Source organism: Parapedobacter flavus, from assembly GCF_035818675.1.
GTDB classification, from domain to species: Bacteria; Bacteroidota; Bacteroidia; order Sphingobacteriales; family Sphingobacteriaceae; genus Parapedobacter; species Parapedobacter flavus.
On the sequence record NZ_JAYKZZ010000001.1, the window covers coordinates 517,576 to 632,918 of the forward strand.

The window sequence follows — 115,343 nt, forward strand, 5'->3', positions numbered from 1 at the left end:
TGTTGCGGAGAGCCCCGCGCTGTGGGAAGCATGGAATGATGATCCCACTACGGCGCCTGCCGGCGGAACCGGCGATACGGCCGCACAGGTGGTGCAGCGTGTGGATGACTTTTTTGCGGAAATGCAACGCCGCCACGACGGACAAACCATTGTGGTGGTGGCCCACAACGGCGTGAACCGCCTTTACCTCGCTCACAAACTGGGTATGCCGTTGCGTAATTACCGGCGCATTGTGCAGGAAAACTCTGCCATTACTCTGATTCGCTTCGGCGGTGATGAACCGTTCGCTTTACTAAAATTAAATGATTGATGATATGAAACTACGTTATCTAGTATCCGTTGCCACCTTGTTTGTTTTCGCGGCAGGTGCATGTGTGGACGAGTCCGGTAACCTCCATCGCTTGGATTTCAAAACGCCAGCGGAACTCCACCAATTTTTCACTTATAAAGAAGGCCGCACGATCATCAGCGGTCACCGTGGCACCGTAGAGCATGGGCTGTCTGAAAACAGCATTGAGGGGATGGAGGCTGTCTTGGCCCATACCCCCGCTTTTTTCGAAATCGACCCGCGACTTACCAAAGACAGCGTGGTGGTATTAATGCATGATGCGACCCTCGACCGGACCACCAACGGAACCGGCAAGTTGGCGGATTATACATGGGCCGAGTTGCAGGAACTGCGGCTGAAAGACCGCGAAGGCAACGTAACCCCTTATGGCATACCGACCCTAGATGACGTAATAGAATGGGCCCGGGGGAAGACGGTATTGAATCTCGACCAGAAAGACCTGCCGATAGCACTGTCGGCAGAAATTATTAGGAAGCATGATGCATATTCGTTTGTGATGGTTACCGTACATTCGCCCGAGCAAGCTCGGTTCTACCTGGATCAGAACAGTAACCAGATGCTTTCTGCACACATCAAGACGCCGGAAGTTTTCGAAGCCTACCGCGCGGCACATATTCCCTTCAACCGGATGATTGCCTATATCGGTCCGGATGTGAAGCCCGAAAACCAGCAAATGTACCAATTGCTGAATGCCGAGGGGGTGATGTGCATGATTTCTGCGGCACCGACCTACGATAAATTGCCCACTAGCGAGGAACGTGCAGAGGCATACCGGGCTGTTTTCGCCGACGGAGCCTCTATCCTGGAGTCAGATTTGCCGATTGAAGCGGGCAACGCTCTGGAAAATTAAAAATTAATGAAAAACCCCCACGGAACACCGTTTCGGTTCCATGGGGGTTGCCTGGCATAGGAGATGACCTAATTGCTTAGGGCAGTTGCTTGTCTTCCACGTCCCACCAAAGTCGGGTACCGCCATTATCTGTTCCGCCCAGCAAATTCACCGCTTCATTTACACCCGCACTATTGCTGTTGTATTCCCGTTGTGGGTACGGCATCCGCCGGATTCCCGGTACGGTGGGGATAGCCCCATTACTGTAGTTGACAACCACGGGAAACAAGATCGGGTACCCTGTGCGCCGGTAGTCCGCCCATGCTTCGTCGCCATCGGGGAAAAGAGCAATCCATTTTTGTGTGATGATGCGCTCCAGTTTCTCATCATTGGAAGCGCCATCTTCCCATTTGATCGTGATGGTACTTAGGTGAGGGGAACCGACTTTAATGTCATTCTCACCTGCATTCAATGCTTTCGGGTCGATATATTCGGCGGGCACGCTCGAACCGTCGGCGATGTATGCTGCCACGCCAGGTAGGTTGTACATGGCAAACGAAGTGGTTATACCGCGCTCGTAGTTTGTTTTCGCGTCGCCGGCATTAGCCCACCCACGCAACGCAGCCTCCGCACGCAGAAACCAGCTTTCAGCCGCAACCATGAGCTGCATCCGGGTATCCTGCGGTGCCAGTTTCGAGTACCCGTCGTAACGGCTTTTTGCATCGATATTGATCCCTCCACGGATACCCTTGAGTTGTCCGCTAACCGCATTGTCTGTAGCGGGTAGGAAATGGTGCGCCAGGCGGGGGTCATCATACCCCTTCAGAATCGCTTCGAACGGAGCACCTAGCCGCGTGTCGCTCCAGGTCGATGTAATGATATTCAGCGGATGGTCTACCGACAGTGCGATAAAACAGTTGTCTGTATTATCCTCCAGGAGCCCCCCTGCACTTGGATCAAGCGCTTTTTCTCCTTCCGTTTTCGCCAATGCCGGATCGGCGTAGCTGATGCGTAACGCCAACCTCAGGCGCAGGGTATTGGCAAACTTAAGCCACCGACCATAATTGTTGGCCGAATACGCCAGATCTGCTTTCAACATGGCTGACGAAGCGTCGGTGCCCACCAGCCCTTTCAGGATGGTAGAGACCGTGTCCAGATCAGCGAAAAATTGGTTGTAAACGGCATCTAATGCGTCGTACCGAATGCTGCCGTCGCTTTCGGGTAGGTTGTAGCGGCCGTAAATAATAGGCCCTACTTTGTCTGCCGTCCGGTGCATGGCCGCGACTTTTATTAATTTGGAAAACGCAAAGATGTCTTGCAGCGACTCATTGGTGCGGGTAAGTTCGCCCACACGATAAATTGGGTTCATAGCCTTGATGTAGCGGTCGTTCCATATCGCCCGGTACCAGCCTTCAACCAAGCTATAAGTCAGGTTGTTCGCGTTCCCTACGAAAGGTGCCTCGGCACCAAAGTACCCGCCGTATACATCGCTACAAAGGTTATTTGCCAACTGGTATTCCCCAACATCCTGCGGGATGATGTCGCGCTGGGCCTGTGCTAGGAATGAAGCGATTAACGCATAGTCGCCATTTGCCTGCTCATCGGTTACACCAACGGGGTTGGTATTCAACTCCATGAAGTTGCTGGTACATGCCGTCATTCCACCGATAACGACGATTGCCATTGCGGCTTTTAAGAAAGACTTGTGCCTATTTAAAAAGAAATTCATCGGTATATTCAATTAAAATGAAACCTTCAAGTTCAAACCGTAACTGCGTGTGGTGGGTAGACCAAATATATCGTAGCCCTGCCCGCCAACGGCAGTGGTTGTGTTTAATTCTGGGTCATAAGGGGCGTCGTTCCGGAAAAAGAACAGGTTGCGCCCGGTGAGTCCGAGACTGGCAGATTGTATGCCTTGCCATTTGATGGGCAGCCGATAGAATAGCGAGACTTCGCGCAACCGGATATTGGTTGCATCGTACACTTGGCCTTCAATAATCCCGTCGCGGTTGCCGATAGCTCCGTAGTAGCTCGCTGCCGGCAGCAGCCCGCTGAACGGCGTGCCGTCTGCCAACACTGCCGGAACGTCCACCCCTCCGCGGTCGCGTGCGGCGGCACTTTCCTCACTGGCCCCGAACGAATTCAGGTAGCCTTGCGTGATGCTGATGACCTGACCTCCGAAACGGCCATCCACGCTCAAACTCAATGACCAATCGTTATAACTGAAGGTGTTGTTCCATCCGATAAGTGCTTTCGGGTTGTTATTTCCCAGGTAGCCATCTGTGGTGCCGCCTTGGGGCCGCCCATCAGCGTCAACGATCAATGTGCCGTTGGCATCCCTTAAAAATTGTTTCCCCCAGAAATCCCCGAAGGAGCCGCCTAGTCGCATGACATTGAAATTACCACCCACCGCATACGTTTCCCCTAAATTCTCGGCAAGCTCCAGGATCTTATTCCTGTTCATCGTCAGGTTCAGTCCCGTGTTCCAAGTGAAGTTTTCCGACTTTAGGATATCGGCGCCAAGAGCTACTTCCAACCCTTTGTTTTCCACGTTGCCCGCATTTAGGAATACGGTGGTATAGGTGGTGCCTACCGGACCAGCATACGAGAAGTACTGGTCGGTGGTATTGGTTTTATACAAGGCAATATCCAGATTGATGCGATCATTCCAGAATCGCCCTTCGTATCCTACTTCAAAACTACGGCTGATTTCGGGCCTGAGTGGCAAGCCCAAATAAGGCCCCGACACGTTGGCCGTCAGTGTGCCGGTGCTCAGGCTGTTGGTGGGGATGGTAGAGAATGGTGCCACGTCATTTCCCACTTCGGCATAGGTGAGCCGTACCTTGCTGTAGGTCATGAAATCTGGTAAATCAATCATGTCAGACAGGATTCCGGTAATCCCGGCCGACCAATAGAAATATCCCTTCTCCATATTGGGCGTATTCGCTAAGGTAGACGACCAATCGTTCCGAGCGGTGAGATCCACATACACCTTTTCTCGAAAACCGATATTAGCGGAACCGAAAACCGATTGTATTTGGCGGCGCGATGCACGCTCCGTCATGCTGTTCATCGGCGACTCGCGGTAGATATTGCTGAGCAGGAAAATATTGGCAATGGCTAAGCGCCGTTGGTCAAGTGCCCATCCGCTAGAGCGGCTATCGGTAATGGAACTCCCCAGCGTGAACGTAAGCCCGAAGTCTTCACTGAGTTGCCTATCACCATTCAAAAGCACATCGCCATAGAGGTCCGTGCTTTCGCTGGCCTCGCGCATGTAACGACCATTGTCGTCCAATACGCCTGCAATGGTTTCACCAGACAATACCCCTTGGGTGCCGGCAAAGACGTTCCGCTGGAACCGGTCCCAACGCTGGTTAAGCGTACCCCTCGCAGCGAGGCTCAGCCAGTCGGTAAACTTGAAGGAAAGACTTGCCTGGCCGATCACATTGTTCCGGAGTTGATCGGTGGCGTTCCGGTTGAGAATCCAGTAGGGGTTCTGCTGGTGGTGTGTACCGCTTATCCCTGCATCATAGTTGATATTCCACCAGTTTTGGAGGTATAAATTACGGGTATCGGAGAAGTATTCGAAGTTTTCTCTATAATGGTCGAAATCCTGTCCGCGTGGAAACATGTACAAACCGCTGAGCGGGCCGAAGTAGAGGCCTGAGGCCGGCCGGTTGTGTACATCCTGTTTGGAATACATCAGGCTCCCGTCAAACTTGAGCCGGTCTTCAAAGAAGTTGGTGGCATTTCTGAACGTCAGACTGTGTTGCTTGAAGGTGTTGGTAGGCAGCACGCCATTGTTCGTGGTGTTGCCGTAGGAGAAATAATTTTGCATCTTCTCCGTTCCGCCACTCAAGCTGACGGTATTCAGGTAAGTAGTGCCGGTATTGAAAAACCCGTCAACCGGGTCGGAGAATGTCCCCGGTTCACCCCAGCTTTCTTCGCTATCGGCAGTTGTTTGTCCGTAACGATATTGCAATTCCGGAAGGTAGAATGCTTGGTCGAATGTCACTCCGCTATTCAATTCAATGCGCATCCGCCCGGCGGCTCCCTTTTTGGTGGTGATCATGATGGCGCCATTTGCACCTTGGCTACCATACAATGCAGAGGCGGAAGCTCCTTTCAGCACGTTGATGCTCGCGATGTCATCGGGGTTCAACGTGCTTAAAATGTCCCCCCTGTCGGTTCCCCCACCGAAAGGGCCGGTGGGTCCGGAACCACCGGTGTTGGTAATCGGCAAGCCATCCACCACATACAGCGGTTGGTTGTTCCGGTTGGATTTGAAACCCCGTAGGATGATGTTTACCGAGCCGCCCATCCCCGATGAGCTCCGGTTGATCTGTAGCCCTGATACCTTGCCCGTAAGGGCATTAATCGGGTTTACATCCTTTACCTTGGTTAGCTCTTCGCCTTTCACAACCTGCGTGGAATACGTGAGGCTTTTGGCTTTGCGTTCAATCCCCAGGGCGGTCACCACAACCTCATCAAGTTCGTCACTACTGACGTGCAGACGAACGGTGATTTCGCCGCTTTGGCTGGCGGCAACGGGCATGCTTACGGTTTCATAACCAATGGAGGTCACCACCAACGTCACATTCGCCGCCGGTGCTTCCAGCGAAAAATGACCGTCTTCGTTGCTCATGGTGCTGGCCGATGTCCCGTCCACTCGGATGGTTGCTCCACTAACCGGTGTGTTATCGGCTGCCTTCAAAACGCGGCCGGCAAGGGTGCGCTGTTGCGCCATCAATGAGGGTACTACCCAAAGTAATTGGATTAGAATAAACAGAAATTTACGCATACTGCATCATTTTAAGTGTTAAACTGATTTATACTCAATAATTAAAAAAATACAATAATATGTTGCGTCGCGAGATGCGATGCATTTTAAAAATCGTTTAGTATCTTGGAAGAATAGCCCGTCTGGCTTATTTTACAATTGTAATTGTTGTGTGTTTGCTTTGCTTGTCAACGGTAAATATATCAATAAGATTGTTACAGTTTGCTGTTTTTTGATTTTTTTTAATCGAAGCGCAACATCCGGCATGCCCAATGAGCCAAAGAGGGGTGCCGGCATCTGTTGCATGATTCCGAAAAAGAGGTTACTTTTACGCTGCGGCCCGGGCTTTCGGGCCGGAACGATATGAACTGATGAATAAAAGGGTGCTCGTTTTTTTGGTGGTTTTGCACGCCCATGTTGCCGGGGTGCAGGCATCGCTTTGTCGTGCCGATACAACGGTCCGCACAGTTGAGGAATACAATGGTATCCGTTATACCGTACAATTGCAGAAAGACGAGATAGGTAACCCCGCCATGTATCACGCCTATGTGTTTACGCCGGTTTGCGAAGATGATCTCTGCAAACCGGTGTACATCCATTTGTATTGGGATTTGCTGGGGAATTACCTACGGTATGAGGTGCCGTTAGACCAACCGTTGACCAAGATGGACCACGTGGTGTTTACACCGGGCGACTACGATAAACTCCACAGCGTACTGCAGGATTCTGAATCACTCCTTAAAGATTATCAAATCGAGGAGTTGGTGGAGTCGACAACCAATGCCCGGCCCGGCGGAGACGTGGACGGCATAACTGGGGCAACGGCCAAATCGCTGCAAGCGGTCGTCATTCCAGGTGCACTTTACACGTGCTATACCCTCTGGCATATCGTTCACGGCCGTGTACAGGACACCATTGCATCGGTCATGGACTCGTTGGTATCGCCGGCGTTGCTGTCGTTTTTTCTCCGAAGCGGCAACTATCGGTACCAGCATTACGCATTGGATCGATTGATGGACGGCCAGGGGGACGTGGTACAGGGCTTCGAGGCCGACGTCGTGAAATTGATCGCCAGCCCCAACGTGTTCCTCGCACAACGGGTACTGAAAACCATTGCCCCCAACTACCTGCGAAGTGCCGAGCGCCAAGCCTGGCTTGGGCACCTGTTTGTCGGCGCCCACTATCGGCTTCAGCTGCAGATGCTCGATAAACTGCAGGGAATTCCACTGGAGCAAGGCCTGAAAAGCATCCTCGAAGCCCATCGGCAGGATTCTAATGAAGAGATAGCCCATAAAATTGAACAGTTACTAAACAAAAAAACATGAACAACCGGTTGAGAAAATGTATCGTTTCCCTTTTCTTTTTAATGATCCTATCCCCGTTTGGTTTTGCACAGAGCCAAGTGCTGGTAGAGGCAGAGTCGTTCGCCAAAACAGGGGGATGGGTCGTTGACCAACAATCTTTTTCCGTTATCCATTCGTCTTATTTGATGGCCCACGGCATGGGCCGCCCTGTGGCCGACGCGGTAACCCGGGTGCATTTTGCAGAAAAGGGCACGTATCACCTTTGGGTACGTACCAAAGATTGGGCACCGTTTCCGAAGGGCCCCGGAAAGTTTGAAGTGTGGGTAGATGGCACGCCCGTGGGTGGCGTATTCGGTGAAAATGGTGAGGTGGATTGGATGTGGTACAACGGCGGGACCGTAACGATAGACCGCGACAGTGTAGAGGTACGCTTGAAAGACTTAACGGGTTTCAACGGCCGTTGTGACGCGCTGCTGTTCACGAAATCGGGAGCTGAACCTCCGCAGAATGCGGTGGGCATGGCTACCCTTCGGAAAGATTTACTCCAGTTGGACGACACGCGTGCGGATGCGGGGCATTTCGACCTTGTGGTGGTAGGTGGCGGAATTGCAGGTACCTGTGCAGCCATCTCGGCGGCGCGGTTGGGGGTAAAAGTGGCCCTTATTCAGGACCGGCCGGTGTTAGGGGGTAATAACAGCTCCGAAGTGCGGGTGCACCTGATGGGCGATGTGGATAAGAACCACTATCCGAAACTGGGGCGCGTGGTAAGGGAATTAGATAATGGCGACCCAGGTAATGGTAACCCCAATGCGAAGGCCTATGGCGATAAACGGAAAATCGATATCGTCAAGTACGAGAAAAACATCACGCTCTTTCTGAATACCCACGTGTATCAGGTGGAAATGGATGGGGACTGGATTGCCGCAGTTATTGGGCGCGATATACGGACCAACCGCGAAACACGGTTTACAGGAACCTATTTTGCCGACTGCACCGGAGACGGTACGATAGGCTTCCTGGCCGGCGCCGACTATCGCATGGGTAGGGAAAGCCGCAAAGAAACGGGCGAGTCTTTTGCGCCCGAAGAATCCGATGATTTCACGCTCGGCACGTCCAACCTCTGGGCCTCGCTGCCGGTAGATTCGGTGACGACGTTTCCGGAGACGCCTTGGGCATTACCCTTCTCGGACGAATATCATATTGACGAGGTACAGTCGGACTGGCAATGGGAAACCGGCTTCGGCAACATGAACACCATTGCCGATGCAGAGAAAATTCGCGACCACAACCTCCGCGCTGTGTACGGCAACTGGTCGTACTTGAAAAACCATAAACCCGATAAATATGGAAAAAGGCAACTGGCATGGGTGGCCTACATCGGTGGTAAACGCGAATCGCGAAGGTTGATGGGCGACCATATCCTTACCCAAATGGATGTGCAGGAAGGTAAGATGTATCCCGATGCCACGGTAACCGCGACATGGACCATCGACCTGCATTTCCCGAATAAGAAAAACAGTTTGTATTTTCCGGGCGAAGAATTTTTTGCGGGCACCAAACACATCAAGGTGGCCCCCTACACCATCCCGTATCGGTGCCTATATAGCCGCAATGTGCCCAACCTATTCATGGCCGGTCGTAACATCAGCACCACACACGTAGCCTTTGGTAGCACACGGGTAATGCGTACCTGCGGCATGATGGGCGAGGTGGTCGGTATGGCGGCATCCATCGCCAACACACATGGTACCAGTCCGAGAGGGGTGTATGAAAAATACCTCGATGAATTGATCGGAATGATTGAAGAGTAATCCAATTGGTAACCGATTTAGCGATCTGACCAACGATGGAAAATGATATATGGTAAGCGCCTGCTATGATTACCTCGACGATCCGAAAAGCCGAATCCAATATGATGCCGATATTGCCGATGAGGAAGGATTGATTACAGAAGAGATTAGTAACAGTTAATACATATAAACCAACGTATAATCGATGAATAAACGAGAATTTATTAAAGTTTCCAGCGCGATGGTTACGGGGCTTTTTCTTTCTCCCCTCCTCGGGTGCAACGGCAGTAGAAAAGAGGAACGCTACATTTATAACTGGGCCGGGAATTACCAGTATAATACCAGCAACTTACTGGTGCCCGATGGTGCAGCGGATGTAAAAACGATGGTGACGCAAAACCCGAAACTGAAAGCGCTCGGCACACGGCATTGCTTTAATGGTATTGCCGACTCTAGACATGCATTGCTATCGACTGAAAATTTAAATCAAGTAAAGAAGCTCGACGCGGAAAAGATGACCGTTACCGTGGGTGCTGGTATGAAATATGGCGACCTGTCGGCACATCTTCAAAAAGAAGGGTACGCCTTACATAACTTGGCCTCTCTCCCTCATATTTCCATAGCGGGCGCTTGCGCCACGGCGACACATGGCTCGGGTACCGGGAATTTAGCCACCGCTGTGGTCGCCTTCGATATGATTACCGCTGATGGCCAGATGGTAACGATTTCCAAAGAGAAGGATTCGGAAGAATTCAATGGTATGGTGGTCGGCCTCGGTGCATTCGGTATTATCACCACCATGACGCTCCGCATCGAACCCTCTTATATGGTCCGCCAGGATGTATACCTCGACTTACCCTTCACGCAGCTTAAAGACAACTTTGAGGCCATTATGAAAAGCGGCTACAGCGTGAGCCTCTTTACCGATTGGAGTGAGGCAAAAGTAAACGAGGTCTGGATAAAAAGCCGCGTGGACAACGACCGTCCATTTGCGCTAACAGCGGATTTCTACGGTGCCGTCGCTGCCACCGAAAACGTACACCCCATCCTGGGCGTTTCGCCCGAAAATTGTACAGACCAAATGGGGGTGCCGGCACCTTGGAACGAAAGGTTGGCGCATTTCAAAATGGGCTTCACGCCGAGTAAAGGCGAAGAGGTCCAATCGGAATACTTCGTGCCTTTTGAAAGGGCCGCTGAGGCGATTGACGAGATAGCACAGCTAAGTGCCGAGATCACGCCGCTTCTTTTTATGGGAGAGATAAGGACCATTTCGGCAGATGATTATTGGATGAGCACAGCCTATCGGAGAAATAGCGTAACCTTTCATTTTACTTGGAAGCCCGAAACGGAAGCGGTACGCAAAGTACTCCCAAAGATTGAAGCGAGATTGGCGAAATTCGACTACCGGCCGCACTACGCCAAGCTATTTACCACCCCACCCGAAGAACTCAGGGCAAAATATGAAAAATACGACGCTTTCAAGAAACTAGTGCTAAAATATGATCCCCAGGGTAAATTCAAAAATGATTTCCTCGCCACATATATTTTATAACGCGGTGAAATGAGCCGAGTGCCGCCTTTAGCACATTGGCGGATTTACAAACGGCTTTTGTTATCTTTGCGGCATGGAACGGAAAACCTTTGCCGATTTCAAGTTCAATAAGCAGATTCTGAGTGCCATCGCGGAGGCAGGGTATACTGCGTCTACTCCGATTCAGGAAAAGGCCATACCGCCCATCTTGGCGGGACAAGACGTGATGGGCGTTGCCCAAACCGGGACCGGGAAAACGGCGGCTTTCGTGCTGCCGCTATTGATGAAGTTGAAATATGCGCAAGGCGACAACCCCAGAGCACTTATCCTATCGCCTACGCGCGAGCTGGCCATGCAGATTGAAGCGCATATCCAGCTTTTTGCCAAATACACCGATTTACGTACCGTGGTGCTTTACGGCGGACTCGGTCCCAAAACGCAGATTGCCGAGTTGGAAAAAGGCGTCGATATCGTAGTCGCTACCCCGGGGCGGTTTCTCGACCTGTATCTCGCGGGCCACCTCGTCACCAAATCACTCCATGTGCTCGTCATGGACGAGGCCGATAAAATGATGGACATGGGGTTCATCGGAAAGCTACACCGCATACTGGAGGTCGTACCCCGCAAGCGTCAGAATTTACTTTTTTCGGCAACGATGGGCGAGCTGGTACATAAGATAGCAGGCGATTTCCTCGAGTTTCCCACCATCGTGGAGGTCACTGAACAGGCCACGCCCGCGCAGACCGTCAGTCAAACACGCTACGATGTGCCCAACCTGAAGACGAAGATCAATTTGTTACAGCACTTGCTGAAAGACGACGAGGCGGTGCACCGCCTTATCATTTTCTGTAAAACCAAAGCGGTTGCTGATAGTGTGTTCCACTTTGTGGAGCGTAGATACGGTTCAGACAACGTACGCGTCATCCATGCAAATAAAGGGCAGAACACGCGGATAAACTCCATCAATGCGTTTAAGGAGGGCAACGTGCGTATTTTGGTGGCGACGGACGTGGCCGCCCGCGGCCTGGATGTTACCAACGTTAGCCACGTCATCAATTTTGATGTACCCATTGTAATCGAAGATTACGTGCATCGCATTGGCCGAACCGGCCGGGCCTACCAAACGGGAGATGCCATCACCTTCTGTAATCCAGCGGAAGAATACTATATCCATAAAATCGAAAAATTGATTCGCCAACAGATACCGGTGTCATCTATTCCCGACGATGTCTTTATCGAAAAGACAGGTTTCGAAGAACGACAGGCGATTGCCCGCGAGATCGATGCACAGAAGCGGAAAGAAAACCCGGACTTCCAAGGGGCTTTTCACGAGAAAAAAGCCGCCAATCGGCGCGAACGTGCTAAACAGTCCTCTAAACAGCATAAACGCAGGCGATGAAGCGACTGCGAATTACTCCGCTGAACATCGCATCTGCATTGGTATTGGCTGGATTATTATGGCAAGTGATGAACGATGCTGTGGGCATCGGAACAATTGGCTGGTTTTTTTTACTTTTGCTGGTCATGGTCGTTGCGGATCAGTTTTTCAGATTGATGCTGCGCAACCTCAAACGGATATGGATTGCGGAGGGAGCCTTTCTGGTGTTCGTGGCGTTGGGCCTATGGGTATTGAAGTTATGGTAACAAGTAAGTCCGTGAAAATCGGTTTGATGCTTACCATTCATATTCAAATGATAATAAAATGAAGCAAGCAGAAATAAAACTAACAATAGCACTGGACGAAAATAATGTGCCGGATACCATCACGTGGGAATCATCGGATGGCGAGAACAAGGAAGCCCTGCCAGCAAAGGCATTGTTTCTGGCGTTGTGGGATCACCATTATAAAAACTCGATGCGTATCGACCTGTGGACGAAAGATATGCCGATTGACGAAATGAAGCGGTTTTTTTATGAAACGCTGCAAACCTTGGGCGACACCTTTATCCGTGCGGCAGGGGATGATCCCATCGCTAAGGCGGTAATTGGGGACCTGCGGGATTACTGCGATCATTTTGCAGAGAAAATGGAAGTCCCCCAAAAGCAGGGTTAAGGGGCGAGTGGCAAAAAATGACAAACACAAACAGCGGCAAAGCAATGAACTACTTTCTAGTTAAATCGGAGCCATTTAAATACAGTTGGCAGCAATTCCTCGCTGATAAGCAGACGTTTTGGGACGGCGTGCGCAATTACCAGGCACGGAATAATTTACAGGCCATGAAGAAGGGCGATCTCGTGCTGTTTTACCACAGTAACGAGGGGAAAGAAGTGGTAGGGATAGCGAAAGTGGTGACCGAGGCCTATCAGGATCCCACAACCACGGATGAACGGTGGGTAGTAGTGGATTTAGCTCCCGTGGAGACGTTAAAAAAACCGGTGACCCTCGAAATCATCAAAGCGGACCGGCAGCTACAGGATGTTGCATTGGTGCGCCAGGGCCGACTATCGGTTATGCCACTCAAGCGCGAGGAGTTTGATCGCATCGTTGCGCTGGGTACCGGAAATTTTGTAGATTAGTGCCCTTGTAAAATTTAACCCGTTTTATCAATGATGAAGAAATATGCAATATACAGCTCCTTAGTGTGCTTATTGGCGGCAAGTGTCATTTCATGCAACAACGGTACAACCATGCAGAAACAGGAAGAAGAGATACATAATGCGGCCACGCAGGTCATTCCCGAAGAAGCTGAAGGACTGATTGGGCGTTGGGACCTTACGGTAGACAAAGAGGGCAAAGAAGTGCCCTCGTGGCTGGAAGTCAAGTTATCAGGCTTTGATGTGTTGGTGGGTCATTTTGTAGCCGATGCGGGGAGTAGCCGCCCGGTGTCGCACATCACGCTCCAAGACGGGGTGTTTTCTTTTCAAATTCCACCGCAGTGGGAAGGCGGCGGCGGATTGTTCACGGTTGAGGGACACCTGGTCGGCGATGGCATTGAAGGTACGATAACGACCAACAAAGGGAATGTATTCAACTTTACCGGGGTTAAAGCGCCGTATTTGGTTCGCACCGGTGAGGTGGAATGGGGAAACCCCATCGACCTCTTCAACGGCGAAGATTTGACGGGATGGAAAACTTCGGGTGAGAACAGCCAATGGGTGGTAGAAGACGGGATATTGATCAATAAAGGCACCGGCGCCAACCTGATCAGCGAACAGGAATTTGAAGATTTTAAACTGGTAGCCGAGTTCCGTTATAAGGAAGGAGCTAACTCGGGCATTTATCTGCGGGGGCGGTACGAAGTGCAAATTGAAGACTCCCCGAAAGACCGCCATCCGGGTTCATTGTATTTCGGTGGTGTGTATGGCTTCTTGTCGCCCAGTGAAATGGCAACACTGGGGCCTAATGAGTGGAATAGGTATGAGATTACCCTCCGCGGACGTATGGTCACGATTGTAGCCAACGGTAAAACCATTATCAATAACCAAGAGATTCCCGGCATTACGGGTGGCGCACTCGATAGCCATGAAGGTGAGCCTGGTCCGATTTATATACAGGGCGACCACACCGGGGTAGCGTTCCGAAAAATCACATTGACACCCGTGAAATAGCCAACCGAGCGGTTACTTTTTTTCAAACATTTTCCGATTGGCTTTGTTGGATGATTAAATATAAATCGTATGGCAAAGACAATCGGAATCATTTTGGTCATCGTAGGGATTGTGATGCTGGTATGGACCGGCTTTTCATTTACGAAAAAGGAAAAAGTAGTAGACATTGGCTCGCTGGAAATCACGGCCGATAAAAAAGAGCATGTCAATTGGCCACCGTATGTTGGCGGTGTCATTTTGGTAGCAGGGGTGGTGTTGTTAATAATCCCGCGGCGGCGGTAGTCTTGTTGGCATTACCGGTCCCAGCTGATGACGGTTTTGATATCATCAGCCGACCTCAGATCGATGGCATCAGCGAAGTCCATATAGTTGATTCGTTTGGTAATGATTCCGTCAATCAAGTCACCCCATTTGTTTTTCGCTTTTTCCAAGTCCTTTATACCCGTTTCGAAATTTGCCGTGCTGGCATTGACGCTTCCGAGGATCACTTGGTTTTTGAGCACGATTTGTGACATTGCCTCACCACCGGGTATACATACGGGCTTACCTTCACCAGGAATTCCCGTCATCACGTAAATTCCATTAATGCCCAATACATCAATCAATTCGAAACCCAGTTGCGCCACACCCGCAGCTTCAAGAATCATATCGATTTGCCCCAATTTTTCGTCGAGGTCTTCAATTTTAATTTGATGGGCGTTAATATAGGTCCCGCCAAGTTGTTTGAGCAGTTGTGGCCGCTTGGTATGCTCCTCAACGATATCCACTCCGATTACCTCGGCACCCCGGAGGCGTAGGGCGACGACGCCGAGTAAGCCAATGGCTCCTATACCTGCTACCAGCACCTTTTTACCATTCACCCACGAGGAGCCTGTAAGCGAAGGTAAGGGGAGGCGTGCCGATTGGATATTATTTGCCTCGTCGATAGCTTTCTGTACCACAGACATGGGTTCGGCAAGGACGCCAACAGATTTTGTGCTTTCTGGTACCTTAATCAAATATTGCTCATCATCTATTACAAACTCCGTTTCGAAGCCATGGAGTGCCTTAATCCCCCGCTCGGCATAGTTGCCGGTATAGCACATGTCGCTCCGGTGGTGTTTACACGCTTCACATTCCCCGCAGCCCCTTCTTACGGTCAGCACCGCATAATCTCCCACCGAAACGGTGGATACATCTGCGCCCGTTTCGATGGCCTGGCCGAGCATCTCGTGGCCAATAACGAGGTGCTGTGCATGTTCCGGAGCGTCGGCCCGTCCACCCAACACCTCTTCCCTGTCTGTGCCGCAGATGCCGACTTCCAATACCTTCAGTTTGACCTGTGTTTTCCTCGTCAGCTGGGGTTCATCAATTTCTATAATAGCCGAGTCGGGTACGCCCGGCTTAATCGCTATGGCTTTCATATGCATTCGCTTAAATGTACTCGTTTACTTGCTTATTCCGTTGATCATCCAGCTGCTTGTTTAAGTTTATCGCCGCGCTGATCAAACCGAGATGCGTAAATGCCTGTGGGAAATTACCGAGATGATCGCCCTGTATACCCAACATCTCGGCATACAGGCCTACATGGTTGGCATAACCCAGCATCTTTTCAAAATAATGCCTCGCTTTCTGCAGGTTGCCCGCGCGCGAAAGGCATTCCACATACCAAAATGTACACATGGAGAACGTACCTTCCGCACCCGAAAGCCCATCAAAATCTTCATTCGGCCGGTAGCGGTATACCAGAAAATCAGATACCAGCTGTTGTTCGATACGGGTAAGTGTCGCGAGCCACTGCGGATCTTTCGCGCCGATAAAGTGTACTTTGGGCATCAGTAGCGTGGCCGCGTCGACGGTTGAAGCTCCTTTGAACTGGACAAACGTTTTAAGTTCCTTGTTCCAAAATTGCTGGTGGATGTCGTTGAAAATACGGTCGCGTTCGGTGATCCAAGCTTCCGGCAGTGGATAGGAGTGCTTCAGTCCGATTTTTATAGCTCGGTCAAACGCCACCCAACACATCATCCGAGAATATAGGAATTGTTTTTTGCCCCCGCGTACTTCCCATATCCCTTCGTCGCTGATCTGCCAATTTTTGCTGAGCCAGTCTACATGGCGGCTCAGGTCTTTCCAAAACTGGTAGGAAATCGATTCTACGTTTTTATCATACAGATACACCGAGTCCATCAGCTCACCGTAAATATCCAGCTGGATCTGCTCGTGGGCCCCGTTTCCGATTCGGACGGGTTTCGACTTCCGATAGCCTTCGAGATGTCGAAGTTCGATTTCATTTAGGTCTTTTTTCCCGTCAAGCGTATACATCAAGGTTAGGTATTCATTGGTTTTGGATATATCGATGCATTGCTTTTCCACCCACGCGATGAAGTCCCGCGCCTCCTTTTTATAACCCAGGTTGATAAAGGCATAAACCGTAAAAGACGCGTCCCTGATCCAGGTATACCGATAGTCCCAGTTGCGGACGCCACCGATTTCTTCGGGCAGGCCAAAAGTGGGCGCGGCGACAATGGAACCATAGCGGTAGGATGTCATTAGTTTAAGACAAAGGGCAGATCGGTTGACGATTTCCATCCACCGGCCGCGGTACATACACCGTGCTATCCAGTCTTTCCAGTAATTGATGGTATCAAATAAGCTTTTGGTTATGAAATCCTCCAAGTTGTCGCCAGATGCTGCTGACCGGTTTACCTGCTCTAATATGAAATCGGCTTTTTGTCCCTTTTTGAGCTGGAACGCTGCCACGGCGTCTTGCCCTGCTAACCGAAGCTTCACATTACTTTTCAGACTTAATATGGTTTGGTCGGGCCCTTCGCTGACAAAACGTATTTCATGCGCGTTGATTTGTTCAACGCGATGGCTGGCGCGGGCGTAATCGAACCGCGGCGCGCATCGCATGGCCATTTCAAATTCGCCCTGGATACAGGTTACCCGCCGTACCAGCTCCTTGCCTCCATAAAGCTCTTCGACAGGCATGAAGTCGGTCAGTTCCGCAACCCCGTTCCGGGCCAGAAAGCGTGTCAGCAGCACATTCGTATCAGGTAGGTAAAGTTGTTTGTTCTTGATGTCGCCCGTCGCCGGAGTGATAGCAAAATGTCCGCCTTTACCTTTATCAAGCAACGCCGCGAAAATGCTCGGCGAGTCAAAGTCGGGGAAACACATGAAATCAATGGAGCCGTCGAGGCCAACAAGGGCCACGGTGTTCAAGTCTCCAATGAGTGCATAATTCTCAATGGGCTGATAGTCGAATGGCATTTAAATCATTTCGTTTGCCTTTTCAACAACCCTACATCGAAATGGTTTGGATTTATCGCAGGTTGATCCTTATGCTTTCACCACCTCTTTAAACAAGTTCTGGAGTTCTTTGGCATCTTTCGGTTTGAGCTTGCCACCCAGTACGAGACGGAGCTCTCTTCGCTGAAGGGCTTCATTATAAAGCTTTTGTTCTTCGTCGGTTTCTGGAATCAATTTAGGTGCCGCCACTTTTTCGTTGTGCTGATCGATGGCGACAAACGTGTAGAACGCTTCGTTCGACTTGACCCGCGTGCCCGACGGAATGTTCTGGGCCCATACCACCAAGCGTACCTCTACGGACGTGGTAAACGCGCGGGTCACCTGGGCTTCGATACTGATCACGTCGCCCAATTTGACGGGATGCCTGAACGATACATTATCTACCGAAGCGGTAACAACGATGCGGTTGCAATGTTTTTGGGCGGATATTGCCGCGGCAATATCCATCCAGTGGAGCAGGCGGCCGCCCATGAGGTTATTGAGCGTGTTGGTGTCGTTCGGAAGCACCAGCTCGTTCATGATGGTGTGCGACTCGCGGGCAAATTTTTCATTCATATTGCAAAGATGAGATTGTTTTTTTCTGTGTTTAGTCGCGTGCTTTTATGCCCAGCTGTCGGTCCACGATAGCCAACCCTTCGGTAAAACTGTGGGGTTTATACCCCAATACCTGATATGCCTTTTCCAGGGTAAATCCCGTGCGTGCGGGGCGAGGTGCTGCTTGACTTAGTGTGGCGGAGCTCACCTCCCGGATAAGGGATTTGTCGAGCTCCCAGAAATCAGCCACCGCGGCGACCAGCTCATGGATGGCGAATAGATCTTTCCCCGAAATGTGAAAAATTCCTTCAGCTCCTGTGGTGGCTGCAAGGATACACGCCCTGGCCAAGTCTTCCGCAAGGGTGGGCATACGCCATTGGTCGTTGACCACGTTGAGTGGTTGTCCTTTTTCCAACGCGCCTTTTGCCCACAATACGATGTTGCTACGGCTCATATCGGCTACTACACCGTATACCAATATCGTACGCAAGATGGTCCATTGACAGGTAGATTGTTGGATCAATTGTTCGGCGTCCAGCTTGCTTTGGCCATACAGGCTCAACGGGTTGGGCTGGGCGTGTTCGGCATAGGGCCCTTCCTTTCCATCAAAAATGAAATCGGTGGACAGGTGGATGAGGTGGGTGCCAAACTCCTCGCACAAGGCAACCAACGTTGCCACGGCCTCGATATTCAGTTTCCTGCACCCTTCGGGGTCATGCTCGCAGGCATCGACATTGGTCATCGCCGCGGTATTGATGATGACCTCCGGCCGGTGCTCGGCCACCATTGTCCGCAGCTGATCTCCGTTGAGGATATCGAGGTCGACATAGGTGTACCCTTCTTTTGCGGGATGGCGGTTCTCGCCCCGGGAGGTAGCAATCAGTGTTATCCGGTCGTCTGCAAGGGCTAAGTCTGTCAGTTTCTGGCCAAGCAGGCCATTGCTGCCTGTTACTATTATTTTTTTTGCTATTGGGTTGGTGGTCATCGAATGACGTGTTTTAATGAAATACGGGTTGCTATCCGTGGTACTAACCGGGGCAAAGATAAGGATACTTTTGGTTTGTCGCGCATCTGCGCGGCTGTCCGGGACTGCATGAATTGGATATGAAAGCAACTTTATCTAAGTTTGCAACAATTTAAGAAATGCGGGTATGGGTATCATTACCTTAACAACAGATTTAGGACATAAGGATTTTTACCAAGCTGCACTTAAGGGGAGCATCATCAGCCAATATCCGGCAGTACGGCTCGTCGATATATCACACGACATTCCGCCTTTCGACATCCAATACGCTGCCTTCGTGCTGAAAAATGCATATCCGTATTTTCCCAAGAAGGCGGTTCACCTGATCGGAATCGATTCGGTATTCAACCAGGATACCCGCTACGTCGCCCTATTACATAAAGGGCATTATTTCGTCGGTGCCGATAACGGTGTTTTTTCACTGATATTGGACGGTCCACCCGAAGAGGCCGTGGAGCTGAATATCATCCAAGACTTGAAATACCTGCATTTTCCGCTGACCGATATTTTTGCCAAGGCTGCTTGCATCCTCGCAAAAGGGGGGAAGTTGGCCGACGTTGGGGATCCGGTAGTTGATGTAGTAGACCGAACGCTGGTACAGCCCGTTGTGGAGCAAAATAGCCTGCGGGGCAGTGTGGTATTTATCGATTCTTTCGGTAATGTGATCAGTAACATCAGTAAAGAGTTGTTCAATAAAGTGCAACGTAGTCGCAACTTTACCCTCTATTTCAGGCGAAATGAAACCATCGATCATATGAGCTGGCATTACAACGACGTGCCTGAGGGGGAGAAGCTCTGTTTGTTTGGTATCAGTGACCACTTGGAAATCGCCATCAATAAGGGAAATGCGAGCGGCCTATTGGGCCTCAACAAGGGCGACATCATCCGCTTGGAGTTTGGGAAATAGGCGTCTGTTATAATCTTGGTCCGTTTTTTGACCGCTCATTCCCATGCGATTTTTCCACCTTTTCACCGTGGCGTGGCTACTCGGTACCACGTTATGCAGCCGGGCCGCAGTTGCTCTCGAACCTGCCGCCGCAGATACTGCAGGTTACGAAGCACAACGCCAAAAAGTGAATGAGCTGCTGCAACAACGCAGCGCACGCTTCGGTCAGTTCGACGAAAGCCTCAAGAAGCGCACCGGTATTTTCGGGCTGAAAACCAAAAAAGACATGCAGGCATCTATTGATATCCTTAAGCGGATTGTATTGACGGATAACGATATTTTCCGCGAAACCAAGATGCTGCTGGATTATAAAGACTTTGAAAAGTCGCAAATCGCCGAGCAAGCCAACGAATTTGATGGACGCATCAATGGATACATCAAAACCATCAGTAAACTACAGCGCGAGCAGGAGCGCCTTTCGGCCGAGGTTGATAGACTTGAAAAATCCAATTTGCGCAACCAGGGATTACTGGTCCTTTTTGCATTGGTTGCTGTAGGTCTCGGTGTATTTCTATTCATCCGCCGCCAAAAATTGACGAAAGCATGATGCCCGACAACATTATTGTCTATACTTTTGCCCCTATAATCATTAATTATAATACATGGCAAGACAACGGCTCAATAGTGGGAATGCGCCATCAGAGGACCTGCCCAAACCGAAGCTGACAAAAACAACACTTAAGAAAGCAGGTAAGCTGCTGGCTTACCTGAGGCCCTACCGTGGCAAGTTCATTATCGGCATGGTTTTCTTGTTCTTATCAAGCCTTACCGCGCTTACTTTTCCTGCCCTCTTGGGTGCTATGATCGATGCCGCGCAGGATAAGCAAAGTTACGATTGGTTACCGGCCAGTATCGGTACCATCGGGGCAATTTCATTCGCCATCTTGTTTATTCAGTCAGTGGTATCTTTTTTTCGTATCCGTCTTTTCGTGGAGGTGGCCGAAAAGTCAGTGGCAGATATGCGACGGGATTCATACCTCAACTTGATTACCCTGCCGCTCGACTTTTTCTCCAACCGCAGGGTGGGCGAACTCAACAGCCGCCTGTCGGCCGATTTGTCGCAGATACAGGATACAATGACCACGACGTTTGCCGAATTCATTCGGCAGATCATTACGCTCGTGGGTGGTGTGTGTTGGCTGCTCATCGTATCGGGAAAGTTAACGCTGCTCAACTTAAGTATTCTGCCTATATTAGTGGTTGTGGCCGTCGTATTTGGCCGGTTCATCCGTAAATTATCGCGCCAGGCGCAAGATAAGCTGGCCGAATCAAATACGGTGGTACAGGAAACGCTACAAGGCATCAGCAATGTCAAAGCGTTTGTCAATGAGGCTTACGAAGCGTCGCGCTATTCGAAAACGCTCGATGCGGTTGTCAAAATCGCGGTAAAAGGCGCCACCTACCGCGGCATATTTGCATCATTTATTATTTTCTGCATTTTCGGTGCTGTCGTGGCGGTGATTTGGTATGGATCTGTATTGGTATCGGCAGGCGATATCTCCGTGGGCGATCTTACCACGTATATCCTTTATTCCTTATTTGTAGCCGGTTCCATGGGCAGTTTCCCCGAATTGTATGCCAACATCCAAAAGGCCATCGGTGCTAGCGAGCGCGTCATTGAAATCCTCGATGAGCAACAGGAAGATGCTGGGTTACTGCAAACCGAAAAGACCATCAGAAATCCAATCGATGGGAACCTCACCTTCGAGAATGTCTCTTTCGCGTATCCGTCGCGCCGCGAAATTACCGTACTGAAAGCGGTTTCATTCGATGTACAAGCCGGGGAAAAACTCGCCATCGTTGGCCCCAGTGGAACGGGGAAATCCACGATAGCTGCACTGGTGCTGCAATTTTACAAACCCGACAGCGGGCGCATCCTGTTCGATGGCCGTGCGGCGGACGACTATCCGCTCACTGATATCCGCGGCCAGGTGGCCATCGTGCCACAGGACGTACTCCTCTTTGGCGGTACCATCCGGGAGAATATTGCGTACGGAAGGCTGAATGCCGATGCAGAGGAAATCATTATGGCTGCCCGGCGTGCCAATGCCCACGATTTCATTATGGACTTCCCTATGGGATATGATACCCTAGTAGGTGAACGCGGCGTGAAATTGTCGGGTGGCCAACGCCAGCGTATTGCGATCGCCCGCGCGCTGCTCAAAGACCCGGCTATCCTCATCCTCGACGAGGCTACCTCGTCGCTCGACTCCGAGTCGGAGCGCCAAGTGCAACAGGCCCTTGAAGAGTTGATGAAAGGCCGAACCTCCATCATCATTGCCCATCGGTTATCCACCATCCGCAAGGCGGACCAAATTGTCGTTGTCGAAGCGGGTAAAGTGGTCGCATCGGGCACCCACGACTCGCTAATGGGAAAAGGGGAGGGGCTGTATCACCACTTATATCAGCTACAACTCGCCGCGCGATAACATATTGCATATAAAAAGGAATTTATCTATGTTTGGATGCTGTATTGACGTACGAAGTCGGCAGCAAGGGATAGGAGCAGGGTATAGTGAAAAACAGATAGCTGATAAACGAATTTGGACGAGCTAAATATCACGTTGGAATATGTAAACCCTGCCATGTTGTGGGGTGCACAGAACGAACACTTCGAGGTGTTCAAAAAACAATTCCCAAAACTGAAAATTGTAGCAAGAGGCAACGAGGTGAAGGTGCTGGGCGACGAACGGGAAATTACATTATTTAAAGCCCGGTTCGATAAGGTAGTTTCTCATATTGAACGATACAACAACCTGACCTCAAATGATGTAGAAACAATTTTAGGTGCTCCGATTACGGGCAAGGCACAGGCCGCGAAGAACGGTGAAAAGGCAGCTTCGGGCAGTGGTGGCGACCCTATTGTCTTCGGTCCGAATGGCATCGTTGTGAAGGCGCGAACGGCAAACCAACGGCGGATGGTGGAAAGTATTGTGCAGAACGATATCCTGTTCGCCATCGGACCGGCGGGTACCGGAAAAACATATACAGCGGTGGCACTTGCTGTGCGGGCTTTGCGTAATAAGGAGGTACGGCGTATCATACTAACGAGGCCGGCGGTGGAAGCCGGCGAAAATCTCGGATTCCTGCCCGGCGATCTGAAAGAAAAAGTGGACCCGTACCTTCGGCCGCTTTACGATGCACTGGATGATATGATTCCAGCCGAAAAACTGAAGGTTTTCCTCGAAAACCGAACCATCGAAGTGGCGCCGCTGGCCTTTATGCGTGGTCGCACGTTAGACAACTGTTTTGTCATTCTGGACGAAGCCCAGAACGCAACCGACATGCAGGTGAAAATGTTCCTCACACGGATGGGGCCCACAGCGAAGTTTATTGTTACCGGCGACGTCACGCAGATCGATTTACCCAAAAAACAACAATCGGGCTTGCCTACGGCACTCCGACTATTGGAAGATATTGAAGGAATAGACATTATTCACCTTAGTGGTGGCGACGTGGTACGGCATAAACTCGTGAGGCGGATATTAGCCGCGTATGGAGATATTTGAAAAATCATGATAAATACGATAAAAGAAACGAATTTTCATTTTGAAGGACAGCAGGCCTTTTATCGGGGCAAAGTGCGGGACGTATACACCATTGGAGAAACGTACTTAGTTATGGTGGCTACCGATCGGATATCGGCTTTTGACGTGGTGTTGCCCCGAGCCATTCCCTACAAAGGACAGGTTCTCAACCAGATTGCAGCCAAGTTCTTGAAAGCAACCGAGGATATTGTGCCCAACTGGGTAGTTAACGTGCCCGACCCTTGTGTAACCATCGGCTACCAATGCCAGCCATTCAAAGTGGAGATGGTCATCCGCGGTTATCTGGTAGGCCACGCCTGGCGCGAATATCAAGCCGGCAAACGTGAAATTTGCGGAGAGCCGTTGCCCGACGGACTCCGCGAGAACGATCGCTTGCCCGAGCCGATCATCACCCCAACGACCAAAGCGGACCAGGGGCACGATGAAGATATTTCGCGAGCTGATATCCTTGCACAGGGTATAGTGTCTGCAGCCGACTACCAGCAGTTGGAAGCCTATACCAAAGCGCTGTATGCCCGTGGTACCGAGTTGGCCGCTGCACGAGGGCTGATTCTGGCAGACACGAAATACGAGTTTGGCAAACGGAACGGGGAGATCTATTTGATAGACGAAATCCATACCCCCGATTCATCGCGCTACTTTTACGCCGACGGCTTTGAAAAGCTTCAACAAGAAGGCAAGCCACAACGGCAGCTTTCGAAAGAATTTGTGCGGAAATGGCTGATCGAAAATGGTTTTCAAGGAAAAGAAGATCAGCAGGTGCCGGAAATGACGGATGAAATCGTATCTTCGATTGCTGAAAGGTATATCGAGCTCTTTGAGCATATCACAGGCGAGCGGTTTATCTATCCTGAGCGCGGGGAGCCGTCGAATCGAATAGCGGAGCATATAAAAACTGCACTTCAGCAACTATCATCAAAGGCTCCATCCCGCTAAGGCGGGACAAGTGCTGACAACTGAAAAAGAGAAAATAGACAGATGAAATTTACTATTGACAAACACGAAAAATATGTCGTCGTCCAGCCCCATGTGGAAGTACTGGACGGTGAATCGGCGCCCAAGATAAAGGCCGAGTTTGTATTGCGAAATTCGGGTGGACAAAGTAATATCGTACTTGATTTATCGCATGTGAAAGACGCGGATTCATCAGGACTACGCACCGGCTTATTGGCCCATCGCATGTGTAAGACCGCTGGCGGCGTATTTATTTTGGCATGCGCAAACCAACGGATCAAGAACCTGATTTCCGTATGTAATCTGGACGGTGTGTTTACCATCTCACACAATACGGCCGAAGCCGAGGATTTGATATTTTCGAAGGAGCTTGAACGGGACCTGCGGGGTGCCGCCGAAGAGGGATGAGATTTGATGTATTGATATTAGGAAGTAGTTCCGCAACGCCAATTTATGGTCGTCACCCTACCGCACAGCTCATTAACGTCAATGAGCAGCTGTATTTGGTAGACTGTGGCGAGGGTACGCAAGTGCAACTGATTAAGTTCGGTGTAAAGAGTAACCGTATTAAACATATCTTCATTAGCCATTTGCACGGCGATCACTACCTGGGCTTAATCGGACTGATTTCGTCCATGCATTTGGTAGGGCGCAAAGATGAATTGCACATCTACGGGCCACCCGGTTTGAAGGAAATCATCGACCTGCATTTTCTGCATTCGCAGACCGAGTTGCGGTATCCGTTGCATATACACACCACACAGGATGAGACAAAGGGAATGGTATTCGAAAACGAGAACCTACGGGTGAGTACGTTTCCATTGAACCACCGGATTGCCTGCACGGGCTTCCGTTTCGATGAAAAAAAGCACCTGCCCACAATAGATAGGGAAAAAGTTGCCGCGCTGGGTGTGCCCGCGGACTACCTGCCGTTGATTAAAAGAGGACAGGATTATACCGCAACCGATGGAACGGTACACCGATGGCAAGACTTGACCATTGCTCCCGCTCCACCACGGAGTTACGCGTATTGCTCCGATACGGTAAGGACCTCCGGTTACCTGCCCTACATCCAGCAGGTCGATTTGCTGTACCACGAAGCGACGTTCCTACACGAAATGCTCGACCGAGCCGCAACCACCTACCACACCACGGCATTGCAGGCTGCGGAGATTGCTGTTGAAGTTGGCGCGAAGAAGTTACTCATTGGGCATTATTCAGCCCGATATAAAGATTTGAAGCCGCTGCTGCATGAAAGCAGATCGGTATTCCAGGACACCCAGCTGGCATTGGAAGGAAATTGGTATCCTATTTAATTTAATGATGACAACAACATTTGATCTGACCAAAATATTGCGCGAAAATATACGGCAACTTACACCCTATTCATCCGCGCGTGATGAATTTAAAGGCGAAGCCTCCGTATTGCTGGATGCGAACGAAAATGCATTTGGATCACCGCTCGATCGCCGCTTCAACCGCTATCCCGACCCCTTACAGCACCAATTGAAGCTGAAGTTGAGTGCCATCAAGGGCGTGCCTGCCCGCAACATGTTTCTGGGCAATGGCAGTGACGAAGCGATCGATATTTTGTTTCGTGCATTCTGCCGCCCGGGTGTAGACAACGTGATCCTGGTGCCGCCTACCTACGGCATGTACGAGGTGTCGGCAAACATCAACGATGTGGCTACCAAACGGGTAAACCTGACCGCAGATTTCCAGCTCAACCTCGACGGTATCGCTGAAGCAATCGATGCGAACACACGGATCATTTTCCTTTGCTCACCCAATAACCCTACGGGCAATTCGCTGCAGCGGGAGGATGTGGAAACGGTGTTGGCCAACTTCGATGGATTGGTGGTCATTGATGAAGCATACATCAATTATGCACGGCAGAAAACATTTATCCAGGAATTGACAGAATACAGTAACCTGGTCGTGTTACAGACCCTGTCGAAAGCGTGGGGATTGGCTGCGCTGCGACTGGGCATGGCCTTCGCCAGCGAAGAAATCATTGAGGTATTCAACAAGATAAAACCACCTTATAACATCAATCAGGCTACGCAAGAGCTGGCGTTGGCGGCACTGGACCGCGTTGACCAAGTGAATGAATGGATAAAAACTACCGTTGCCGAGCGCGAAAAGCTTTCGGATGCACTACGTTCGTTCGATTTTGTAACGCATGTGTATCCTTCGGATGCCAATTTTATATTGGTAAAGACCAGCGATCCACGGGCACTGTATGAATACTTGGTGGGCGAAAGCATCATTGTACGCGATCGATCCAAAGTGGAGCTATGTGCAGGTTGTTTGCGCTTAACGGTGGGTACGCCGGAGGAAAACACCACGCTGGTCGCAGCATTGGGACGGTTCGTGCCATCGGCGACCGTCTAGTGAATTTTTGGCGATAACGAATAGAAATGTCCAATACGATTAAAAGATTATTAATTATAGACCGGGACGGTACGCTGATTACCGAGCCGGAAGACGAGCAAATAGACTCTTTTGCGAAACTGAAATTCTACCCCGGGGCGTTGCAGTATTTGCCGCGTATTGCCCGCGAACTCGATTTTGAGTTGATTCTCGTGTCAAATCAAGACGGCTTAGGTACCGCTTCGCACCCCGAAGAGAACTTCTGGCCAGTGCACCGCTTTATCGTCGATACATTTGCCGGTGAGGGGGTAACGTTTGGGGCGGAACACATTGATCGTACATTTCCCCATGAAAACGCACCGACGCGCAAGCCGGGGACGGCATTGTTGACCACCTATTTTGATGCATCTGTATATGACCTTGCCCAATCGTTTGTGATTGGTGACCGTATCAACGACGTCAAATTGGCGCAGAACCTGGGGGCCAAAGCCATCTGGCTCCGCAACAATGATACCTTAGGCGCCGCCGAGGCCCATCAAATCGATGAGTCTGTCGTCGCGTTGGAGACGTCCGACTGGAAGGCGATCTATGAGTTTTTGAAGTTGGGCGAGCGCCTAGGTGAGCACCACCGGAAAACCAACGAGACCGATATTTATATCAAGATGAATCTTGATGGCAAGGGCAAGTCGGACATCGATACGGGGCTGCCGTTTTTCGACCACATGCTCGATCAGCTGGCCCGACACGGTAATATCGACCTGACCATACGGGCAAAAGGTGATCTGCATATCGATGAGCACCACACCATCGAAGATACAGGCATTGCATTGGGCGAGCTTGTAGCGAAGACCCTGGGCGATAAACGTGGTATCGAGCGGTACGCCTTTACATTACCGATGGACGACTGCCTGGCGCAGGTAGCTATCGATTTCGGTGGCCGCGCGTGGACCGTTTGGGATGCCGAATTCAAACGCGAGAAAATAGGGGGTATGCCTACGGAAATGTTTTTCCATTTCTTCAAGTCCTTTTCGGATGCCGCAAAATGTAATTTGAATATCAAGGCGGAGGGCGAAAATGAGCACCATAAAATAGAGGCGATTTTCAAAGCATTTGCCAAATCGATAAAAAAGGCGGTGCGGCGCGATACGGAGCACATGGAGCTACCCAGTACAAAGGGGGTGTTATGATTGGAATCATCAATTACGGTGCAGGTAATATCTTTTCGCTGACGGCCGCTTTGGATCGGCTGGATATCCCTTACGGGATGGTCAATCAAGCGAACGAGCTTGCGGATTATGACCGGATCATTATCCCTGGGGTGGGACACGCGGGCGCCGCCATGCGTAAACTGCAAACTTCGGGGCTGGCGGCCAGTGTCAGTCAGCTCACCAAGCCTGTGTTGGGAATATGTGTGGGGATGCAACTGCTCACCGCTTACTCCGAAGAGGGCGATAGTGCCCTATTGGATGTGGTGCCGCTGAAGACGTTACATTTCGAAAATCGCATCACGGGGAAAGTGCCCCACATGGGCTGGAATCGGGTATTTACAGAAAACGATTGTCCTTTATTCGACAATGTGGAAAAAGATGCCTATTTTTATTTTGTACACGCATATTTTATTGAATATAATGCTACTTTTACCGCCGCTTATACCCAATATGGGCTAAAGTTTTCCGCCGCACTTCAAGACAGAAACTTCTTTGGCGTGCAATTCCATCCGGAGAAGTCCGGCGAAGCAGGCGAACGGTTATTGTTGAATTTTTCAAGATTATAGTAGATCAACCCTCAAAGAGAATTATGTATATCATTCCGGCAATAGATGTTTTAGACAAGAAAGTGGTCCGCTTGCGTGAAGGCAATTACGACGATGCGACGATCTATGAGGTGAGCCTCGAAGAAATGATTGAACGGTACCAATCCAATGGCACCGAGTTCGTGCATATTATTGACCTCAACGGCGCCAAAGGTGATTTTTCCAACCAAGGGTATCTGTTCGATATCGTGCGTAAGACGGATATGAAGGTGCAGTACGGCGGTGGGGTTCGAAGTATCGAAAAAGTACAGGAACTCGTGGATGCCGGTATCCACCGGGTAGTGGTAGGCACACAAGCCATTACCAATCCGGCGTTTCTGGATGAGCTAAGCGATCTCAATCGCGGCAAATATAAGTATGCCGACCATGTGGTCATCGCCATAGACGTGCTGGATGAAGTCATCAAGTATTCCGGGTGGATGGAAAGTTCACCGGTGAAGCTTTTGGATTATATCGATCGGTGCCTGTCGCTGGGGTTCTTCCGTTTTTTATGCACCGACATTAATAAAGATGGCAAGTTGGGTGGGGCCGGAGTAGAACTTTACAAAAAGTTAATGGAACATTCGCCCATCATCAGGCTCATCGCCTCTGGGGGCATCAGTTCGATGGACGACGTGAAGGACCTTAATGCTATCCACGTTGAAGCCTGCGTAATCGGTAAGGCCATCTATGAGAACCACATCACCATCGAAGAAATAAAAGCATGGAACCTGAAATCGTTGATCCGCTTTTAGGTAGCATGTTGGCGAAACGCATCATACCGTGTTTAGACGTCAAAGACGGCCGTACCGTGAAAGGCGTCAACTTCGTCGATTTGCGCGATGCCGGCGATCCGGTTGAACTGGCGTGGCAATATTCGCAGCAGGGTGCCGATGAACTGGTGTTCCTCGATATTACTGCTACCCATGAGCGGCGTAAAACGATGGTCGAGCTGGTAAAAGCCGTAGCACGGCAAGTCAATATCCCCTTTACCATCGGGGGCGGGATCAACGAACTTGCCGATGCCGATGTGCTGCTGCACGCCGGGGCCGACAAGATATCGATTAACTCCGCAGCGGTACGAAACCCGGCATTGATCGACCAACTTGCAGCGGCCTTCGGAAAGCAGTTCGTTGTGATCGCGGTAGATACCCGAAAGGTAGATGGAAAGAACTATGTATACCTCAATGGTGGCAGGCTCAAAACAGATATCGAAACAGAAGCGTGGATCAAGGAAGCCGAGCACCGGGGGGCAGGGGAAATTTTGCTGACGTCGATGGACCACGACGGTACGAAGAATGGGTTTGACTGTGGTTTTTTAACGGCAATCAACGATAGGATATCCATTCCGCTCATTGCCTCTGGTGGGGCCGGCAACGAACAACATTTTGTTGATGTGTTTCAGCAAGCCCATGTCGATGCGGCGCTAGCAGCTTCGGTATTCCATTACGGAGAGATATTAATCCCCGCGCTGAAAGATGAATTGCGACAGCATGGTATCGCCATACGGTAGTAAATAAGCAAATGAACGAACAAATAGATTTCGAAAAAGGAAATGGTCTGATTCCAGCCATTATACAGGATGCGCGAACACTGGAGGTATTGATGTTGGGCTACATGAATGAAGAGGCGTGGCAAAAGACACAAGCAGAGGGGCGTGTTACTTTCTTTTCCAGAAGTAAAAACAGATTGTGGACCAAGGGTGAGGAGAGCGGTAATTTCTTGGAGGTGGTGAGCGCCCATATCGATTGCGATAACGATACCATTTTAATCAAAACGGAGCCCCAAGGACCGACTTGCCATACCGGGAGCCGGAGTTGCTTCGATACCCCGTACAACCATAATTTCATCTTTGAGCTCTTGCGGATCATCGATAACCGTTACGAATTTCCAACGGCCGATTCGTATGTGAATAAATTGCGCGAGCGTGGCGTCAATAAAATAGCCCAAAAAGTAGGGGAAGAAGCGGTTGAAACCGTTATCGCGGCCCTTGCCGAAGAGGAAAGTGATTTCGTTAACGAGGCTTCGGATCTGGTGTTCCATCTGCTCGTGTTATTGCGGGAGAAAAATGTGCCACTCGAGGTGATTGCCAAAAACCTGGAGAGCCGGCATCAGTAGGAGTGATGAAAACATGTATAGTCTTCAAATCGATAAAGCAGGCACCCTGTCGGGGCATCAGAACCCGATATTCGCCATTGAGAATGGTCCCGACCCGGTAACGGTATTCACCGGTGGGAACGACAAGGGCGTGGTGCAGTGGAACCTGGAAGCGATGGCCTTCGAAAGGATTTTGTACCCTGTGCAGTTTTCTGTTTATGCGCTGCACCTCATTGCGAACTCGACATGGCTGGCTATTGGCACCCGGGATGGGAAAGTACACGTGGTAGACACCCAAACCCAACAGTTGGTTGCCCGGCTAGAACACCATACACGACCCGTCTTTGCCATCAAATCGTTCAGCAATAAGCCCGAATTGGTGGTTTCTTCCGAAGACGGCACGGTTTCGATTTGGAATACCGATACCTTTAACCTGCTATACCATTTTAAGGTGTCCGCGCAAACCGTCCGTACCATCGCCATCAGCAACGATGAGCGGTGGGTGGTCTTCGGTACGAAAGAGGGCGAGGTCATGTTATACAATGCGGTGGATTACACATTCGTGGAAGAGCTATCGGCACATGAACGGCCTGTCACCGCCCTCTGTTTTTCACCCGATGGACGATACCTGCTCACTGGGGGGCGCGACGCGCAGCTGCATGTGCTCGGCGTGGGCGGTTTTGAGCCGGTAAAGGATTTTACGCCGCACCTGTTTACGGTATATGCCATCACCTACCACCCCAGGCTGCCTATTTTTGCCACGGCCAGTCGCGACAAGAGCGTCAAAATCTGGGCGGCGGACGACTTCAGGCTGCTGCGTACCATCAGTTTCGAAAAAGGCCTCGATAGCCATCTTCTGTCCGTCAACGATGTCATTTGGAATCCCTTTAAAAACCAGTTGGTTTCGGTAAGCGATGATAAACGGGCAATGGTGTGGGATGTGGCCTGGCATTCCGGAGCCTAATGGCCCGATTATTCTGGCCGCCCGGTGTGGCTTGCCTGTTAAGAAGGGATGATTAGCGGCTATTGGCCTCGCACCATTTGCGCGCGTTGACGAATGCTTCCAACCAAGGGGATACCTCGTCGCGCCGTCCGGCCGGATAATGTGCCCAATTCCATTGGAAGATGGAGCGTTCGATGTGTGGCATCGTGACCAGGTGGCGGCCACTGGCATCGCAAAGCATTGCCGTGGCAAATGCGGATCCATTGGGGTGGTGGGGGTATGCATCATGCGCATACTTGGCCACGATGTGGTAACGGTCTTCACCGTACGGCAAATCAAATTTTCCTTCACCATGCGATATCCAAACGCCCAGCGTGCTGCCGGCCAGTGAAGACAGCATCACGGAGTTGTTTTCTTGCAGCCTAACCGACACAAAGTTACACTCGTGCTTATGCGAATCGTTGTGAAGCATTTTGCCGTGCACGGCATGGTCGGGGTTGATGAGTTCCAGCTCCATGAACAACTGGCATCCGTTGCAAATACCGACGGATAAGGTGTCTTCCCGTTCAAAGAATCGCTCCAACGTTGCTTTCGCTTTTTCGTTGTACAGGAATGCCCCGGCCCACCCTTTGGCCGATCCCAGCACATCCGAGTTGGAGAAGCCGCCTACGGTACCGATAAATTGGATGTCGTCGAGCGTTTCCCGGCCGGAGATGAGGTCGGTCATGTGAACGTCCTTCACGTCGAATCCGGCGAGGTACATGGCGTTGGCCATTTCACGCTCCGAGTTGGAGCCCTTTTCGCGGATGATGGCCGCTTTCGGGCGAGGTTTGCCGGTATCGATAGCCGGCTTCCCGCCGTTGAAATGTGCCGGAAATTGATAGGAAAGGGGTTGTTTACTGTAGTTCGTATAACGCTCTTGAGCCAGTCCATTTTTGGTCTGTTTCTGGTCGAGCAAAAAGGAAGTCCTGTACCACGTGTCTCGGAGCTCGCTGATGCGGAATACAAATCGGTCCGCGCCGTTTGTGAAAACGGCTTCATCACCTTGGTGCGCTGAGCCGATTTTGGAAGCAGTTACACCGATGTTTGCGAGATGCTTTTCAAAGGCTTCGTCATCGGTTGCCTGCAACACTACCGCAATGTTTTCGTTGAAAAAGGCCTTTACGGTGTCGGCTTCGTTCAGTGCGGTTAAATCATATTGGGCTGCGAGGCCCGAATCGGCGAAGCAGAGTTCCAGCAGGGTGGTTATCAAACCGCCGGATCCCACATCGTGGCCCGCCGCGACCAGTCCGTTTTCGATCAGTTCCTGGATAGCGTTGAAAGCCGTTTTGAAATAATCTGCGTCCTGTATGGTGGGCGCCTCGTTCCCGATTTTATTGCGTATCTGGGCAAATGAGGATCCGCCGAGCTTAAAGGAGTCTTTTGACAGGTTCACGTAGTATACGGAGCCTGCTTGCTTGCTCAATACGGGTTCCACCACATTTGTGATATCCGTACAATTGCCACCCGCCGAGATGATGACCGTGCCGGGCGCGATGACGTCCCCGTCGGGGTATTTCTGTTTCATGGAAAGGGAATCCTTGCCCGTTGGGATGTTGATGCCCAAGGCAATGGCGAAGTCCGAGCAGCCTTTTACCGCATCATACAGACGAGCATCTTCACCTTCGTTGTTGCACGCCCACATCCAATTGGCCGAAAGGGACACCCCAGCCAACCCGTTTTTGATAGGTGCAAAGACCAGGTTTGACAAGGCTTCGCCGATCGCATTGCGCGATCCCGCTACCGGGTCAATAAGTGCCGCGAGCGGCGCATGGCCCACGGTGGTGGCCACCCCTTCGGTAGAACGGTAATCGAGCGCCATTACGCCCACGTTGTTTAGCGGCAGTTGTAAGGGGCCCACGCATTGTTGCTTGGCTACGCGGCCGCCTACGCACCGGTCCACCTTGTTGGTAAGCCAGTCTTTACAGGCTACGGCTTCCAGTTGCAATAATTGATTGAGGTATGTTGGGATATCTTCGACACGGTAGTCTACTGCTTTATAATCTCGGGATACCCGTTGATCGGTCATCACGGTTTTTGGCGAGGAGCCGAAAAAGTCGGAGAGTGCATAATCGAGTGGTTTTTCGCCGGTGGTGCCCGATTGGAATACGAAACGGTGGTCGCCCGTCACTTTCCCAACGGTATACATGGGGGCACGCTCGCGGTCGGCAACGGTTTGGAGTTGCCGGAGGTCGTCCTCGCCGATGATGAGGCCCATGCGTTCCTGCGATTCGTTGCCGATGATTTCCTTGGCCGAAAGGGTGGGGTCGCCCACCGGGAGTTTATCCAAGTCGATGTGTCCGCCCGTGTCTTCTACCAGCTCGGAGAGGCAATTGAGGTGGCCACCGGCCCCGTGATCGTGGATGGAAACGATCGGGTTATCGTCTGCCTCCACGAAGGCGCGGATAGCGTTGGCAGCACGCTTCTGCATTTCCGGGTTCGCGCGTTGGATGGCGTTCAGCTCGATGCCCGAACCATAGGCACCTGTGTCGGCCGATGATACCGCTGCGCCACCCATGCCGATGCGGTAATTTTCGCCGCCCAGTACTACGATTTGGTCGCCATTTTCCGGCATATGTTTTTTGGCCTGTTCCGCTTTGCCGTAACCTACGCCGCCGGCCATCATGATTACCTTATCGTAACCCAGCTTGCGGCTGGCCTCTTCATGTTCGAAGGTCAGTACCGATCCGGCGATAAGCGGTTGGCCGAATTTGTTGCCGAAGTCGGACGCCCCGTTCGACGCCTTGATGAGGATATCCATGGGTGTTTGGTACAGCCAGTTGCGTTCATCCATTGCCTGTTCCCATGGACGTTCTGCCAATAGCCTCGAATAGGCCGTCATATAGACCGCGGTGCCGGCTAGCGGCAAGGCGCCTTGTCCCCCTGCCAGACGATCGCGGATTTCACCACCCGACCCCGTAGCTGCACCCGAGAAGGGCTCCACGGTAGTGGGGAAATTATGGGTCTCGGCTTTGAGGGAAAGCACGGAATCAAACGCTTTTTCCGTATAGAAGTCGGGCTTGTCGGCCGACTTGGGCGCGAACTGCGTAACGCGGGGCCCTTTTATGAAAGCGACATTATCTTTATATGCCGAAACGATGTCATTGGGATGGGTTTCGGAGGTTTTTCTGATTAACTTGAACAGCGATGAAGGTTGTTCCTCGCCGTCGATGACGAAAGTGCCATTGAAAATCTTGTGCCGGCAATGTTCGGAATTGGCTTGCGAGAATGCAAACACTTCAGCGTCCGTCAGCTTTCGGCCGATTTTATCGGATAGCTGGTGGAGGTACTCCACTTCTTCGGGACTGAGGGCCAGTCCTTCCTGTTTATTATACGCATCTATATCGTCAATTTCCGTGATGGGCTCCGGTGCGATGTGGATGGTGTAGAGGTCTTGCGTAAGCCCGTCGAACTTCTGCGAAACCATCGGGTCGAAATCGGTGAAATCACGGGTCACGGGCGTATATTCCTCTATACGGACGATGCCACGAACCCCCATATTTTGGGTGATTTCGACGGCATTGGTGCTCCAGGGTGAAACCATGGCCGCACGCGGCCCCACGAAGTGGCCGGCAACGGTGTTCCCGTCGATTTGAGTGGCGTGTCCAAAAAGCCAGTTGAGTTTTACAATGTCTTCAGCTGTCAGTGCTGATTCGGTTTGAACACCGTAAACGGTGTTTTTAGGGTTCACAAAGAAATGGATCATTAGCGTTATCCTCGAAGCATAGAATTCCTTGCGCAAAGATACGACTAATAATATAATTATAGCTTATTTTTGCTGGCGATGGTCCCAATAGCGCGCCCCATACCGATTCTACCGACCCAGTCGTTCGCAGTGAGGCATCTGCGGGGGGAGGATTGCGATATTCCCTATCATGTGCACGATGCACATGAGCTCATCCTCATCCGGTCGGGTTCGGGTAGCTTTTATGTGGGTAATGCCATCCGACGGTTCCAGGCGGGTGATGTGTTTCTGCTGGCGCCGGGCGTGCCGCATTGGTTCAGATGCGAGCGGCTGCCGGCCGGTTCGCCGAATACGTACGAGTTCATTGTGCTTCAGTTCTATAAATCGTTCCTTGGTGAACGATATTTCGACCTGCCTGAACATGGGCAGCTTAAACGGTTGTTCAGCACGACGGGATTAGCACTTTCTTTCAACGGGTCGACAAGGGATATGCTAGCCGAATGGTTGCTTTCCATGCTGCAGGTCATCGGGCATCGCCGGTTGATGTTGGTGCTCCGGGTACTGGCTACGTTGGGCAACAATCCCGACACTACATCGCTCCAGCAAGCCATAACGACAGACATCGGGCTGGGGGGTATGGAGGGGCTGGAGCATGTACGTCGTTTTATCAACGAACACCTACGCGAGCGTATCTATCTTGAAGATGCAGCGTCGCTGCTCCACATGAGCGTAGCCACCTTTTGTCGCTATTTCAAACAGTGCACCGGGCGCACGTTTGTCGATTTTGTGCAGGAGGTGCGGATAGCACACGCATGCGACTTGCTTAAGGTTACGGACCTGCCCATCCCGTGCGTGTGTCGGGATAGTGGGTTCCATTCCATGGCACATTTTATCCGCGTATTTAAACGGTTGAAACGGCTGACACCACATCAGTTCAGGGCAGCGTTTTCTTAGCTTAAGATTCGGGTATTTTCCTTGTTCAGGTTACGTAACATTTCATGGGAACAGTATACTTCTACGCCGACCGGGTTTACTGGCTACTCAGATGGGTTCGTGGATGGACCGTAACGATACCCAAGTACGCAGGAAGCCTTTATTTATACCTGACACCCCCATAGGGTGCCGTGGGTAAGGAGTCTCTGCACCCAACAGGCACCCTATTTTCGGTGGTGTGTATTTGCATTTGCGGTGCATGCAGACGGTCGGACGCGGGCTGTATTTTACGGTAAGTAGAATTTATTTCCATATCCTTCGCATGTAAACAGGGAGACGTCGCCTTAAGATGCCGACGCGTGGTAACTGTATGCTCTGTCGCCCCAATTGGTTAATCTCGCGTAGCCGATACCCTGCTTTGCACCAGATCTGTATCGTTTAGCGGCGCGGTGGTTTCGTCTTACGGCGCGATGGTGTTGTTTTGCGGGGCAACCAGACACCTTTACGGTACCATCGAACGGTCTCGTGGCAGCATGGGTTGGTCATGCGGCGATGTGGGATCGTGGCGTACTGAAGTAAACCCATCGCTTGTCATAACCATTTATAGAGGGCCTGTAACCCTATCGTCATTCGCCGGAACGGTATCGTTCTATACCGGAACAATGCGATTTATGTTAGAACATTATTATCTTGTGTAGATATAATTTATCATTATAATTATGTTACGTAACATGTAGCCAGCATGGGCCGGGTCAAAGCGACCTGTATCTCGTTTTAAGCCACGCCTGAGCGGTGGTATGGTGAAATGAGCGACAACCCGTTCGCAATAACCAACATGCCTGGCACTGCTTTAGATTGCCTTTCATCTATATGTTAAAAAAGTTTAAGTCATGGATAAAATTTGTGTTGTGTGCGTCTGGAAAAATGATTTAATTTACCCATATTTAACGAATTGCCTATAAGTGGTGTTAATGGTTAAAACTTTTCTAACCCAAAATTATGATTGAGATGGAAACGACCCGGCCTTTTTTGTCTGACATCAAGTCGCTGTTGAAGAACTCGATTCATGTTAAGGAAATTAAAGCGAAAAACCTCAGTGATCAGTTTCATTTTCACAACGGCTTTGAAATCGCTACGATTTTCAAGGGCAATGGTAGGCGGATTGTCGGTGACAACATGGAGTATTTCACCGATGGGGATTTGACCATATTGGGGCCGAACCTACCCCATGCCACGTATAGCGAAAAAAAATATCACGTCAAGGAATCGGAGAGCGATGTACATGCGGTGGTGGTTTATTTCCAGCCCGACTGGATCGTGGAGAGCCACATGAACAGTGCGGATTTTGCTCCCCTTAAGGCTCTTCTCAAGGGGATGAACAGAGGCGTGGCCATCAAGGGGGATCTTCATCGCAAGCTGATGCCTTTGCTCTACCAGCTCAAAGATACCCAAGGAATGGAATCATTTCTCCTATTGTTGAAGATTCTTTGTCAGGTTAGCCAATCCCAGGAATACGACTATTTGGCCAGTCCCGGTTACTCCAATACGTATGATGAAAATAGCATCAAAAAGATCCATCAGGTATACCAGTATGTGATGGAAAACTTTACCGGCCGTATATCGCTCGATGAGGTAGCTTCGTTAGCCCATATGACGCCACCTGCGTTTTGTCGCTTTTTTAAGAACAAAACGAATAAGACATTCACCAGTTTCGTCAATGAGATCCGAATCGGGCACGCCTGCGAGTTGTTGATTAACGAAAATCTGGATATCTCACAGATATGCTTTGCATGCGGATTTAATAACTTTACAAGTTTCAATAAAAGTTTCAAGCAGTTTACCAAAAGAACCCCATCGGAATACCGTATGGAAATTCCGAAACTGCTTTATAGTAAAAAAAGGTGAAGTGCCATCAATGCGGTTAAAAACAGTTAAGTATTGGTAAATTTACCATAACGTGTAACAAATTATCTTCGTGAAATTTGTCATACACTAATTTTATGAATCTTTAATTTAATCATAATGGGAGTATTTTCTTCAACTATCGGTCGCCGGGATTTTATAAAAGGATCAGGTGCGTTGTTGGCTGCATCGGCGCTGCCGTTTTCTTCTTTTTCGGCCGATCGGCCCGTTCGGCTTGGGATTGTTGGGGTAGGCGGACGGGGCACCAGTATGTTAAAGGTGGCCTTGAGTATCGAAGGTGTCCAAGTGGTAGCAGTTTGCGATATTGTCGAAGAGCGGGTAGCTCGTGCTCAGCGATTGGTGGAAGATGCTGGTCAACCCAAGCCCAAAGGCTATAGCCGCGGCCCGGAAGACTACAAGCGTCTGGTGGAACAAAATGATTTGGATGCGGTGTATACGGCAACACCGTTTGATCTCCATACCCCGGTGATGCTGGCAGCCATGCGGGCCGGAAAATACGGAGGTACCGAGATGCCTGCGTGTTTTACCCTCGACGAGGCGTGGGAGTTGGTTGAGACATCCGAAAAAACAGGGATGCCCTGCATGTTGATGGAAAACTATTGCTACATGCGCAACGTGCAGATGATTTTGAATATGGTCAATCAACAAGCTTTTGGTGTGCTTACGCATTGTGAGGTAGGGTATCAGCACGACACACGTTATGTTAATTTTGATTCGAGCGGAGAATTACTCTGGCGAGGACATGTGAAGCTGAACCATAATGGTAACCTTTATCCTACGCACGCCATCGGTCCTGTTTCACAATGGCTCGACGTGAATCGCGGAGACCGCCTCGATTACTTGGTATCAATGAGCAGCCGGGCTGCTGGTATGAAACGTTATGCGGAGAAGCTTGGCGGCAAAGACCATCCGAGCACGAAATTGGACTACGCAATGGGCGACGTGAATACAACGCTCATTAAAACACATAACGGCATCACGATAACGCTTTATTACGATACCCAAACCCCACGCCCCGTCGACTTCATCTGGCGGATCCAAGGAACAGAAGGGATTTATTCGGGCACATTAAACAAACTTCACCTGGAAGGCCGTAGCCCTTCACACCGGTGGGAGGATGCATCGGAATATTTGGATGAATATGACCACCCCAACTGGAAGAAATACGGAAAAGTAGCGAAGGAGACAGGTCACGGCGGTAGCGACTACCTGTGTATGCTGGATTTCGTAACCGCAGTAAGGAACAAAACTGAAACACCGATAGATGTATATGATGCAGTTACCTGGAGTATCATTACGGAATTGAGCGAAAAGTCTGTAAAAAGCGGGAGTCGGCCTGTTGATTTTCCAGATTTTACGAAAGGGAAATGGAAAACCCGTGAACCGTTGGGTATAAACTTGATATGAGGTTTTCATTTCTATTTTTTCTTTCCTTTTTCACAACCGCTAAAGCACAGCCAAGCGATGGTCTGTCAGCGGAGGAAGTCGTCATTGTATTCGAGATCGCACAAAACGAATCGATATACGTGCAAAGTGCTTTTGGAGAGCCTCCCCAAATCGGTATCTGGTTAGAAAACCCGAATACCGGGGAGGTGCGGACGGTTTTTGTAACAGAAAAGACCGGAAGAGGAAGTTATGAAGGAAAAGCAGGCGTGCCCGTTGCATTACCCGCGTGGATCGCTGCATATCGTTCGGAAACGGGGCGCACCGACTTTCCGACATTACGCAAACCTGTGGTAGACGCCATTACCGGCCCCACGTCCAAACAAAGCCTCATCGAGAAGCGTGTTGCCGTGGAAGCGGGAGCGAACTGGAACTACTACATCGAAGTCAATGTTGCAGGCGACTATAACCATACGTATCCACAGTTCCATGATAATGGCAGCGCAGACTTTGATGGCAATGGGCAGCCTTCCCTTATTTATGGTGGAAAAATCACCGCGAACCCAGGCGCACATTCGCAACCTGAACTGCTAGGGGTGACGGAGCAGCTGTTTTTTTCCCCCGTTATAAAAACCGACATGAGCGGTATCGATACCGCTAAAGAAATTTTTAGTTCGATAACCGTATCCTGCCTTACAACCAACCCTTAATCTTTCTTCATAGTAGCTTTTTCTTGATACGCCCTTTTTTCAACTACTGGAGGGGCGATTGAGGGTGGTTAATGATGGCGTCACATCGATTTAATATAAAGATAACGTATTGGGTTAAAATAGTTTAAATGTTGAGTAATTGCATTTCAGGGTGTGGGTTCATTCCTCCATATCTTTGTATTAGATAGCCGTCCATGCTCGGTGCAGTCATGGTTAAATCGTTCAGTCGAGGCTAGTAATCAATTAGGAAACGTAAAAAATGGAAATGTAAACTTAATGAAGCTAAACTAAAAAAGGTAAGACTACCACCTAACAAATTTGAAAATTTAATTTATGAACTATGAGCGTTTACACAAGAAAATTTGCAAGTAGATGGCTATCGTGGCAGCTCGTTGGCGCTGTAACATTTTATCCAATGCTTATGCTTGTCGGGATGATCGCATTTCCGACGCTTCTCTTGGCCCAAATCACCGTATCGGGTGTAGTAAGAGATAGCAGTTCGGTTCCCGTCTCCGGAATATCCGTTGGGCTGCAAGGGACCACAACCGGCACGGCTACCGACGAAGATGGTCGGTACTCGTTGAGTATCCCAAGTACAGATGCCATTTTGATGTTTAGTGGCGTGGGCTTTGCCGAGCAGGAGGTTCCGCTTGATGGCCGCACGAGGGTTGATGTGACGTTGTTGCCATTAAGTAGGCAAATTGAGGATGTGGTTGTTGTTGGTTTCGGTAAGCAAAAGCGCACGGACATGATCGGTTCGGTTACGTCCGTGAAACCAAGTGAACTTAAAGTTCCTTCCAGCAACCTAACCACGGCCCTTGCAGGGCGAGCGGCGGGGATCATTGGTTTCCAACGTTCGGGAGAACCAGGAGCAGACAATGCTGACTTTTTTATCCGGGGTGTCACGACGTTTGGGTATAAAGTAGACCCCCTGATTCTGATCGACAATGTGGAAGTAACCACCACAGATTTGGCTAGGTTACAAGTTGACGATATCGAGTCGTTCAGTATCATGAAAGACGCAACCGCTACCGCAATTTACGGCGCCCGCGGTGCGAATGGGGTGATCTTAATTACGACAAAAGAGGGTAAGGAGGCGCCTGTTTCGCTGAATTTACGGTTAGAAAACTCATTTTCCGCCCCCACCAGCAATGTAGAGTTGGCAGACCCCGTAACGTATATGCGAATGTATAATGAAGCGATTTTGACCCGAGACGCCTTAATACCGATCAAATTCCTCCCCGAGCAGATTGAGCGTACAGCGGAGGGGGCCGATCCGCTCTTGTATCCGGCGATAGATTGGAGAGACATGCTATTGAAGGATTATACCACCACCCAACGCCTCAATCTTAGTGTTTCGGGCGGGGGTAAGGTAGCGAGGTATTTCGTGTCGGGGGCCTTAAACCAGGATAATGGCATATTGAAAGTGCCGCGCATGAATGATTTTAATAACAATATCAACTTGAAAACGTATTCGCTGCGGAGTAATGTCAATATCGACCTCACTAAAACCACGGAGTTAGCCGTGAGGCTTAGCGGTTCATTTGATGATTATATTGGCCCGATTAAAGGAGGTACACAAGTCTACCGGGATATTATGCGGACCAATCCGGCATTATTCCATCCTTACTATGAGGCAGTAGGAGACTACCAATACCTCAATCACATTATGTTCGGTAACGCCCGCGAAGAAGACGGCTTGTATATTAATCCTTATGCTGAGATGGTTCGCGGATACCGTGAGTATTCCCGCTCCATGATGCTGGCCCAATTACAATTAAATCAAAAACTGGATTTCATAACCGAAGGATTGAATTTTCGGGTGATGGCCAATACCACCAGAAATTCGTATTTTTCAATCTCCCGGCAATATAACCCCTTTTATTACCAATTGAATCCGCCGGTTCGGAATTCGGCAGCCGGGCATACGTTCAACGTGTTAAATGAGCTGGACGGAACCGAGTATTTAGATTTCGATGAAGGAGACCGGTCCGTCAGTTCACTCTTTTATATGGAAGCTGCGCTCAATTACGAGAAAGCCATTCAAGAAAAGCACAACCTGAGTGGATTACTGGTCGGTATTCTCCGTAACGAGTTGAGGGGAAATACCGGGAGCTTGCAGCAATCGTTACCTTATCGGAATATAGGTCTTTCGGGCCGGTTTACCTATGGATACGACTCGCGATACCACGTGGAATTCAATTTTGGTTATAACGGTTCCGAACGGTTCCACGAATCTCAGCGCTTTGGTTTCTTCCCCTCGGCGGGCATAGCCTGGACGATCTCCAATGAGAAGTTCTGGGAGAATTACCGGGAGGCAGTCAATAACCTCCGGATCCGGGCGACCTACGGATTGGTTGGTAATGATGCCATAGGTAGCGCGGAAGACCGTTTCTATTACCTTTCGGAGATCAATATGAATACAGCTGCACGAGGTGCGAGTTTCGGATTGGATAGGAGCTATACCAAGAACGGCATTACGTTCAATCGATACTCTAATCCAGACATCACCTGGGAAACCGCGTATAAGTCGAATATTGCTCTTGAACTGGGGTTATTTAACAGCTTTACCCTAATGGCCGATTTCTTCCACGAGCATCGAAAAAATATTTTCATGCTTCGCAGTGCAATCCCTCAGCAGATGGGACTGGCCACTTCCATAGCGGCCAACGTAGGTGAGGCCATTGGCAAAGGGGTGGATATGTCGCTCGAATACAATCACTCGTTCAATAACGGCATGTGGTTGCAGTCGATGGGTAACTTCACGTTTGCAAGGAGCCATTATGTGAAATACGAGGAGCCCGACTATACCGATAATCCGACGTTGTCACGGGTTGGACAACCCATCAGCGGTACATTGGGTTACATCGCCGAACGTTTGTTTATTGACGATGAGGAAGTCCTGAACTCACCCGAACAGACGTTTGGTCTCACGCAGGGCGGGGATATCAAATTCCGCGATTTGAATCAAGACGGCATCATCTCAACGCTGGATAGAGCCTTCATCGGTAAGCCGACAGTACCCGAAATCAACTATGGCTTTGGAGTGTCGATGGGTTTTAAAAGTGTAGATTTTTCAATTTTCTTCCAAGGACTGGCCAATGAATCCTTTTGGATCAATACGTCTGCGACCTCTCCTTTCCGCCGTTATACCTACTCGGGCGAGAGTGTTCCCGGAGGCGTTATTCTCGAAAATCACGTGTTGAAATCATATGCCGATAACTATTGGTCAGAAAGCGACAGGGATATCTACGCGCTATGGCCCAGACTAACAACTGGTGATAACGCAAACAACAGTCAGACCAGTACGTGGTTTATGCGTGATGGCGATTTCCTACGTCTCAAACAACTAGAAATCGGTTATAATTTTCCGCAACAATTATTGGATCGCATCTACATGAAGAAATTGCGGTTATATGTGAATGGGACAAACCTGTTGGTGTGGAGTAAGTTTAAGGATTGGGATGTGGAAATGGCGGGCAACGGCCTTGGCTACCCATTGCAACGTGTATTTAATATTGGTATACAAACAAATCTTTAGGTCATGAGAAAATTATTAATGCTTATATGTTTTCCAGTATTACTGGGTTCGTGCGGCAAATACCTGGATATTGTGCCGGATAATGTGGCTACCATTGAATCTGCGTTCACACTGAGGGCCACAGCAGAACGCTATCTGTTTACCTGTTACTCCTGGATGCCGAAAACGATGAACATGACCTCAGATCCCGCAGCGGGTTATTGGGGTGGTGAAATTTGGGGCAAGGAAGGAGCGACAGATAATAATGCTTATTTCTATGGTAAAGGCACCAATGGTGTGTCTTCCCCCCTTTTAAATTACTGGTCGGGAAGCAACGGCGGCCTGCCGATGTTCAGAGCCATTCGAGAATGTAATATATTTCTTGATAATGTGGGCAACGTTCCCGACTTAACCACCTTCGAACGCGATAGGTGGATTGCGGAAGTAAAGTTTCTGAAGGCGTATTATCATTTCCATTTGATGCGTATGTACGGACCGATTCCGCTGATCAAAGAAAGTTTGCCGATCTCTGCCAGCCCCGAACAGGTGCAAACACCTCGGGCTGCCATGGACGAATGTTTCGACTATGTGATTCAGTTATTGGACGAATCTTATGAAAATTTGCCCGAGGTGGTCATTGACCCGCAGAGTGAAATGGGCCGTGTAACAGCTATCGCTAACCGGGCGCTCAAAGCGAAAATACTGATGACAGCCGCTAGTCCGCTTTACAACGGAAATCCGGATTATGTGGATTTCGTCAATTCCGACGGATCACCGATGATGAACAATACATACGATCCGGAAAAATGGGTGATTGCAAGAGACGCCGTCAAAGCGGCGATAGACTTGGCCCATCAGAACAACGTTTCCCTGTATGTGTTTTCTGCGGCGCAAACCCCTGGTCTTGGAGCGGTTACCTTAAGCGATACGACCGAATACAAATTGAGTATCGCTAATGCCTTGGCCTTTCGGTGGAATTCGGAGACCATCTGGGCCGATCCGACCAACGCTCCAGCGCAGGGAATCATGACCCCCACCACGTGGAACCCTGATATCCAGCCCGGATCGTTCAATCACATTTCAGGAAGTTACGGCGCTTCGATGGAATTTTCGGAACGTTTCTATACCGCTAATGGGCTTCCTATAGACGAAGACAAGACCTTCGACTACGAAAATCGATATGACATTGTCCAAACGCGCCCTGAGGACGCGTTCAACCTGATGTCAGACTATGATGTCGTCAAAATGCATCTGGACCGCGAAAATAGGTTCTACGCCAACCTGGCATTTGATGGGACTAAATGGTACGGCCAGGGAAAATATTCAGAAGACGATAATTGGACCGTTGATTTTAAAAGAGGTGGAAACATGACCATGCTCTCTTTTGCGAATTCAATTACTGGATATCAGGTGAAAAAGCGAATCCATTTTCAAAATGTGATCACGGGCTCGTCTTCGTATTCCGTTGTTTGGTATCCGGCTATGCTGATTCGCTTGTCTGATCTCTATCTGTTGTATGCTGAAGCGATCAACGAAGTTTCGGGTCCAACGGATGAGGCGTACGAATATGTCAATCAAATCCGTGAGCGTGCCGGAATTCCCACCGTACAAGATGCATGGACCAATTACGCTATCGACGCGACTAAATACCAGTCGAAAGATGGGTTCAGGGAGATTATCCATCGCGAAAGAGAATTGGAGCTCTGTTTCGAGTCCCAGCTTTTTTGGGACTCCAAGCGTTGGAAAGAGGCCGAGGAAAGGTTTACGGGGTCGATTTCTGGTTGGACCTTTTCAGGCGACTCGCCGGAGACTTATTATGTGCGTACGCATGTATTCGAGCAAAAGTTTGAAAAAAGGAATTACCTTGATCCGCTGGCAGAAAGTGTTTTGCTCAACAATCCAAAATTGGTGCAAAATCCGGGATGGTAGCTATATTTAAGTATAAATCGAAAATAACGAGGTTATGAAAAAGTTAATTATCGCCTTGATTGGCATAATAGCATTCTACGGTTGTAAAGAACCGGTATGGAACCCAGTACCCACGGACGGCGTCACGCCGGGTCCGGTTCGTTCTTACACCGTAACAAATACGTTTGGCAAAGCCATCATCCATTTTGAGGTGCCCGATGAAAACGCGTTATATATAGAGGCGGAGTATACGCTTGATAATGGCGAAACGATGGGCGTGAAAGCTTCCAAGTTTGCGGATTCACTGATCGTCGAAGGGTTTGCCCAGGCAAAGGACTATACCGTCCAATTGTACGCCGTGGGAAGCAATGAACAACGGTCTTCGCCTACGGCGGTAACGGTCACTCCAGACCAGCCCAACTACCTACAAGCGCTAGCATCGCTCGAAGCGATACAAGCGTTTGGGGGCGTTACGGTCGAAACCGTAAATCCGGGGCAAGACGATTTGGTCATTGAGGCCCTTCGAAAAGCGCCGGATGGCGAATGGGAACCGATCGACCGATTTTATTCGGGCATTAAGGATATCCGTTACCATATCCGCGGTCAGAAGGATTCGTTGCAGACGTTCGCTTTCTTTGTGCGAGACCGTTGGCTAAATTATTCCGACACGGTAGAATTCGACATCCTTCCCCTCCGGGAAATCTTGATACCTGCTGTCGATATCTTTGAAATGCCAATCGCTCAAATGCCTGGAAGTGCGCGACCATGGAGTGGCAGTTATCTGGCCAAAAAAGCGGTCGATGGAACGATTGCGCAGACCAAGAATCAGAATTACTACATGACGGCGCGTGGCACCGGAATGCCACAACATTTCAATGTTGATCTTACCAATACCTTCCAATTGAGCCGCGCTGTGTTTTACGAACGGCCCGAGTATTTCTACCGGTCGATATCACCCCGGAGAATGAAAATCTGGGGCGCCACGGACCCGAACCCCGATGGGTCGTTTGACGGGTGGACGCTGCTGGGAGAGTTTGAGGTTATTAAGCCGTCGGGCATACCGGGAGATCAAATAAATGAAGATGATGAGGCCCAATCTAGGGCGGGGCACGACTTTGAGTTTGATGGTGCAACGATACCGGTGCGATATCTTCGATTCCAAACACTGGAAACTTGGGGGCAGTCGGACTATGTAACCATGACGGAGATCAGCCTCTACGGCAATACAGTTCACTAAAAAATACTTTTCTATGACACCTCACCGTTTGGCAGGTGAGGTGTCATAACATAACAAAACAACTTAGTCATGAAAATCACGTTTTTCCGGCGCTCCCATTGTCGACCGTTTTCGCTAGCCCTAGTTGCTTGGGTGGTGGTCCTTGTTTTCAATTCCTCCTGTTCCTCCACGCAAAAGGTACATTTTCCAACATCCAATTGGGTAGCTAACGAACAAGTATCTGCTAAGACCGATTCGAGCGTATTACGACAGATCGATTCGATTATGCAAAAAGCACATGCCAATGGGATATTGATTCGAGACGGCTTTGTGGTAGGTGAATGGACGTACGATAAGCCACTAGAAACCAAGATCGAGGTGCAATCCATCACCAAAAGTGTTGTCAGTCTGTTGTTAGGAATTGCGTTGGATGAAAAGAAAATAGCGAATATCAACGACAAAGTGTATACCTACTTCCCGGCATTCGATGTTGGTCCGTATACGAAAGACATCACGTTCAAGCACCTGGTAACCGTATCCTCTGGCATCGAGGCCAAAAAACACGGGTATAACTACGGCAACCCCGGGAACATGCAGCCGGGCGTGGAAGCGAGGTACCATAACGACCATTTTGACCAATTAGCCAGGGCGTTGACTTATATTTTCGATGAATCGTTATTGGACGTGTTGAAAAGCAGGGTGCTGGCTGTTCTGGGTGCCGAGGTAGAATGGCGGGCAGACGGTGAGGTTGTATCAAAATCAGGCGCGCGCATACCGGTAAATGCCGGATATGCATTTATCAAATGGTCCGCACCGGACTTGGCTAAATTTGGATACTTGTACCTGAATAACGGATCCTGGAACGGAAAGCAGCTGGTTTCTAAAGAATACGTTAAAGCGACCATGACACCTATTGACATTCCTTTGATGGTTTCAAGGCCCAATCAGCCGGTTCGGGAGGACGTGAACAACACCTATGGCTATGGGTGGCGAGGAATTAAAAGGAATGACGGCGTGTTGTGGTATGCAAGTGGTAACGGCGGGCAGTTTTGTGCTGTTATACCGGAAAAGCGAACGGTGTTCGTGAAAATCAACGGCTACGGCGAGAAATACCGACCCTTTCGCGGACTATCAGTTTTTAAGGATTTACTCCAAAAACTATAGCAACCGCCTGTTTTATTTATTTTTAAATTTGATACGATTAACAACTAGTAATATGGCAAATAATAGCGAATCAGGGGCTTCCCCTCTAGAACATCAACCAGAAAACCCAAATACCTCGAGAAGATCTTTTCTGAGTACGTTAGGACTGGGTGTCGCCTCACTTGGCCTGGCGCAAATGGGTTGTTCTGCACAGAAAAAAACTGCAGGGTCTCCCACCGCCTCCAACGGCAAGGTGATTTCCGGTTTTGACGAGCAGGGTAAAGAGACGGTGGATCTACATGCCGGCTGGGAACCCGTGTCCGACCGTAAGGTTCGGGTAGGTTTGGTAGGGTATGGCCTTTGTAAGTTTGCTGCTGCATTTGGGTTTCAAGATCACCCCAACGTCGAAATAGTAGCCGTCAGTGACCTTTATCCCGATAGATGTGACGGGTTGGCGAAAGCCGCGCGATGCGATAAAAAATATCCGTCGTTGGAGGAAATGGTTAAGGATGATCATATCGAAGCGATTTTCGTGGCAACAGACGCACCTAGCCATGCTCGGCACGCCATATTGGCGCTCAACCACGGAAAGCACGTCGCAGTAGCTGTACCCGCCGTTTTTGGAACCTTAGAAGAAGCCGACGAATTATATAACGCGGTGAAGCGGTCGGGCAAGAAGTACATGATGTTCGAGACCTCCTGTTTCCGTGAGGATCTATATGCGATGCGTAAGATCTATCAGGCGGGAGGATTTGGCGAGATCGTATATTCGGAAGGCGAGTACATCCATTATGGATCCAAGCCGTTGAGCTCCTACAACGGCTGGCGTGATGGTAATCCGCCGATGTTTTATCTCACCCATGCTACCGCCTATTATGTAGGAGTTACCGGAGGGCATTTCACCGATGTGTCGTGCTATGGGAAGAAAAGCCATCTCGACTACTTGAAAGGTGGCAACAATCGCTATCATAATCCATACGGGACCCAGATTGCCATGTTTGAGGCCGATAACGGTAGTATTTCGCGTATGCTTTATTCCAAAGATACACCGGGCTCAGGCGGCGAGGTTGGGAGATTACGGGGAGAATTAGGGTCGTACAGCCGTGAAATAAAGTACAAAGGAAAGATGGAAGACAACTTGCCGCAAACAAAGCGGCCACCGCTTCCTCCAGGTGTTAAACCAGGCGGGCATGGCGGTGCACATGGCCACCTCACCGAAGAGTTTATACAATCCATTCTGGAAGACCGCCAGCCGTGGGTCAATGTCGCGCTATCCCTGAATATGAGTGTGCCGGGAATTATTGCGCATCAATCGTGTTTAAAAGGAGGCGAATCATTAAAAATCCCCTACTACACGATGTGGAGCTAGTTTGGCATAACGGTTAATATCGCTTAAGTATTGAGTAAATAATGTAAATGGCTTTTTTGCTAATCGGCTTAATTTTGATGAAATTACCGACTATTAAAATGGACAACTAACAAGCACGATATGCCATATGGCTCAATTTATAAAGCCATCCGCAATTGTTGAAGCACATCCCGCGATTAAAAGATAAAACTTAAAGAGAAAATGAACAATGCAAAGTCATCAGCGCTATTAGCCGCAAATGAGCAATATATTCCCGGTGGCGTCGTGTCCCTGAATCGAAAATCAGATCCTAACGTGTGTTTTGTGCGGGGCCTGGGCAGCCGCGCATGGGACCTCGACGGGAACGAATACATCGATTACCAAGCAGGGTTTGCCGCGGCTTTTCTTGGCCATAACGATCCCGACGTTAATAGCGCGGTAAGAGAAGCCATCGACCAAGATACGGTATTGATGGGAGCAGGACCTACCGAACTGGAAGGCGAGTTTGCCAAATTATTTTGTGAGGGTGTTCCAACGGTAGAAAAAATCCAAATCACAACGACAGGATCAGAAGCAACGTATCATGCCATCCGTATTGCTCGCGCAGCGACGGGCAAAAATCACATCATCATTATGCAAGGTGGATACAACGGTTGGCATAATGACGTGGCGGGGAATGTGATCAGTAGCCTTGCCGATGTGGGGGAGCGCGTAAGCCCCGGTGAATACCCATTTGATGCACTATCTGCCGGCATACCCGACACCCAAAAATCGTTGGTACACGTCGTTAATTATAACGACTTGGATTCGGTCAATTACCTTTTAAAACGGTTTCCAATCGGCTGTATGCTCCTTGAGCCCATCCTACAGAATATTGGAATCGTAAAGCCGCAGCCGGGATATCTGGAGGGCTTGAGGAAGTTGGCTGACGAGCATGGGCTTTTGTTGGTCTTTGATGAGGTTAAAACAGGATTCAGACATGCGCTGGGAGGATATCAAAGCATCTGTGGTGTAACGCCCGATTTGAGTACTTTTGGTAAGGCCGTGGCAAATGGTTACCCGCTGGGCGTGATTGGCGGAAAGAAAAAATATATGGATTACTTCATCGATCCGGATAAATCCAAGCGTGTATTGATAGCCGGCACATTCAACGCCCATCCCTTGACGACCGTGGCCGCGATCGCTACGCTTAGGAAGTTAGCTTCGCCCCAGCATCAGGTGTATCAACACGTCGAACACCTCGGTCAGGTATTGGAAGATGGATTGAACGCCATATTCGGGCAATACGACCGGCCCTACCACGTAGCGCGCCAAGGTTCGGCGTTTTGCGTATACTTCATGGATCATGCGCCGGTTGATTTTCATGATATTGCCGCAAACAACGATTTCGAATTTGATAAAAAATACCGACTATCACTCATCGAAAAAGGTATCTTTAACTTTCCTTTACCGATAAAACAAGGAAGTATCTCCTATGCACATACGATAAAAGATATCGAAGAAACACTGGAACGGACGCGTGTGGTCGTAGGCGATTTAATGAAAAGAAATTGAACAGCGGCAATACCGTTATGAACTCAAAACGATAATATTAATAGTGAAGCCATCATGATGTATTCTACCACACAAGGAATGAATAAATCTGATCGCTTCATCACCATTAAAAACAAAATATAGACAGATGAAAATAACTTCCGTAAAAGCGTTGGTGTGCCATGCTAGAATGCGAAATTGGATTTTTGTCAAGGTAGAGACGGACCAACCGGGATTATGGGGGTGGGGAGAGGCCACGCTTGAGTGGCATACCCGATCCGTAGTCGGGGCAATTGAAGATATCGAGCAATTAATCGTAGGCGAAGATCCGCGCCGGATTGAGCATATTTGGCAGAAGATGTACCGACAGCATTTCTGGCACGGTAACGGTATTGTTCGGGGAACAGCGATGAGCGGAATCGATATTGCACTGTGGGATATAGCCGGTAAAATCCATGGCGTACCTACCCATGAACTTTTAGGAGGTAGGGTACGTGATTATATCCGATTATATTGCCATCTTGGTGGTGGGAAGATGGAAGATTTTTACCAGACAAAACCAGACGATGCCAATCGATTTGCCGAGTTGGCCCAGCAGGCCGTTGACGATGGCTTCACGGCGTTTAAGTCCATGGCGGTTCCGAGCACGATGCCGTTAGAAGGATTGAAGCCTGTCCGCTATGCGGAAGCCTGCGTACGCGCCATGCGCGAGGCAGTGGGCGATGGTGTGGATATCATGGTCGATTGCCATGCGCGTCCCAGTCCCCGGATGGGGCTGCAATTTGCCAAGGCACTTGAACCCTACGGCCTCTATTTCTTCGAAGAACCGTGTTGGCCAGAATCGATGAAAGACATCGCCCTGATCCAGCAGTCGGTAAGCACACCGATAGCCACGGGTGAACGTATTGTTGGTGCACACGCTTTTAAAGAGCTTTTTGAATTGCGCGCTGCCAGTGTAGTGCAGCCAGATTTGACGCATTGTGGGGGAATAACGGAAGGCCGTCGTATCGCGGCATTGGCCGAAGCGTATCGGGTAGCCATGGCGCCTCATAATCCACAAGGCCCCGTTAGCACGGCGGCATCGCTCGAGTTCGGGTTTGCTACACCTTCTTATATCATCTGTGAAAACGTACATAATGATGTGCCTTGGCGAGATGCAGTGGTACAACATGGCTATGAGGTCGAAAAGAAAGGGCGTTTGGTTCGGCCGAATGCCAAGCCGGGATTAGGCGTTGAGATCAACGAAGAAGAGGTCATGAAACATCCGTTTCAGCAAGAGGTGTTGCAATGTGCCGTGTATGCTGATGGGAGCGTAGGTGATTGGTAATGTTCAAAAAATGAAAAATGGAAAGGCAATTTGAAGGGCAAACGGCCGTTATCAGCGGTGGTTTGGGCGATATTGGTTTTGCCACAGCCAAAGCGCTTGCAAATAGAGGTGCGAATGTGGCCCTTTGCGACCTGCAGACCGAAGCTGCCGCAGCCGAACAGTTGCGCGCATTGGAACCATACCACGTCAATTATAGCTATGGCCAAGTCGATGTGGCGGATGCTTCCGCTGTGCGGCAATGGGTGGATCGTGTGACAGCTGCGTGGGGAACGCCAAGTCTTATTATTGCCAACGCTGCGAAGGTGACGTTAAAGGGCATGTATGAGTTGACGCCGAGTGAATGGACGGATGAGTTGGATGTCAACCTGAACGGTGCTTTTCATTTGACTCAATACGCTACCGGACTCCTCAAAGAACAGCAGCGTCCCGGCCGGGTCGTATTTGTAGGCAGTTGGGCAGGGGCAAATGTGCATCAACATATGCCCGCGTACTCCGTATCTAAAGCGGCCATGACCATGCTGTGCAAATGCATGGCTTTAGAACTTGCACTGCATGGGATTCTGGTCAACGAAATTGCCCCCGGGTATGTCAATGCGGGATTGTCTGGCCGTATTTGGGAAGAAAATCCGGGTAGGTCCGAGATCGCCAAGGGAAAGGTACCCATCAAGGCCGTTATGAGCGCCGCGGAAGTGGCTGAAAACATCGTCTTCCTATGCCATCCAAACAACACTCATATGACGGGGAGTACCTTGCTGATGGACGGTGGGTTATCACTCAAATATTAGACGGAATGGTGCGATGAGCGATTTTAAAAACAGTGCTTTCGAAGGGTATATCGGGACGTCTCAGGTCGATATTACACCACCGTTAGGCATTTATGCACGTAATTGGGGCGCAGCCGACCACGATGTGGCCGGAGGGGTTCATCGTCCACTGTTGCTGACGTGCATGGCGTTTAAAACAGATTCAGGTACGCACCCGATGGTGCTGATTGGTGCCGATTTTGGAGTATGGAGGAGCGCCGCCGACGGAAGGGCCATCCGGTCTGCTATTTTAGAAGAATTTTCATTGCCGGCGGGCTGCCTGATGTTTTGCTTGACGCATAACCACGCGGGACCTGTGCTTTCCAGGGACGAGTCATCGAAACCCGGCGGCCAGTATATCGACGCGTATTTAATCGATGTGCGTAATTTGGCGATTAACGCAGTTAGACAGGCATTGGACAGTTGCGTTCCGTCGGTGATGACGTGGGGGTATGGGAAATGCAACTTAGCGACCAATCGCGATTTTCGGAATCCAGACAGTGACGCTTTTCTTGCCGGATTTAATCCCGATGCTGAGGCAGATGATACGCTCCTCGTGGGGCGCGCCACCGATATGCAGGGAAACATGTTAGCTACGCTTGTCAATTACGCTTGCCACCCCACGACACTCGGATGGCAAAACGAACTGCTATCTCCCGATTATGCGGGAGCAATGCGGGAAACAGTTACGGAGCATACACAAGCACCATGTCTGTTCCTCCAGGGCGCATCAGGTAATCTTGCGCCCCGAGAGCAATATGTGGCCGATGTGGAAATCGCCGATAAGCATGGCCGCCAGCTCGCCTACGCCGTATTAGCGGCGTTGGAATCGTTGTTGCCCCCCAAAACGGCGCTTGCCTTCGAAGGTGTGGTAAAATCGGGAGCCGATTTGGCGATATGGGGGCGTAAGGCGGTTTCGGTGTCAAACGCGCTACAAGCTGAGACGGTTGACGTCGTGTATGATTTGAAGCCATTACCGTCGTTGCGAGAACTCGAAGCGCAGTACAGCTCGTGCCAAGACCGCGTGGAGCGAGAACGGTTATGGCGGAAGCTAAGCATCCGGAAGAATTTAGGTGATGGAGACCACGTTCCCGTGCCCTTGTGGGTATGGCAGATCGGTGATGCCGTACTGGTGGGTCAGCCAAACGAGGCATATGTTGACCTTCAATTAAAAGTCCGGGCCGATTTTTACCCCCATACCGTTGCTGTAATTAACTTGGTTAACGGCTCAGCGGGTTATCTGCCACCGCAAACAGACTATGACCGCGACTTATACCCGGTTTTGCAAACGCCATTCGCGCCCGGCTCCTTAGAACGTTTGCAGGATGCCGTAACCCGAACCGTTAAACAAATATTGTCTAATTCGAATTAAATATCATGGATTTTCAGATAACTACACTTGATGCGACGATATTCCTGCTTTACCTCGTGCTTGTTTTCGCTTTAGGTGTTTACGCAGCGAAAGTTGGCAACAAGACGAAACGCGATTATTTCCTTGCGGGCGATAAGCTCCCTTGGTGGATGATTGGCGGAAGTATCATCGCTGCCAATATCAGCAGCCATCATCTGGTGGGTGCTATGGGGGTTGCATATGACCGCGGCTTTGTTGCCGTGGTCTCTGAGTGGGGAGCGATTTTATTAGGCCTCAATGCGCTATTGTGGATATTCCTGCCTTTCTATTTACGCAACGGCTTTTATACCATGCCCGAATATCTCCAGCGACGTTTTGGAGGTAAGGCGCGGACGACGTACTCCGTGTTGGTGGTACTTACTTATGTGTTTGTCGAAATCGGTGCCGTCCTTTATTTAGGCGCGCTCACGTTATATTCCCTCTTGGACATACCGATTTTCATCAGTGTACTGATTCTGGCAGTGGCAACGGGCATCTATACGATTCTTGGGGGCTTGAGGGCGGTTGTTTGGACCGAGATGCTTCAGCTTATCGTCTTATTGTCGGGGATGGTTATCCTCGCGGTAGTCACGGTGTCGGTTGCTGGTGGGCTTCCGGCTGTCATTGAATCCAGCAAAGATTGGGAGATTCTTCTGCCTTCGAACGACCCCGACTTTCCGTGGACCATGTACCTGGGCGGGTCCATCTGCATCAGTGTTTTCTATTTCGCCACGAACCAGTTTGTCGTACAACGTGTACTTGCAGCCAAGAATGAATGGCATGCGCGAATGGGAGTGGTGTTTGCTGGCTATTTGAAATTCTTGGTTCCTTTTTTGATCGTAGTGCCGGCATTGGTAGCCGTAAAGCTTTTTCCCAATTTGGAGAAAGCCGACTTGCTTTTTCCAACGTTGGTGGAGAACCTTTTGCCGTCCGGTTTAGTCGGTTTGGTGATGGCTGGTTTGATTGCGGCCATCATGTCACACCTTTCAGGCGCCATCAATTCATGTACGACCATCTTAACGATGGACGTTTATTTACCTTATTTCAAGCGGGATGCCTCAGATGAACAGTCTGTCCGTTTTGGTCGGATTTCGGGTATTTTGGTCATTGTATTTGGCATGGTGTGTACGGCCTTGTTGATTAACCACTCTGAAAAGCCGATTTTTCTTTTCCTGATGAAGGCGTATGGATACTTTACGCCGGGAATTGCCACCATGTTCCTTATGGGGATACTCTGGAAGCGTACGACACATGCCGGTGCACTTGCTGCAGGTATACTCACCATTCCGCTGGCGCTGACGTTGGAACTGGTCTTTCCAAATATTGCTTATATGAACCGGGCGGGCATTGTATTTTGGGCTTGCATGGCTACTTGTATGGTTGTCAGTTTGCTTAGCCCTGCCCGCGATGCCGCCGAATTGAAGGGGCTTGTTTGGACGAAAGAGAGCATGAAACTACTGCCGGGCGAACGTCATCAGCAGAAAGGGCTTCGAAATCCGCTGGTATGGTGGGTCTTGATCGTCGTCGTGGTACTCTTCTTTTATATTCGATTTAGTTAATGATGTAGCGATGAATAGCAATCCGGAAGTATATCGAGTTCCTGTCATGGTCTCATGTGAATTGGGTGAGGGGCCGGTGTGGGACAAGGACCAAAACAGGTTATTGTGGGTGGACATATTGCGGGGAACCGTCCACGAATGGTACCCCGGTGATCGGCGACATGTTTCGAAGGAATTTCCAATAAAGATTGGCGCGATTGCCTTGACCGAAGACGGAGGGTTGGTCGCCGCCACGCGCAACGGGTTCGCAATGCTCGACTTGCAAGACCAGTCAATCGCCCCACTCACCGATCCCGAGTCAAAATTGCCCAATAACCGTTTCAATGACGGCAAATGCGACCCCGTGGGTCGGTTTTGGGCAGGGACGATGGATGAAGTAACCGGAGAGCGCGGCGCCGGCAGTCTGTATATGTTGGATGAAAGCGGACAAGCGCTGACAAAAATCAGTAATGTCAGCTGTTCAAACGGGTTGGCTTGGAGCGCTGATCAGAAAACGATGTATTATATCGATACGCCCACCCGTGAGGTAGTGGCCTTTGATTTTGACAGCGAAGCGGGGGAGATTTCCAATAAGCGGGTTGTGTTTGATGTGCCGCAGGCAGACGGTCTGCCTGATGGGATGACCATCGATGCAGAGGGAATGCTGTGGGTAGCACTCTGGGGCGGGTGGAAAATCGCCCGTTGGAACCCGAAAACTGGGGAGAAATTAACCGAAATCAACCTTCCTGTTTCGCAAGTTACCTCCTGTGCTTTTGGGGGCAGCAATTTAAACGACCTCTATATCACGTCTGCCAAAGTTGGTTTATCAGCAGAGTCCTTGGCCTCGCAACCACTTGCCGGTGCCTTGTTCGTGGTCAAAAATATGGATGTCGGGGGGATGGAGCCGTTTCGGTATGTGATGCAGGATGGGTTAAGGTCGTAAGAAAGAAACTTGCTCCTGGTTTTTATGCACCATGTTTAGTATGTTTGAGCGGTAGCAGTCAATAGTAATGGGGATTCAGCTCGTCCGGTTCCGTTTGCTGCATTGCTCTTGATCGATAAACGACACATTCACAAATTCAAAATTACGTGTTATGAAAACGACGAGAAAATCCAATTCACTAGATCATCTTTCCGTGGGTGGCACTGAAGGAGCGTCTTCTAGAAGGCGTTTTCTGCAAGCCATCGGTATAGGAACGGCAGCTTTTGGGTTACAACAAATCAGCTGTTCTGGAGCCAAACAGGCAACCCAAGTCGGTACAGGAACCGAAGCAGTTGATCTGGCTTCCATACCTGGGTTTGAAAAGACAACTGCCGATCCAGGCGCATCGGAAGGGTGGCAGTCGATTTCCGACCGTAAGATCAAAGTCGGATTGGTGGGACACGGTGTCTGCAAGTTTGCTGTACAATTTGGCTTCCAAGATCACCCCAACGTAGAAGTAGTAGCGGTGAGCGATCTGATCCCCGAGCGGCTAGCTGAAATGGCCCAGATGGCAAGCTGTAACCGGACATATCCATCACTGGAAGCGATGTTGAAAGAAGGCAAGGATATTGAGGCTGTGTTTATAGCTACCGACGCGCCTAGCCATGCGAAACATGCAATTATGGCACTAAACCATGGAAAACATGTGGCTTGTGCCGTACCCGCAGTTTGGGGTTCATTGGAGGAGGCAGATGTCTTGTATAATACGTGGAAGCAGAGCGGAAAAAAGTACATGATGTTTGAAACTTCGGCGTATCATGAAGATGTTCACATCATGCGTGAGTTGTATCGACGCGATTTCTTTGGTAAAATCGTCTATTCAGAAGGAGAATATTACCACTATTTTTCTACGCCTTTGGGTAGTTATAATAACTGGCGGGACGGGCTGCCTCCACAGTGGTATCCCACGCATTCCAATGGCTATTACATCTGTGTAACGGGTCAACGATTCACTGAAGTATCTTGTTTAGGTACACAAAGTGTCCTGAACCAATTCCAGGCGAAAAACAATGCTTATAAAAATCCATTCGGCACGGAGATAGCTACGTTTCGTACCAGTGAAAATGGAGTTTCTAGAATGGCCGTAAGTTGGGATACAGCCGGTTTCGGTGCTGAAGCAGGTCGTATTAGAGGAGAAAAGGGATCCTATTATCACAATCAGTTTCAAGGGTTGGTGGATAAGTTGCCCACCATTAAGCGTCCGCCCCTTCCACCGGGAGTAGAAGGAGGAGGGCATGGTGGGTCCCACGGCCAATTGATGAACGAATTTGTCACTTCGCTTCTGCAGGACCGGGCGCCACTCGTGGATATGCCGATGGCATTGAATCTTACGGTGCCGGGTATTATAGCCCATCAGTCGGCGCTGAAAGACGGCGAATGGCTGACGATACCACAATACGGATAAAGAGTTCCCATTATTCAGGTTGAGACAAATGGGAACACCCCACTTTTTCCTAATTAACTATGTTCAAACGGGAGAAAAATTGAGGGAGATTAAGTTGCCTGCCTCGCAGATAACCTCCTGTACCTTTGGTGGAAAGGACCTCAAGGAGCTGTACATCACATCCGCACAGAAGGGCCTCGCACCAGATGCGTTAGCTGCGGAGCCTGACGCGGGCGCATTGTTCGTTGTCAAAGGAATGGATATACAGGGGGTGCCGCCAGCACGAACAATTCTCAGTTTATAACCCTAGTTAGCACTTTTATATTAGCTTTTTTATATTAGCTTTGCGTAGTTCAAGTACGTCGTAAGCGGCGTGGACAGACCATATTAATAGAAAGTTGTTAACCAAAGTTATTGATTGATGGAAAAACATCGTGCAAAGAAACCGGGGTCTACCCGCAGAGACTTTATTAAAGCCGGCGCAATGGCCGCGGCCGGCTTTATGATCGTGCCACGGCACGTATTGGGCGGCGCCGGATTTATTGCCCCCAGTGATAAATTAAACATCGCCGGGGTCGGCGTAGGCGGAAAAGGCCATTCAGACGTGATGAATGCCTGGAATAACGGCAAGGAAAATATTGTCGGATTGGTAGACGTTGACCTGAAAAAGGGTAAGCGGACCTTCGATAAATTTCCGAATGCGAAACGGTACCAGGACTACCGGAAAATGCTGGATGAAATGGGAAAGGATATCGACGCAGTCATCGTGTCGACACCCGATCATACCCATGCGATTGTTGCCCTGACCGCCATGGAGATGGGTAAGCACGTGTATGTCCAGAAGCCGCTTGCCCATAGTTTGCATGAAACGCGGGTGCTGACAGAGGCAGCCAGAAAGTATAAAGTAGTGAGCCAAATGGGGAACCAGGGAGCGTCTAACCCCGCTCAACTGCAGTTAGTGGAGTGGTTTGATCAAGGGTTGATCGGCCCTGTACATGAAGCACACGTTTGGACAAACCGGCCTGTATGGCCGCAAGGTATCCCATCCCCCACACAAAAGGATCCGGTACCCGACTATTTGGATTGGGACCTATGGGTGGGGCCGGCCGAGTGGGTAGACTATAGCCCGGCTTGGCATCCATTTAAATGGCATGGCTGGTGGAACACCGGCACCGGTGCCTTGGGCGATATGGGTTGCCATTTGATCGATTCTGCTTTCCGCACACTCCGATTGGGATATCCAAGCGAGGTCGAAGCAAGCGTGGGTCAGGTATTCATTAAAGATTGGACACCGGAGTATATCCCCGAAGGTTGCCCGCCGTCGTCGGTCATCCAACTGAAGTTCCCCGAAACAAGCCATAATAAATCGGAAGTGAAACTGAACTGGTATGACGGCGGTATCCGTCCGTTCCACCCGGACCTCATCCCGGCTGACGATCCGCTGGGAGATCCCGACAGCAGCAACGGCGTGATGCTGATCGGCTCCAAAGGGGTGATTATGTGTGGTACGTATGGAAACCACCCCAAGCTGTACCTGAAAGGCGGTGAAAAAAGAACCATGGCGGAGGGCACATTTAAGAATAGCTATGCAGATATGCCCGAGTTCGGCCATCAGGTATCCTGGACGGATGCCTGCAAAGCAGGCTTCAACAGCAAGGCCCATAAAGCGTTGACTTCTTCATTTGACTATGCTGGCCCGTTGAGCGAGACGGTCATTATGGGTAACTTAGCTATCCGTAGTTATACGCATCGGGAACCCAATGCCAATGGTGATGGATCCAGCTTCTCGGGGCGTAAGCGCTTGATATGGGATGGAGAATCGCAAAAAATAACCAACTACGAGCCCGCAAACCAGTTTGTGAAACGTAAGTATCGCGAAGGCTGGAGGCAGGTATAGGCACTTGTGACGGTTTAAATAATTCTTATTTCTGCATGATTTAATAATATCGAATCATGTCGGTTTTATGATTTAGCCCCGATTCTGTCCGTTTCGGGGCTTTTTCTTTTCGATATCACAACTTGTAATGTCAAGTATGTACCCGTAAGTAAGTCTGTGGTACGGGAAATTTAATTAAATTTGAAAGTCAATATTAACTAATTCAGTGAAATTTTTTTCTTGAAGTAGCTTTATCAAAATCGGATAACGATGCGCACGTTGCTTATTGGCCTTATTGTATTGGCTGTTCTTGTCGCCGCCTGTTCGTCTGTTCCTGATCGACAGGAAAGGGGTCGGGAGGGGAGTCAGCGGAAACCAGTTATTACGCGATTGGCTGGCGACATCGACGTTGCACCCTCGGCCAGCGTGTTGGACAAAGGAAAAGTATTGATATCGTATTCCGATTGTGCTGCGTGCCACAAAGCCACCGATCGGAAGCGTGGTCCGGCATTCCAGGATATCGCTGCCCGATACCCAATGAACAGTACCTATATTGACATATTAGCTAAGCGTATTATACTGGGTGCCAAGGGTGCATGGGGCAATGTAGTGATGCCTCCGCATCCCGCCGTTTCTGAAGAAGATGCTAAGACCATGGTGATGTATATCCTGTCCTCGGATCGAGAAAGTGAGTAGCCGTCTTGATACCACAGCCATGAAGGTACAGGATGTCCATTTGCCAAAAATCAACCATCTTTAGCAAGTGTAACCGTAGTGCCGGTAATCGGATCGCTACTGGCCGTAGATTATTTATAGACCTAGAAGGTTTTTTATTCAAGTTTTGATTAGGCGCCCGCTGCGTCTTTTTAGTATATATTATATATATGGACATGATGAGGAAACACATGATAATCAGGTTTGGGCTTTTGTCCGCTTGTATTGTCCTCTTCAACATTGTACAGGTTTACGGACAGGTGTTTTCGGGGCCGCAATTGGTTTCCAGTACGCAGGCAGACACCTGGGTGGCTATAGATGATAGGGGAAGGCCGGTGCCTGCCGAGGCGCATGAAGGAATTCGGGATGGGCGTTTCGTTGGGATATTTTATTTTCTGTGGCATGGAGCACATGGTTACGATACGAATAGAAGCAGCGAAAATTCCGAATTGGGCGAAATTCTCGAGAAATTACCTTCTGACACGGTGAGCCCATACAACATCACTGAAATCCTTGATGCTAATCCAGATGATCCGAAATACGGACCGTTGTCTGCGTGGCACCACTGGGCAGAGCCGTATTTTGGTTATTATCTATCTGATGATGAATGGGTCATCAGGAAGCATGGACAACTGTTGGCGGATGCCGGTGTTGATGTGATGATTTTTGATGTCACAAACGCTTTTATTTATCTCAACCAGGTAAGTAAGATCGTGGAAGTATTTCGGAAAATGCGAAAAGAAGGACAGTCCACCCCGAGGTTTGCATTTATGGTTAACGCTGCTCCTAAGACTCAGGTGAGGCGTTTGTACGATCATATTTACGAAAAGGAGCTGTTTAAGGATTTATGGTTCTACTGGAAAGGCAAACCGCTGATGCTTGCCCCTGAGGAAGGGTTTGATGATGAAACACGGGAATTCTTTACCCAAAGGCAGTCGTGGGCTTTCAGCGCTGCTCCAACAGAGTGGGATGATTGGTTTGGGAATGGCCATCATAAATGGACCTGGGTCGATCAGGTACCTCAGGCATACGGCTGGAGCGAGAATGACAGTTCGGCGGAGCAGATCAGTGTGTCGATTGCCCAGCATGCTATCTATCATAATGTCGGGAGAAGCCACCGCAACGGTCGACAGCCGGACCCCGAAAGTGAGGATTCCGGTGCTGGGCTATATTTTGAAGAACAATGGGAGCGTGCACTGGCTGTCGATCCGGAGTTTATTTTTATAACCGGTTGGAATGAATGGATTTCCTTTCCCTTCATCATGGATTCGCCGCTCACATTCGATGGAAAGCCGCTGCGGTTTATCAATAGGCAGTTAACCATGGGCGATGTCTTTTTCATCGATTGCTACAATGACGAATACAGCCGCGATGCCGAGCCGGTAAAGGGACTTTTCGGTGACAACTATTATTATCAGATGGTCTCCAATATAAGGAAGTTTAAAGGCGCAAGGGAACGTGGTACCTATCATGGTACAGATAGCGTTATCGTTGATGGGCAATTCGAAGATTGGAAAACCGTAGAAGCGACTTATTACGACGACCGTGGCGATGTTTACCACCGTCGCCACGCCGGTTGGGGGAGCATTGCCGAGTACAGGGATGAAAGTGGCCGAAATGATTTTGTGCTGTGCAAAACCGCAAGTGATTCGTCGTATATCTATTTTTACGTAAAGACAGCAGATAATATCACATCGCCGTCGTCCAAAGATTGGATGCGATTATTTATTGGTGTTCGTGGAGAGCATATGCATAGCGGGTGGCAAGGTTTTCATTTTCTAGTGAATAGGGAACCGATTAACGACACATTGGCTAGGATAGACCGTATCACTGGCAATCCTTTTGATTTTTCACCTATAGGTACGGCAAGTTTTCATTTAAAAGGAAACGAGATGGAGGTAAAGGTTGCAAAAGAGGCTTTGAATATCGCCGGTGATTGCTTTGAAATCGATTTCAAGTGGGTGGACAATGTACCGCTTGATGGAGATGCTATGCATTGGCTTGATAAAGGTGATACAGCGCCCAACGCACGGTTCCGATATCGGTTTGGAAAAAGCGGTGAATAAACCATGTAAACACAAAGACATCGTTGTATGAGCATTTTTAAATTTTTATTGACGCTTTGCGTAATCATGGCGACAACGGAAGTAAGCGCACAGGTCGAAATCGAAAAATGGGGGGTGTTTGAACAGACACTTAAAGGCCCGGAGTCTGGAAATCCGTTCATAGATATTGAACTGACCGTTTGGTTTGTGAATGGCTACGATACAGTGGCGGTGCATGGCTTTTACGACGGCGGCGGGCGTTATGTGTTCCGGTTCTCTCCCGATAAGGAAGGGATATGGAAGTATCGGACCACCAGTAATGTGAAAAAACTGGATGGTCGTACAGGCGACTTTCGCTGCATTCCCGCGAGTGGGCTTAATCGTGGCCCCGTCGACGTGGCCGGAACTGAATTTGTCTACCGCGATGGAACACCATACGTGTGCGTCGGCACTACGCTATACGCGTGGGTTCACCAAGGCGATAGCCTCGCGGAAGTAACGCTGAATACGTTATCCCGTGGCTATTTCAATAAAGTGCGGATGTGTATCTTCCCAAAAGCGTACTGGTGGAACCAGAATGAACCGGAATTGTACCCTTTTGAGGGAGAACCGCTTGAAAACTGGGACTATTCTCGTTTCAACCCGTCGTATTTCCAAAACATTGAACGACGGATAAATCAATTAGACGCGTTAGGCATCCAAGCGGATCTAATTGTATTTCATCCCTATGATCGTTGGAATTTTTCAAAAATGGACAGCGTAACGGACGACCACTACATCCGATACATCATCGCCCGTTTTTCAGCTTACAAAAATGTTTGGTGGAGTATGGCCAATGAATTTGATTTTTTGGAGAATAAGGATATGGAGGATTGGGATCGCTATATCCGTTTGTTTGCTGGGCACGATCCTCACCAACGTTTACGCGGTATCCATAATGGAATAGCCATGTACGACCACACAAATCCGCTCCTTACCCACGCTAGTATCCAGATGAAGGAGGTGGAAAAAGGTAAAGAATTGAGGAACACCTATAAAAAGCCAGTTGTTTTCGATGAGTGCCTTTATGAGGGCAACGTTCCGTGGTTTTGGGGGCAACTCACTCCCGAACAGATGGTGCAGAAATTCTGGGAAGGCGCCGTAAATGGGGTGTATGTTGGCCATGGGGAGACCTATCTGACGACCATCCGTACGGATGTCCCAGTTCAAGAGAATGACGACGTGCTGTGGTGGTCGAAGGGAGGTGTGTTGAAGGGTAAAAGCCCCGATCGCATCTTATTCCTTCGGCAGATTCTGGAATCGGGTGCAGGATCAAAAGAAGACAGTCCAGATGATTACCTGGTTTATCTGGGAACACATCAGCCGGCCCTCCATCTCTTTGAATTTACTGAAGGCGTATATGACATCGATATTATTGATACATGGAATATGACCATTTCCAAATCCGAAAAGGAATATTCTGGCTATAGTTTAATCCGGATGCCACAGCGGCCGTACATGGCATTTCGGGTGACGAGAAAGGAATGAGAAACTGATTCATGACTAAATAGTTTAATAACCAATTTACTGAATAAAATATTGATAATGATTGCTTATAAACTAAACCCCTCAGCACATTTATTCGCGTTGTTTGTTCTCTTGTCTGGGGGTTCGTGTTTGACATATGCACAAGACTTGAATGTTGTTAACCCGAGTGTAGACCACTTGTTACATGCGGACTTGGGGGTTGTAAATGGATACGTCGCGGTGGGTCACGAGGAACATATTGGCGAAAGGACAGTTATCGGCAATAGAAAGCCTTTATTTGGCTGGGAGCTCCAGAGTGAGCAGACAGGCATAATGCAGTCTGCATATCGGGTTGTCGTATCTCGAAGCAAGGATAGTCTTTTGAAAGGAATAGGAGAAATATGGGACTCGGGAAAAGTGGTGTCTAATGCATCGGTAAATGTGCAATATGCGGGTAATCCGCTGGAGTCAGCTACTGGTTACCTATGGCGGGTGAAGATTTGGGATGCGGCTGGTAACAGCTCGCGCTGGTCTGATATATCAAAATTTACTACCGCCGATAGTTTAGTAAGCTATTCGACCTCGGTATATCCGCTGCAAAAGGTCGATGAAGTCGCAACCAAGATGGAAAAGGTAGGGGACGAGATACGCCTCGATTTTAGTAAGGCGTCGTTTGGTCAACTGCGGATGACGTTAGAATCGCGTGAAGTCAATGACACGATCATTGTTAGGCTAGGGGAGCGTAGGCACGCTGATGGTCGTATTGACCGTCATCCAGGTGGTACGATAAGGTATGCAGCCTACCAAATACCTCTTAAACGGGGCCGTCATACTTATATCTTGCAATATGTGCCGGATCAGCGGAATACCGGGGTTCAGGCGGTGAAGATGCCATCCTACATCGGCGAGGTTTTGCCGTTTAGGTATTGTGAAATCGAAGGCTACAAGGGAGAATTATCGCGGTATGATATTGTGCGTTCAACCGTACACTACCCTTTTGACGATGGTGCTTCTTCTTTTGAAAGTTCAGACTCAGTATTGAATGCAGTATGGGATATTTGCAAATACACAATCAAGGCAACTACATATACCGGTATCTATGTGGACGGGGATAGGGAGCGAATTGCCTACGAGGGCGATGTGTACATTAATCAGCTGGGCCATTATAGTGTAGACCGAGAGTATAGTATCGCTAGGCGCTCTCATGAGTATCTGATACACAACGCAACCTGGCCGACCGAATGGATTCTTCAATCAGTGTTGATTGCTTACAATGACTATTTGTATACGGGCGATATCCGATCTGCTAAATTCTACTACGACGATTTAAAAGCCAAGTTATTGTTGCCACTCCGTGAGTCGAATGGATTGATAAGTACGCGTACAGGTAAACAGAATGAAACTTTGATGAAAGCGGTCCATTACCATCATGGAAAGGCGTTACGTGATTTAGTAGATTGGCCACATCCAAGCGAAATCGATGGCTTTGTCTTTACCGATTATAATGCGGTGGTAAACGCGTATCATTATAAGGCGCTTTGTGACATGGTTTTGATTGCGAATGAATTAGGTTTCCACGAAGATGCTTTACAATTTGCAGACTATGCAAACGAAACCTTTCAAGCCTTCCAAGATTTATTATGGGATAACGAAAGATTGGTATATCAGGATGGGGTAGATACCGATCACGCTTCTTTGCATACCAATATGATGGCGGTAGCATTTGGATTGGTTCCCGAAAAGTATATCGAGGACGTCGTGGAGTTTATCCAGTCACGTGGGATGTCTTGTAGTGTATATGGAAGTCAGTTTCTACTGGACGCCCTATATGAGACTGGACATGCTAAATATGCGCTAGCACTCCTTACCTCGAAAAGTGATCGGAGCTGGTATAACATGATTCGGGCTGGTAGTACGATGACTATGGAGGCGTGGGATGACAAATATAAGGGCAATCAAGATTGGAATCACCCTTGGGGCGCTGTGCCGGCTAATGTAATTCCTAGGAAACTGATGGGGATAGAGCCATTGAGCCCGGGTTTTGAAACATTTAGTGTGCGGCCGCAACTTGCGTCATTAGATTGGGCAAAGATTAACGTACCAACAATCCGTGGAGCCATATACCTAGCTTGTGAACAAACTGAATCGAACTATATAGTCGAGTTGACCGTCCCTGGAAATTCAACTGCTTTTGTCGAACTTCCCACATTGGGCAAACGAAGATGTGAATTGCGCATAAATGGTGAATTAGTTCGCTTTAGACGTCGGGGAGGAGTTATTAATTTACCGCCTCTTGAGGCAGGGACTTATTCTATCACCGTTAGCTATATTAGATAAATAACTAATTTTGTTTGCAAAACATAGTTATCCTCAAAATTGAAGCTTGTGACTAATCCATTTTCATTACGAAATTCGACTATTAACGAAATTGGATGTCTGCGGCAACGCGCTGTTAAGGATAGTGTGGGATGGTTTGCTTTAACATTAAAATTCTAGAAAATGACTAAAAACTATTTTAGACAGGCCGGTATTTTTTGGTTGATTATGCTATTGTCGTACTGTTTTTATTCGACTGAATCAATGGCTCAGAAAAAGAAGCAGGTGGACCAATGGGAGCCGATAGAAATTACATTCCGCAGCGTAGTGGCATATGACAATCCAGTATACGATGTGGTATTAGAATCCACGTTTGTATCACCATCGGGCGAGCAACACCATGTGGAGGGTTTTTGGGATGGTGGAAATAACTGGAAAATTCGGTTTATGCCGAATGAAAAGGGCGTGTGGCATTACAGAACGCACTGTACGGATACAGCGAACCACACATTACACAATCAATCGGGCACATTCAGGTGTCTAAAGAATAAATCGCGACTGGAAATCTATGCGCACGGTAAGGTAACCCACGAGGCTGGCAATTACCACATCACTCATGCTGATGGCACCCCTTTTTTCTACCTAGGCTGTACGGCTTGGAATGGAGCAATGCGTTCCACTGATGGGGAATGGGCAACCTACCTTAACCATCGGAGAGCGAATAACTATTCGGTCATACAGTTTGTAGCCACACAATGGCGCGGGCTCCCACCAGAGGCATTAGAAGAGATCGCTTTTACCGGTGTTGAGCCGATAACCGTCAATCCGGTTTTTTTTCAGCAGCTCGATAAGAAAGTCGAAGAAATCAATGCAGCGGGCTTGGTTGCTGCACCGATTATGCTTTGGGCATGGTCTGGAAAGGGTAATCCCGGCAAAGACTTGCCGGTTCCGAGCGCGGTAAAGTTGGCAAAATATATCAAAGCTCGGTATGATGCCTATCACGTGATATGGAATTTGGGAGGCGATGGTGTATTCACGGGCGACAATGAGGCCAAGTGGAAACAAATCGGTCACGAAGTATTTGGCGACAGGCGAGCCAACCAAAGTATGGTTACCCTTCATACAGCGGGTTTCCAATGGTATGGCCGTGCATATGATGGAGCGTCTTGGCTGGATATGATTTCCTATCAAACCGGTCACACCAACTCAGCGAATGCCGTGCGTTGGAAAACCAGTGGACCTGTTGTCAGTGATTGGAAAGATCTCACGCCACGCCCCATCATCGATACGGAACCGGCGTATGAGAGACAGGGGGAGCGCGAGAACGATTACGAAGTGAGGAAAAGTAGTTTATGGAGTTTGTTCAGTGCACCGGTTGCTGGGGTTGGCTACGGTGCTTGGAGCACGTGGCCGTGGCTACGGGTAGGAGAGACTTCATACAACCACGGTATGAAAGAACCATCGAAATATGACTGGGAAGACGGTATCAACAGCAAGGCGAGTATCCAAATCGGTCGGCTCCCGGCGTTTTTTAATCAATTCGAATGGTGGCGTCTAAAGCCCGCACGCGACGTCGTTACATCGCAGCGTGAGGGCGACCAGGTGTTGAATACAATCAGTGTATTAACTGATGAAGATGCTGGAGTGATGTTAGTCTATGTGCCGGCAGCGCAAACTTTTGAATTGAGGTACGAGAACGCTGAGCTAATTAAAGATGCCATTTGGTATTATCCAGCTACGGGCGATTATGAACCAGCCGATGTAAATCGCAGAGAGGGCGTTGTGGAGGCGATGTCGAAAAGTGATACCGATGTGATCTTGGTGCTTACAAACTGATATGGGGGCGGTGCTACAATATTGATTGTACGAAGTAGCTAATTCACGGCTAAGATTTTCCATGAAGGTACAGGATGTCCGTTTGGAGAGAAAAGCCCTTTTTAGCAATCGTAAATTTAACAGTAAGCTGATGAAAACTCTTTTCCGACCGCTTTTGGGCACTTTTGTAAGTGCGTGGCTAGCGCTTTCTTGTGCACCCGATACAAAACAAGCCGACTGGGACACAATGGCGAGCATATTTGCGGAAGCACCGGATTCTATCCAGACCACGGTATTCTGGTATTGGATTTCCGACAATTTATCGAAGGAAGGGGTCATCAAAGACCTGCATGCGATGAAACGCGTAGGTATCAACCGCGCGTTCATCGGCAACATCGGGTTGGATGACCTGCCCGAGGGTGCTTACGGCAAGGTGAAACTGTTTACCGACGAATGGTGGGACATCCTTCACACTGCACTGAAAACGGCTGGCGAGCTCGATATCGACATCGGTATTTTCAATAGCCCGGGCTGGAGCCAGTCGGGCGGGCCATGGGTGCAGCCCGGCCAGGCGATGCGCTACCTGGCGGCAGCGGATACGTTGCTTATGGGCGGAAAGGCGTTCAGCGGCTTGCTGCCCGTACCGGAAGGCGACTTCCAGCGCGTTGATGTCCTTGCATTCCGCGTGCCCGAAGGCTATAGGGCTTCATTGGCAAACGCTCACCCGACGATACAATCGACTGCTGTGCAATCGCCCGCAGGCCTGATGGATAACAACCGTACTACGGAAGTGAGGGTTGCCGGGGGGCAGTCCACCGCCTTCACCTTCTCGGTGGACGAGCCGTTTACCGCCCGTAGCTTAACGGTGGTTCCCGCGCGGCGGAACATGGGGGTGGGCGTAACCTTGGAAGTGGAAGAGAATGGCGCTTTCCGTAAAGTGCGGTCGTTTGATATCGACCGCACCAACAACATGCTGAGTGTGGGTTTCGAGCAGTATGCGCCGGTCTCGGTGTCGTTCGAGGCGACCACGGGCCGCGTGTTCCGGTTGGTGGTTGACAACGTGAGGGGTGATGCCGGCATCGCCGAGGTGGAACTCACCGCCACGCCAAGGGTGGAGCGCTTCAAGGAGAAATCCCTGGCGCGCATGCACCCCACACCGCTGCCTTACTGGCACGACTACCAGTGGGAACAGCAGGTGGAGCCTGAAGATGGCTATACTGTTTCACCGGATAGCGTACTCGATCTCACGGATCGTGTAGACAGCAATGGCGTCCTGTCGTGGGATGTCCCGGGGGGCGAGTGGTTGTTGTTACAGACAGGCATGGTGCCCACCGGCGTAACGAATGCGCCTGCCAGCCCCGAGGGCCGCGGACTGGAAGTGGATAAGATGAACCACGAGCATGTGCTCAAACACTTCGACGCTTTCCTCGGGGAGATCCTCCGCCGGGTGCCGGCCGCAGACCGGAAGACATTCAAGGTTGCGGTGCAGGACAGCTACGAGACCGGCGGCCAGAACTGGACGGATGGGTTTGCCGATAAGTTCAAAGATGCTTTCGGTTATGACCCCATTCCCTATATCCCGGTTTTCTATGGGCATGTGGTTGGCAGCCAGGACCGGTCCGACCGTTTCCTGTGGGATGTACGGCGTTTCGTTGCTGATAAAATCGCCTATGAATACGTAGGTGGTTTACGTGATGTGAGCCATAAGCACGGGCTGACGATATGGCTCCAAAATTACGGCCATTGGGGTTTCCCAGGTGAGTTCCTCCAGTACGGCGGCCAGTCGGATGAGGTAAGCGGGGAGTTCTGGAGCGAGGGCGAGCTGGGCGATATCGAGAACCGCGCGGCTTCGTCCGCAGCCCACATCTACGGGAAAAACAAGGTGTCGGCTGAGTCGTTCACCGCAGCAGGGAATACGTTCGGCCGCTATCCGGCCATGTTCAAGCAACGCGGCGACCGCTTCTTTGCGGAGGGCATCAACAATACCTTGCTGAGTGTATACATCCACCAACCCTATGAAGGCAAGCTGCCGGGGATGAATGCGTGGTTCGGCAACGAGTTCAACCGCCTCAATACGTGGTACGACGACATGGATGGCTTCATCGATTACCTGAAGCGTAGCAATTACCTGCTTCAGCAAGGGCGTTATGTAGCCGATGTGGCCTATTTCATCGGGGAGGACGCACCCAAGATGACGGGTGTGCAGGACCCGACCTTGCCGAAGGGGTATTCGTTCGACTATATCAATGCAGAGGTTATCCTTAACCGGGTTACCATGGAGGATGGCCGGTTCACCCTGCCTGACGGGCTGTCTTACCGCGTATTGGTGCTGCCTAAGCTGGAAACGATGCGCCCAGAAGTATTGCGTAGAATCGAGCAACTTGTCGAAGCGGGCGGCATCGTCCTGGGTCCGAGGCCGGTGCGTTCGCCCAGCCTTTCCGATTACGGCACCGCCGACCAAGTGATCCGTGAGATCGCGGATAGGATGTGGGGCGGCCCCGACGGCGGGCAACAGACGTCACACGCATACGGGAAGGGGCTGGTGCTCGATGGGCTGGATATGCAGGAGGCCCTGGATAAGGCCGGCGTGGTACCCGATGTGACGCTGGAAGAAGGTGATCCGGTGGTATTCATACACCGCACGCTGCCCGATGGCGACATCTACTTCATCTCCAACCAGGCCGATGCGAAGATTCAGGTAAACCCTACGTTCCGTATCGCGGGCAAACAGCCCGAACTGTGGGATGCGGTGCATGGAACGCTGCGGGACCTGCCGGAGTATACGCAGAAAGGGGCTGGTACCACGGTCCCCTTGGAACTGGATGCCTACGAGAGTGCATTCATTGTCTTCCGCAGGGCAGCGGTCCCTGCGGGTGGACAGAATTTCCCCGGGGCGGAAGAAGAGGTGCCGGTATCCGGGCCTTGGCAGGTCACCTTTATGAAGCCCGACTCCACAACGTTTACGCGCCAGTTTGACACCTTGGTAGACTGGTCCACACAGCCGGACACTGCGGTGGCTTATTTCTCGGGAAGTGCTTACTATACGAAAGATCTGCCAGCTGTGCAATTGGCGGATGGCGGCCGGATTCACCTCGATTTGGGTAATGTAGTGGCCGTGGCCAAGGTGAAAGTGAATGGCCAGGACGTTGGTGGTGTATGGACACCCCCTTATCGTTTGGATATCACGGACGCTTGGCAGGAGGGAAATAATACGGTTGAAATCAAGGTGGTCAACACCTGGGCTAACCGCCTCATTGGGGACTGGCGATTACCGGCGGACCAACGGTCTACGTGGACCATCGTGAATCCCTATTCGGCCGAGAGCCCGTTGCACCGGTCGGGGCTGCTGGGCCCGGTGACACTTGAAGTATATAATCGGTAAAATAAATATCGGAATGAGACTAAACGTCTTGTTGTCGCCGGATTACCATGAAGGTACAGGATGTCCGTTTGGAAATAAAAGCTTTTTTTAGCACCTGTAAACTTAACAGTAAGCTGATGAAGACTTTTTTCCGACCGCTTTTGGGTATTTCGATAGGTGCATGGTTGGCGCTTTCATGTACGCCCGGCACGAAACAGGCCGACTGGCATACGATGGCTAGCGTGTTTACGGAAGCGCCCGACTCCATACAAACCACCGTTTACTGGTATTGGATTTCCGACAACTTATCGAAAGAAGGGGTTATAAAAGATCTGCATGCCATGAAACGCGCAGGAATCAACCGCGCGTTCATCGGCAATATCGGGCTAGGTGATTTGCCTGATGGATCCTATGGCAAGGTGAAACTGTTTACCGACGAATGGTGGGATATCCTCCACACCGCGCTGAAAACGGCAACGGAGCTTGGTATTGATATCGGTATTTTCAACAGCCCGGGATGGAGCCAATCCGGCGGACCATGGGTGCAACCCGATCAGGCGATGCGCTACCTGGCAGCGGCAGATACGTTGCTTGAAGGCGGAAAGTCATTCGACGGCGTGTTGCCCGCACCGGAAGGTGATTTCCAGCGTGTGGATGTGCTCGCCTTCCGCGTGCCCAAAGGTTACGGGGCCTCCCTGGCCGACTTTAACCCGAATATACAATCGACAGATGGACAATCGCTTGCGAACCTGATGGATAACAGTCGCAGCACGGAAGTGAAGGTCGCCGGAGGCAAGTCGACCACCTTTACTTTTTCGGTGGATGAACCGTTTACCGCCCGTAGCTTAACGGTGGTTCCAGCGCAGCGGAATATGGGCGTGGGCGTAACCTTGGAAGTAGAAGAGAATGGCACTTTCCGTACGGTACGCTCGTTTGATATTGATCGTACCAATAATATGTTGAGTGTTGGCTTTGAGCAATATGCGCCCGTGTCAGTTTCGTTCGAGGCCACCACCGGTCGTGTATTCCGCGTAGTGGTGGATAACGTGAGGGGTGATGCGGGCATCGCTGAGGTGAAACTCACTGCTACACCCCGGGTGGAGCGCTTCAAAGAAAAATCACTGGCGCGCATGCACCCCACGCCGCTACCCTACTGGCACGACTACCAGTGGGAGCCACAGGTGGAGCCGGAAGATGCCGGATATACCATTTCGCCGGATAGCGTACTCGATCTCACGGATCGTGTAGACAGCAGTGGCGTCTTGTCGTGGGATATTCCACAGGGCGAGTGGTTGGTCTTGCAAACGGGCATGGTACCCACAGGCGTAACCAATGGCCCGGCCAGCCCCGAGGGCCGTGGATTGGAAGTGGATAAGATGAACCACGAGCATGTGCTCAAACATTTTGACGCCTTCCTCGGCGAAATTCTCCAGCGGGTACCGGCAGAAGACCGAAAGACATTCAAAGTGGCGGTACAGGATAGCTACGAAACCGGTGGACAGAACTGGACGGATGGGTTTGTGAAAAAGTTCAAGGATGCTTTTGGCTATGATCCCACGCCTTATATTCCTGCATTTTATGGCTATGTGGTGGGTAGCCAGGATCAATCTGATCGCTTCTTATGGGATGTACGGCGCTTCGTTGCCGACAAAGTCGCTTACGAATACGTTGGTGGTCTGCGCGACGTGAGCCACAAGCATGGCCTGACGATATGGCTCGAAAACTATGGCCATTGGGGCTTCCCTGGCGAGTTCCTCCAGTATGGAGGGCAGTCGGACGAAATCAGTGGTGAGTTTTGGAGTGAGGGCGAGCTGGGCGACATCGAAAACCGTGCAGCTTCTTCCGCTGCCCATATTTACGGAAAAAATAAGGTGTCCGCAGAATCGTTTACCGCCGGTGGCAATACGTTTGGCCGCTACCCGGCCATGTTTAAACAACGTGGCGACCGCTTTTTTGCAGAGGGCATCAACAACACCCTGCTGCATGTGTATATCCATCAACCGTATGAGGGTAAATTGCCGGGCGTGAATGCGTGGTTTGGCAATGAGTTCAACCGCCTGAATACGTGGTACGACGATATGGATGGCTTCATCGATTACCTGAAACGTTGTAACTACATGCTCCAACAGGGGCGGTATGTAGCCGATGTAGCTTATTTCATCGGAGAAGATGTCCCTAAGATGACCGGTGTGCAAGACCCGGCCCTGCCCAAAGGGTATTCGTTCGACTACATCAATGCGGAGGTGATATTGAACCGGTTGACCATGAAAGACGGCCGGTTCACGCTGCCCGATGGCTTGTCGTACCGGGTACTGGTACTCCCAAAGCTGGAAACCATGCGCCCGGAAGTATTGCGTAAAATCGAGCAGCTGGTGGAAGCCGGCGGCATCATCCTCGGCCCGAGACCAACACGGTCGCCCAGTTTGGCTGATTACGGTCGTGCCGACCAAGAGGTCCGTGAAATGGCCGATAAGCTGTGGGGCGATATCGACGGCAAGCAGACAACGGCACATGTCTATGGCAAGGGATTGGTGCTCAGTGGGCTGGATATGAAGGGCGTATTAAACAAGGCTGGTGTGGCTCCCGATGTAGCCTTGGAAGAAAATGATCCGGTCGTCTTTATCCACCGTACCTTGCCCGACGGCGATATTTACTTTGTCTCCAACCAGCAGGATACGAAGATAGCGATAACACCCACGTTCCGTATAACAGATAAGCAGCCCGAACTGTGGGATGCAGTGCATGGCACGCTCCGGGACTTACCGGAGTACCACCAAGACGGAAATGGTACCACCGTACCATTGGAATTGGACGCCTACGAGAGTGCATTTATCATTTTCCGCAAATCGGGGACGCCTGCAAACGGTCAGAATTTCCCCGATGTGGCAGAAGAGGTGCCGGTATCGGGAGGGTGGCAAGTTACCTTCATGAAGCCCGATTCTACGACATTTACGCGCCAGTTTGATACATTGGTAGATTGGGCCGCACAGCCGGATACCGCCGTGGCTTATTTTTCGGGCAGTGCGTATTACACGAAAGACCTGCCTGCCGTGCCATTGGCAGACAGTAACCGGATTTACCTCGATCTGGGCAGTGTCGTGGCTTTGGCCAAGGTAAAAGTGAACGGTCAGGACGTGGGCGGCGTGTGGACACCACCTTATCGCGTGGATATCACGGACGCGTTGCAAGACGGGGATAATACGGTAGAGATTAAGGTAGTCAACACCTGGGCGAATCGCCTGATCGGTGATTTGCGACTTCCCGCAGACCAACGTTCTACTTGGACCATCGTAAACCCGTATACCGCCGAAAGCCCCTTGCATCGTTCGGGATTGCTGGGACCGGTGACACTCGACATATATCATCAGTAAACATGTCCTGTTAGAAAGGAAAAAATTTAGTTAGATTATGAAGAAATATTTCAGTTTATCGATTTTTTTGGCATGTGGTTTAGGTGCAATTGCCCAGCCTTTTGCCGGGGTTGACGACTTGGGCAGGGTATTGCCACAGTATAAGGAAACGGGTGGGCCCAAAGCGAACCGGCAGGTGGGTATGTTTTACTTCCTCTGGCAAGGCCACACGGCCTCGTCAACGTCGGAGCGTGTGTGGGACCTCACCAAGCTGCAAACGGAGACCCCCGAAGTACTTGAAGACTTCGACCACCCGGGTTGGGGCGGGGGTGCCGGCAAACCTGGGAAGTATTACTTCTGGGGCGAGTCTATCTACGGTTATTACCGGGGGGACGACTATTGGGTCCACTTGAAAAACATACAGCTGCTCACGGATGCTCAGGTGGATTTTTTGGTTTTAGATGCCACGAATCGGATTACCTACACACACGAGGTTAATGTGTTGATGCAGGCGATGGAAACCGTGAGGAAGCAAGGCAAACAACCACCGAAGCTGGTTTTTTACACCAATACGAAATCGGGCGACGCTATGCAGGAAATATACGACAACCACTATAAAGACGGTGCCCCGTACCGTTATCCCGAGTGCTGGTATTACCTGGAAGGGAAGCCGCTGATTATCGGCTTATCGGCACAGGCCGAAGGGCGCGACTATGCGGACTTCTTCACCATCAGGGAGTCGCAATGGCCCAATGAGCCCGCGAAGGTAGACGGATGGCCGTGGATTGAATTCCAGCGCCCCCAAAAGGTATATATCAATCACAAAGGGGAAAGGGAGATTGTAAATGTTTCCACGGCCCAGCATCCCAATCTGGACGCGTCGATGGGCGGATCTGCATTTTACGGTGCCACGGGCAACTGGGGGCGGAGTTACCGAAACGGCTCGCCCGGGAATCCGAAAACCGACATACTGTACGGGTACAACATTCAGGAACAATGGGATTTTGCGTTGAAACAAGATGTGCCTTTTGTGTTTATTACAGGCTGGAACGAGTGGATAGCCGGTAAATGGCGGCGTACGAGTGGCAACCTCGAGCATGCCCATTTTGTGGATCAAGCCAACGACGAGTATAGCCGGGACATCGAGCCGGCTTGGACAAGCGACCTCCGTGATCTTTATTACATGCAGACCGTAGCGAACATCCGACGCTATAAGGGTACGGAGAAGGTGCCCGTGAATAAGGTGAGGAAGCAAAAAGTGACGAGCTGGTCCGACTGGGATGAAATCGATCCATGCTATGTTGATTATGTGGGCGACGTCGTGCATCGCCACCACCCCGGTGCCCAGTCCGAGCCAAAGGTGATCTACGATAATCAAACGGGACGGAATGACTTGGATACCCTGAAAATAGCAGCCAGTAAATCGTCCTTGCATTTCTATGTAAGTACGGTAAATGATATCACCGCGGTTGCTGCAGGCGATTGGATGACGTTGTGGCTGAACACCGACCAATCGGTTCAATCGGGATGGAATGGCTTCGATTTCCGTGTGGTACAGGGTAATCAGCTGGAGCAATTCAAGAACGGGAGTTGGCAGCCTACGGAAGAGGTGACGTATCACCTTGTGGGCAACCGGCTGATGATGGAAATTCCGCTTAAGGCGTTGGGCCTGTCGTCGATCGGCGATTTGGAATTCAAGTGGTCTGATAACATGCAGCAAGCAGATCCAATTGATTGGTATATCAACGGCGACGCTGCACCGGGCGGGCGGTTTACGGTGTGGGCCAGGTTCTAAATCAATAAGAAGATGTAGAGAAGGTGTCTAAAAAGGGAGGGTAGACACCTTCTCATTTGGTTATTTCTTGCCAAAGAGACCGCCCAGTAAGCCGCCCACATCGTCAACACCGAGTTTGCCGTCGCCATTTTGGTCGAGCAAGCCACCCAATATATTGCCGCCACCCGACTGGCCGCCCAGCATGCCACCGAGCATATCGCTTAATCCGCCACCGTCGCTCACGTTGTTGGTGCGGCTCTGCTTGCCCAGGTAACCCATCACGATGGGCGCCAGCATGGCCATGATTTTAGAAACCGTGCCGGATGAGACACCGGTTTTTCCGCTGATAGCCTGTTCGACGGCACCCCGCTTATTGCCGAGCACGTGACCCAATATCCCGTTTCCATCAGAGGTGTCGTCATTTCCTAAAAAGCCCGAAAGATTATCTAGGATGCTTCCATCGTGTTTGGAGCCGAGGGCATTCAAGATGCCTTGTGCATCGCCGCTGCTTGCATTATTTTTCAGTGCACCCAACAATGTGGGTAGCGCAGTTGAAACCACCGCCTGTGTTTGCTCGGCCGAAGCGTCGGTCTTTCGCGTGATGCCATCAACGACTTCCTTACCAAGGCTGCCGTTGAGCAGTTCTAAAATATTATCCATAATCTATTTATTATTTGTTGGCCCTAATGTACGTATTTTTTGATATTTCGTAACTTGCCAGCCATGAAAGTGAAACAAATGACCTACACAGAGAAATTGACTGCCATCCGCAGCATGATGGAGGAAGCACATATCGACGCGTATATCATTCCATCGTCCGATCCGCATATTAGCGAATACCTGCCCGACCGCTATAAATGCATCGCCTGGGCATCGGGGTTCACGGGTTCTGCCGGTACGTTGGCCATTACCCAATCGTTTGCCGGCCTTTGGACCGACTCGCGGTATTTTGTGCAGGCCCGCGAACAACTAGCGGGCAGCGGATATGAATTGGTAAAGCTGAATGTGCAGCATGCGGCAGAATATGCCGATTGGTTGGCCGCCAATTTGCCCACCGGGGCTACCGTGGCGTTCGACGGTTGGTTGATGCCGGCATCGTCGGCTGCCGCCGTTCAGAAGCCCCTGCTCGTCGCTGGGGTGGCCTTATTGGAAGATGTGGATCTGCTGGCGCCGTTGTGGCAAGATCGGCCTTCACTGCCGGAAAATCCTGCGTACCTCCTTGATGAGTCGATTACCGGTGAGTCTACCGCCTCCAAGCTCGCACGGTTGCGTGCGGACATGCGGAAGCGTCATGCCGATGCTCATTTCATCTCATCGTTAGATGATATCGCCTGGTTGCTGAACATGCGGGGCAGCGATGTGGTTTGCAATCCGGTTGCCCTCGCGTTTGTGCTGGTCACCCCCGATCATGCGACGTTGTTTATCGACCCAGCGAAGCTATCCCGGCAGGACCACGTATCGCTTCGTGCGTCGGGCGTGGAAACGGTGGATTATACACAAGTGGATGCCCGCCTGGCCAAATTGCGGGGCAAGACGTTTTTGCTCGACCCGCGGCGTACATGCAGCCGTATATACAATACGCTACTGCCCGAGGTGCAGGAAGATATTAACCCAGCTACGCATTTCAAAGCGGTGAAAAACGACGTGGAGGTTTCGCATGTCCGCGAAACTATGGTGAAAGACGGAGTGGCGCTCACCCGGTTTTTCAAATGGTTAGAAGAAACCATTGGTAAGGAGCCGATCACCGAAATATCGCTGGCCGAGCGGCTACGGCAGTTCCGCGCCGAGCAGGACGGCTTTGTGGGCGAAAGCTTCGATACCATTGCGGGGTACCGTGCCCATGGCGCATTGCCCCATTACAAGGCAACGGAAGCCAGTAATAGTGAATTAAAGCCCGAAGGGCTGCTGTTGGTCGATTCGGGCGGGCAATACCGTACCGGCACCACGGATATTACCAGGGTGGTGTCATTAGGCCATACGACGGCGGAAGAACGGACGGACTACACGCTGGTGCTCAAGGGAATGATTGAGGGCAGTATGACCGTCTTTCCCCGGGGGACCCGGGGTTACCAGATCGATGCCGTTACACGGAAGCCGCTGTGGGACGAACTGCGCAATTATGGCCACGGCACGGGGCATGGCGTCGGGTTCTTCCTCAACGTGCATGAAGGTCCGCATGTGCTCAACGGCGCGGCCGTAGATGTGGCCATTGAGGCGGGGATGATTACATCGGTGGAGCCTGGTTTGTATCGCGAAAACGCCTATGGTATCCGTATCGAGAACCTCGTATTGAGTGTTGACCATGCCGATAGCCCGTTTGGTTCCTTCCTGGCCTTCGAAACATTAACACTTTGTTACATCGATACGCAGTTGGTCGATCCATCGCTCCTCGACAATAAACATATCGTATGGTTGAACAATTACCATGCGAGGCTTTATGATTTATTGGCATCTCATTTGGAGGAGCAGGAGCAGCAATGGTTGCTAAAAAAGACGATGGCGATTTAGCTTTGCGGTAGGCCATAAAAAATGGAAGAGCTGGTTACCGGGCGGTAACCAGCTTCTTCCTACCTATTAAAACAAACCAAAATCTTTATTGGCCTTGTTGGCCGTAACTGCTTTTTTTCTGTATAAACAACGGAATCGCCGCGCTAACGGTTGATTACTGATACAAACATAAAACTAAAATTCAATTTCTCCTAGTTAAAAAGTGTTAAATTCCGATTTTTTTTAAAATGCGGCGGCACACCCTAGCAGTTTTTTTGCAAGGTGCCGGTTAATTTTCATGCCTATGATTATGCTAATTCTGTTTAGCATCCGGTCTGTATTCGTGCGATAACGGGATGAATCGTGCCGACAGATCCGGATCGGCCATGTCTTTATCAAGCGGGTACATGGGGCGTTTGATGCGTTTGTACGGCAATCCTTGTAAATTCTGGTCTACGCCGCCAACGGTGAGTGCCATCACCCAATCGCCGCGCATGTCATAGAGTTCGGGCACGAGGTATCCGATTTTCACCATCAGGATATCAGCCTCCCGTGGGTTGAGGTCGAGGTCTGTAAAATCCTTTTCGTGGTGGTAGGGCTTACGTTTTTTGGTTACGATGATGTAGTTGTTGTCGACCTTTACGACGACTTCTACTTCTGCATCCCGATCGCCGGATTTGATGGTATGTACAGTACCCGCTAATCTCAACGGTGGCGCAAACCGGTTGTCTACAAGGGCTCCCACCATGCCCTCCACGGGGTTTCCTACGCCTGCCGCTAAGGCTTTTTCTACCAGGTCGGGCCCCGGCAGCGAAGCATAGATAAAGGAGGGGCCATTTGGCGACTTAAACGCCTTATGCGCCAATACGTCCATTAATGTTTTGGTCACGTCTCCCGCACCGCCCGCCGTAGGGTTATCGCCCATGTCGCTGATGATAAAGGGTTTTTTGTCGCTATTTATGGCCATATCCAGCGCATTTCCCAAGGTCGTCGTAGGTGCTACAAAGTCAAAGCCGTGGCGCGACTGCCAGAATTTTTCCGCCAGCATTTCAGCGGTTGCCTTCACCTTGGTGCTGTCATCGCCAACGGCCATAACATATCCGTGGTTGCGCGGTTCGTCGGCCCACGGATACCCCATCCAAATGGCGGCGTCTACCACACCTTCCTGAGCGGCAGCAGGTTCAACGGCGGCATAGAGGCTTTTTCCCGGTTCGATACGTGTACTGGTTTGTTCGCCGGGCAGGAGAATCGGGATAGAGACCCATGCTTTATATGCAGGCTTTCCGGTACCGGCTATCAACCTATCCACAAGATTCTGTGCGGCCCGTTGCTTGGTTTCCATGGCGTCTTCATGGGGTGCTAATCGGTAACAGGTAATCAGGTCCGAGTAGGCGGCGAGCCGTTCGGTTACATGGCCATGCAGGTCCATGCTGGTCGAAATAATGGTTTCGGGCCCCACCACCTCGCGAATGCGCGTAATGAGGTCGCCTTCGGCATCGTCGAGGCCGACGACACTCATCGCCCCATGGATGTCGAAAAATAGGCCGTCATAGGGCACATGTTTCTTTAACGAGTCCAGCATTTCATTTACCAATGCTTCGTAAGCCTCGGGGGTTACGGCTCCGCCCGGGATGGCTTTTCCCGTAAGTGTCGGCACCCATTCGGCTGCATCTCGGAGCGCGGAACCGTCGCGGAAGAACGGATAATAGTTAAAGATTTCGTCTCCCCGCCGTGGATGGAATGCCGCCGTATCGGTGGTGGCTGGCGAGAATGTGCTCGACTCGATGGCGAGCCCGGCAATGGCAATTCTGGGCTTTTTGGATGCATTGCCGGCGTTTTGGCAACCTGCCACTACGGAGGTTGCGATGGTTGCGAAAATCAATTGGATAATGAGGCGTATTTTCATTGTTTTTGGTTTTATGGACGTTCAGCTGTTATTAAACGTATCACAATGCCGCTAGATGAAGAAAAGCCACCCGGAAGTGGCTTTTCTGATGGTGTGTTTGGGCAAGTAGCTAATTGACGTCCCAGAAGAGTTTGGTATTTACATTGTCTTGGTCACGTACTGCATTGTAGTTTTCACTGTTGTAAGTGCTTTCAGACGGCGGTAAATTGAATTTGACAGGGACAGTTTTCTGGATATCAGAATTCTGGACCCGGAAGTCAAACGTAGGGTAATCAAGTCGGCGGATTTCCGACCATGCCTGGACCGTTTGGATGATGCCGAAATGAATCCATTTCTGGGTTGCGATCAGCTGGGTTTTGTTGGCATTTCCGTCCCAATCCAAGTTTGCCAAATACGCGTTCTTTTGCGCTTGGGTGGGGTCTGGTGCCGCAGGCACCGTATTATCAGCACTTGCGGCACGGATGTCGCGATATAGATCTACGGATGCATTAACCGCATTAGTAAAAGCAGTCTTTGCAGCTGCGGAATTGCCATTCTTTTGGTAGTATTCCGCGAGCAATAAATTTGCTTCTGTTGCGGAAAACAGCACGCCCATAAAGTATTCGTTGCGGGAGATGGTGGAGCGGTTGAAAATGGATATTGTGCCGCCCCTTGCCAAGTTCGATTGTTCGGAGCTCGATAAGGATTGGTCTAGCCCAATAAAATCACCATCCGCTTCAGCGCCTGGCTCAAAAATGAAAGGTAAACGAGGGTCGCCATTCTCAATCATATGGTCAATCATTCGCTTGCTTGCCAAGTTGGCATACCAGCCCTCGGCCTCAAACGCGCCACGGATACCTTTCGTTTGGATGCTGTTATCGTCGATACTATAGATTTCCAGCTGGGCATTTTCCTCATTCGTGTTGATCATGGGGTAGTTTGAAGGATTATTGATGATTTCTGCTAGCTCTTGGGTTGCTCTTGAAGCAAATTCCGAATTTTCCGATACACGCATCAACATTCTGACCCGAAGTGAATTACAATATTTCTCCCATAATTCAACATCGCCACCATTAATTACATCTTGGGTGCTAAAGCGGTCGACCATCGCTGGGCTTAGGGAAATGGTTCGTAATTCCTCGCTAATGGTTTTGAGATCGTCAAGCATGGTAGTATAAATATCCTGCGCACGATCATAGGCGGGGTATGACGAATGATAGTCGCTATTATTAGTACTCAACAAACCCGCTTCGCTCCACGGAATATCGCCATGTAAATCAACGGTCTGTTGCGTTTGGTCGTAAAAGAGCACCTTTGCCGCCAAGTAGAATATGCGTTTTTCTTCCTGCTCTACAGCCACTGATTTGTTATAGATGTTCTCAAGCTCCTTAAATTGCGCAAGCCCTTCGTAGTAGCGTGTCCAACGGTCTTCTATCGCTGCGCCTCCAGGTACCAAGTGGTTCGCTTCATTGATCCAACCCGAAATATGCAGGTACCTGAAAATGGTTGGCCTTAGGGTAACGAATATATTCCCGTATTCAGGCACAATGAGTTGGCGATAACTGTAAATCATGCCCGAAAACTGCCGTTCAACGGTTGCTTCAGTTACTTTAGAGGGATCACGGTAATAGTCGTCAAACGCACTTTTTTGACAGGAAGTAGTGTAGATTATTGAGGCGACTGATAACCCCATGAATATTAGATATCTTTTCATTTTCTGTTAATTTAGAAGCTAGCACGTAGCATTAAACCATAAGTTTTGGTAGCAGGACTCGTTCCTGCATTTGAGACTTGGTTAACCCAGTTCGATCCGCCCGTCATTTGCTCGGGGTCCAAATCTTTGATGCTGCGGTAAATAAAGAAGAGGTTCCGGCCGAAGGCCGATAGCTGAAGATTTTTCGCTCCCAATTTGGCCGCGATGCTGGCGGGTAGCCTATACCCAATTGAAAGTTCCCGCATCTTAATGTAATTGTTCTTCTGTACATACAATTCATAACGCGAGCTGCTGTATTGTGGCCCCCCCCAATTGTATGTACTATTGTAGTACACCGCTTGGGAAATAATATTGTCGTTTGGTGTTCCATCCGCTAGTACCCCTTCCATTAACATGCCGTCATGATAGACGGGTTCGCCGCCCGGCCCGGTTTGGCCAGTGTGGGCTACGCCTTTTCCATCATTGATGTAGTAACTCAAGCCGCCATGTTCGGCATCCATGTAGTTTAAGCTTTCTTCGAGCAAGCCACGGCTAACCATCCAGTAAATCCCGGTAGGCATCACGTGCCCACCCCATCTGAAATCGAGCAGTGCGTCCAAGGTGAAGTTTTTGTAAGCAAAGGTATTGATGAATCCACCGGTTGCTTTGGGCATTGCATTACCCGCTTTAATCCAGCTGTCGGCATCTAACTGATATAACCCATTGTCTTGGACAATTTTATTGCCATTTGCATCGGTTGCGACGGGATGAACCATGATGTCTCCCATCGGTTGGCCCACCTTCGATACGAGTTGGGCAGCTTGGCCGTCGTAATCGCGGTGAAGTAACTCCTGGACCCCTCCGGGTAACTCTTCGACGATGTTTTGGTTCATACCAACATTCAATATCGCATCCCATTGGAAGTTGTCGTTTCGAATCGGTGATCCAGTGAAGGCAAATTCCCAGCCCTTATTCCGTAGCGTACCTACATTGGCCAATATTGAACGTGATCCCATGGAAATTGGCAACGTATAGTCAAGGATCTGGTTTTCGATACGGCCGTTGTAATACGTAATATCGAAGCCTAACCGGTTATTAAATAACCTGGTTTCCAAACCGAACTCGACTTCCTGCTTACGCTCAGGTTGGATATTTTCATTTCCGAAGCCAGATGTGGGCACGGTGTTGTAGATTACTGCGGCCCCACCCAGGGTTTGTACACCCATTGTTTGTTGCGTGTAGCTGAGGGCGCTTTTATAAATGTCTGGATAATTACCTACGATACCCCATGAGGCCCTGAGTTTTGCATAATCGAATGCATCGGGCATCTCAAAAGCATCACTTAATATCAAACTTGAGTTGACAGAAGGGTAATAGAGTACATTGTTGTCGGGGTGCATCGTTGAAATGCGCTCGCGGCGGATAGTGCCTTCGACAAACCAAAATTCTTTTAAGTTAAAATTCAATGCTCCAAATACCGCGTCCCGAAGCATGTTCCGTCGGTAGTTGTATCGTGAATTACCACCTATGGTATTGACAGACGCATTGATGTCGTACCAATTCCTTACACTTAATCCGGTCGCCGTTTCTCGCTGAACATATGTGTCGATACTTCTGGTAGCTGTGTATCCCAACATGGCGCCGATAGCAATGTCTTGGTTGATCTGTTTCTTGTAATTAGCCAAAAGGTCCGTATAATAGATGTTGGCATTTTGTGTTCCTAGGCCGAAGTAGCCGCTATTGCCGAATTGTAGCGGGATTGTATTGGGTTCTTTGTCTTCCGTCTTTTGGGAGGTAATGTCGGCGGAGAAACGAGCACGGATAGAAAGGTCGCTGAATACCTGCCATGTGTTGGTGACCGATCCGATCAACCGGTTTGAATATTCGTCGTATTGCCGGGCTTTAGTGTTCCATATAAAGTCGCCTACGTCGGCTTTGAAGCCGTTATAGCGGATATTCTCCTCTGGAGTAAGGCTTTGGTTTGTCCCCGTCACGTATTTATAACCCAAGCTGGTCTGATACTTATTGAGATACCACTCGGGATTATCAAATGTGGATATCATCCCGGTGAAGTTGTTGATTAGCCTGTCGGTCATGAATGGCCTGTTATGGGTGTGTTGGTTGACGTAATTCACCACGATATCGGTGGTTAGGTTGTCCCACAACCTCAGTGATGAATTAAGATTGGCGATGTTCCTTTTATTGTAGGAGTCCAATGACGTCATCTCGTTGTCTTGGCGGGTCAAGGAAAAGCGGGTGTTTGAATTAGCCGTGGAATTTCCGACAGCGAGATTGAAGATCGTGTTGTTAGGGTTATTGAAGAATTTATCATATGCCTTTTGAGCAACGTAAGGCCTGACTTTGCCGTCCCACGAGATGACATCCTCTCCATCAAACTTGGGTCCGAAATTAATCGTTGCGCCCAATAGCCCCCGTGTTACGCCGTTAATTGCTTGATCACTCCCATAGTAATAAAACATGTCTTCTGCTTGATCATCGTCTTGATAAGCGATGTTGTAACCCGGGCCTCTTACATCTTGGAACCTCGGAAGATAAGCAATTCGGTCATTGGTATAGGTGGCATTAAAGTCGATGGAGAACCCTTCTGCCCCTTTACCGGATTTGGTCGTTACTAGTACCACGCCGTTCATGGCTTCAGATCCGTATAGTGCTGCTGCAGATGCTCCTTTTAATACGCTGATGGATTCGATATCTTCGGGGTTGAGATCTTCTAATCCATTCCCGCGTGCACGTTGGTCGCCCCAATAATCCGAATTGTTGAACGAGTTTTGTCTCATGGGAACACCGTCAATGATCACCAGTGGCTGCGAATTGCCGGTGATGGAGTTCGTTCCCCGGATATTGATGTTGATTCCGGAAGTGGCCCCACCTGGTGCGGCCGAAATTCGCACTCCGGGCGCTTTACCATACAGTGCACCTGCAAAATTCGGACTACCGGTCTTGGTAAGTTCTTCAGCTTTCACCGTGCTCATCGCATATCCCAATTCCTTGGGGGCACGCTGAATACCCAGTGCGGTAACCACGACTTCATCCAATTGGCCGGCATCTTCTTCTAGTGTTACGTTAATAATAGCAGAACCGCCAACGGTGACGGTCTGCCGTGTATACCCAATGATGGAGAATACCATCGTTTCGCCCTGCGATGCTTGGAGAGAATAACGCCCATCCGCGTCGGTTTGGGTTCCGCGTGTACTGCCCTGAATGGCGACAGTTACCCCGGGCACCGGGCCGCTTGCATCCGTCACCACCCCGGTGACCGTTTGCTGTGCATGAGCGGTGATCATCGTGCATAAGGTAATCACGATTGCCATGCATAACTTTTTGTACAAAATTCTCATGTTGTGTGTTGTTTATTTGTTTGGTTAAAAAAAGATTACAGAATTCCGTTAAATTTCAATTCATCGTATTTAATAAATCAGGATATTAATTTGGTTACAATTTGTGGTTTTCCATGTAAATTGGATTTCATCAATTGATGCGGCGTACTATTTTCTATGATCAAACTGACGGCTCCAAGTAACTCCGCCTCATACCCCAGATCGGAAACCACCACGGTGGTATGCTCTACGAGTTTGGGAATGCAGAACTCATTAATGGCACGCTGTACCGGCGGAAGAAGCAATTTGCCTATGGCCGCGCCCCGACCGCTCAACACGATACGCTCGGGGTTCATGATATGGATAAGCGTGGCGATGCCTTTGCCCATCATGAACGCCGCATCGGAAATTGCGGTGATCGCCAGTTGGTCGCCCTTGCGGGCTGCGTCAATCAAATGGTCGCCCTCGGATTTGGTAGGCGCAGCGAAAAGCCGTTCCAAACTCGATGTATTGCCTTCGGCTATCGCCTGCTTCGCGTTTTCCACGGCAACGAGCAACGAAGCATCTACCTCCATGCACCCGCGTTTGCCACAGGAGCAAAGTTTGTTGCTGTGTGAGAGCGGGATGTGGCTGAATTCGCCTGCATAGCCGTTATGCCCTCTGAATAGGCTCCCGTTGACAATCATCCCCAGCCCGATTCCCCAGCCCATGTTAACCACCATTACATCTCGCAAACCTTTGGCCGATCCGAAATGCAATTCGGCGATGGCGATAGCGCTGGAGTCGTTTTCGATATATACCGGCAAGCCCAACCGGTGAGTGAGGCGATCACGTAGGCCTGTATGCTCATCGTCGGTAAAAAAGGAAGCGTTTACCCCTTTTTCCACATCGATAAACCCAGGCATGGCGATGCCCGCTCCGATGATGCTTTCACGTTTGATATTTGCGGAGGTGATGTACCGGTCAATCGCTACACATAATTGCTGGAAAGCCTCTGGGTTATCTTGCAGCGGTAGAGAAAAAGCCGTTTCGGGGTGTACTGCTTCTTTCGCTAAATTATAAACGACAATCCGTGTGATGAACTGGTCCATCGCAACGGCCATGAAATAGGCCTTTATTTTTTTGTTAAGCCGGTATGTCACCGCCCGCCGGCCCCCGGTGGAGGGCGCTAAGCCATGTTCTACCGCGTAGCCGTCGTTCAGCAATCCGCCCATCACACTGGTAATGTTGGGTACGCTTTTATTCGTATGCATACTCAACTCCGCGACGGAGAGTGCCCCATTGTAGTAAAGTAGCTTGAATATGGCTTTCTTTAAATGGTCTTGACGAATCTTCACTTGCTATAACTGGTTATAATGTAATAACTAATGCAAACTTAATAAAATGGATAACTAGTTTTGCAAAACTTATTAAAAAAAAGCATTAAGATGACGTATATTATTGTTAATCAATGATTTTAATTTTAATGTTCTGTAATTTACAGACGAGATGGATCGAATTTGTACATAGGTGGCTCTGTTTATCAATCGATTTACCTACTTTTACTCCCCTTGAGATAACTCATAACCAATCAAAAACTTATTCAGTTCGAGATCGAATTGCCCATGCAGCAGGATAGTATACAGCGGTTTTCAGATCGTGCCGAGAACTACGACAAATTCCGGCCTGGCTATCCGCAGGCACTCATTGAGTTTCTTCGTGAGACCATTCCCATCACACCCGATTTGGGTATTGCCGATATTGCCGCAGGTACGGGTATCTTCACGGAGCTGATCACCACGTGGGGCAGTCGGCTCTACGTGGTAGAGCCTAATTCCTATATGCGCAGTTTGGCACACCGCCGGTTGGGTGGGTGCGAGCGGTGTATATTCCTGGATGGTACTGCCGAAGCGACGGGGTTGCCCGACAATTCGGTCGACTTGTTTGTTTCGGCTCAGGCCTTTCATTGGTTCGATCTGGCCAAAACACGGGCTGAATTCGAGCGTGCAGGCCGTAACGCACCGTATGTGGCCGTTGTATGGAACCTGCGGAATACGCGCAGCGCTTTCGAGGCCGGTTACGAGTCATTTGTGCGCACCTATGCCACGGACTACCTGCAGGTAAGCCAACGCAAAATGAATACGGCCGATGTGCGCTCCTTTTTCGCTCCGCTACGGCCACAGTACCGTGTTTTCCGGCATGTCGATTCGCTCACTTATCCGCAGTTGCTCGGCCGTACACTCTCTTATTCGTTTTTGCCGGATGAGGCGTCGCCTGTACTACCTGAAATGACGGCCGCGTTGGAGGCGTTGTTTCAGGCTCACCAACGAAAGGGAAAGGTGCCGTTGTCGTACAAAACGCGGCTGTTTGTGGGAATGATTTGATTGGTCGATTTCATTAATCGAAAACAGATAACCAAAATAAAATGAACAAACGTTATTATTCACTTGATGTGTTCCGCGGGGCTACGGTGGCCCTGATGATCTTGGTGAACAACCCCGGTAGCTGGTCGCACCTTTTTTCGCCGTTGGGCCATGCTGAATGGCACGGGGTTACGCCAACTGACCTGGTATTTCCGTTTTTCCTGTTTGCCGTAGGTAACGCGATGGCTTTTGTAATGCCCAGGCTGCGGGAAGCGGGCGATGGCGCTTTTTGGAAAAAAGTATTGAAGCGGACGGCGTTGATATTCGGCATCGGGCTGTTGCTCAACTGGTGGCCTTTCGTGCGTTGGGAGGGGGAGGCGCTGGCGCTCAAACATTGGGTGAACCCCGATGACCCCGAGCGGGGCATCCGTATCTTCGGCGTGCTGCAGCGTATTGCGCTGGCCTACTGTTTTGCGTCCATCATCGTGTACTACCTGAAGGAAAAATGGGTCATCATCGTTTCTGCGGTGTTGTTATTGGGATATTGGCTGTTGTGCGTGGTGTTTGGTGGTGCCGACCCGTATAGCTTGGCAGGCTGGTTCGGTACGGCGGTGGATAAGGATGTGTTGGGTGTTGCCCACCTGTATCGGGGTGAGGGTGTGCCGTTTGATCCCGAAGGATTGATGAGTACGCTGCCAGCCATCGTGCAGGTGGTGGTGGGTTACCTCACCGGGCGGTATATCCGAGCACAAGGCCAGGTGAGCTGGCTGTGGCCGCGGTTGCAGGCATCGGCCGAACCGCTTTATAAGATGCTGGCGGGTCTATTGGTCATGGCGGCACTACTGGCCTTATTGGGGCTGTTTTGGGGATTGGAGTTCCCGATCAATAAGAAGATATGGACCAGCTCGTACGTGCTATATACCAGCGGACTTGCGCTATTCACCATCGGGGTGATGATCTGGTTTATCGAGGTGCTGGGTATGCGGAACTGGCTGACCCGGTTCTTCGATGTCTTCGGCAAGAATCCCTTGTTCATTTTTGTATTAAGTGGGGTGTTGCCACGGTTGCTGGGATTGATCCGCATCCCGATGGGGGTTGACGACTCGGGCGGAACGCGTTATACGACACCGCTCCGGTGGTTCTATACCAAGGTCTGTGCGCAGCTGCCCGGGCCGCCCGAGGTGGGGTCGTTTTGCTATGCGCTGGCATTTTTGGCCATGTGTTGGGGTATTTGTTACGTGTTGGATAGGAAGAGGATTTATATTAAGGTGTGACGATGCGTCGTGTCTGCTTCGTATACGGGCGCGCACGGAGCACGGGTAAATTACTCCGGTAGGTTGGCCGAGTTTATCATAAGACGTTTATACTATCGTTTGCTGATATACTCGATCGTGCTGACCCGTATTCCACGTTCCGATACGAGCACTGGGGCCTCGACACCGGAAGGCCGAAGATATGCATCCCTGACATATACTTCTCTGATGGTTTCGGGATAACCGTGCTTCCCTACATCTATGGTGAAATCACGCGTCCCATAAGTGGGGTCAAACCCTTGAGGTTCATGATATGATGTTGTCTTTTGCCGTATCACGGGCGTTGCGCTATAGGCAAAATAGATACCGCTCCCCGAGCCATAAAATGGGGAATGTGCAAGGCCAAAATATAGGGGTGCATGACTGCCGGCACCGTACCGATATTCTTCCATCGCCGACGGTTTGCCGGGCGTTCCATACATTTCCACCAATGGATACACGGTTGTCGATCGGATATTTCCTTCTTCATCGTAGTCAACCAATGCCCGCAACACCGGTGTCATCATCGGCAGCTCATTTCCAGTACGAACCCGTTGGTGCGTTATGCGTTCGACGAGCCTGCCCTGCGTGTTGTATGCATATTGGTCGTATCTGCTCAGCTGGAAAAACCGTTTCTCAGCTATGGGATCCCATTCTAAACTGTAAGACGATACCTCCGTGGGCAGATCGTGGTCGCCGTAGGCCAGCTCGTCATACCACCCCAAAACATCTTGGACACCGTAATAATCACGCCTGATCGGCTTTCCCTCCTGATCATAAATGAAATCAGTGTGTCCGCGCTCCATCGTCTCCGTGCGGTCTGTAAACTGATGGATGGTCTTATTACTCATCGTGATTAGCCTATTCGAATCATCATAAGCAAAAACCAGTTCCTCTTTGCTAGTAAACGGATCCGTCACCTCCCGTTCTTGTAAAACGGTTACTATCCTTTTCACCAAGAGATTATCCTGAGGTTCAGGAGTTAGCAATTCTTTACTCTTTTTGCAGGCCGTCGCTACCAGGATCGAGACGAGCAACGTCCCTATAATTTCTATACGCATGTTCAGTTATAAAGGCTCGTTCCAAAAATACAAAAACAAACCGAAAGTTTTGTATATTGCAACGTCACAAAATAAGCTTATGTTTCATGCCATTCGCCGCCCTTTCTCTTTCCTGCTTCTGCTGCTATTAGCCGTTTCCGGTTGTAAAAAAGAAGATTTACCGCAACTGGAAATAAACCGCTCGGAGTTGGGACTTTATTACGATGACCGGTTTCAGCTTACCGTCAAACAGGGCGGCCAGACCGTGCCTGCCGAATCGATCCAGTGGACATCGACAGACGAGATGACCGGTACGGTAGATTTCGACGGGATGCTTAGAGCGGGGATCATCGGGAGCACGGTAATCACCGGCGTCTATCAGGGGCAAACCGTATCGTGCAGCGTGACCGTCATGCCGCGGTATGATTTTCTCCATGAACCATTGGTGATCATGGGGTCCACTATGCAGCAGGTGCAGGAGTACGAGACAAGGAAAACGGATGGCTATTCTCCTTCAGACTGGCTTGAATACTACGATTACGCAGCAGATATCCTTTATCTTGGTTATCGATTTGAGGAAGACAAACTTAAAGGTGTTTTCCTACAGTATAGAGAAACACCCGAGCTACGTGAAAAGTTAATTAACTTTTACAAAGAACGGTACGTTTGCGAGCAGGCTGGATTTCACACGGTTATTTTTGCCGATCGGGACAAAACTATCCATATCGAGGTGGAGGTAAATGCCAGCAATTCACCTTCTTTCCCGGTGTCATACTTGCCCTATTACCCGTCTTTCGTGTATTGACGTGAACGGCAAAAATGCCCATCACCATCATCTGTTTATTCATACTGCGCTCCCAAATAGGTTTGAAAATTTTGTGAATCGGAATCAATATTCATAAATTTGTTTCTATGGAATTAAATGTAAAGTTAGGTTTCAATGAACTGCTGTCTGCAATTAGAAGTTTGCCGGACAGTCAATTGGCTTTACTGAAAAAGGAACTGGATAAACCAGTAACCTCAGCGGTTCGGTCCAATAAGGCACTTAAAGAATTGTTGCTAAGTGGACCAGTTTTTGAAAAGGAACAACTTGCATCTATTGCAGAAGCCCGAAAATCCATCAATCAATGGCGGAATCCTAATCCTTTTGGATACATCTATTCTCATTGATTATTTCCGGAAGAAAGACAAAACCAGAACCCGTCTATATGAATTGACCGATTATTACGAAGGGTTTGTTATTTCAGTTATCACTGAATTTGAGATTTACGTCGGTGCAAAAGATGACCAATTGCCGTTTTGGGCATATCTTTTAAAAGAGATTCCCGTGATTCCCCTTGACTCGTCAATTGCCGAAATTGCGGTAGGCCTTAACAATCAATTAAAAGTATCCAAAAACCAAATTGCCATTGCAGACTTATTCATAGCTTCTACAGCTGTGTCTTTGGGAGTGCCTTGTGCTTCGCTTAACCGCAAGCATTTCAGTCGATTAAAGGACCTAACTATTATTTAATTAACAAGTCGAATATTCCGGGCGAAAAGGTTAATATCTTTCAAATAGGGTTTGTAACATCCTGTAGAAATTACATCTATTGGCAAAGCGAGTTGTATATATCTTTCAAAATGGGGTACTCAAACCGAGCTTCTTCTGATGTCTAGTGTTTGATGTCTCAAAACCATATATCTTTCAAATTGTAGGTTGCGACACCCTAATGCAATGCAGAAAGACAGCTACCAAGGTTGCATATACCTTTCAAAATGGAATCAATAACGGACAGTGTACTCAATAGCAAGCAGGCTATATAGTTGTATATACCTTCAAAATGAGTTAATAACACCCCTGGCGCCGTCCCTGACAAACTCCTTTACGAGTTGCATATACCTTTCAAAATGGGGTTAGTGACATCAGCGTAGTTTCGAAAACCGACGGACCAAGTTGTATATACCTTTCAAATGGGGTTGGTAACACAGAAAGCCCAATCAGTAATAGCGGCTTTATGTTATATATACCTTTCAAAATGGGTTAATAACACCAAACCGAATTTAGCATTGATGACATTAAGTTGTGTACACTTCCAACAAGGGATCAGTACCCCCCTACCCCGTATACACGGCAATCTGTAGGAGGGTCGATTGCATATACCTTCAAATTAGGGCTATTAACACCCGTAACAATGCTGTCCAGTGCACTTAACAGGTTGGATATACCTTTCACAGTGGCGTTAGTAACATAGACGCTAGACAATAGGCGTTTCAAATCAAGAAGGGGTTAGTAACACCCTGGATGCTTTTTATTTACTTTATCGCCTATTGTTGTATATACCGCTGAATGGGGCTAGTAACACCAGTTTCTTACACAAAATCAAACGTTGTATATATCTTTCAAAATGGGATTAATAACGTTCTCAAGACGAGCAAATCGTTATTCGGTAGTTGTACACCTTTCAAAATGCCGTCTGCAAAGTGAGGTAAAAAATAAAAAAGTATTCAGTGAGTGCCAATCCGGCCTCACCCTACGGCTGTACAAGCAGCCTCTGAGTGTCTGTCTCTAATGGTATCTGGCCGCGTTGCACTCATTCGCAAAATGCTCATTTACCTTTAGTAAACTGTGGTTATTCATTTAGCGTTTGCTTTCATCGGCATTCATGAATGCTTCGCATTTTCGCTCATTTCGAGCGTCTTTCCAGTCACCATTATAGCTCAGCCACTATAATCGAGATTTCAAAGAACTTCGTGTTAGCCTATTCCTCAATCACATTAATCCCGGCTTTCTTCGCCTTGTACGCAATCTTTTCCTTTAACCCATAATAGCTCCAGTTGCGGAGCAGGAACTCCTCCTCCTTAGCCACTTCTTCTTTTTGCTGCTGGTTGACCAATAGCAGTGTTCCCGCTTCCGACTTCACGCACAGGTCAATCAGCCGCCTACTGTACAAATGCAGCCGACTGTCGACATACTGCTTTTCTTTCGCATCCCAGTCGGTCAGGCTTTTCAGCTTGCGCTGGCGGCCCTTGCCGGATCGGTTGTACGTAGACCCGCGTTGCAGGCGGTGCCGTGCAGCCTGTATGGCCAGCCTTCGGTGTAGAAATTCCTCCTTGTTGCCGATTTGGAACTGCGCCTTCCCCACGGCCACCACAATGGGGTGCTCGATGGAAAGCGACGCCTCGGCAATGACTGAGTCCTTCAGCTGATGCTCGTCGCGCTCCATCTCAAACGCTGCCAGCAGGTACAGCTTGCCCTTGTCGATTTTCAGTGAACTGGCACAGAGCTTCAGCGTTCCTGCAATGTTGCGCTGTATCAACACGCGCTTATCCGTTTTGTCCTTGCCGAGGTAGGTCTTGAATGGGATTTTGAACAACGTAAACCGGAATTCGCGGTGCTTCTCGTCGGCCACGAATTTCAACGACTTGCCCGAAAAGGGCAGCGGGATGCTGCGTTTGTAGTTGCGTAACGATTTCTCCCCCTTCCAATAGGCGGTGCGCTCGGTGCTGTATACGCTCGTAAGCGCATTGTTCAGGTTGGAAAAGATTTCAGATGGCATCTTACCCAGTAGCTTGCTGGATAGCACGCGGTAGGTGGTATTCATCCGCGAGGTATTGAGGATGCCCTCCTCATCCTTGGCACGGTCGGCTAGCTTCACCTTCACCTCATCGGTAAAGTAAATCAGATCCTTCACCCTATCCTGCACATACAGGTTCGTAAAAATGAGGTTGGCCGCCTGAAAAGCTAGAAACTGCCATTCATACAGCTGCTTGTAGTGCGCATCTTTCTGCGCTTTGTCTTCGCAGTCCACGTACACCTGTATTTTCCGCGTCAGGATGATGGTTTTCTTTTCCATGGTCAGGCCGATTGCTTTGCTTTATTAATGACAGCATAGGCCTGCACAAACAGCGACTTCACCCGTGTGTCGTCGAGTTGCAGCGCCGCGGCGATTTCCTCAAAGGAATATTGCAGGTCGTACCGCATGGCCAGCACCTGCGCCTGCTCTTCCGTGAGCATGCCTTCGGTGATGAGCGGCTTAGTGCGTGTGGCGCCGTCCAGCTTGGAGGTGTCCGCGAGTGCAGCTTTCAGGTTGGCGATGCATTGCTCCACGCGCTGGGCCACCTCGTAATCCGAGATGCCGCCGAGGTGATAGGCTATCCGTTCGTAATTAAAGCTGTACCGTAGACACAGCCGGAGAAATAGCTGCTGCTGGTCGGTCAGGTTGGGCAACAGCCGGTTGACCTGCTCCAGCTGCCGGTGTTTTTCCGCTTCCAATTGTTCAAGGTATACGGCGTCCTCCTCGGCTTCATCTTCCAGTTCATAACCCAGCATAAATTCTTGGAAGTCCTCGATGCCATCCAGCCGCAGCATGCTGCGGTGGAAACGGTTGAGGTTCTTCCGGTAGTACGACATACCTGCTTCGCGGAGTTGGTGGCCAAGGAACTCGTGCAGGTGCGCTACATCGCGTATGATGTCGCGCATGAGCCACAGACGCAGAAACCCCTCCTGTGCAATGGCATTGCCGACAACGTCGTCCTTGACGAATCGCTCGGCCCGCCACTCGTAGTAGTCGTAATATGCGTGATAGAAATAATTCAGCCCCGCTTCATTGCCGGCCTTGAAACGATGGAATGCTTCATTGGTGCCTTTTTGTGTTTGGTAATTGGTTTTCAACATAATAACGGTTTTGGGTTTCGGAATTTTCAAAAATAGTTCCCCTATAGCAACATTGAATCGCCATGGAGAGCTTAAGCTCCTGGTGTTTGATTTAACTAAATAATGAGGTGTACTATCCAGGCGAACATTTTACGGTAGCTAACAGCCTCCGGAAATGCCGGTACGCTTTTGATGGATCGTTTGGTCGCTTATTCATGTTGTGCTATAACTTGGTTCTCTTTGGTAAAACAAAGATAGGGATTTATTTTTATTAAACAAATGTGTTTAGCATGAATTTCAAACATTTCCCGTGTTTGGCCGAATGGCAGCAGATATCCAAACGTTCAAAACCAAGCTGGGACAACGTATCCGGGCGCTTAGAGAGCACCGCGGACTTACGCAGATGGAATTGGGGGCATTGATTGATAAAGATTTCCAAGCGATCAGCCGCATGGAAAAGGGTCGGGTGAATCCATCGGCCTATCAGATATATGTGCTGGCTGAGGCGCTCGATGTGTCGATTGCTGATTTTTTTGAGTTTAATAAATAGGAACAGGGATCAGCGGAAGGATTAAGTAGCAAAGTGCAAACGGCAAATTGCAAAAAAGCAAAAAAGCAAAAAGAAAAGCTGATTTGCACTGTATGCAAAATTGACGTACCTTTGCGGCCGTTAATTAATTTTTTATTTACGCTTTAATATTATTCAAGTAATGTATTTAAGTAAAGAGTACAAAACAGACATTTTCGCTGAATTTGCAGGAAATGCCACAAACACCGGTTCTGCGGAAGGACAGGTGGCTTTATTTACCAAGCGGATTGCCCACCTCACAGGGCACCTGAAATCGAACCGGAAAGATTTCGCAACCCAGCGTTCATTGCAGAAGCTGGTCGGTAAGCGCCGGGCTTTGTTGAAATACCTTTTCCACAAGGACATCACACGCTACCGTGCCATCATCAAGGCATTGGGTCTGCGCGACATCATCAAATAAGACGAGGTAAAACTTTTAACGACAAGCCATCCGACAATTATCGGGTGGCTTTTTTGTTGGCCAAGATAGTACGGGTTGCCCGCCGGTAACGTAGTTGTATATTTGGGGTAAATTCCAAATGACTAGGTTATGAGACGTATTTCCCTTTTTTTAATCGGCCTACTTTGCTGTGGTTGCGCAGTAGCCCAAACCTCGCGATCCATCATCGTTTCGGACCCGGCAAAATGGCTCACCCAAGCATTTGCCAAAGGGAAATTACCCCCCTTTTCGTTCGAATATAACGGTCAGCCATCCGCCACGTTCATCAAGAAGTGGAAACATGCCGTGGTTATGGAAAGCAGCGCGGATGCGACAGTGAAAAAATATACCATTTCGTATACCGACCCAAACAGCGAACTCCGTATTGATTGCAAAGCAACCGCCTTTGCCGATTATAACGCGGTGGAATGGGTGTTGCACTTTACCAACGGTGGGCGTAAGAACAGCGCACAAATCAGACAGGTAAACGCCGTAGACCTTAGCTTGGAAGCGCACGGTGCCGAGCGATGGAACCTGTATGCCAGCGATGGGAGCGACCACGATATCAACGATTTCAGGCTCCGCAAAACCCCATTGCTCCCCGGCAGTGAAAAGCATATGAAACCCCAAAGCGGTAGATCTTCCGATAAGACTGCCTTTCCTTTCTTCAATGTGGAAGCGGAGGGAGCGGGTGGGGTTATTGCCGCAATCGGGTGGACGGGTACCTGGTTTGCGGATATTGTACCGGACGAAAAAAATAAGGTTGCCTTGCAAGCGGGCATGGAAAACACCGACCTTTTCCTTTACCCGGGCGAATCGATCCGAACGCCGTTGGTTGCCATGCTGTTCTGGCACGGTAAGGAGTTTATCGATGGCCATAACCAGTTTAGGCAATTCGTGTTGGACCATCACAGTCGTAAAATTGATGGCCGTTTCGCGGAGTACCCACTTTCGGGTGGGTTTGAATGGGGCGATCCTGCCCCCTGCAATGAATACACCTGCCTTACGGAAGAAATGGCCATTGCATTCGTGAAACGTTATGAACAATTTGGCATCATGCCCGAGGTGATGTGGCTCGACGCGGGTTGGTACGCCGGCAGCGGTGGCCCCAATTTCAGCAACGTCAATTGGTGGAACTCCATCGGAACGTGGCGTGTCGATACCACCCGCTTTCCGAACGGACTTAAGCCGCTCTCGGATGTGGTGCACAAGGCCGGGGCGAAGTTTATGGTCTGGTTTGAGCCCGAGCGGGTGATGGCGGGGTCTGAGCTGGCAACACGCTTCCCTCAGTGGATGCTGAAACGGGAAGGCGAAGAGCAGGTGTTCCTGTACGATTTGAGCAACACCGAGGCCCGTGAGTGGTTGAGCAAATACATTGGCGACTTCCTCGAAGAAAACGGTATTGACTACTACCGCCAGGATTTCAATATGTCTGTAGATGCCTACTGGGCGTTTAATGATGAGGTAGGCAGGAAGGGAATGACGGAGATACGGTATGTGGAGGGACTGTATGCATACTGGGATTACCTGCTGCAGCGCTTTCCCAATTTGCTGATCGACAACTGTGCAAGCGGCGGTCGGCGCATCGATCTGGAAACGACCAGCCGAAGTGCGCCGTTATGGCGTACGGATTACAGCTATGGAGAGCCGAATGGCTATCAGAACCATACCTACGGGCTCAACTTTTATTTGCCCCTGCATGGTACAGGTGTATTCGGGTTTGATGACTACAGCTTCCATTCGGCCATGAGCAGTGCCATGGTGCTCAACTGGGACCTCACCGCCCGCGATGGCGACATCGGCACCATGCGCCGCCAGATTGCCCAGTTCAAAGAACTGCGCCCGTACTACTATGAAGATTATTATCCGTTAACCGGCCTCGGCGACCTGACCACCATGGACGTATGGATTGCGTACCAGTTAAACCGGTCATCCGACCAGTCGGGCGTTGTTGTGGCGTTTAGGCGTAAAGATAATGGCCATGGAAAAACAATGGTCAAATTACGTGGGCTTAGTCCGGACAGCAGCTATGACATTACTAACCTTACTGATCAATCTGTCGTCACCAAAACGGGCCGGGAAATGATGGATGGCTTGGAGTTGGAGTTAACAGCGGCGCCGGGATCGCTGGTGCTGAGGTATATGAAGAAATAAGTGCGGCTGTAGCGGTATCGCAGTACGGATGTTGCACAAAAATATTACCTTCTCCCGTTTGTGTACGTAAATAGGCTTTGTATCTTTATAGGTGATTGTCCTCAACGAGAGGATATTGTTCATAAAATGAATAATATTTAACGTTAACAAAATAACCTACAGATGACCGATCGTATAAAAACTTATGGATTACCAGGAGGGGAGGTTCTTGATGATTTTCAGATCTATGAGGTGAAGGGAGGCGAAATAGATAATAAGCACTATCCCCATAAAACCGATCGGCCGCACCGACATAGCTATTATGAAATATGCGTTTTTATCGATGATGGTGGTAAACACGAGATTGATTTTGTTACGTATTCGATCCAATCCAACAGTGTCCATTTTCTTTCTCCAGGGCAGGTCCACCGTATTTTTAGAAATAAAGATTACCACGGTTACCTGATTGTTTTTTCCAGTGAGTTTTTCCCGATGGGGGCTGCCCGACAGGAAGATCCGCTCTTTTATTTCCCGTTTTTCAATAACCCGACCATGCTGCCGATCTTGGGGTTAGATGAAGGCTCTTTTGACGAAATTTTACTAATTGTTCGCCAAATGGAGAAAGAGAGCCGTCTCAAACAGCAATCGCATAGTGAAATTCTAAGAACCTATCTGCAGTTGCTGCTTTTAACATGCAAACGGCATTACATGTGGAAATTTGCGGAGAAACAAAAAATGAATACACCTCATTTTTCTCAAGTCCAGCAGTTCAATATGCTCGTTGAGAAAAAGTTCACCGAGCACCTGCTGATTCAGGATTACGCAGAAATGCTGGGTACATCGCCCGCGATTCTCAACCGGTCTGTGAAAAAAATAATCGGTAAAACAGCGGCAGAGATTATCGTCGATAGGCTGATTTTGCAAGCCAAGCGTTTATTGATTTATACCGATCTTTCCAACAAGGAAATTGCTTTCAGCTTAAACTATACCGATCCTTCCTATTTTACGCGCACCTTTAAAAAGAAGACCGGGAAAAGCCCCTCCCAATTTAGGAAGGAGCTAAACGAAAAGTACCAGCATTAATTTAAAAAGTGCATAGTCTACTTAACGGATAGCGGTAGATTTGAATCCTATTCGATGGACTGATTGGCGACCAACAAATTTTCTTTGACTATCGGTCGGTTTTCAAAAAGTACTAAGGGCGTATCCAGGCTGTTTCCCGGGTACGGAAATCGCTGCCATGGCAGCAATAACTGACGTAATAAACTTAAAAAATACAACAAATGAACTTCATTAGATTTGCTTGTTTTCTTGCCTTTTTTTCTTACGGCTTATCGGCCACCGCACAACCATACCCGTCATTGAATAACGAAAAGATTGACGGTTATCAGGGTATCTGGTTTACGTTAGGGCAATTCTCGGAATATGGAGATAAATATTCCGGCGGCTTAGGAACCTATACGGCTAAGCACATTCCACTAGCGATCTATTCACCCACCGTAAATAAAACGTTTTTCGTTTATGGAGGTATTGTAAAAGACCGGAAAAGCAAATCTGATCCTGCCGATCCCAAAGCGAAGGCGAAGGGAGATTATTTGGTCTGTATGATCGGAAGTTACGATCATAAAACTAAGACAGTAGAAAGGCCCACCGTGGTATATGACAAAGCGGGCGTTTTCGACCCGCACGATAATCCATCCATTGCCATGGATTCCGATGGTTATATCTGGGTGTTTGTGAGTGGAAGAGGGCGCGGGCGGCCTGGGTTTATCTATAAAAGCAGCTCGCCGAACTCCATCGATAAGTTTGACATGATCGCGGAGCGTGAAATCACCTACCCGCAACCCAAGTATGTTGAAGGAGAAGGCTTTTTGCACTTGTTTACCAAGTACCTGGGCGTGCGGCTGCTGTACTTCAGTACGAGCAAGGATGGGGTAGAGTGGACCGATGATAAGCAGCTCGCTGCCATAAAGCGGCCGGGAGATAAGAATGCCGGACACTACCAAATCAGTGGTCAGTTAGGAGAGAAGATCGTGTTTTTTTTCAACTGGCATCCCAATGGGAACGTAGATCGCCGGACGAATATTTATTACATGCAAACCACCGATTTCGGTCGTACATGGACGACCGCGGATGGCACGCCAGTGTCCACGCCGGTAACCGAGGTTGACAACCCCACCTTGGCTAAGGAGTTTTTCTCCAAAGATGAGAACGTATACATCAAGGACGTTGCCTTTGATAAGGATGGCAATCCTGCGGCACTGTACCTATCCGGCGTTGGGCATCAACCAGGCCCCCAAAACGGAATGCGGGAATGGCAGGTAATTCATTGGACGGGAGAAAAGTGGGAAAATCATACCATAACCACTTCGGATCATAATTACGACATGGGTAGCCTATGGATTGACGGCGATAAATGGGTAGTGATAGCACCCACCGAAAACTCACCGCAACAGTGGGGCGGTGGTGGCGAGCTTGTACTTTGGGAAAGCAAAGATAATGGTAAGACGTGGAAGTCGAAAAAGCAGATTACAAAGAAAAGCGCGTTAAACCATAACTACGTACGGAAAGTGGTAAACGGTAAAGATCCATTTAAATACTTCTGGGGCGATGGCGACCCCCATAACCACAGCGAATCCCATTTATATTTCGGCGATTCCAAAGGACGGGTCTGGCAGTTGCCTTATACCATGGATGCCGATGAGGTAAAGCCGAAAAAGGGATTGCGAAAACAATAAAACCATGGTGCATATACGGCTTTTTCTGGGGATAGCGGCGTTTTTCATCCTTGCGGGTTGCGGGGGGCGGCATCCGGCTATTACAACCAATGATTTCGATACCGTCGAAATTGGACCATTTGTCGAAGCGGGGTTTCCGTTTATTACAGGGCCACTGAATTCCAACAAGCTGGGGCCTGACTTCCCGAACCGCAACCGCTCCGCAAGGACATTATCAATTAACCTTGGCGACAGTGCCTACGTGGGATTTGATATGGATTTGCTCCGGTGGTCGGTAGCGTGGGATGGCGAATTCCTACCGATGGTAACCATGTCTCAGATTTCATATGACGACTTTTTTAATAAAGGGGATAAGGTTCCGTCGATCTTGGGTACGCCCAGGATAGCCACGGGTGAGTATGCGGGGTGGACTATTGACACGCCAAGCTTTTCGGACCCCAGGAATCCGTCCGGCAATGCAGACGCCCATCGATATGGGCCGATACCGGAGCAGATCGGTAGGTGGAATGGCATCTATTTAAAAGGAGATGATGTTGGATTGTCCTATACGATAGGGACGACAAACATCATGGAGCACCCCAGCAGCATACGTTTTGGGGAAGAAACTGCCTTTTCAAGAACGTTCAAATTAGATGAACTGCAACGGGCATTGTATCTCAATGTCGCCGAGGTGGGGAGTGACTCATACACCGAGGCAACAGGCGCTGTTCTGTATATCTACCACGGAGAAGCCCGAGACACCGTTACGGTAATCGGGGTGGTAACGAATCACGAGAAAGATTTGGCGCCGGCAATTGTGGATAACAAATACGTTACGGTGTTTTTCCCACGAGCCACTGATCCTTTGGAGGCCACCGTGCTGATGTGGAACGGTCCGGCAGAAAAGAAAGGTGCGTTCTTGGACATATTGAGCGAAGCTAAAACCAAGATGCCCGATTTCAGTCGCGGGGGACCGGCTTACTGGAAGGAGACCGTTTATACACAAGGCGCATTATCACCTGATACGGCTGCCTATGTTACCGATATCCTAACGCTTCCGCTACCCAACCCATGGAAGCGGAATGTACGGGTGGCTGATGCGGCTTTTTTTGATGGCAAGCGTGCGGCGGTGGTTACTTTTTCCGGCGATGTTTGGGTGGTGGAAGGGATAGACAAGAGCTTGAAGCGACTGAAGTGGCGCCGGTTTGCTTCAGGGTTGTATGAGCCCATGAGCATCGACGTGGTGGACGGTGTGATTTACGTCTTTGGAAAAGAAGGTATTGTGCGGCTGCACGATCTGAACCGTGATGGGGTGGCCGATTTCTATGAAAATTTCTGCAACGGAATGGAGCAGTCGCTACACTCGCGTGAATGGGCAGCAGATATGGTTTCTGCACCTGGCGGCGGTTTCTACATTGCAAAAGGGGGTATTGGTGGCTCTTCGCAGCGGGGTACCATCCTCAAGGTGTCGGCCGATGGGCGAGAGGTGGAGACCATTGCATCGGGGTTGAGGGGGCCATATATTGGTATCCATCCTACGAAAGGTATCCTGTCTGCTTCAGATCAACAAGGCAATTACGTGCCATCTACACCGTTGTTGCTGGTGGATAAAGGCGACTACTTCGGTTTTCCCACTGCGCCCGAGCATCGTCAGGCACCCATTAAAACGCCACTGGCTTGGATTCCACACCGTGTCGATCGCTCGGGTATCAGTCAGGCATGGATTACAGGCGGAAAGATGGGGCCGTTAGACGAACAAATGATTCATTTCTCCTTTGCCCGCCCAGGCTTGTTCAAGGTGCTCATTGATAGCACCTCAAACGCACTACAGGGAGGTGTTTCGTTTTTGCGCGCAAACTACCCGGCACCAACGCAAAAAGGAGCGATAAACCCCGCTGACGGCCAACTGTATATCACTGGATTTAATCTCTGGGGTTCAAGCTCCAAAGGCGTGGCGGCGTTTCTCCGCTTGCGATATACCGGTCTGCCGTTTTATTTGCCGGAGCGATTCAAGGCGGGTGAGCAGGGGATTGTATTGCGGTTCGGTGTTGAGTTGGATTCGACGGTAGCCATGAACCCGCTGAATTTCCAGGTTAAAAGGTGGAATTACAAACGTACCAAGGAATATGGGTCGGGCCACTTCAAACTCGATGATACACCGGGAGAGGAATCGATGCCTGTATATGCATCATATATCTCTGCCGACCGTAAAGCAGTTTTGATTGTTGTGCCGGGTATGGAGGAGGTGATGCAAATGGAGGTGTTGTATAACCTACGGTCAACAGATGGTGCTGCGTTGGAGGACGGTCTTTGGTTTACCGTGAACGAGGTGGACAAAATCAATTTGGCTAGGGAAGGGTTTCGCGGGCCCATCGATTTGTCGATAAACCGTGCTGCAAGTATTTCGGCGGAAACTGCCGAGGAGCGTCCGTCCCAAGAAAAAGGCGCTCAACTTTTCAGGGCAGTGGCATGTGCAGGTTGTCATTCCCCCGGTGTCGACACCGATGGGTTTTACGGCCCTCCGTTTAAGGATATATTCATGTCGGAGCGCCAGTTTGCAGACGGTACCTCGGGAATTGCCGACGAAGATTATATCCGCGAATCCATATTAACGCCTGCTAAAAAAATTGTAAAAGGATACGATGCCGAGATGCCTTCTTATTTAGGGATGCTCTCTGATAGCGATATCGAATCGCTTGTGTTATATATTAAATCTTTATAATCGATAATCCGATGGCACCCGTTCAACACTACCAACAGTTGTCGCGTAGAAACTTCATTAAGCAAACCGCAGTTGCTGCTGCCGTGCTGCCTGCGGTATCGTCCGGTTTTTATCCAAAAAATAGGGCGGAAGGAGAAAAGGCATTGGAAGTGCATATTTTTTCAAAGTGCCTGCATTTTCTCGACTATGAGCACATGGCGGAGTTTGCCGCAAGGGTAGGTTTTGATGGGGTCGATCTCACCGTACGGCCCGGTGGACACGTCGTGCCGGAAAAGGTAGCTGACGACTTGCCCAAAGCGATCGGCGAAATACAGCGAGCGGGTTTACAATCTACCATGATTGCTACTGCGATGGCAGATCCAGCGGATGCCGTGGGACGTAACGTTTTAGAGGTGGCGGCGAGCCTTGGCATCTCCTTTTATAGGACAGACTATTTCCAATACCTAAAAGACAAGAGTATACCCGAATCGATCGGGTTTTTCCAAAAGCGAGCCAAGGAACTAAGCGAATTGAATAGCAGGCTAGCTATCGTAGGATGCTACCAGAATCACGCCGGGCTTATGATGGGGGCCTCGTTGTGGGAACTATGGGATGTTTTGCAGCATGCGGACCACGACTACCTTGGGGTGCAATATGATGTCCGCCATGCAGTAGTAGAAGGTGGCAGGTCTTGGGTAAATGGCCTCAAGTTGATACAACCACATATAAAAACGATTGTGGTCAAAGATTTTAAATGGGTTGAACAAGGAGGGCAATGGCGTTCGGTGGGCACACCGATTGGTGAGGGTATGGTCGATTTTAAAAAGTATTTTCGGATGCTAAAGGACTTCAACATACAGGTTCCTGTGTCGTTGCATATCGAGTACCCGTTGGGCGGGGTTGAATCGGGGGCAAAACAATTGAACATCGAACCAGAAGAAGTATTTCGTGCGATGCAAAAGGACCTGTCAACGATTCGCAGGCTATGGCTAGAAGCCTAATGTAACCATCGCTATCCAGATTAATCACGTATTGCTGCCATTGTAAATCCAACTGAACAAAAAGTACCAGCTTTAATCAAAAAAGTGCCTATCCACCTCCCCTAGGAAGGGTAAATTTGAATTCTATAAGCTGATTATTAACATTTAACGCAAAAAAAGTTTATTGAATGATTAGGATTGATTTTAACCTAATGCCGAACGATTTGGCAGGTCAGTTACGGCGGTTTTGGGAGCTTTCGGGTGAAAAAATAGCCGCTATCGAGAATGAGTATGAGCTCGGAAAGGGTTCGCCCGTATTTACGGTAGACGGTAAATATACCACCCGTGGTTGGACAGAATGGACCCAAGGGTTCCAGTTCGGGTCGTCTATCCTACAATTTGACGCCACAGGCGACCATGAATTTCTTGTAAAGGGGCGGGAGAAAACCGTGGAACTCATGGCACCGCATGTAAGCCATATCGGTGTGCACGACCATGGGTTTAATAATGTGAGTACCTATGGGAATCTGCTCCGTTTGATGGTGGAAGGAAAAACCCCGTTCAACGAATGGGAGAAGAATTTTTATGAACTGGCATTGAAAGTGTCTGGCGCTGTTCAGGCCAGCAGGTGGACACCTATAAAAGATGGCGGGTTCATTTATTCCTTCAATGGTCCGCATTCCCTTTTCGTCGATACGATGCGTACGGTCAGGATTTTGATGCTCGGTCATAAACTGGGGCATGTGTTACAACAGGAAAACGACGAGAAAGTAAACCTGCTGTTCCGTGCGTTGCAGCATATGCGGGCCACGGCAGATTATTCCGTGTTTTACGGTGAGGGGCGGGATAGCTATGACATTTGGGGTCGAACTGCTCACGAAAGTATTTTTAATACCACAGACGGGAATTTCCGCAGTCCCAATGCGCAGCAGGGGTACACGGGTTTTTCTACCTGGACAAGGGGCCTGGCTTGGGCAATGGTCGGGTTCGCTGAGCAGTTGGAGTTCCTCGATACCATTTCTGACGAGGATCTGGCCGTTTACGGAAGCCGGGAAGCGATTGAGGAATTCATGCGCAGGGCTGCGGAGGCGACTTGTGATTTTTATATCGAACACACGCCCACGGACGGTATCCCGTATTGGGATACGGGCGCGCCTAACTTGCATAAGCTTGGCGATTACCTTTCCGTCCCGGCCGACCCCTACAACGACTTTGAGCCGGTGGATAGCTCTGCGGCTGCCATTGGCGCGCAGGGACTGCTACGGTTGGGAAATTACTTGAAGGGAAAAGGCGCCGACGAAAAAGGAACTAAATATTGGCAGGCAGGATTGACGGTTTTGCGTTCGTTGTTGGCGGAGCCTTATTTGAGCACGGATGCAACTCATCAGGGTATTATCCTCCATTCCATTTATCACCAGCCAAATGGGTGGGACAATATCCCCGCAGGCCAAAAGATCGCCTGCGGCGAATCGAGCATGTGGGGCGACTACCATGCGCGCGAGGCCGCACTTTATGTGCAGCGGATCATCGATAATAAATCCTATTACGCGTTTTATAATGGTGTGTTATGAGTGCGGGCAAGCTAGTTGACCTCAGCAAACTATGCATCCACACGATGACCACGAAGCACTGGTCGATCGAGGAGGCCGCAGCAAACTACAGCCGGGCGGGGGTGAAGGGGATTTCGGTGTGGCGGCAGTTTCTGGATGGCCGGAACATAGCCAATACCGGAGACATGCTGCGTGCCCACGGCTTGGAGATCGTGTCCCTGGTGAGGGGCGGGTTTTTCCCCTCCACTTCATCTGCGGCGAGAAACAAAGCGCTGGAAGACAATAGGAAGGCCATTGACGAGGCAGCCGCTTTGGGTGCGCCCATGATTGTGCTGGTTTGCGGTGCGGATGCCGGTCAGCCCCTGGAAGTATCGAGGCAGCAGATCCGCGAGGGTATCGAAACCATCTTGCCGTACGCCATGGAGAATGGTGTCAAACTGGCCATCGAACCCCTGCACCCCATGTACGCCGATACGCGGTCGGCAGTAAACACCATGGCGCAAGCCAACGACATGGCCGAAGCCATCGGTTCGGATTATGTAGGGGTGGCAGCGGATGTCTATCACATCTGGTGGGACCCCGACCTGGAGCAACAGCTCATGCGGTGTGGCCGCAACGGCAACCTGTTTGCGTTCCATATTTGCGATTGGATGAGCCCGACCGTCGATTTTTTAAACGACCGTGGACTGATGGGCGAAGGCTGCATCCCCATTCGCAAGATTCGCGGGTGGGCGGAAGCTGCGGGATTCGACGGGTATAACGAAGTGGAAATTTTTTCCGACAGGTTATGGTCGGAGGATCAACATGAATTTTTAAATAAAATCGTAGAAAACTATTATCAAAGTTGATATAAAATAGGTTATGAGACATCGCGTAGGAATTATCATGAACGGGGTTACGGGCCGTATGGGTACCAACCAGCACCTGATGAGAAGTATCGTTGAAATTATAAAGCAGGGCGGGGTGGAGTTGCCTAATGGCGATACCATTATGCCTGACCCTGTGTTGGTCGGTAGGAACCGAGCCAAGCTGGAAGAACTGGGTAAACGGGCGGGAATTTCCAAAATCGCTACCGACCTGGACGCGGTGCTACAGGATGAAAACTATACCGTTTATTTTGACGCCCAAACGACGGGACGCCGTGCCGAAGCCATCCGGAAAGCGGTGCAGGCGGGTAAACACATTTATTGTGAAAAGCCCATGGCCACCGATACGGCCACGGCCCTGGAACTATTCCAGCTATGTAAGACGGCCGGGGTAAAAAATGGCGTGGTGCAAGACAAGCTGTGGCTACCCGGCCTTCGCAAGATTAAGCGATTGATGGAAAGCGGTTTTTTTGGGGAGATACTTTCCGTCCGCGGGGAGTTCGGTTACTGGGTGTTTGAAGGCGACACCATCCCGGCACAGCGACCTTCATGGAATTACCGAAAAGAAGATGATGGGGGCATTATTGTGGATATGCTCTGCCACTGGCGGTATGTGCTGGATAATATTTTTGGAAAGGTAAAGGCGGTTTCCTGTCTTGGTGCAACACATATCAAAAAGCGGGTGGATGAACAGGGGAACACCTATACCTGTACCGCTGATGATTCGGCTTATGCCACCTTCGAGCTGGAGGGCGACGTCATTGCCCACTTCAATTCGTCGTGGACCGTTAGGGTAAGGCGGGATGACCTGCTCACGCTACAGGTCGACGGCACCAAGGGATCGGCGGTGGCAGGGCTGCGGGAGTGCTATGTACAGCATTATGGCAATACCCCCAAGCCGGTATGGAATCCGGATATCCCACAACCCATCGATTTCTATGAGGGGTGGTCCAAGGTTCCCGAACAGGAAGCATACGACAACGCCTTTAAGGTACAGTGGGAACTTTTCTTGAGACACGTTGTGCTCGATGAGCCATTCCCATGGGACATGAAAGAGGGTGCCAAGGGGATTCAGCTCGCCGAAAAGGGGATAGAAAGCTGGGAGAAACGGGCATGGGTTGAAGTGCCGGAACTATAGGTTGGTTTGTATAGATGATTGGATAAAGCAGTTGATTTTATGAAGAAGATAGCATTGGTAACCGGAGGATCCAGGGGGATTGGGCTAGGTATAGCCCGGTCCCTCGCCGGTGCCGGATTCGATTTGGCCATCAACGGGATGCGGGACGAAAAGGATGTTGTCTTGCCGCTTGAGGAGTTGCGGCAATTGGGTGCCGACGTCATTTATTGCCGGGGCGATGTTGGGGATGCGGATGCTCGTGCGCGGATAATCGATCAGGTGAAAGCCCATTTCGGGCAACTGAATGTGCTGGTAAATAACGCCGGGGTGGCGCCGAAAGAACGGAAGGATATCCTGGAAGCCACCGAAGAGAGTTTTGATGATGTGATACGGACCAACCTAACCGGTCCATATTTCCTTTCGCAGGCTGCTGCAAATTGGATGGTTGAACAGAAGGTAGCCGACCCGGCGTTTGAAGCGTCGATCATCAACATCTCATCCATTTCGGCGACCGTTGTATCCACAAACAGGGGGGAGTATTGCGTAGGTAAAGCAGGGATGAGCATGGCTACGCAGCTATTCGCAGCGCGGTTGGGCGAATATTACATACCCGTATACGAGGTTCGGCCAGGAGTAATCGCCACAGACATGACAGCAAAAGTAACGGAGAAATATGATAAGCTGATTGCGGACGGACTGTGTGTGTTGCCTAGATGGGGGTTGCCGGAAGATGTGGGCAAAGCGGTAGCCGCGCTGGCCACCGGTAATTTTCCGTATACCACCGGGCAGGTCATCATGGTCGATGGAGCGATGAACATTCCTCGGTTGTAGGTCTTCTTTTCACTTAGCATCGTAGTACAACGTATTTAATAATCCTGCTTTACCAATATCGAAATGTGAAAATTAATACCGAATTATAACACTTAATAAACCTAAGAGATGGATAACAGCATACAATTAAACCAAGTGGAACAAGGGCAGCGAAGTTCGAAAAGGTACATCATGATCACGGCCTTTCTCGCACTCTTTGCCATCGTCGGATTCGGATTCTACGGATTACCGTTCTTTTTTGATTTCATCATGGAAGAGCGCGGTTGGTCCAGAACCGTCATCACCTCGGGCAACGCTGTCGGCAAACTGATTGTCGCCCCGTTGTTCGGATTTTTTGCCGGTTGGTTGATTGACCGGTACGGGCCACGGCAACTGATGATGACCGGCGCCTTGATGCTGGCGGTCGCGCTGATCGGAATCGCATTTTCCAGCTCGTTAGAGATGTTTTATCTGTTTTACGTGTTCAACGCTTTAGGTTACGTGTTTGCAGGGCCGCTGCCATCCCAAGTGCTGATTTCTAGGTGGTTTAATAAGAATAGAGGGAAGGCCATGGGTATCGCCTATCTGGGCATAGGGGCCGGCGGTGCATTCGCACCCGTGCTCGCAGCCCGGTTGGAGCGCTGGTACGATTGGCATATCGCCTTAGCCATGTTGGGGGTAATCGGGTTTCTGATGGTTTTTATCTTTGCCTATTTCATCAAAGACAAACAGGGTAAATCTGTGGCGGTGACCGAAAGGAAAGTGGAAGGGTTTTCGATGAAGAAGATACTCAAAGACCGCAACTTCTACCTTCTGGCCATTGGCAGCATGTGCTCCATCGGGGTAGTGGGTGGCATAGGCCAACACATCAAGCTTTACCTAAGCGACCTGAACTATTCCCAGACGGAGGCAGCACACGTGATGTCGTTTGTGCTGCTGTCGAGCCTGATCGGCAGGGTACTGATGGGGTGGTTGGCCGATATGATCAACCGGAAGTATGTCATGCTGATGATATACCTGATTGTCATGGCATCGATTCCCTTACTCTTGGTCCCGGATTTTGCTGGTCGCATCTATATTTTCGCAATCGTTTTCGGAATCGGGCTCGGTGGCGATTACATGATTATTCCGCTGATGGCCGGCGACCTGTTCGGGTTGAAGGCACTTGGAAGGACCATGGGAATTATCCTCGTCGCCGATGGGGTGGCAGAAGCCCTTTTTCCGGTTTTACTAGGCGCATTGTATAATGAAAATGTTGGGTATACCGTAGGGTTTTCCGTGTTGATTGGGGTCGCACTGCTTGGTGCTATTTTTATCGCATTCTTGCCGAAGTCGCCGCAACAACAAGAAAAAGGATAAGTCGCAATTAAATCAAGAAAGACACATAAATATAGCGTATGAAGAAAAATAGACAGGAATGAACAGGTAGTTAATAAATGTATGGAGCCAATCCATTAGCTACAGCGTTAAAGCGAATTGTAACACCATACTAATTATAAAACCAATAAAAACAAAAAATATGAATTCTTATGTAGACCTTAAAGGCCGTGCCCGGCTGGCCTTGGAAAACCGGGTGCTGCGTAATCTGGTACTCACTACGGCGGTGGTGCTGGCAGCGATGTCCTACGTATCGGCAGGAATGCTTCGTGCTGCTGATGGCACCGTATACCGAATGGAAACGTCGGTATGGGCCCCCAACAGCATGTTGCAGGATATCGAAGTCCGCGGTACCATACGCGACTCGACAGGATCACTGCTTACGGGGGTATCTATTCACGTTAAAAACCGCACCTCGATTGGAACGACCACCGATCTTAACGGGCGTTATGTACTGAGTGTACCAGCTGGATCCACGCTGACATTCTCGATGGTGGGGTTTGAGACCCGAGAGATTGTTGTTGGCGAACGAGAAGTTATCGACGTGGTGCTGCTAGAGTCCTCGTCGATGCTGGATGACGTGGTGGTTACTGCCTTTGGCGGTGCGGTGAAGCGCACCGACATGATTGGGGCCGTCACCTCGGTTAATCCGTCGGATCTGAAAGTCCCATCGAGTAACCTAACCACGGCGTTGGCCGGCCGGGTCGCGGGGATGATTGCCTATCAAAGAAGCGGCGAACCGGGAATGGATAATGCGGATTTCTTTATTCGCGGTGTCACCACCTTCGGTTATAAAAAAGACCCACTGATCCTTATTGACAACTTGGAGGTGAGTACCACGGAATTGGCCCGTCTTCAAACGGATGACATAGCGAGTTTCTCGATCATGAAAGATGCCACCGCTACCGCACTGTATGGTGCTCGCGGAGCAAACGGGGTCATCCTGATCACCACGAAAGAAGGGACCGAGGGGAAGATGAAAATCAATCTACGGGTAGAAAACTCGCTTTCGGCACCTACCCGAAATGTCGAATTGGCCGATCCGATCACGTACATGGAATTGCATAATGAAGCCGTGAAAACGCGGGATCCGTTGGGTGAACAACCCTATTCCCAAGCGAAAATAGATAACACAAAGGCCGGAACGAATCCGATAGCTTACCCGGCGACCGATTGGCGGAAGGAGCTGTTCAAGGACTATACCATGAACCAACGGTTCAACCTCAACCTTTCGGGGGGTGGTAGTATTGCCCGTTATTACGTGGCCGGGGCGCTCACCAAAGATCATGGGGTATTGAAAGTCGACCCGCGCAATAATTTCAATAGCAACATCAACCTGACCAGCTATAATCTGCGTTCGAATGTAAACGTCAACCTGACCAAATCGACCGAATTGATCATCCGGATGAATGGCAACTTTGACGACTACACCGGCCCAATAGCTGGGGGTAAGGCGATGTATAATATGGTGATGCGGACCAATCCGGTTCTATTCCCCGCCTATTACCCGGTGGACGATGAGCATCGCCATGTAAGCCACATCATGTTTGGGAACTACGAGGAGGGAGGATACCTGAACCCGTATGCGGAGATGGTGAAGGGATATCGCGATTATTCCCGCTCGTATGTACTCGCCCAATTGGAGCTTAAACAAGACCTGTCTTTCCTGACGGAAGGCTTGCAGTTCCGCGCGCTGATGAATACCAACCGGACCTCGTTTTTTGATGTCAATAGGGCCTATACGCCGTTTTGGTATACACTGAGTAACTATAACAGGCGTGAGGATACGTATGGCTTATCATTGATTAATGAGAATAGCGGGCAGGAATACCTCGGTTATAGTGAAGGGCCGAAACAGGTGAGTTCGATTTTTTACCTGGAGTCCGCACTGAATTACAGCCGGACGGTCGGCGAAAAACACGGCTTGAGTGGCATGTTGGTATACATTATGCAACAACGCCTATCGGCCAATGCCGGTAGTTTACAGCTTTCGCTCCCGTATCGGAATATGGGGCTGTCGGGGCGGGCAACGTACGCGTACGATAGTCGTTATTTCCTGGAATTCAACTTCGGTTATAACGGATCGGAGCGGTTTTATACCAATCATCGGTTCGGTTTCTTCCCTTCGGCCGGATTGGCGTGGACCATCTCCAACGAAAAGTTCTTCGAGCCCCTTACGTCGACTGTCAACAACCTGCGCCTGCGGGCTACCTACGGCTTGGTGGGTAACGACGAAATCGGGTCGCCGTCAGACCGGTTCTTCTACCTGTCGAATGTGGATATGGAAGCCGGGGGTGCCGTCTTTGGTCGGGATAATAACTATTCGCGGACGGGCGTTACCGTCACGCGGTATGCGAATTCGGCCATCACATGGGAGCAAGCCAAAAAGTTCAACGTGGCGTTGGAAGTCGGCCTATTCGATAAACTGGACATCACGGCGGATTTCTTTAAGGAACACCGGACCAACATCCTGATGACCCGTGCAGACATTCCGACGACCATGGGGCTGAGCGCCGATGTGCGGGCTAATGTAGGGGAAGCCACCGGCCAGGGGGTCGATGTGTCGGCAAATTATTCACACAGTTTCATGAACGGGCTTTGGCTTCAGGCACTGGGTAATTTTACATTTGCCCAAAGTGCTTTTAAGGTGTATGAAGAACCGGAATACGATGAGTGGTGGAAATCACGTGTCGGGTACTCCGTCAATCAGGAATGGGGCTATATCGCCGAGCGCTTATTCGTAGATGAGTATGAAGTGGCCAACTCGCCGCGGCAGAACTTCGGGGAGTATATGGCGGGTGATATCAAGTATCGCGACGTGAACCGGGATGGCAGGATCACCGAGTTGGACATGGTGCCGATCGGTTACCCAACGACCCCCGAAATCGTCTATGGATTCGGCTTTTCCGCCGGCTATAAGAATTTTGATATCAGCGTGTTTTTCCAAGGGCTGGCTCGCGAATCCTTCCGGATCGGTATTGCCGAAACGGCACCCTTTATTAACGAACGGCAGCTGCTCAAAGCGTATGCGGACGACCATTGGTCGGAAGATAACCGGAACCTCTACGCATTGTGGCCACGGTTAACTGCCACCACCAATACAAACAATACCCAGCGCAGCACCTGGTTTCAGCGCGACGGAACTTTCCTACGGTTGAAACAGGCGGAAATGGGGTATTCCCTGCCCCATGGCCTCACCAATCGGATGGGGCTGAAAAGCCTCCGTTTTTACGTGAGCGGCACAAACCTGCTGGCCTGGAGCAAGTTTAAGCTGTGGGATGTGGAAATGGCGGCCAATGGCCTCGGTTACCCCGTTCAGCGAGTGGTCAACCTAGGTTTACATGTTTCATTATAAAATAACGTAGATCATGAAAGAGATTAAAAAAATAGCGATCGGCGTTTTGTTGTTGTTGATGGTTTCGTGCGACAGCTACCTCGATGTGGTGCCCGACAACGTGGCCACCGTCGATCATGCGTTTAACATGCGTAATACCGCAGAGAAATACCTATTCACGTGTTACCGATACCTGCCGTCGCACGCGAGCTTGAGCGCGAACCCCGCGTTTACCAGTGGCGACGAATTTTGGTTCTCCAATTCGTTTCTCCTGTTCCACAGCGCCCCGGGTTGGCAAATTGCCCGCGGTAATCAAGGGGTGGTTGATCCGATCCTGAACTATTGGGACGGCGTCAGCCAGCCGTTCAGGGGCATCCGCGACTGCAACATCTTTATGGAGAATATTGGCCGCGTACCCGACATGGAGGACGAGGAGAAGAACCGGTGGATTGCCGAAACCAAGTTTTTGAAGGCTTATTACCACTTCTGGCTGATGAAGCTATACGGGCCGATTCCGATTATCCGCGAAAACCTACCGGTTACGGCACCGGCAGCGGATGTCCGGGTGGTGCGCGAGCCGATTGATGACGTGGTGGCTTACATCGTTGGGCTGCTGGATGAGGCAGTCGTGGACCTGCCTGCGGAGATTCCGGATGCACTGACCGGATTGGGCCGCATTACCCAACCGATTGCACTGTCGCTCAAAGCGAAGGTGCTGGTGACCGCCGCCAGTCCGTTGTTTAATGGTAATACGGAGTACATCGGCTTTGCGGGGCCCGATGGGCGGGAACTGTTTAACCAAACGTATTCGGACGAGAAGTGGCAACTTGCGGCGGATGCCTGCCGCGCAGCGATTGAAGCCTGCCATGAAGTGGGCATGGAACT

General features: G+C 49.9%; 86 protein-coding genes (2 of these 86 only partly in view). 71 read left to right on the top strand and 15 right to left on the bottom strand.

Translation table 11 applies throughout. The features are described 5' to 3' along the window. Positions 1 to 310, top strand: the 3' portion of a protein-coding gene (locus tag U9S71_RS02145) for a histidine phosphatase family protein (protein ID WP_326324887.1). It extends 287 nt beyond the left edge of the window; the window shows 310 of its 597 coding nt (coding positions 288-597); the start codon falls outside the window, past its left edge; its stop codon occupies positions 308 to 310. Between the two features lie 4 nt (positions 311 to 314). Then, positions 315 to 1,199 (top strand): glycerophosphodiester phosphodiesterase family protein, encoded by an 885-nt coding sequence (locus tag U9S71_RS02150; RefSeq protein WP_326324888.1) that lies wholly within the window; start codon positions 315 to 317, stop codon positions 1,197 to 1,199. Between the two features lie 76 nt (positions 1,200 to 1,275). On the opposite strand, the gene U9S71_RS02155 is transcribed toward U9S71_RS02150, so the two are convergent. After that, on the bottom strand, positions 1,276 to 2,862 hold the full coding sequence (locus tag U9S71_RS02155) for a SusD/RagB family nutrient-binding outer membrane lipoprotein (RefSeq protein WP_326324889.1): 1,587 nt from the start codon (positions 2,860 to 2,862) through the stop codon (positions 1,276 to 1,278). 57 nt (positions 2,863 to 2,919) lie between these two features. Then, positions 2,920 to 5,979, bottom strand: a complete 3,060-nt coding sequence (locus U9S71_RS02160; RefSeq protein ID WP_326324891.1) for a SusC/RagA family TonB-linked outer membrane protein — start codon at positions 5,977 to 5,979, stop codon at positions 2,920 to 2,922. Between the two features lie 350 nt (positions 5,980 to 6,329). Here U9S71_RS02160 and U9S71_RS02165 point away from each other — a divergent pair, with 350 nt between their 5' ends. From U9S71_RS02165 to U9S71_RS02205, 9 genes are all read left to right on the top strand, one after another. Continuing rightward, positions 6,330 to 7,283, top strand: a complete 954-nt coding sequence (locus U9S71_RS02165; RefSeq protein WP_326324892.1) for a hypothetical protein — start codon at positions 6,330 to 6,332, stop codon at positions 7,281 to 7,283. Further along, on the top strand, positions 7,280 to 9,073 hold the full coding sequence (locus U9S71_RS02170; protein WP_326324893.1) for an FAD-dependent oxidoreductase: 1,794 nt from the start codon (positions 7,280 to 7,282) through the stop codon (positions 9,071 to 9,073). Before U9S71_RS02165 ends, U9S71_RS02170 begins: the two co-directional genes overlap by 4 nt. Positions 9,074 to 9,257: 184 nt before the next feature. Further along, positions 9,258 to 10,604 (top strand): FAD-binding protein, encoded by a 1,347-nt coding sequence (locus U9S71_RS02175; protein WP_326324894.1) that lies wholly within the window; start codon positions 9,258 to 9,260, stop codon positions 10,602 to 10,604. A gap of 73 nt (positions 10,605 to 10,677) precedes the next feature. Further along, entirely contained in the window at positions 10,678 to 11,982 is a 1,305-nt protein-coding gene (locus tag U9S71_RS02180; protein WP_326324895.1) for a DEAD/DEAH box helicase, read from the top strand. Next, positions 11,979 to 12,227 carry a hypothetical protein gene (locus tag U9S71_RS02185; RefSeq protein ID WP_326324896.1) on the top strand — a complete coding sequence of 83 codons (249 nt, stop codon included), beginning with the start codon at positions 11,979 to 11,981 and terminating at the stop codon, positions 12,225 to 12,227. The genes U9S71_RS02180 and U9S71_RS02185 overlap by 4 nt, the downstream gene beginning before the upstream one ends. Positions 12,228 to 12,285: 58 nt before the next feature. Further along, entirely contained in the window at positions 12,286 to 12,636 is a 351-nt protein-coding gene (gene gldC, locus U9S71_RS02190) for a gliding motility protein GldC (RefSeq protein ID WP_326324897.1), read from the top strand. Positions 12,637 to 12,680: 44 nt separating this feature from the next. After that, positions 12,681 to 13,100 carry an EVE domain-containing protein gene (locus tag U9S71_RS02195; RefSeq protein ID WP_326324899.1) on the top strand — a complete coding sequence of 140 codons (420 nt, stop codon included), beginning with the start codon at positions 12,681 to 12,683 and terminating at the stop codon, positions 13,098 to 13,100. 30 nt (positions 13,101 to 13,130) lie between these two features. Next, the gene (locus U9S71_RS02200; protein ID WP_326324901.1) at positions 13,131 to 14,132 is read left to right on the top strand and encodes a 3-keto-disaccharide hydrolase; all 1,002 of its coding nucleotides are present in this window, start codon (positions 13,131 to 13,133) and stop codon (positions 14,130 to 14,132) included. 69 nt (positions 14,133 to 14,201) lie between these two features. Then, complete coding sequence (locus tag U9S71_RS02205; RefSeq protein ID WP_326324903.1) at positions 14,202 to 14,414, top strand: hypothetical protein; 213 nt, start codon at positions 14,202 to 14,204, stop codon at positions 14,412 to 14,414. Between the two features lie 11 nt (positions 14,415 to 14,425). Here the strand turns inward: U9S71_RS02205 and U9S71_RS02210 are convergent, their stop codons facing one another. The 4 genes from U9S71_RS02210 to U9S71_RS02225 form a co-directional block, all read right to left on the bottom strand. Further along, the gene (locus U9S71_RS02210) at positions 14,426 to 15,535 is read right to left on the bottom strand and encodes a glucose 1-dehydrogenase (protein ID WP_326324904.1); all 1,110 of its coding nucleotides are present in this window, start codon (positions 15,533 to 15,535) and stop codon (positions 14,426 to 14,428) included. A gap of 10 nt (positions 15,536 to 15,545) precedes the next feature. Beyond that, a complete protein-coding gene (locus U9S71_RS02215; RefSeq protein ID WP_326324905.1) occupies positions 15,546 to 17,381 on the bottom strand; it encodes a glycoside hydrolase family 15 protein in 1,836 nt (611 codons plus the stop codon). Positions 17,382 to 17,450: 69 nt separating this feature from the next. Further along, positions 17,451 to 17,975 carry an acyl-CoA thioesterase gene (locus U9S71_RS02220; RefSeq protein ID WP_326324907.1) on the bottom strand — a complete coding sequence of 175 codons (525 nt, stop codon included), beginning with the start codon at positions 17,973 to 17,975 and terminating at the stop codon, positions 17,451 to 17,453. Positions 17,976 to 18,006: 31 nt separating this feature from the next. Next, positions 18,007 to 18,939 (bottom strand): SDR family oxidoreductase, encoded by a 933-nt coding sequence (locus U9S71_RS02225; RefSeq protein WP_326324908.1) that lies wholly within the window; start codon positions 18,937 to 18,939, stop codon positions 18,007 to 18,009. Between the two features lie 166 nt (positions 18,940 to 19,105). Between U9S71_RS02225 and U9S71_RS02230 the strand changes: the two genes are divergently transcribed. From U9S71_RS02230 to U9S71_RS02295, 14 genes are all read left to right on the top strand, one after another. Next, positions 19,106 to 19,885, top strand: coding sequence for an SAM hydrolase/SAM-dependent halogenase family protein (locus U9S71_RS02230; protein WP_326324910.1), 780 nt, complete (start codon positions 19,106 to 19,108; stop codon positions 19,883 to 19,885). A gap of 43 nt (positions 19,886 to 19,928) precedes the next feature. Then, complete coding sequence (locus U9S71_RS02235) at positions 19,929 to 20,471, top strand: hypothetical protein (protein WP_326324912.1); 543 nt, start codon at positions 19,929 to 19,931, stop codon at positions 20,469 to 20,471. A 55-nt stretch (positions 20,472 to 20,526) separates the two neighbouring features. Continuing rightward, positions 20,527 to 22,353, top strand: coding sequence for an ABC transporter ATP-binding protein (locus tag U9S71_RS02240; protein WP_326324913.1), 1,827 nt, complete (start codon positions 20,527 to 20,529; stop codon positions 22,351 to 22,353). 114 nt (positions 22,354 to 22,467) lie between these two features. Beyond that, complete coding sequence (locus U9S71_RS02245) at positions 22,468 to 23,433, top strand: PhoH family protein (protein WP_326324915.1); 966 nt, start codon at positions 22,468 to 22,470, stop codon at positions 23,431 to 23,433. Between the two features lie 9 nt (positions 23,434 to 23,442). Next, on the top strand, positions 23,443 to 24,408 hold the full coding sequence (locus U9S71_RS02250) for a phosphoribosylaminoimidazolesuccinocarboxamide synthase (RefSeq protein WP_326325284.1): 966 nt from the start codon (positions 23,443 to 23,445) through the stop codon (positions 24,406 to 24,408). Positions 24,409 to 24,450: 42 nt separating this feature from the next. Continuing rightward, positions 24,451 to 24,834 carry an STAS domain-containing protein gene (locus U9S71_RS02255; RefSeq protein WP_326324916.1) on the top strand — a complete coding sequence of 128 codons (384 nt, stop codon included), beginning with the start codon at positions 24,451 to 24,453 and terminating at the stop codon, positions 24,832 to 24,834. After that, a complete protein-coding gene (locus tag U9S71_RS02260; RefSeq protein ID WP_326324917.1) occupies positions 24,831 to 25,742 on the top strand; it encodes a ribonuclease Z in 912 nt (303 codons plus the stop codon). The genes U9S71_RS02255 and U9S71_RS02260 overlap by 4 nt, the downstream gene beginning before the upstream one ends. A 7-nt stretch (positions 25,743 to 25,749) precedes the next feature. After that, a complete protein-coding gene (gene hisC, locus U9S71_RS02265; protein ID WP_326325286.1) occupies positions 25,750 to 26,820 on the top strand; it encodes a histidinol-phosphate transaminase in 1,071 nt (356 codons plus the stop codon). A gap of 26 nt (positions 26,821 to 26,846) precedes the next feature. Continuing rightward, complete coding sequence (gene hisB, locus U9S71_RS02270; protein WP_326324919.1) at positions 26,847 to 27,986, top strand: bifunctional histidinol-phosphatase/imidazoleglycerol-phosphate dehydratase HisB; 1,140 nt, start codon at positions 26,847 to 26,849, stop codon at positions 27,984 to 27,986. After that, entirely contained in the window at positions 27,983 to 28,573 is a 591-nt protein-coding gene (gene hisH, locus U9S71_RS02275) for an imidazole glycerol phosphate synthase subunit HisH (RefSeq protein WP_326324920.1), read from the top strand. The genes hisB and hisH overlap by 4 nt, the downstream gene beginning before the upstream one ends. 23 nt (positions 28,574 to 28,596) lie before the next feature. Continuing rightward, positions 28,597 to 29,346 carry a 1-(5-phosphoribosyl)-5-[(5-phosphoribosylamino)methylideneamino]imidazole-4-carboxamide isomerase gene (locus tag U9S71_RS02280; RefSeq protein WP_326324922.1) on the top strand — a complete coding sequence of 250 codons (750 nt, stop codon included), beginning with the start codon at positions 28,597 to 28,599 and terminating at the stop codon, positions 29,344 to 29,346. A gap of 5 nt (positions 29,347 to 29,351) precedes the next feature. After that, the gene (gene hisF, locus U9S71_RS02285; protein ID WP_326325288.1) at positions 29,352 to 30,104 is read left to right on the top strand and encodes an imidazole glycerol phosphate synthase subunit HisF; all 753 of its coding nucleotides are present in this window, start codon (positions 29,352 to 29,354) and stop codon (positions 30,102 to 30,104) included. An 11-nt stretch (positions 30,105 to 30,115) separates the two neighbouring features. Further along, positions 30,116 to 30,709, top strand: coding sequence for a bifunctional phosphoribosyl-AMP cyclohydrolase/phosphoribosyl-ATP diphosphatase HisIE (gene hisIE, locus U9S71_RS02290; RefSeq protein ID WP_326324923.1), 594 nt, complete (start codon positions 30,116 to 30,118; stop codon positions 30,707 to 30,709). A gap of 13 nt (positions 30,710 to 30,722) precedes the next feature. Next, a complete protein-coding gene (locus tag U9S71_RS02295; RefSeq protein ID WP_326324924.1) occupies positions 30,723 to 31,652 on the top strand; it encodes a WD40 repeat domain-containing protein in 930 nt (309 codons plus the stop codon). A 52-nt stretch (positions 31,653 to 31,704) separates the two neighbouring features. Here the strand turns inward: U9S71_RS02295 and purL are convergent, their stop codons facing one another. Then, on the bottom strand, positions 31,705 to 35,376 hold the full coding sequence (gene purL / locus U9S71_RS02300) for a phosphoribosylformylglycinamidine synthase (RefSeq protein ID WP_326324925.1): 3,672 nt from the start codon (positions 35,374 to 35,376) through the stop codon (positions 31,705 to 31,707). Positions 35,377 to 35,454: 78 nt separating this feature from the next. On the opposite strand from purL, the gene U9S71_RS02305 reads away from it, so the two are divergent. From U9S71_RS02305 to U9S71_RS02430, 26 genes are all read left to right on the top strand, one after another. Then, positions 35,455 to 36,309, top strand: coding sequence for an AraC family transcriptional regulator (locus U9S71_RS02305; RefSeq protein ID WP_326324927.1), 855 nt, complete (start codon positions 35,455 to 35,457; stop codon positions 36,307 to 36,309). Between the two features lie 987 nt (positions 36,310 to 37,296). Then, positions 37,297 to 38,193 (top strand): AraC family transcriptional regulator, encoded by an 897-nt coding sequence (locus tag U9S71_RS02310; protein WP_326324929.1) that lies wholly within the window; start codon positions 37,297 to 37,299, stop codon positions 38,191 to 38,193. A 117-nt stretch (positions 38,194 to 38,310) separates the two neighbouring features. Then, positions 38,311 to 39,618 carry a Gfo/Idh/MocA family oxidoreductase gene (locus U9S71_RS02315; protein WP_326324931.1) on the top strand — a complete coding sequence of 436 codons (1,308 nt, stop codon included), beginning with the start codon at positions 38,311 to 38,313 and terminating at the stop codon, positions 39,616 to 39,618. Then, complete coding sequence (locus tag U9S71_RS02320; RefSeq protein ID WP_326324932.1) at positions 39,615 to 40,304, top strand: T9SS type B sorting domain-containing protein; 690 nt, start codon at positions 39,615 to 39,617, stop codon at positions 40,302 to 40,304. Before U9S71_RS02315 ends, U9S71_RS02320 begins: the two co-directional genes overlap by 4 nt. Positions 40,305 to 40,719: 415 nt before the next feature. Further along, entirely contained in the window at positions 40,720 to 43,845 is a 3,126-nt protein-coding gene (locus U9S71_RS02325; RefSeq protein ID WP_326324933.1) for a SusC/RagA family TonB-linked outer membrane protein, read from the top strand. 3 nt (positions 43,846 to 43,848) lie between these two features. Then, positions 43,849 to 45,753 carry a RagB/SusD family nutrient uptake outer membrane protein gene (locus tag U9S71_RS02330; protein WP_326324934.1) on the top strand — a complete coding sequence of 635 codons (1,905 nt, stop codon included), beginning with the start codon at positions 43,849 to 43,851 and terminating at the stop codon, positions 45,751 to 45,753. Between the two features lie 34 nt (positions 45,754 to 45,787). Further along, positions 45,788 to 46,969 carry a DUF5000 domain-containing lipoprotein gene (locus tag U9S71_RS02335; protein WP_326324936.1) on the top strand — a complete coding sequence of 394 codons (1,182 nt, stop codon included), beginning with the start codon at positions 45,788 to 45,790 and terminating at the stop codon, positions 46,967 to 46,969. 69 nt (positions 46,970 to 47,038) lie between these two features. Next, positions 47,039 to 48,112 (top strand): serine hydrolase domain-containing protein, encoded by a 1,074-nt coding sequence (locus U9S71_RS02340; protein WP_326324937.1) that lies wholly within the window; start codon positions 47,039 to 47,041, stop codon positions 48,110 to 48,112. Positions 48,113 to 48,164: 52 nt separating this feature from the next. Next, a complete protein-coding gene (locus tag U9S71_RS02345) occupies positions 48,165 to 49,460 on the top strand; it encodes a Gfo/Idh/MocA family protein (RefSeq protein ID WP_326324939.1) in 1,296 nt (431 codons plus the stop codon). A gap of 201 nt (positions 49,461 to 49,661) precedes the next feature. Continuing rightward, on the top strand, positions 49,662 to 50,993 hold the full coding sequence (locus U9S71_RS02350) for an aspartate aminotransferase family protein (RefSeq protein WP_326324940.1): 1,332 nt from the start codon (positions 49,662 to 49,664) through the stop codon (positions 50,991 to 50,993). A gap of 127 nt (positions 50,994 to 51,120) precedes the next feature. Next, positions 51,121 to 52,299 carry a galactonate dehydratase gene (gene dgoD / locus U9S71_RS02355; RefSeq protein ID WP_326324941.1) on the top strand — a complete coding sequence of 393 codons (1,179 nt, stop codon included), beginning with the start codon at positions 51,121 to 51,123 and terminating at the stop codon, positions 52,297 to 52,299. Between the two features lie 17 nt (positions 52,300 to 52,316). Then, positions 52,317 to 53,084, top strand: a complete 768-nt coding sequence (locus U9S71_RS02360; protein ID WP_326324943.1) for an SDR family NAD(P)-dependent oxidoreductase — start codon at positions 52,317 to 52,319, stop codon at positions 53,082 to 53,084. 13 nt (positions 53,085 to 53,097) lie between these two features. Continuing rightward, a complete protein-coding gene (locus U9S71_RS02365; protein ID WP_326324944.1) occupies positions 53,098 to 54,474 on the top strand; it encodes a hypothetical protein in 1,377 nt (458 codons plus the stop codon). 5 nt (positions 54,475 to 54,479) lie between these two features. Continuing rightward, entirely contained in the window at positions 54,480 to 56,051 is a 1,572-nt protein-coding gene (locus U9S71_RS02370) for an SLC5 family protein (protein ID WP_326324946.1), read from the top strand. Positions 56,052 to 56,061: 10 nt separating this feature from the next. Beyond that, positions 56,062 to 56,973 carry an SMP-30/gluconolactonase/LRE family protein gene (locus tag U9S71_RS02375; RefSeq protein WP_326324947.1) on the top strand — a complete coding sequence of 304 codons (912 nt, stop codon included), beginning with the start codon at positions 56,062 to 56,064 and terminating at the stop codon, positions 56,971 to 56,973. A gap of 193 nt (positions 56,974 to 57,166) precedes the next feature. Beyond that, a complete protein-coding gene (locus U9S71_RS02380; protein WP_326324949.1) occupies positions 57,167 to 58,417 on the top strand; it encodes a Gfo/Idh/MocA family protein in 1,251 nt (416 codons plus the stop codon). A gap of 28 nt (positions 58,418 to 58,445) precedes the next feature. Further along, on the top strand, positions 58,446 to 58,700 hold the full coding sequence (locus tag U9S71_RS02385; protein WP_326324950.1) for an SMP-30/gluconolactonase/LRE family protein: 255 nt from the start codon (positions 58,446 to 58,448) through the stop codon (positions 58,698 to 58,700). 117 nt (positions 58,701 to 58,817) lie between these two features. Next, positions 58,818 to 60,293: a Gfo/Idh/MocA family protein gene (locus U9S71_RS02390; protein ID WP_326324951.1), complete on the top strand. Its 1,476-nt coding sequence runs from the start codon at positions 58,818 to 58,820 to the stop codon at positions 60,291 to 60,293. A gap of 249 nt (positions 60,294 to 60,542) precedes the next feature. Next, entirely contained in the window at positions 60,543 to 60,968 is a 426-nt protein-coding gene (locus U9S71_RS02395; RefSeq protein ID WP_326324952.1) for a c-type cytochrome, read from the top strand. Positions 60,969 to 61,162: 194 nt separating this feature from the next. Beyond that, the gene (locus U9S71_RS02400) at positions 61,163 to 63,052 is read left to right on the top strand and encodes a glycoside hydrolase family 71/99 protein (RefSeq protein ID WP_326324954.1); all 1,890 of its coding nucleotides are present in this window, start codon (positions 61,163 to 61,165) and stop codon (positions 63,050 to 63,052) included. A 27-nt stretch (positions 63,053 to 63,079) separates the two neighbouring features. Further along, positions 63,080 to 64,558 (top strand): DUF5060 domain-containing protein, encoded by a 1,479-nt coding sequence (locus U9S71_RS02405; RefSeq protein ID WP_326324956.1) that lies wholly within the window; start codon positions 63,080 to 63,082, stop codon positions 64,556 to 64,558. A gap of 57 nt (positions 64,559 to 64,615) precedes the next feature. After that, positions 64,616 to 66,874 carry an alpha-L-rhamnosidase-related protein gene (locus tag U9S71_RS02410; protein ID WP_326324957.1) on the top strand — a complete coding sequence of 753 codons (2,259 nt, stop codon included), beginning with the start codon at positions 64,616 to 64,618 and terminating at the stop codon, positions 66,872 to 66,874. 243 nt (positions 66,875 to 67,117) lie between these two features. Then, a complete protein-coding gene (locus U9S71_RS02415) occupies positions 67,118 to 68,689 on the top strand; it encodes an apiosidase-like domain-containing protein (protein ID WP_326324959.1) in 1,572 nt (523 codons plus the stop codon). Positions 68,690 to 68,819: 130 nt separating this feature from the next. Continuing rightward, positions 68,820 to 72,050, top strand: a complete 3,231-nt coding sequence (locus tag U9S71_RS02420) for a glycosyl hydrolase (protein ID WP_326324961.1) — start codon at positions 68,820 to 68,822, stop codon at positions 72,048 to 72,050. 116 nt (positions 72,051 to 72,166) lie between these two features. Then, on the top strand, positions 72,167 to 75,400 hold the full coding sequence (locus U9S71_RS02425) for a glycosyl hydrolase (RefSeq protein WP_326324963.1): 3,234 nt from the start codon (positions 72,167 to 72,169) through the stop codon (positions 75,398 to 75,400). A 37-nt stretch (positions 75,401 to 75,437) separates the two neighbouring features. Further along, a complete protein-coding gene (locus tag U9S71_RS02430; protein ID WP_326324965.1) occupies positions 75,438 to 77,174 on the top strand; it encodes a hypothetical protein in 1,737 nt (578 codons plus the stop codon). 60 nt (positions 77,175 to 77,234) lie between these two features. Here U9S71_RS02430 and U9S71_RS02435 read toward each other — a convergent pair whose 3' ends face one another. Next, a complete protein-coding gene (locus tag U9S71_RS02435) occupies positions 77,235 to 77,813 on the bottom strand; it encodes a DUF937 domain-containing protein (RefSeq protein ID WP_326324966.1) in 579 nt (192 codons plus the stop codon). A 63-nt stretch (positions 77,814 to 77,876) separates the two neighbouring features. On the opposite strand from U9S71_RS02435, the gene U9S71_RS02440 reads away from it, so the two are divergent. Continuing rightward, complete coding sequence (locus U9S71_RS02440) at positions 77,877 to 79,661, top strand: aminopeptidase P family protein (RefSeq protein WP_326324968.1); 1,785 nt, start codon at positions 77,877 to 77,879, stop codon at positions 79,659 to 79,661. A 292-nt stretch (positions 79,662 to 79,953) separates the two neighbouring features. On the opposite strand, the gene U9S71_RS02445 is transcribed toward U9S71_RS02440, so the two are convergent. From U9S71_RS02445 to U9S71_RS02460, 4 genes are all read right to left on the bottom strand, one after another. Then, positions 79,954 to 81,546: a M81 family metallopeptidase gene (locus U9S71_RS02445; protein ID WP_326324970.1), complete on the bottom strand. Its 1,593-nt coding sequence runs from the start codon at positions 81,544 to 81,546 to the stop codon at positions 79,954 to 79,956. 109 nt (positions 81,547 to 81,655) lie between these two features. Further along, positions 81,656 to 83,239, bottom strand: a complete 1,584-nt coding sequence (locus U9S71_RS02450; protein ID WP_326324972.1) for a SusD/RagB family nutrient-binding outer membrane lipoprotein — start codon at positions 83,237 to 83,239, stop codon at positions 81,656 to 81,658. 11 nt (positions 83,240 to 83,250) lie between these two features. Then, the gene (locus U9S71_RS02455; protein ID WP_326324974.1) at positions 83,251 to 86,550 is read right to left on the bottom strand and encodes a SusC/RagA family TonB-linked outer membrane protein; all 3,300 of its coding nucleotides are present in this window, start codon (positions 86,548 to 86,550) and stop codon (positions 83,251 to 83,253) included. A gap of 104 nt (positions 86,551 to 86,654) precedes the next feature. Then, positions 86,655 to 87,893 (bottom strand): ROK family protein, encoded by a 1,239-nt coding sequence (locus U9S71_RS02460; RefSeq protein WP_326324975.1) that lies wholly within the window; start codon positions 87,891 to 87,893, stop codon positions 86,655 to 86,657. 267 nt (positions 87,894 to 88,160) lie between these two features. Between U9S71_RS02460 and U9S71_RS02465 the strand changes: the two genes are divergently transcribed. Continuing rightward, positions 88,161 to 88,919 (top strand): class I SAM-dependent methyltransferase, encoded by a 759-nt coding sequence (locus tag U9S71_RS02465; RefSeq protein WP_326324976.1) that lies wholly within the window; start codon positions 88,161 to 88,163, stop codon positions 88,917 to 88,919. Between the two features lie 41 nt (positions 88,920 to 88,960). Next, positions 88,961 to 90,172 carry an acyltransferase family protein gene (locus U9S71_RS02470; RefSeq protein WP_326324977.1) on the top strand — a complete coding sequence of 404 codons (1,212 nt, stop codon included), beginning with the start codon at positions 88,961 to 88,963 and terminating at the stop codon, positions 90,170 to 90,172. A 92-nt stretch (positions 90,173 to 90,264) separates the two neighbouring features. On the opposite strand, the gene U9S71_RS02475 is transcribed toward U9S71_RS02470, so the two are convergent. Further along, the gene (locus U9S71_RS02475; protein ID WP_326324978.1) at positions 90,265 to 91,251 is read right to left on the bottom strand and encodes a hypothetical protein; all 987 of its coding nucleotides are present in this window, start codon (positions 91,249 to 91,251) and stop codon (positions 90,265 to 90,267) included. Positions 91,252 to 91,330: 79 nt separating this feature from the next. Here U9S71_RS02475 and U9S71_RS02480 point away from each other — a divergent pair, with 79 nt between their 5' ends. The 3 genes from U9S71_RS02480 (at position 91,331) to U9S71_RS02490 (ending at position 92,743) form a co-directional block, all read left to right on the top strand. Continuing rightward, positions 91,331 to 92,035 carry an Ig-like domain-containing protein gene (locus tag U9S71_RS02480; protein ID WP_326324980.1) on the top strand — a complete coding sequence of 235 codons (705 nt, stop codon included), beginning with the start codon at positions 91,331 to 91,333 and terminating at the stop codon, positions 92,033 to 92,035. 107 nt (positions 92,036 to 92,142) lie between these two features. Beyond that, positions 92,143 to 92,400 (top strand): hypothetical protein, encoded by a 258-nt coding sequence (locus U9S71_RS02485; RefSeq protein ID WP_326324981.1) that lies wholly within the window; start codon positions 92,143 to 92,145, stop codon positions 92,398 to 92,400. Further along, complete coding sequence (locus U9S71_RS02490) at positions 92,378 to 92,743, top strand: PIN domain-containing protein (protein ID WP_326324983.1); 366 nt, start codon at positions 92,378 to 92,380, stop codon at positions 92,741 to 92,743. Before U9S71_RS02485 ends, U9S71_RS02490 begins: the two co-directional genes overlap by 23 nt. 1,228 nt (positions 92,744 to 93,971) lie before the next feature. On the opposite strand, the gene U9S71_RS02495 is transcribed toward U9S71_RS02490, so the two are convergent. Continuing rightward, on the bottom strand, positions 93,972 to 95,066 hold the full coding sequence (locus tag U9S71_RS02495; RefSeq protein WP_326324985.1) for a hypothetical protein: 1,095 nt from the start codon (positions 95,064 to 95,066) through the stop codon (positions 93,972 to 93,974). Positions 95,067 to 95,068: 2 nt separating this feature from the next. Continuing rightward, a complete protein-coding gene (locus tag U9S71_RS02500; RefSeq protein ID WP_326324986.1) occupies positions 95,069 to 95,887 on the bottom strand; it encodes a sigma factor-like helix-turn-helix DNA-binding protein in 819 nt (272 codons plus the stop codon). Positions 95,888 to 96,188: 301 nt separating this feature from the next. Between U9S71_RS02500 and U9S71_RS02505 the strand changes: the two genes are divergently transcribed. From U9S71_RS02505 to U9S71_RS02570, 14 genes are all read left to right on the top strand, one after another. Beyond that, positions 96,189 to 96,416 (top strand): helix-turn-helix domain-containing protein, encoded by a 228-nt coding sequence (locus U9S71_RS02505; protein ID WP_326324987.1) that lies wholly within the window; start codon positions 96,189 to 96,191, stop codon positions 96,414 to 96,416. 160 nt (positions 96,417 to 96,576) lie between these two features. Then, positions 96,577 to 96,855, top strand: a complete 279-nt coding sequence (gene rpsO / locus U9S71_RS02510) for a 30S ribosomal protein S15 (protein ID WP_326324988.1) — start codon at positions 96,577 to 96,579, stop codon at positions 96,853 to 96,855. Between the two features lie 129 nt (positions 96,856 to 96,984). Beyond that, the gene (locus U9S71_RS02515) at positions 96,985 to 99,027 is read left to right on the top strand and encodes a glycoside hydrolase family 36 protein (protein WP_326324990.1); all 2,043 of its coding nucleotides are present in this window, start codon (positions 96,985 to 96,987) and stop codon (positions 99,025 to 99,027) included. Between the two features lie 162 nt (positions 99,028 to 99,189). After that, complete coding sequence (locus U9S71_RS02520; RefSeq protein ID WP_326324992.1) at positions 99,190 to 100,089, top strand: helix-turn-helix domain-containing protein; 900 nt, start codon at positions 99,190 to 99,192, stop codon at positions 100,087 to 100,089. Positions 100,090 to 100,289: 200 nt separating this feature from the next. Beyond that, positions 100,290 to 101,744 carry a BNR-4 repeat-containing protein gene (locus U9S71_RS02525; protein WP_326324994.1) on the top strand — a complete coding sequence of 485 codons (1,455 nt, stop codon included), beginning with the start codon at positions 100,290 to 100,292 and terminating at the stop codon, positions 101,742 to 101,744. Between the two features lie 4 nt (positions 101,745 to 101,748). Next, positions 101,749 to 104,445: a DUF6797 domain-containing protein gene (locus tag U9S71_RS02530; protein ID WP_326324996.1), complete on the top strand. Its 2,697-nt coding sequence runs from the start codon at positions 101,749 to 101,751 to the stop codon at positions 104,443 to 104,445. 11 nt (positions 104,446 to 104,456) lie between these two features. Beyond that, positions 104,457 to 105,425, top strand: a complete 969-nt coding sequence (locus tag U9S71_RS02535; protein WP_326324997.1) for a sugar phosphate isomerase/epimerase family protein — start codon at positions 104,457 to 104,459, stop codon at positions 105,423 to 105,425. A 167-nt stretch (positions 105,426 to 105,592) separates the two neighbouring features. Next, positions 105,593 to 106,975 (top strand): hypothetical protein, encoded by a 1,383-nt coding sequence (locus U9S71_RS02540; protein WP_326324999.1) that lies wholly within the window; start codon positions 105,593 to 105,595, stop codon positions 106,973 to 106,975. Continuing rightward, on the top strand, positions 106,972 to 107,802 hold the full coding sequence (locus tag U9S71_RS02545; protein WP_326325001.1) for a sugar phosphate isomerase/epimerase family protein: 831 nt from the start codon (positions 106,972 to 106,974) through the stop codon (positions 107,800 to 107,802). The genes U9S71_RS02540 and U9S71_RS02545 overlap by 4 nt, the downstream gene beginning before the upstream one ends. 13 nt (positions 107,803 to 107,815) lie before the next feature. Then, positions 107,816 to 108,958 carry a Gfo/Idh/MocA family protein gene (locus U9S71_RS02550; RefSeq protein WP_326325003.1) on the top strand — a complete coding sequence of 381 codons (1,143 nt, stop codon included), beginning with the start codon at positions 107,816 to 107,818 and terminating at the stop codon, positions 108,956 to 108,958. Between the two features lie 39 nt (positions 108,959 to 108,997). Then, entirely contained in the window at positions 108,998 to 109,768 is a 771-nt protein-coding gene (locus tag U9S71_RS02555) for a 3-ketoacyl-ACP reductase (protein ID WP_326325004.1), read from the top strand. A gap of 108 nt (positions 109,769 to 109,876) precedes the next feature. Beyond that, complete coding sequence (locus tag U9S71_RS02560; protein ID WP_326325006.1) at positions 109,877 to 111,106, top strand: MFS transporter; 1,230 nt, start codon at positions 109,877 to 109,879, stop codon at positions 111,104 to 111,106. 160 nt (positions 111,107 to 111,266) lie between these two features. Next, positions 111,267 to 114,479, top strand: coding sequence for a SusC/RagA family TonB-linked outer membrane protein (locus tag U9S71_RS02565; protein WP_326325007.1), 3,213 nt, complete (start codon positions 111,267 to 111,269; stop codon positions 114,477 to 114,479). Positions 114,480 to 114,492: 13 nt separating this feature from the next. Next, a protein-coding gene (locus U9S71_RS02570) for a RagB/SusD family nutrient uptake outer membrane protein (RefSeq protein ID WP_326325009.1) crosses the window boundary here: on the top strand, positions 114,493 to 115,343 show its start. It continues 1,045 nt past the right edge of the window; the window shows 851 of its 1,896 coding nt (coding positions 1-851); it begins with the start codon at positions 114,493 to 114,495; the stop codon falls past the right edge of the window.

Coding starts and splice junctions, on each gene's coding strand:
- U9S71_RS02150 (WP_326324888.1), top strand. CDS start 315: ATGAAACTACGTTATCTAGTATCCGTTGCCACCTTGTTTGTTTTCGCG.
- U9S71_RS02155 (WP_326324889.1), bottom strand. CDS start 2,862: ATGGCAATCGTCGTTATCGGTGGAATGACGGCATGTACCAGCAACTTC.
- U9S71_RS02160 (WP_326324891.1), bottom strand. CDS start 5,979: ATGCGTAAATTTCTGTTTATTCTAATCCAATTACTTTGGGTAGTACCC.
- U9S71_RS02165 (WP_326324892.1), top strand. CDS start 6,330: ATGAATAAAAGGGTGCTCGTTTTTTTGGTGGTTTTGCACGCCCATGTT.
- U9S71_RS02170 (WP_326324893.1), top strand. CDS start 7,280: ATGAACAACCGGTTGAGAAAATGTATCGTTTCCCTTTTCTTTTTAATG.
- U9S71_RS02175 (WP_326324894.1), top strand. CDS start 9,258: ATGAATAAACGAGAATTTATTAAAGTTTCCAGCGCGATGGTTACGGGG.
- U9S71_RS02180 (WP_326324895.1), top strand. CDS start 10,678: ATGGAACGGAAAACCTTTGCCGATTTCAAGTTCAATAAGCAGATTCTG.
- U9S71_RS02185 (WP_326324896.1), top strand. CDS start 11,979: ATGAAGCGACTGCGAATTACTCCGCTGAACATCGCATCTGCATTGGTA.
- gldC (WP_326324897.1), top strand. CDS start 12,286: ATGAAGCAAGCAGAAATAAAACTAACAATAGCACTGGACGAAAATAAT.
- U9S71_RS02195 (WP_326324899.1), top strand. CDS start 12,681: ATGAACTACTTTCTAGTTAAATCGGAGCCATTTAAATACAGTTGGCAG.
- U9S71_RS02200 (WP_326324901.1), top strand. CDS start 13,131: ATGATGAAGAAATATGCAATATACAGCTCCTTAGTGTGCTTATTGGCG.
- U9S71_RS02205 (WP_326324903.1), top strand. CDS start 14,202: ATGGCAAAGACAATCGGAATCATTTTGGTCATCGTAGGGATTGTGATG.
- U9S71_RS02210 (WP_326324904.1), bottom strand. CDS start 15,535: ATGAAAGCCATAGCGATTAAGCCGGGCGTACCCGACTCGGCTATTATA.
- U9S71_RS02215 (WP_326324905.1), bottom strand. CDS start 17,381: ATGCCATTCGACTATCAGCCCATTGAGAATTATGCACTCATTGGAGAC.
- U9S71_RS02220 (WP_326324907.1), bottom strand. CDS start 17,975: ATGAATGAAAAATTTGCCCGCGAGTCGCACACCATCATGAACGAGCTG.
- U9S71_RS02225 (WP_326324908.1), bottom strand. CDS start 18,939: ATGACCACCAACCCAATAGCAAAAAAAATAATAGTAACAGGCAGCAAT.
- U9S71_RS02230 (WP_326324910.1), top strand. CDS start 19,106: ATGGGTATCATTACCTTAACAACAGATTTAGGACATAAGGATTTTTAC.
- U9S71_RS02235 (WP_326324912.1), top strand. CDS start 19,929: ATGCGATTTTTCCACCTTTTCACCGTGGCGTGGCTACTCGGTACCACG.
- U9S71_RS02240 (WP_326324913.1), top strand. CDS start 20,527: ATGGCAAGACAACGGCTCAATAGTGGGAATGCGCCATCAGAGGACCTG.
- U9S71_RS02255 (WP_326324916.1), top strand. CDS start 24,451: ATGAAATTTACTATTGACAAACACGAAAAATATGTCGTCGTCCAGCCC.
- U9S71_RS02260 (WP_326324917.1), top strand. CDS start 24,831: ATGAGATTTGATGTATTGATATTAGGAAGTAGTTCCGCAACGCCAATT.
- hisC (WP_326325286.1), top strand. CDS start 25,750: ATGACAACAACATTTGATCTGACCAAAATATTGCGCGAAAATATACGG.
- hisB (WP_326324919.1), top strand. CDS start 26,847: ATGTCCAATACGATTAAAAGATTATTAATTATAGACCGGGACGGTACG.
- hisH (WP_326324920.1), top strand. CDS start 27,983: ATGATTGGAATCATCAATTACGGTGCAGGTAATATCTTTTCGCTGACG.
- U9S71_RS02280 (WP_326324922.1), top strand. CDS start 28,597: ATGTATATCATTCCGGCAATAGATGTTTTAGACAAGAAAGTGGTCCGC.
- hisF (WP_326325288.1), top strand. CDS start 29,352: ATGTTGGCGAAACGCATCATACCGTGTTTAGACGTCAAAGACGGCCGT.
- hisIE (WP_326324923.1), top strand. CDS start 30,116: ATGAACGAACAAATAGATTTCGAAAAAGGAAATGGTCTGATTCCAGCC.
- U9S71_RS02295 (WP_326324924.1), top strand. CDS start 30,723: ATGTATAGTCTTCAAATCGATAAAGCAGGCACCCTGTCGGGGCATCAG.
- purL (WP_326324925.1), bottom strand. CDS start 35,376: ATGATCCATTTCTTTGTGAACCCTAAAAACACCGTTTACGGTGTTCAA.
- U9S71_RS02305 (WP_326324927.1), top strand. CDS start 35,455: ATGGTCCCAATAGCGCGCCCCATACCGATTCTACCGACCCAGTCGTTC.
- U9S71_RS02310 (WP_326324929.1), top strand. CDS start 37,297: ATGGAAACGACCCGGCCTTTTTTGTCTGACATCAAGTCGCTGTTGAAG.
- U9S71_RS02315 (WP_326324931.1), top strand. CDS start 38,311: ATGGGAGTATTTTCTTCAACTATCGGTCGCCGGGATTTTATAAAAGGA.
- U9S71_RS02320 (WP_326324932.1), top strand. CDS start 39,615: ATGAGGTTTTCATTTCTATTTTTTCTTTCCTTTTTCACAACCGCTAAA.
- U9S71_RS02325 (WP_326324933.1), top strand. CDS start 40,720: ATGCTTATGCTTGTCGGGATGATCGCATTTCCGACGCTTCTCTTGGCC.
- U9S71_RS02330 (WP_326324934.1), top strand. CDS start 43,849: ATGAGAAAATTATTAATGCTTATATGTTTTCCAGTATTACTGGGTTCG.
- U9S71_RS02335 (WP_326324936.1), top strand. CDS start 45,788: ATGAAAAAGTTAATTATCGCCTTGATTGGCATAATAGCATTCTACGGT.
- U9S71_RS02340 (WP_326324937.1), top strand. CDS start 47,039: ATGAAAATCACGTTTTTCCGGCGCTCCCATTGTCGACCGTTTTCGCTA.
- U9S71_RS02345 (WP_326324939.1), top strand. CDS start 48,165: ATGGCAAATAATAGCGAATCAGGGGCTTCCCCTCTAGAACATCAACCA.
- U9S71_RS02350 (WP_326324940.1), top strand. CDS start 49,662: ATGAACAATGCAAAGTCATCAGCGCTATTAGCCGCAAATGAGCAATAT.
- dgoD (WP_326324941.1), top strand. CDS start 51,121: ATGAAAATAACTTCCGTAAAAGCGTTGGTGTGCCATGCTAGAATGCGA.
- U9S71_RS02360 (WP_326324943.1), top strand. CDS start 52,317: ATGGAAAGGCAATTTGAAGGGCAAACGGCCGTTATCAGCGGTGGTTTG.
- U9S71_RS02365 (WP_326324944.1), top strand. CDS start 53,098: ATGAGCGATTTTAAAAACAGTGCTTTCGAAGGGTATATCGGGACGTCT.
- U9S71_RS02370 (WP_326324946.1), top strand. CDS start 54,480: ATGGATTTTCAGATAACTACACTTGATGCGACGATATTCCTGCTTTAC.
- U9S71_RS02375 (WP_326324947.1), top strand. CDS start 56,062: ATGAATAGCAATCCGGAAGTATATCGAGTTCCTGTCATGGTCTCATGT.
- U9S71_RS02385 (WP_326324950.1), top strand. CDS start 58,446: ATGGGAACACCCCACTTTTTCCTAATTAACTATGTTCAAACGGGAGAA.
- U9S71_RS02390 (WP_326324951.1), top strand. CDS start 58,818: ATGGAAAAACATCGTGCAAAGAAACCGGGGTCTACCCGCAGAGACTTT.
- U9S71_RS02395 (WP_326324952.1), top strand. CDS start 60,543: ATGCGCACGTTGCTTATTGGCCTTATTGTATTGGCTGTTCTTGTCGCC.
- U9S71_RS02400 (WP_326324954.1), top strand. CDS start 61,163: ATGATGAGGAAACACATGATAATCAGGTTTGGGCTTTTGTCCGCTTGT.
- U9S71_RS02405 (WP_326324956.1), top strand. CDS start 63,080: ATGAGCATTTTTAAATTTTTATTGACGCTTTGCGTAATCATGGCGACA.
- U9S71_RS02410 (WP_326324957.1), top strand. CDS start 64,616: ATGATTGCTTATAAACTAAACCCCTCAGCACATTTATTCGCGTTGTTT.
- U9S71_RS02415 (WP_326324959.1), top strand. CDS start 67,118: ATGGCTCAGAAAAAGAAGCAGGTGGACCAATGGGAGCCGATAGAAATT.
- U9S71_RS02420 (WP_326324961.1), top strand. CDS start 68,820: ATGAAAACTCTTTTCCGACCGCTTTTGGGCACTTTTGTAAGTGCGTGG.
- U9S71_RS02425 (WP_326324963.1), top strand. CDS start 72,167: ATGAAGACTTTTTTCCGACCGCTTTTGGGTATTTCGATAGGTGCATGG.
- U9S71_RS02430 (WP_326324965.1), top strand. CDS start 75,438: ATGAAGAAATATTTCAGTTTATCGATTTTTTTGGCATGTGGTTTAGGT.
- U9S71_RS02435 (WP_326324966.1), bottom strand. CDS start 77,813: ATGGATAATATTTTAGAACTGCTCAACGGCAGCCTTGGTAAGGAAGTC.
- U9S71_RS02440 (WP_326324968.1), top strand. CDS start 77,877: ATGAAAGTGAAACAAATGACCTACACAGAGAAATTGACTGCCATCCGC.
- U9S71_RS02445 (WP_326324970.1), bottom strand. CDS start 81,546: ATGAAAATACGCCTCATTATCCAATTGATTTTCGCAACCATCGCAACC.
- U9S71_RS02450 (WP_326324972.1), bottom strand. CDS start 83,239: ATGAAAAGATATCTAATATTCATGGGGTTATCAGTCGCCTCAATAATC.
- U9S71_RS02455 (WP_326324974.1), bottom strand. CDS start 86,550: ATGGCAATCGTGATTACCTTATGCACGATGATCACCGCTCATGCACAG.
- U9S71_RS02465 (WP_326324976.1), top strand. CDS start 88,161: ATGCAGCAGGATAGTATACAGCGGTTTTCAGATCGTGCCGAGAACTAC.
- U9S71_RS02470 (WP_326324977.1), top strand. CDS start 88,961: ATGAACAAACGTTATTATTCACTTGATGTGTTCCGCGGGGCTACGGTG.
- U9S71_RS02475 (WP_326324978.1), bottom strand. CDS start 91,251: ATGCGTATAGAAATTATAGGGACGTTGCTCGTCTCGATCCTGGTAGCG.
- U9S71_RS02480 (WP_326324980.1), top strand. CDS start 91,331: ATGTTTCATGCCATTCGCCGCCCTTTCTCTTTCCTGCTTCTGCTGCTA.
- U9S71_RS02485 (WP_326324981.1), top strand. CDS start 92,143: ATGGAATTAAATGTAAAGTTAGGTTTCAATGAACTGCTGTCTGCAATT.
- U9S71_RS02495 (WP_326324985.1), bottom strand. CDS start 95,066: ATGGAAAAGAAAACCATCATCCTGACGCGGAAAATACAGGTGTACGTG.
- U9S71_RS02500 (WP_326324986.1), bottom strand. CDS start 95,887: ATGTTGAAAACCAATTACCAAACACAAAAAGGCACCAATGAAGCATTC.
- U9S71_RS02505 (WP_326324987.1), top strand. CDS start 96,189: ATGGCAGCAGATATCCAAACGTTCAAAACCAAGCTGGGACAACGTATC.
- rpsO (WP_326324988.1), top strand. CDS start 96,577: ATGTATTTAAGTAAAGAGTACAAAACAGACATTTTCGCTGAATTTGCA.
- U9S71_RS02515 (WP_326324990.1), top strand. CDS start 96,985: ATGAGACGTATTTCCCTTTTTTTAATCGGCCTACTTTGCTGTGGTTGC.
- U9S71_RS02520 (WP_326324992.1), top strand. CDS start 99,190: ATGACCGATCGTATAAAAACTTATGGATTACCAGGAGGGGAGGTTCTT.
- U9S71_RS02525 (WP_326324994.1), top strand. CDS start 100,290: ATGAACTTCATTAGATTTGCTTGTTTTCTTGCCTTTTTTTCTTACGGC.
- U9S71_RS02530 (WP_326324996.1), top strand. CDS start 101,749: ATGGTGCATATACGGCTTTTTCTGGGGATAGCGGCGTTTTTCATCCTT.
- U9S71_RS02535 (WP_326324997.1), top strand. CDS start 104,457: ATGGCACCCGTTCAACACTACCAACAGTTGTCGCGTAGAAACTTCATT.
- U9S71_RS02540 (WP_326324999.1), top strand. CDS start 105,593: ATGATTAGGATTGATTTTAACCTAATGCCGAACGATTTGGCAGGTCAG.
- U9S71_RS02545 (WP_326325001.1), top strand. CDS start 106,972: ATGAGTGCGGGCAAGCTAGTTGACCTCAGCAAACTATGCATCCACACG.
- U9S71_RS02550 (WP_326325003.1), top strand. CDS start 107,816: ATGAGACATCGCGTAGGAATTATCATGAACGGGGTTACGGGCCGTATG.
- U9S71_RS02555 (WP_326325004.1), top strand. CDS start 108,998: ATGAAGAAGATAGCATTGGTAACCGGAGGATCCAGGGGGATTGGGCTA.
- U9S71_RS02560 (WP_326325006.1), top strand. CDS start 109,877: ATGGATAACAGCATACAATTAAACCAAGTGGAACAAGGGCAGCGAAGT.
- U9S71_RS02565 (WP_326325007.1), top strand. CDS start 111,267: ATGAATTCTTATGTAGACCTTAAAGGCCGTGCCCGGCTGGCCTTGGAA.